This is a genomic window from Comamonas jiangduensis (assembly GCF_030162955.1).
GTDB classification, from domain to species: Bacteria; Pseudomonadota; Gammaproteobacteria; order Burkholderiales; family Burkholderiaceae_C; genus Comamonas; species Comamonas jiangduensis.
In genome coordinates, this window is sequence record NZ_JARXOV010000017.1 from 1 (window position 1) to 99,203 (window position 99,203).

A 99,203-nucleotide genomic window follows, 5' to 3' on the forward strand; every position below is an offset into this window, starting at 1 on the left:
CAGTGCCAGTGCCAGTGCCAGTGCCAGTGCCAGTGCCAGTGCCAGTGCCAGTGCCAGTGCGCCGCGCCCTACCGCCCACCCCTGAGACAACGTGGAAACTCACACCGCCTCGCGGCATATGCACGTATGCAGTCTGTTGCGCGCCGCATTTTTAGCCCACCCTTTTGCCTGTTCATCACCGTGATTCGTTTAACGCTTCTCCTCCCACTCGTTGTGGGCCTTGCCGCCTGCAGCGACTTTCAAGCACGCATGAGCGGCTACCCCACGCAGGACACCGCGTTGAATGTGGAGACCGCCTCCTCCAACGAGATTGCCGACGCCTTGAGCCAGTTGTCGCGCATTGCCGTGCTGGGCGATGACTGGGAATTTTTTGACCCCCAAGACCCATGCACCGTCCATGTCATCGACAAAAGCGCAGGGCAAAACATTGCGTTGCAGCTGATCGGTGCTGAGTTTGATTTAAAGCGCGACGCGCACACCAAAAACTACTACGCCATCATGAAACATGGCGCCACCACCGTACTTGGGCCCGATCACGCCCCGCTGCGCCTGTTTGAGACCGACACCTACCACGATGTGTTTTTTGCCGAAGGCTATCTGCAGGCCTTGGTCAACAAATGCCAGCAAAGCCTCGCACGCGCCGCTCACCCCTACCATTGAAGTGCCCTCTTTAATCAATTTTAATAGCTACTTACGCTTATATATAAAGCGTTAAACCATTTTTTCATCAATAAAAAAGCCCGCTGCGTACACAGCGGGCTTTTTGCTGGGGCTAGTGCAAGTGCAGCGCCTGCTTACAGCGCTTCTTTGCGCAGTTGCTCCGCGCTCTTGGCAGACAGCCAGCCGGGGGCCACGTCAAACACCGTCTTGGCACCGGTCATGCCCCATTGCTGCATGCGGTGCACGGCACGGGCATAGGCCACCAGCACGCTGGAGGTGAACTCAGGATTGCTGTCCAGCTGCAGACGGTATTCCACCACCTGCTTGTTGTCGGCCGAGGTATTGCCGCTGCGAATCACAAAACCACCGTGGGGCATGGCGCTGTGCTTGGCCTTGAGTTCTTCGGCCGTGATGAAGTTGACCGTGGTGTCATACTCATCAAAGTAGTTGGGCATGGTCACAATCGCCTGGCGCACGGCTTGTGCATCGGCACCTTCGGCCAGCACCACATAGCAATCACGCTGGTGCTTTTGGCGCGTGGTCAGCGTGGGGCGGGAGCCGCTGCGCACCGCATCTACCGCGGCTTCCACGGGGATGGTGTACTGCACGCCACCGGCCACACCGGGCACGCGGCGGATGGCGTCGGAGTGGCCCTGGCTCAAGCCCTTGCCCCAGAAGGTGTAGGTGGCGCCATCGGGCAGCAGGGCTTCGCCCATGATGCGGTTGATGGAGAACATGCCGGGGTCCCAGCCGGCAGAAATCAGCGCCGTGGTCTTGCCACCTTGGGCAGCAGCATCGACGGCAGCAAAGTGCTCAGGGATGCGGGCGTGGGTGTCAAAGCTGTCCACAATGCAGAACTTGGCAGCCAGCGCAGGCGACTGCACGGGCAGATCGTCTTTGGAGCCACCGCACAGCACCAGCACGTCCACGCGGTCGGCATGGCCTTCGAGGTCGGCCATCGAAAACACGGGGGTGCCTGCGAACAACGGTGTCAATTGCGCAGGGTCGCGGCGGGTGTAAATGCCTGCCACCACCATATCGGGGTTCTTGGCCACAGCGTTTTCTACGCCGCGGCCCAAATTGCCGTAACCCACCACGCCAATGCGGATGGGGTTTGCTACCTGGGTATCCATGGACCAACTTCCTTTCAAATCAACTGTGAAGGCACCAGGCTTGTGCGCTGCACGCCTGATACCGCATCTCTCATGTTTTGCCGTGCCCTAGGCCGCACGCGCCACGGCGGGGCGGCGCATTTGCCATGCCCCATCCAGTGCCAGCAAGGCCACACCTGCGCCAATCAGCACATACATGGGCTCTTGCCCGGGCTGAATGCGCTCGCCCATCAGCAACGCGGCCAGCACCAGCAGCATGGGCTCCACATACGACAGCAGCCCAAACAAGCCCAGCGGCAGCAAGCGGCTGGCCGCCATGTACAGCGCCAGCGCCACCGCGCTGATCACGCCCAGCAGCGGCACCATCCAGTGCAACATGGCCGTGGCTTGCACAGACTGCCAGCCTGTAGCGCCAGCGGAGGCATCTGCAAACGCAAACCATGCGCACACGGGCAGCATCAGCACCACATCCAGCCAGTGCCCCGCCAGGCTGTTGGTCTTGAGCACCCGGCGCAGCACAAAGTACGCGGGGTAGCCAATCACCACCACCCAGGTGGACCAGGCCAGACCACCGGCATGCCAAATTTCCCAGGCCATGCCGCACGCTGCCAAGGCCGTGGCGGCGGTTTGCAGACCACTCAGGCGCTCTTGGAACACCAGCCGCCCGGCAACCACCATGGCCAGCGGCAACAAAAAGTAGCCCAGCGACACCGGCAGCGCATGTCCATGCAGCGGCGCCCACATAAACAGCCACAGCTGCACACCTGCCAAGGTAGAAGTCAGCAGCAGCATCACCGCAAACGGCCAATGCTGGGCCACCCGCTGCCACAGCGCCCACACCGCCGCACCCTGGCCGCTGTAGAGCAGCCATGCCGTGGTGAATGGAATGGTCATCAGCATGCGCCAGCCAAAAATTTGCTCACCCGTCAGCGGTTGCAGCAGCGGGGCCAGGTAGTAAATGCCACCAAAAATGCATGAAGCCACTACCGAAGCCAAGACGCCCTGAAACATTCCGCCCACTTTCTTGCTCTGTATGCCAGCGCTGCTTGCGCTGCGCCAAAACGATGCAAACCATGCACCAAACCAGTGATTTTCAATCAATTTCGGTGCGCGGCGCGCACATATTTGGCGAGAGCCACCCACACCACCGCGCACACCATCGATGTGCGCCTGGCACAACGCACAAAACCGCAGGCGGTACGCACGTACAGCAAGTCAATCCCACAACGCAGCCAAAGGGGCCGCAGCAGGGCTTACGCCCGCACGCCCATCCCGCCGCCGCTACACTTGCCCGCTTTGCGCCGTCTGTGTGCGCCCTCACTGCCTTGCCATGACCGAAACCCCTGATCGCCCCTGCTACACCCACCCGCTGGAAATTCTTTGGCAGGACGAAGACATGGTCGTGGTCTACAAGCCCGCAGGCTGGCTGGTGCACCGCACCGCCATTGCGCGCCATGAAACCCGCTTTGTGCTGCAAACCCTGCGCGACCAGATTGGCCAGCATGTGTGGCCGGTGCACCGCCTGGACCAAGGCACCTGCGGCGTGCTGGTGTTTGCGCTGAGCAAAGAGGCCTGCCAAAAGCTGGCCGCCTGCTTTGCCGACCACAGCGCCCACAAACACTACCTGGCCTTGGCGCGCGGCTGGCTGCCCGATACCGTGGAGGTGGACTACGCCTTGCAGCCCGACGATGCCCCCGAAGATGCGCCCGCCCAGCCTGCCCAAACCCTGCTGCGCTGCCTGGCGCACCTGGAGTGGCCCGAGGCTTATGACCCGCGCCACGCCAGCACGCGCGTTTCGCTGGTAGAAGCCTTCCCCAAAACCGGCCGCCGCCACCAGATTCGCCGCCACTTGAAGCACGAATCCCACCCCATCATTGGCGACGCCACCCACGGCAAAGGCCCTCTCAACCGCTGGTGGGCCGAGCGCATTGGCCTGCACCGCCTGTGGCTGCATGCGCACGCGCTGGAAATTCCGCACCCACGCACCGGGCAAGTTCTGCGCTTTTGTGCCGACTGGCGCCAACTGGCCCATGTGCCTGAAGTGCAGCAATGGCAGCAACTGCTGGCCGTACCCGGCTGGCAAGCGACCGAACGCGGCTTGCCCGAGAGCTGCAGCACCCTGCTGCCCACCCCAGCAAGCACCTAAAAAGAGAGCTGCTAGCGCACAAAGAAAAAGGACTTCAGATAGATAACTATCTGAAGTCCTTTTCGCATCAGCGCCAGCAGCTATCAATACTGCAGACCCAGCCGTGCGTCACGCCTTCTTGGGCTTGATCCACTTGCCCTCTTCGTCAAACTCCAACAGCGGGGCAGGCACCAAGTCATAGCTAGCGCTGGGGTCGGCCTTGAGCTCGCCCGTGAGCAAATCCAGCAAACGGGCGTTGTCCATCTTGAAGCCGCAGGCCTGCGCGTGACCACCGCCGCCAAAGCTTTCGGCCAGCGGAATGCAGTTGAAATCCGAGCGCGAACGCAGGCCCACCTTCACGCCCTTGGTGCCGGCGTGCCACATCAGCGCAAAGCTGCCGCTTTGGCGCGAGAGGATATCGCCCACCTGGCTGTGGAACACGCCGGGGCTATTGACCATCAAACCTTGCATGCCGTTGAACGTGAGCACCTGCGCACCGCTGGCAATGTCTTGGCACAGGCTCTGGAACTTCTCATCCATCGCACCGCCGCGCGCCATGAAGGTGGCTTCTTGCTCGGGCGTGAAAGCGGCAATTTCGGCCCAGCGCTCAAAGGTGCGCACCTCCATGTCCAGCGCAGCCAGGAAGGGCGCGCTCTCGGCAAACTCCCACTTCCAGATGTCGCGGTCTTCGATGTACTTGATCAGGCCGGGTACGGGCTTTTCGGGGTGGAAAAACTCCCAGCCCAAACGCGCACCGGACTTGTTCATGTCAAAGTGCACCACGCCGCACTGGCACTGGTAGCCCGTCAGCTTCTCGGCCGCGCTCTTGTGGTGGTCCAGCACCACCAGCTTGCTGACCTTGGATTCAATCTCGGCCATCAGCACGGGCTCAAACGCAAAGTCCACCACGTACACCGCACGGCCTTCCAGGTCTTCACCCAGATCCGCTGCGGTCTGGATTTCACCGTGGTCCAGCCCGCGGTATTCGGCCTTGTCACCGTAGAACAGCCACGCCGCCATGGCAGCGCCAAAACCATCGGGACAGCGACGACCGTGGTAGAGGATGAGGGGACGCACGTCTTGCAAAGACGGTTGTACAAACAATTGCAGGGGCAAAATGGTGTTTTTCATGTGGCCTACATTGTCGCCGCATGCGCGCAGCTGTGCATTTCATCGCTCCAAGACGACAAGCATTTGGCCGAGATTCCGCACACACCCCTTTGCGGCTTGCCTGCACCATGGGGAGATTGCATCTCAACCAAGGAGCCAGGCCATGCAAGACTGGTGGCAGCAAGTGGCCCACACCGCAGTGGCCGAGTTTTCTGATGTTCCCGATCCCGCACAGGCCACGCGCATCGTGATGCGCCTGTGTCTGGCAGCCCTGCTGGGTGGTCTGTTGGGCTGGGAGCGCGAAGCGATCGGCAAAGCCGCCGGGGTGCGCACCCACATGCTGGTGTGCATGGGATCGGCCATGTTTGTCATGATTGCGCTGCAAACCGGCGCGCAGGCCAATGAGGCCAGCCGGGTCATGCAAGGCGTGATTGCCGGGGTGGGCTTTCTGGGGGCCGGCACCATCCTGAAAGAAAACACCAGTGCCCAAGGTTTGCCACAAGTCAAGGGGCTCACCACCGCCGCAGGCATCTGGTTGACGGCCGCCATTGGTGTGGCGGCGGGCATGGGCGAGGAAGCTACCGCCGTCCTCAGTGCCTTGCTGGCCTATGGCATCTTGCGCCTGGTACCCACACTGGTCAGCCGCACCGAAGTAAAACAGGCATCACCGCCTCAACCCACGCGCGATTGATGCAAGTTTGGAATGATTCAATTTCGCCACCGCATGCCTATTGAAAATCCCATCATCGCAACTACTTATTCATAATCAACAGCTTAGAAGAAAAAATCAGCACACACCCAAAGACCTTGCCACACTTGATTACATTCCACCAGGGCAGACAACCCGTCTGGCAAGACCCATAATGGTTTCTCCTACGTATCAGTGACTGGTGCACGAAGCTGTGCCAGCCACCCCAACTGATGAATACCGCCAACGACATCACCCCTTATTTGGGGACATTGCTCAACTTCCGTCACGATCTGCACGCGAACCCTGAGCTGCGCTACGAAGAGAACCGCACGGCCGACAAGATTACGGCCTACCTTCAGGCACTGGGCCTGCCCCTGCACCGCGGTCTGGGCAAAACCGGCGTGGTTGCCACCATCTACGGCAAAGGCCGCTCCAAAGACAATCCCGGGCGCTCCATCGGTATCCGTGCCGACATGGACGCCCTGCCTGTGCAAGAAACCACAGGTGCCGCGCACGCCAGCTGCGTGCCCGGAAAAATGCACGCCTGCGGCCACGACGGCCACACCACCATGCTGCTGGGCGCGGCCACCTTGCTGTCCAAGAACCCCAATTTTGACGGCACCGTACACCTGATTTTCCAACCCGCAGAAGAAGGTGGCGCAGGTGCCAAGGCCATGATGGACGACGGCCTGTTCCAACTTTTCCCGTGCGATGCCGTGTTTGCCCTGCACAACTGGCCCTCGCTGCCCCAAGGTCAGATGGCCGTACGCGTTGGCCCCATCATGGCGTCCACCCTGCGCTTTGAGATCCGCGTGCGCGGCAAGGGCGGCCATGCGGCCATGCCCCACAAAACGCTGGACCCCATCCCTGTCGCCTGCGCCATCGTGGGCCAGTTGCAGACCTTGGTCTCGCGCGGCGTAGACCCGCTGGACAGCGCGGTGCTCACCATCGGCAAGATCGAAGGCGGCACCGTGGAAAACATCATCCCTGATGAATGCGCCATCTATGGCACCGTGCGCACGCTGAGCAAGTCAACACAGGAATACATGGTGGATGGCTTGAAGCGTATTGCCAGCCACGTGGCGGCTGCGCACCTGTGTGAAGCCACCTACATCCACAAGCCTGGCTACCCCAACACCACCAACACCGCCGATGAAGCACGCTTCATGGGCGAAGTGATGGCAGAGATGGTGGGCGCAGACAATGCCTTCCCCGACATCGCCCCTGCCATGACTGCGGAGGACTTTGGCTTCATGCTGGAAGAAGTTCCCGGCGCCTATGGCTGGATTGGCAACGGCCCCAATGGCCAGCCCGGCGTGGGTCTGCACAACCCCGGCTATGATTTCAACGACGACAATATCGAGCTGGGTTCGCACTTTTGGGACACCCTGGCTCGCCGCTGGTTCGAACAAAAGCGCTAAGCAAGCGTCCACTTGCCCAAACCGCGCCCAGGCGCGGTTTTTTTATGGCTGGAGAATTTGCATGAACATCACACACCGCAACCCCATTCAGCGCCGCCACCTGCTGCTGGCAGGCGCCAGCCTTGCCGCTGCTGGCCTGCCATCACTGGCCAGTGCGGCCAAGGCAAATGCCGCAGCATCCACTTGGCCCAGCAAACCCATTCGCCTGATTGTTCCCTACCCCGCCGGCGGCATCAATGATGTGGTGGCACGCATGTTGGGCGACCAGATGGGCCAGACGCTGGGCCAGCCCTTTGTGGTGGACAACAAGCCGGGGGCCGGCGCCACCATTGGCATGGCAGAGCTTGCCAAGGCTGATGACCAGCACACCTTTGCGTTTGGTGCCATCAGCCCGCTCACGCTCAACCCGTATCTGATGAAGGTGGCTTACGACCCGATGCACGACATCATCCCGGTTGCCAGCGTGATGTATGCCCCCGTCTATGTACTGGCAACCACCGCCTTTCGCGGCCGCAGCTTTGCCGATGTGCTGGCGCAAGCCCAGACACGCCAAGGTGTCAGCGTGGCGACTTCAGGCTACGGCACGCTGGCGCACATCATGGTGGAGCAGCTCATCCGCGCAACTGGCGGCAAGTTTGTGCACGTACCCTACAAAGGCGGCAGCCAATTGGTGACCGACGCCGCTGGCGCGCAGTTCGATTTGCTGCTGGCCAACCCTTTTGCGCCCATCAATGCACTGATTGAGCAAGGCAAGCTGCGCGTACTCGCAACCACAGGCCCTCAGCGGGTGCCTGCGTTCAAAGACACGCCCACGCTGGGCGAGCTGGGTTTTGACAAAGCCAACCAGACCTCGCTCTTTGGCTTCTACGCACCGCGCAATACCGAACCTGCAGTGATTGAGCGCTTTCATGCCGAGGTCAACCGGATAGTGCTCAGCCCCGAGATGCGCCAGCGCCTGCGCAAGCTCGACAACGTTCCCCGGGCCTCCAAGCAAGAAGACTTTGCCACCGCGGTGCGCAAAGACTATGCGCTCAACGGCGTGGTGATTGAGCAGGCCCATATCCGCGTGGAATAAGCCCGCCACCAAGCCTGGGCTCCCTTCGCTGCGCCCCATGCGCAGCACCGCTGTCTTACCAGCTTCAACTGGCCATGCCCAACTGCGGATTGAGCAACCAATCTTGGGCTAGCACCGGGCGACTGAACAAGTAGCCCTGGCACAAGATGCTGGGCTCCCACGCTTGCAGCAGCTCTGCCTGGGCGGCTTGCTCCACCCCCTCTGCCACCACGCGCAGATCTTTGGAGCTGGCCACCATCAACAGCGCCTGCACCAGCACACTGTGCTCGGACATGGGGGCCAAATCATGAATGAATGCCTGATCGAGTTTGATTTCCTGAATCGGCAAACGCATCAGATACGCCAAGGATGAATAGCCCGTACCAAAGTCGTCCAAGGCAAACTGCACGCCCAATGCACGCAAAGCCACCATTTTTCGGATGGTGCCCTCCACATCGTTGAGCAACAGGCTCTCCGTCACCTCCAGCGTCAGCAGCTGCGCGGGAGCGCCCGTGCGCTGCAGCACATCGCGCACCTTGTCCACAAACTGCGGCTGGCGAAACTGCACCGTGCTGACGTTGACCGACAGCCCACAGCCCTGGGCTTGCACGCGCGGATCATTGAGCAGCAAACACACCTGCTCCATCATCCAGTCGCCCAGCGGCACAATCAGGCCACAGCTTTCCGCCACCGGAATGAAATCGCCCGGCGCAATCAACCCTTTGACCGGATGCTTCCAGCGCACCAAGGCCTCCGCGCCTGCCACACGGCCATTCATGTCCACCTGAGACTGCAAAAACACCTGCAGCTGCCCTTCGTCCAGCGCGACGAGCAACTCTTTTTCCACCTGCATACGCCGCTGGATGGACTCATCAAGCAGTTCTGAATAGGAATGCACCTGCCCACCGCCTTGGTGCAGTGCTTGGCTCAACGCCACGCTGGCGCGGCGCAGCACATGGTCTGCACTGTCGGTCCTCAGCCCATCCTCCACAAAGGGGAACACGGTAAAGCCCACGCTGCAACTGAGTTTGACCGTCTCTGGCCCTTCAGCCAGGCTGGTAATTTGGGTCATGCGCAAACCCTCTTGCAACTCCTGCGCCACCGCATAGGTGTGCATGCGTGCCCCATAGCGGGATTGCCCCACCGCAGGCACGATGACCGCAAATTGGTTGATGCGAATGCGCGCCAGTTTGGCAACACTGGGGGCCACGGCGCGCAGCCGCTGCACAAACGACTGCACCAAAGCGTCCATCCAGCCACGGCCTCGCGTAATTTCAAAGTTCTGATAACGATCAATTTCCACCAGCAGCAAGGCGTGCCAGTCGTGGTGCTCGCCATAACGTTGCGGGCCCTGCCCACTTTGCAGTGCAACCAGCATCTCATCGAGCAGCTCTTGCACCGCATGCCGGTTGAGCAACTGGGTCACGCTGTCATGCTTTTGCAAATGCAAGATGCGGTTTTCTGCTTCTAGGCGCTGTGAAATATCATGGCGGTTCTCCACCAGATAGCTCACCAGACCTTGCGCATTCAGCACAGGGGCAATGCGCACGTCATCGACCACGATGTCGCCATTTTTCAGCCGGTTGCGCACCGTGTCTTGCCAAGCCTGGCCGGTTTCTACGGTTTGGCGCATCTCCTGGTACTGCTCCTGTGTCAGCCCCGTCAAAGAAACCTGCCGAGAGGGCAGCCCCATGACCTCGCTGCGCAGGTACCCCGTACGCTCCTCATAGGCAGGGTTGGCGTAAATCACATGGCCCTGCAAATCGACCACCAAAATGCTGTCGGGAGACTGTTCCACCGCCTGGTACAGCACATGGAGTTGCTGCTTGTGCTGCTCCAGCGTGCTCAAGGATTCGCGCAAGTCTTCCAGATGCCTGCGGTAGCCCTGCAGCATCAGCCCAGTGATGCCCAGCAAGAAAAACAGCACGTAGCTGACGGACAGCATCTGTGCCCAGTCGATATAGCCCCAGTGAATCAGCCCAATACCCAGCAAGATCACCGCGAATGCGGCGATGCTGGCCTCAACCATACCCAACGTCCAGGCGGCAAATACCACCAGCACCGTCAACACCAGCAAGCTGGTCGAGGGCTGAAACGCAAAGTCCCAGGCAAAAAAGCTGGTCAGCGCCACAGCCCCCACAACCAGCCAACGGGCTGCCCAGCGCCAATGACCGCGCCAAATCAGAAGCAGTGCAATCCCAGCAATCAAGGTGGCCAAAGGGCCGCCCCACCAGCGGTTGCTCCCCTGCACCGCAAAAATGGTGGTCAACCAGCCCATGCCGCCATACCAGATGCTGATGAGTACAGCCCCAATACGTGCATACGCCAGCGCAGGTGAAGAACGGGTGTTGTGAGGTTGCGCGAAGGTGAACATCGAAGCGAAGGCTATGGGCAACAACTGGGAGCCAAAGATTGCTCACAGCCTGCTACACCCACGCTCCGCACGGCGTAGGTAGAAATGCTGTTTTCAGCGCGGCTTGCGCCCTTTTTTACGGGCTTGGGCCTGCGCATCCTTTTTGGCCTGGCGCTCGGCATCGGCCACCGCAGCCACTGCAGCCCACTGCTCAAATTCTTCAGGCGTCTCTAAGGTGATGCGCCCCAGCATATGGGTGCGGTAGTCGGTAATCACAATCTCCGCCGCTTTTTGCAGGTTTACACGCCCGCCACTCATCACGCAGCCGCGCTTGCGGCCAATCGCCTCGAGCAACTCATCGTCATGCAAGGCCTGAATTTGCGCCACGCCCAGACCCAGCTTGAAGCGGTCTTCCAAGTTTTGGGGATAGTGCTTTTGCAAGATCAGCAGCAGCTCCAGCGCCACCAGTTCTTCGTCGTAGGCATTGCGCCCCACAGAGCCCGAAGCCGCCAGGTTAAAGCCGCTTTGCGCGATCGAGATACGGGGCCAGAGCATGCCCGGCGTGTCCCACAGGTAAAAGTCGGCATCCAGCACAATCCGCTGCTCATCCTTGGTCACCCCGGCTTCGTCGGCCGCCTTGGCCTGTTTTTTACCGCTCATGGTGTTGATCAAGGTGGATTTGCCCACATTGGGCACCCCGCAAATCAGCACCCGCATGGGCTTGGCCATGCCCCCACGGTTGGGTGCCAGCTGGCGGCATGTCTCCACCAGACGGCGGGCCGGGGCCACTTCTTCGGCATCCATGGCAATCGCACGGGTATCGGGCTGGGCGTTGTACCAATCCAGCCATTGCTGGGTTTTGACGGGATCGGCCACGTCCTGCTTGTTCAGCAGCTTCATACGCGGCTTGTGGCCCGTGAGCTCTTGCAGCAAGGGGTTGAAGCTGGAGCCGGGAATGCGCGCATCCAGCACCTCAATGACCACGTCAATGTCTTTCACACGCTCTTCAATGAGCTTGCGCGTGGAATTCATGTGACCGGGGAACCATTGGATCATCTGCATGGCGAAGGGCTTTCTGACGTTCTTGTTATCGGGGAGCGAAGGGCAGCAAGGATAATCGCAAGCTGTTATCTCGTCCCCAACGCCCGATCATGTCCTCCCAACGCTCCAAACCATCTGCCCCCCCTTTGAACAACGACATGCTGGTGCGCGGCGTGATTTTGGTGCTGATTGGCTTGATTTTGATCATCGCCCCGCACTTCATGTCCGCCACGCCCACCCGCGAGCTGTTTGAGCACGCCCGCATTCCTGCATGGTTCTCCCTGGTGCTGGGCGCTGCCTTTGTCGGCCAGTACGCCCTGCGCCGCCGCAAACAAAAATAAAAGAACCAAAAACGGCTCTAGCGCTTGATACACCAGCGCTTTAAGCTATTAATTTTCTTTCATCCTGCAATTTAAAGACGGCCACTTGCTCGGCCAGGTGACCTGCCTGCGCATGCAAGCTGGCGGCAGCTTGGCTGCTGGCCTGTACCAGCCGGGCGTTGTCCTGCGTCATGCCGTCCAGCGCCACCATGGTGGTGTGCAACTGCGCCATGCCCTGGCTTTGCTCCTGGGCTTTGTGGGTGATGCCCCCCACCAGGCTGCTGACGTGTTGCACATCGCGCACGATGCGCTGCATGCGCTGACCGGCATCTTGCGCCAGCCCAGCCCCCGACTCCATTTGCTCCAAAGAGCTGGTAATCAAGGTTTTGATCTGCCGCGCCGCATCGGCACTGCGCAGCGCCAGAGCACGCACCTCGGCGGCTACCACGGCAAAGCCCCGGCCTTGCTCGCCCGCACGCGCGGCTTCCACCGCCGCGTTGAGCGCCAAGATATTGGTCTGAAACGCAATCCCATCAATCACCCCGGTGATGGCGGCAATCTCCGCGCTTTGGGCGCGCAAGTTGTCCATGCTGTGCACCATCTGCTGCACCACAGCACCGCCATCGCTGGCCGACTGCGCCGCCGAGGCAGACAACTGGTGCGCCTGCCCGGCGTTGGCCACCGAATCCGCCAGTTGCTGGCTGATTTGCTCAATCCCAGTAACCGCCAACTGCAGTTGCGCATCGGTGTGCTGGGTGCGCTGCGCCAGCTCGGAATTGCCTTGTGCCAAGTGGCTGGCCGTTTGCGTGACATGGCCCACACCGCTGCGCACCTGCGCGACCACGCTGTGCAACTGCTGGCCCATGCTGGCAAAAGCGCGCAGCAAACTGCCCATTTCATCCTTGCGGTTTTCCGTCACCTGCTCCGTCAAATCACCGCGCGCAATCGCTTGCGCCAGCACCACAGCTTGCGCCAAGGGTTGGGTGATGGAGCGCGTGATGGCCACCGAAATCCACACCCCCACCACCAGCAATACGGCATACACCGCCAGCGCCCACAACTGCGCCGACTGGCGCGCCTGTGCTGCCGCCTCTTGCGCGGCCTGGCGCGCATGCTGCAGCTGCTCCAGCCACTGCGTTTGGGTTTGCAAATATTGCTGCGCAGCGGGTTGCAGCGATGCTTTGACCAGCCGCTCCGCCTCCCAGGCCATGCCCAAATCCCGGGCTTTGAAAGTTTGCGCATAGCTTTCGCGCAGCGCGGCCTCTTGCACGGCCAACTGCTCCCCCAAGCTGCCCTGCAGCGTCATGGTCTGCAGCAAGTCATGGGCTTGCGCCAGGTTGTCGCGCGCTTTGCCGGCAAAAGCGGCAATCACGGTTTCTTCGGAGGAAAGCACGCTGGCCAGTGCCGTCTCCACACCCTGGTGGGTCAGGGCCTGCCATTGCTGTGCCCGGGCAATGCCATCATCGTGCCGTTGCAAGCTGGCAGCTGCGCCCTGCTCCACCTGCTGCAGGTAGGCAATCAAGCCACCAGCCACCAGCACGCCGCACAGCAGCAGGCCACCAAAGACGACCGCCATCTTGGTGGCCACTGGCCAGTGGCGCAGCATGCCACCCTGGGTACGCAGCGCGGGTAGCGGTGATTTTTCTACCCCATCCGCCACGGATACGGGAGCTAAAGAAGAGGCAGGGAGCGACATAGCAGCAAACATCTCAACATGGAGTGCTTGCCAATTTAGTGCTACAAAATGTCAACACTGTGACAGTCGGATGACATCAAGGCCATGCGTACCCGCACGGCATCGGCCACGTTTCACACAAAACAAGAGCAGCTAGCGTATGCAAAACTTTGGTTTGCAAGTGTTTTATATCTAAAACCTAGATTTCACGAGCGCTAGCAGCTCTTATTTTTTACCCTCTCACCCACCCATGCGCAATCCGTAACGCCTGTGCCGCGCCGCTGGTACAGCATCGCAAAGCGGAGGTGGATGTTAGAGGTAACAGACAAACCTACCGCCAGCATGCCCACAGCAAGGCGGCGTGAAACACACGGTGCAGCAGCGCATCCGGGCCGCGTTAGCAAGCCGGGCGCAGCAAGCGCGCCGAGTGGGTGTTAACCCAGCGCCGCAGGATCCATGTACCGCTGGCGCCACGCTTCGAAAGTGCCCGTGTCCGCGGCCTCAATGGCGCGCTGGTCTTGCTCGGACTTTGCGGCCAGTTGCGCCCATTGCGCCTGCTGGGCGTCCGTCCACGGCAGACTCAGCAAATGCTCGCGTACCCACAGCGATTGGGTCAAGCCAAACTGCATAAAGCTGTTGCCGTGCAGGCGGTGCGTATGATCCAGTACACGGGCAGACGGCGTGGTCTCAGGCTGCGCCACACGCGACTGCGCCAAGGCCAGGGCCTCGCTGTACGCATCGGTGCCGTGGGTGGCATCCAGCGCCTGCGCAAAGGGCAGGCACTCGTCCAGCACCTGCTGGGCCCAGCTGCTGAGCAGCACCTGTTCGTTGCCGCGCTGCAGCATCAAGCCGGGCTCACGGCCGCGCTCCGCCACCAGATGCTGGTTGTGCTTGAGCTGAGTGATCTCTTCGGGGCAATCGTTGGGGCTGTCGGTCAGCAGGCAGTGCAGCAAGAACACATCCAGCATCCGCATGGTGGATGCGTTGATGCCCACGGGCTCAAATGGATCCAGATCCATCAAGCGCACTTCCACATATTCCACACCGCGCTCACGCAAGGCATGCAAGGGGCGCTCGCCGCTGTGGGTGGTGCGCTTGGGGCGGATGGTGCCGTAGAACTCGTTTTCAATCTGCAGCAAGCTGGTGCCCAGCTGGTTGTAGTCACCGCCGGGGTTGCGAATGCCCAGTTGCTCGTACGCGGGGTAGGGCTGGGTCAATGCCTGGTAGAGCGAGTCGGCATAGCCATCCAGCCCGTTGTAGCTGACGTTGATCGATGCCTGCGCATCGCTTTGGTAGCCCAGACGCCCCATGCGCAGCGAGGTGGCATAGGGCAAATACAACGCTTTTTGCCCATCGCCCAACGGCAGCAAGCGGTGCTCACGGCCTTCCACAAAGCAGGGACACAGGGCTGGTGATGCGCCAAACAAATACAGCAGCACAAACGCGTGGCGGCGAAAGTTGCGGATCAAGGCGAAATATTCTTCGCTGCTAACGCCCGGCATGGACCAGTTGTAGTGAATGCCCGAAATGGTCTGCATACGGCGGCCATAACGGTGACCCAGCCCCATGCGGTAGACGCTTTTGGAACGCCCCGAGTGGGAAGATCCATAGCGCCCCAGTGGAATAGTTTCATCGGTGGGCAGGCCACAGGGCATGCTAGATGCCCAAACCATCTCTTCACCCAAAGCAGCCATGCTGCGCAGCGTGTATTGGTGCACTTGCTGCAATTCATCCAGGCACTCTTGCACGCCCAGGTGCGCTGAAGTGATCAGCTCCAACTGCGATTCACTGTAGTCTGTGGTGATGTGCGGGTGCGTGAGGGCAGAGCCCAAGCCCGCTGGGTGCGGTGTCAGTGCCAAAAAGCCCGTAGGCAGCACGCGCAAGCCTTCTTTTTCAATACCGCGACGGATACCGGACAGACGCTCGGCTGCGGGAAATAGCGACGGCTTGGGCTTGGAATTCATTCTTTTCGGCTGTTGCGTTCAAAAAAACGGGGGACAACCTTAGCATGCCTCTCCCACACACGGTGATGATAGAGACATGCTTTTTGATGTGACACACCGCGCTTGCATAACCACGTGGCGGCTGTGCCGCCGCAGCACGTGATTGCACACTGACTTTGTAACGGCTAAATGGCCGTGTCTATCAGACAGAGGCTGACTGCGCGGCCATCGCCTTGCCCACCTCCAGCTGCCCCTGCGCCGCACCACTTTGTGGCATCTGCTCGCCCGTGCGGTCTGTCACCGCGCCCAGTTGCGCAGCAAGTTGCTCGGCAGCATCTTCGCCGGCACCCACATACACGCCTTGCGTCAACGTGATGTGCGCCGCCTCAAAGCCGCCGGCACCCGCACACAAAATGGTGCGCGTGGGCGCATCTGCATGTGCCAGCACCAGCATGGCAGGCACCACCGCTTCGGGCTTGAGGGCCGCCAGCACCGCTTCCGGCATCAAACCTTCCGTCATCCGCGTGGCCGCCGTGGGTGCCAAGGCATTCACATGGATATTGTGTTTAGCGCCCTCAATCGCCAGCGTCTGCATCAGCCCCACCTGCGCCATCTTGGCGGCGCCATAGTTGCTCTGGCCAAAGTTGCCATACAGGCCCGAGGAAGAGGTCGTCATGACAATGCGCCCGTAGTTTTGGGCCTGCATATGGGGCCAGACGGCTTTGCAGCAATTGGCCGCGCCCATCAGGTGCACCTCCACCACCAAGCGGAAGTCCTCCATCTGCATCTTGGCAAAACTCTTGTCACGCAAGATGCCTGCGTTGTTGACCAGAATGTCGACGCGCCCCCAAGCGTCCACCGCCTGCTGCACCATCGCCTGCACGGCCGCGAAATCCGTGACCGAAGCGCCATTGGCCATCGCCTGCCCACCCATCGCGCGGATTTCATCGACCACTTTTTGCGCCGCAGACACGCTGGCGCCAGAGCCATCCACCGCACCACCCAAGTCATTGACCAGCACTTTGGCACCCCGGCGCGCCAAAGCCAGTGCATGTTCGCGCCCCAGACCGCCACCGGCGCCCGTCACGATGGCCACCTGCCCCTCAAACGACAATTTTTGCATCTTCATCTCCTTAGTTTGTATGCATGCTTGTATGAATGCGTGCTTGACCTGTCATGGGTGGAGCACTGTACGCACAGCCTCTGGTGTTCGCGTTCGCCGATGCGACTCTGGGGCTCAACGCGCTTATCCACGGCAACACGGCACAAGCATGTGGACAAACTTTGCAGGGCTGTAAACAACTGCGCTAAGCCCTTGTTTTACAAACCCCGATGGCATTTGCACATTTTTTCATCACCGCCCCAAACCCCGGCAACACTTAGCCCGCATTTCTCTTGACAATCCTGTGGACAACCTAACGGAAAGCAAGCAACAACAAAACCAAGTACTTGTTTTCAAAAGAACTATTAAAAGCTGACTGTTTTTTCATCAGTCTGCGCAACTCGTAACAGCAACCTCAGGCACGCCTTGAACACCTGCGGCTAACAGGCAGTTGCCCCCAAATTGACTGGACAACCATGTGGATAAGCCATCCGATAGACCCTGATGACCGCACAAGTACTTGATCTACAAGGCCCAGAAGTTCTCTGCCTATTTTTTAAGCATCTTGCACACTAGCTACTGGTCAGCGCGTATGCGGCGACAATCCCTGCCCATACCGATCGTCCGCCCTGGGAAAACCGTGAGCACACCTCTGTCACCTGAACTATTTACCGTCAAACTCGAACCAAGCGGCCAGCAATGCGATGCATGGGCAACCGACACCCTGCTCGACTCCATTGAGATGGGCGGCCTGCAATGGCCCAGCTCCTGCCGCAACGGCACATGCCGCACCTGTTTGGGGTACATCCGATCTGGCAGCGTGCACTACCAAATTGACTGGCCCGGTTTGACCGCAGAAGAAAAAGCCGAAGGCTGTGTACTGCCCTGCGTGGCTTACCCCAACGGGAATGTCAGCTTGCAAGACCCTGAAAATTGACCCAGTGCAGCAGGGCAATCTCTGCACCCGCTCAACAAAGCACTAAAATGCCAGCTTTCCACAGAAGCCAGCACCATCCGGCGCATGGCTATTAGCGACGGATGACGTCTGCACACATGTTCTTTGGACGCATGCACCACGCATGCTGGGCGGGTGCCCATACCAAGGCCGTGCTGGCGGCAACCCGACAGGCAAATCCAAGGAACGACACCCCATGAACACCCCACTCACACCCGTGCAGATTTCGCCGGTGGAAGACATCGTTGCCGAAATGCGTGCTGGCCGCATGGTCATCTTGGTCGATGAAGAAGACCGCGAAAACGAGGGGGACTTGGTACTGGCGTCCGACCACGTCACGCCTGAAGCCATCAACTTCATGGCCAAGTTTGGCCGCGGCCTGATTTGCCTGACGCTGACCCGTGAACGCTGCGAATTCCTCAAACTGCCCCCGATGGCGGCACGCAACGGCACCGTGTACAGCACTGCATTTACTGTCTCCATCGAAGCCGCCGAAGGCGTCACCACCGGCATTTCCGCTGCTGACCGCGCACGCACCGTGCAAGCTGCAGTGGCTGCAAATGCCAAGCCCACCGATTTGGTACAGCCCGGTCACATCTTCCCGCTGCAAGCCGTAGATGGTGGCGTGCTGATCCGCGCCGGCCACACTGAAGCTGGGTGTGATTTGGCAGGTATGGCTGGCTGCACGCCGTCTTCCGTCATCTGCGAAATCATGAAGGACGACGGCACCATGGCCCGTCTGCCTGATCTGCAGCTGTTTGCCGCAGAACACGGTCTGAAGATTGGCACCATTGCGGACCTGATTCAGTACCGCAGCCGCAATGAATCGCTGCTGCAAAAAGTGGGCAGTCGCTCACTGCAAACCCCTTGGGGCGAGTTCACTGTCCACCTGTTCCAGGACAAGCCCAGCCAATCGGCGCACATGGCCCTGGTCAAAGGCACCTGGAGCGAGACAGACGAAGTGCCCGTGCGCGTACACGAACCCCTGTCCGTACTGGATGCGCTGGAAGTCAACCGCTCCATGCACTCCTGGGGGCTGGACACCAGCTTGCAATACCTCAACGCGCAAGGCCAGGGCGTGGCCGTGCTGCTCAACTGCGGCGAAAGCGCAGACCAGTTATTGGCGCAGTTTGAAGGCAGCGCCCGCTCTGCACAGGCGCCTGAGCGGGGGCGTATGGATCTGCGCACCTACGGCATTGGCGCACAAATTCTGCGCGAATGCGGTGTGCACAAAATGAAACTGATGGGCCAGCCCCGCCGCATGCCCAGCATGGCCGGCTACGGTCTGGAAATCACCGGCTATATCACCAAGGAATAACCAAGATGCTGAACGCTGACAAAGGCGCTGCCACTTCGCTGAACGGTCAAGGACTGCGTATTGGCATTGTTCAAGCCCGCTGGAATGAAGGCATTACCAATGCACTGGCCCAAGCTTGCCACCAAGAGTTGCTGGCCACCGGCGTGCAAGACGCAGACATCGACCATGTCATAGTGCCCGGCGCACTCGAAGTGCCTGTGGCCCTACAAGCCATGGCCGAGCGTGGTGGCTACGATGCCCTGATCGCACTGGGTTGCATCATTCGTGGGGAGACATACCACTTTGAGCTCGTAGCCAACGAATCGGGCGCAGGCGTCACGCGCCTGAGTCTGGACTACCGGCTGCCGATTGCCAACGCAATCATCACCACTGAAAACCTCGAGCAAGCGATTGCCCGCCAGACCGAAAAAGGTCTGGACGCAGCGCGTGTGGCCATAGAAATGGCCACACTGCTCCACACACTGAAAAAATCATGAGCGACGAATACGCATCCGCACCGGCTGGCAAAAGCAGCCCTCCCCGCACCAAACGCACGGGCTTGACCAGCACCGGCGCACGCAAGGCGGCTTCCAAAGCCCCGCGCACGCGTTCGCGTGAATTTGCGCTGCAAGGCTTGTACCAGCACATCGTGGGCCGCAACGACGCCACATCCATCGATATGTTCACCCGCGACCTGGCAGGCTTTCACAAGTGCGATGCGCTGCACTATGACGCGCTGCTGCATGGTTGCATCAAGCTTGAAGAAGACTTGAACGCACTGATCACGCCCAAGCTGGACCGCAAGCTGCAAGAGCTGTCGCCCATCGAGCACGCTTGCATGTGGATTGGCGCTTATGAGTTGATGCACTGCATGGATGTGCCATGGCGCGTTGTGCTCAATGAAGTGATTGAGCTGGCCAAGGAATTTGGCGGCACGGACGGACACAAGTACGTCAACGGCATCTTGAATGCACTGGCGCCCGAGCTGCGGGCTACCGAAGTAGAGGCCGACAAGGCCGGCAAAACCGCCTAATATTGGCTCCTTGCAAAAGGCAGCGCGCCCAGCAGGCCGCTGCCTTTTTTATATGCTTTTGTGTGAATTCCAACGTGACAGCGCTTTGCGCTTTGCTTGCCCATGAAGTTTTCTACGCGCGCCGAAAAGATCGATCCCTTTTACGTCATGGAAGTGGCCAAAGCCGCCCAGCAACTGGCCCAAGAAGTTGCCAGCAGCCCCGAGCCCATGATCTTTTTGAACATCGGCGAGCCTGACTACACCGCCCCCGAGCAAGTACAAGCCGCCGCGCAGCGCTGCATCACGACAGGTAGCACCCAGTACACCAATGCGCTGGGCCTTGAGCCTTTGCGCGAAGCCATCAGCCAGTGGTACCTCACACGCTTTGATGTGGATGTGCCTGCGCGGCGCATCGTGATTACGGCAGGTGCCTCAGCTGCGCTGCAGCTGGCCTGTTTGGCCCTGATTGAAGCGGGCGATGAAATCCTCATGCCCGACCCCAGCTACCCCTGCAACCGCCACTTTGTGAGCGCAGCAGAAGGCGTGGCAAAACTGATTCCCACCAGCGCGGCAGAGCGCTACCAGCTCAGCGCAGACCAAGTGGCCGCGCACTGGGGCGAACAAACCCGTGGCGTGCTGCTGGCATCGCCCTCCAACCCCACCGGCACCTCGATTGATCCGGCTGAACTGCGGCGCATCCACGACGTGGTCAAGTCCAAGGGCGGCATCACCATCGTCGATGAAATCTATCTGGGCCTGTCGTACGAAGAGGCTTTTAGCCACAGCGCGCTGGCCATCAGCGACGACATCATCTCCATCAACAGCTTCAGCAAATACTTCAACATGACGGGCTGGCGCTTGGGCTGGATGGTGGTGCCCGAGGCCATGGTGCCGGTGGTGGAGCGCATGGCGCAGAACCTGTTCATTTGCGCCTCCACCATCGCCCAGCACGCCGCGCTGGCATGCTTTAGCCCCGAGAGCATTGCAATTTTTGAAGCACGCCGCGCAGAATTCAAGGCACGCCGCGACTATTTTCTGCCTGCACTGAAAGAGTTGGGCTTTGGCATTGATGTCATGCCCGACGGCGCTTTCTACGCCTGGGCAGATTGCACGCCGCTGTGTGCCAAGCTGGGCGTCAAAGACAGCTGGGAGTTTGCCTATGCGCTGATGGAGAAGGCGCACCTGGCCATCACGCCAGGGCGCGACTTTGGCACGGCAGACACCGCCCGTTATGTGCGTTTTTCGACCGCCAACTCCATGGAGCAGCTGCAGGAGGCCGTACGCCGCATGCAAAAGCTTTTTCAGTAACGCAAGGGAACTTTGATGGCCTTCACCTTTCCCATCCGGGTGTACTGGGAAGATACCGACGCCGGCGGCATCGTCTTTTATGCCAACTACCTCAAGTTCTTTGAGCGTGCGCGCACCGAATGGCTGCGCAACCTGGGCGTAGAACAGCAAAAACTGCGTGATGAAGTCGGTGGTATGTTTGTGGTCACTCAGGCCGAGATCAACTATCTCCGACCTGCGCGTCTGGATGACATGATCGACGTGAGCGCTGTGTTGCAATCGGCAGGCCGCGCGTCGTTCACCATTGCGCAGCAAGCTTTTTTGCGGCCTGTGTCATCCGATCAAGCGCCACAGCTGTTATGTGAAGGCAGCATTCGCATTGGTTGGGTCGATGCCACTACCATGCGCCCTGCCCGTATTCCGAACTCCATCGTGGAAAAACTCTCATGAACGCAAGCCAAGACATGTCCATCCTCAGCCTTATTTTGCAGGCCAGCTGGGTGGTGCAATTGGTCATGTTGATTTTGGTCGTCGCCTCCGTAGCAAGTTGGGCGACTATTTTTCGCAAGTCCCAGGCCCTCAAGCAGGTGCGCCAGTTCAACGAATCGTTTGAACAAGATTTCTGGTCGGGCCAAAGCCTCAACGACCTCTACAACAGCGCCACGCAAAACGCCAAAAACGGCGGCCCGATGGAACGCATTTTTGCCAGCGGCATGCGCGAGTACAAAAAACTGCGTGAGCGCCGCATCAACGATAGCGGCACCTTGATGGACGGCACACGCCGCGCCATGCGCGCCAGCTTTCAGCGTGAAATGGACGAAGTGGAGTCCGGCCTGTCCTTCTTGGGCACCGTTGGTTCGGTCTCGCCCTATGTGGGCCTGTTTGGCACGGTCTGGGGCGTGATGCACGCCTTCACCGGCTTTGCCAATATGGAGCAAATCACCCTGGCCACCGTGGCGCCCGGTATTGCCGAAGCCCTGGTGGCCACCGCCATGGGCCTGTTTGCCGCCATTCCCGCAGTGACCGCTTACAACCGCTATGCCAACACCATTGACCGGATTGCCAACAGCCAAGAGACCTTCATGGAAGAGTTCACCAACATCTTGCAACGCAATGTGAGTGGTCCCTCCGCAAGCGCCACGGCTTCGGGCTATTGAAGGCAGGAGCATCACATGCCAGCAGCCAGCTCCCGAGGTCGCGGTCGCCGCACCGTCAATGAAATCAATATGGTGCCGTTCATCGACGTGATGCTGGTGCTGCTCATCATCTTCATGGTGACAGCACCCATGCTCACGCCCGGCGCCATCAATGTGCCCAGTGCCGGCAAGTCCACCAAACCTGCCGTCAAAAACGTGGCCCATGTGCTGATGAACGCCGATGGCAGCATCCGCATCAAAACCCCCAATGGCGAGCAGGCCGTGTCGCTGCAAGAGCTGGGAGTGGTGGCGGCGACCTGGCAGTCCAACCAGCCGGAAGACAGTGCGGTCATGATCCAGGCCGACAAAGGCCTGACCTATGAAGCCGTTGTGACGGCCATGGGCGAGCTGCAAGCTGCGGGCGTCAAGCGCGTGGCACTCGGCGTGAAATCCGCCGCCAAATAATTTTTTACGCGCTTCGTTCACAGCCTTGTTGTCCTCCATGTCTTCTCGCCTCGATCACGACCCATTTGCCCCTCCCCGGCAGTCCAAAAAACTGCGCAACTGGGTGATGGCATTGCTGGCACACGCCATTTTGGTGGGTGCCTTCGTATGGAAAGTGAGCCCTCCCGATGCGGTGGAGCAAGCTGCCGTCGAGGCTGAGCTGTGGGCCGAAAACTTTGAGCAAGCGGCGCCACGCGCGCCCACGCCACCGCCTGCCCCGGTGCTCGAACCCACTCCAGCCCCCAAGCCGGAACCTGAGCCCGAACCGGTTCCGCTGCCGCCCCCGCCACCTGCGCCGCCCCAGCCCAGCCAGCAAGAGCTGCAGGCCCAGCGCGATGCTGAGCTGGCACTGCAAGAGCGCAAGCACAAGGAAGCCGAGCTGAAAAAGCAGCGTGAGCTGGAGGCCCAAAAGGCCAAGGAAAAGGCAGAGCAGGAAAAAGCCAAGCTCGACAAAGAGAAGGCCGAGCAAGCGCGCAAAGACAAGATCGAGCAAGACAAGCGCGAAAAGCTGGAGCAGCAAAAGCGCGAGAAAGCCGAGCAGGAAAAGAAAGAGCGTTTAGAGAAGGAAAAACGCGACAAGGCTGAGAAAGCCCAAAAGGAAAAAGCCGAGAAAGCCGAAAAAGAAAAGGCTGAGAAGGCCAAGGCTGAAGCCGAAAAGAAGGCTGCCGACGACAAGCGCAAAAAAGAGCAAGCAGCCCAAGAGGCCAAGGCCGCCAAGGAGCTGGAGCGCATGCGCCAGGAAAACCTGCGTGCCATGGCGGGCCTGGCAGGCTCGGGCGGCAGCGGCTCGGCCGAAAAGAGCAGCGGCCCCAACGGCGGCAAGGGCACTGGTGGTGGCACTGCGGGTCACTCTGCGGGCTACGGCGCGCGCGTGGCGGCCAAGGTCAAGCCCAACATCGTCTATCCCGATGTGGTCAGCGGCAACCCGCGCGCCGAAGTGCGTGTGCGTGCGGCGCCCGACGGCACCATCACCGGGGTGCAGCTGGTCAAATCCAGCGGCAACAAGGCCTGGGACGACGCCGTGGTGCGCGCCCTGCACAAGACCGAGACCCTGCCCAGAGACACCAACGGCAAAGTACCTGCGGACTTCTTGATCGGCTTCCGCCCACAGGACTAAATTTTTTGTATAGCGCTTAGCGCTGGTTTTGCAAGGACTTCAGATAGATATCTACCTGAAGTCCTTATTTATTCAGCGCAAGCAGCTCTTTTATTGAAAGCACCCGGCGCTGTCCCACGTTGACTGCAGGTACATGTCCCCAGTGCCGTGACGGACTGACGCCAATCAAGGAAAATAAGCCCCCTATGAAAGCCCCTGAACTGCTGCTTCCCGCCGGCTCGCTTGAAAAAATGCGCGCCGCCTATGACTTTGGCGCCGACGCTGTCTACGCTGGCCAGCCGCGCTACTCGCTGCGCGCGCGCAACAACGATTTCCGCATCGAACAGATTGCGCAAGGCATCCAAGAAGCCCACCAGCGCGGCAAGAAGTTCTTTTTGACGTCCAACGTCATTGCGCACAACGACAAAATCCGCACTTACCTGCGCGACATCGAGCCCATCATCGCCATGAAGCCCGACGCGCTGATCATGGCCGACCCCGGCCTGATCATGATGGTCAAGGAAAAGTGGCCCGAGGCCGTGATTCACCTTTCCGTGCAGGCCAACACCACCAACTACGCCACCGTCAAGTTCTGGCAGAAGATGGGCGTGGAGCGCATCATCCTCTCGCGCGAGTTGAGCCTGGACGAGATCGAAAAGATCCGCCAGGAATGCCCCGACATGGAGCTGGAAGTGTTTGTGCACGGCGCGCTGTGCATTGCCTACTCGGGCCGCTGCCTGCTGTCGGGCTACTTCAACCGCCGCGACCCCAACCAGGGCACCTGCACCAACGCCTGCCGCTGGGAATACAAGACCCACGGCGCCGATGTGGACCCCAACACGGGCGAAGCGCTGGGCCAGGCCATGGACAAAGGCTTCAATTTTGAAGACGCCAAGAACGACCTGGACAACCAGTTCACCAGCACCTGCGGCGACCAAAAGCGCCACCCCAAGGCCGACGCCATCTACCTGCTGGAAGAAAAAGGCCGCCCTGGCGAGATGATGCCCATCATGGAAGATGAGCACGGCACCTACATCATGAACTCCAAGGACTTGCGCGCCATTGAGCACGTGGAGCGCCTGGCCAAGATTGGGGTCGATTCGCTCAAGATCGAAGGCCGCACCAAGAGCCTGTACTACGTCGCCCGCACCGCGCAAACCTACCGCCGCGCGATCGACGACGCAGTGGCCGGTCGCCCCTTCAACCCGCACCTGATCACCGAGTTGGAAGGCCTGGCCAACCGTGGCTACACCGGCGGCCTGCTGGAGCGCCGCCCCGCCAACGACTACCAGAACTACGAAACCGGCACCTCGGTGCTGCAGCGCAGCCACTTTGTGGGCACCGTGCGTGGCTACGAGAACGGCATGGCCGAGATCGAAACCATGAACCGCTTCTCGGTAGGTGACATGATCGAAATCATCCACCCCACGGGCAACCGCACCATGAAGCTGGAGCAGATGTTCAACCTGGAGGGTGAACCCGTGCAAGTGGCTGCGGGCAACCCCGTGCGCGTGCGCATTCCCGTGGAAGGCCCGGTCGAAGGCGGCTTGATCTCGCGCCTGCTGCACCCTGAGAACGCATAAAACTTCATAGCTGCTTGCGCAGACTGGATAAGCGCTAGAGGCCAAAAAGGCTTCTAACCCTATACCCACTGCGCGCTGCAGCTTCTTTGCAAAGGCACCTTCGGGTGCCTTTTGACTTTCCTCTTTGACATTCGCAGGCAGCCCGCTACAGTGCATGGCCCGCTTGCATTGGAATCCCATGAGCCCCGAAGACATCGTTGTTCTGCCTGAACTCAAGGCCTATATCGACCCCCTCACCCCCGACGAATATGAATCGCTGGAACGCAGCATCCTCGACGAAGGCTGCCGCGACGCGCTGGTGCTGTGGGGCAACATCCTGGTGGACGGCCACAACCGCTTTGGCATTTGCCAAAAGCACGGTCTGCCTTTCAAAACCATCCAGAACGAGCGCTTTCAGAACATGGAAGACATCCACCTGTGGATGATCGACCAGCACCTGGGTCGCCGCTCCGTCTCTGACTACCAGCGCGGTGTGCTGGCCCTGCGCAAGCGCGAAATCATTGCTGAGCGCCGCGCGCAAGCCGCCGCTGCCGTGCAAGCCGCCAAGGCCGAATGCAGTGCCGAAGCGCCCTGGGACGGTGACACCGATCCCGCCGTGGCCCAGGCCCTGGCCTGCTCCCCCAAGGTGCCCGACGAAGCGCTGGACACGCGCGAAGCCCTGGCCCGCGCCGCGCGCCTATCGGCCGGCCAGGTCAAGATGATCGAGACCATCCAGCAAAAAGCTGCCCCCGAAGTGGTGGCGGCAGTAAAGGCTGGCGAGCTGTCGCTCAACGCTGCAGCCGTGGTGGCCACCTTGCCCGTGGAGGAGCAGCAAGCCGTCGCTGCTGAAGGTGCTGACGGCCTCAAACAAGCGGCCAAGCGCGTGCGCGAGGCCAAGAAAAAACCCAAGGCCGACAAACCCGCAGCAGCCGACGAGGGCAGCCTGGACGCCGCCCCGCTTGCCTCCGCCGAAACGCTGCAGGCACGCGTGACCGAGCTGGAGGCCGAGAACGAACGCCTGCGCCTGCAGGTCAAGACCCTGCAGGAGCTGCTGGCTGAACAGGCTTGAACCCGCACGGTTACACCCTGCCACAGCGCGTCGCCGAGGGGATCGGTGGCGCGCTTTTTTTGTGTCATGCTGCGGCGCAAGATTTGCTGTGAAGGGACGCGCCCACCATGCCTGCTTTGTTTTCCCCCATCCGCTTTGGCTCGCTGGAACTGGCCAACCGCATCGTCATCCCCCCGATGTGCATGTACTCGGCCGAGGAAGGCTGCGCCACCAGCTGGCACCTGATGCACTACGGCCAACTGGCCCAGTCCGGCGCCGGTCTACTGATCCTGGAAGCCACCGCCGTCGAGGCCCGGGGCCGCATCAGCGCCCACGACCTGGGCCTGTGGAACGATGCCCAGGTACAGGCGCTGCGCCCGGTGCTGGCGCACATCCGCCGCTACAGCCCCATGCCCGTGTGCATGCAACTGGCCCACGCCGGCCGCAAGGCCAGCAGCCGCCGGCCCTGGGAAGGCGGGGGCGCCCTGTCTGCCGACCACCCTGAGGCCTGGCAAACCCTCAGCGCCAGCGCCCAGGGCTTCATGCCCACCGACCCGCTGCCAGCCAGCGCCACGCTGGAAGATATTGCCCAGATCAAGCAGGCCTTCGTCGACGCCGCCGTGCGCGCGCACGGCCTGGGGCTGGATGCGCTGGAGCTGCACGCCGCCCACGGCTATCTGCTGCACCAATTCCTGTCGCCCCTGTCCAACCTGCGCAATGACGCCTATGGCGGCAGCCTGGACAACCGCATGCGCCTGACGCTGGAGGTGTTCGACGCCATCCAGGCGGCCCTGCCAGCGGGCTTTCCCATCGGCGTGCGCATCTCCGCCACCGACTGGGTGGACGGCGGCTGGGACCTGGCGCAAAGCCAAGTGCTGGCACAGGCACTGGCACAACGCGGCTGCGCGTTCTTGCATGTCTCCAGCGCCGCACTGCACCCGGCGCAGCAGATCCCCATCGGCCCTGGCTACCAGGTGCCACTGGCCGACGGCCTGCGCCGCCACCTGCAGGGGGCCATGCCCGTGATTGCCGTGGGCCTGATCACCGACCCGCAGCAGGCCCAGGCTATCCTGGATGCCGGCCAAGCCGATGCCATCGGCGTGGCCCGCGCCATGCTCTACAACCCGCGCTGGCCCTGGGAGGCCGCCCGCCAGTTGGGCGCCCAAGTGGCGGCCGCCCCGCAGTACCTGCGCTGTGAGCCACATGGCGCCAAGGGCCTGTTGCAAATGGCGGCCACGACCTAATCCGGGGCGGGGCAGTATGGCGCTGGACAGCCCCTACACTGGGCGGCTGTGTTCACCCAACCCGCCCCCTCATCCAGCCTGACGCGCTACGCCACCCTGGCCGCCGACATCGCCCAGTCCATCCACGCGGGCGTGCTGCAGCCAGGCGACAAGCTGCCGTCGGTGCGCAGCTGCTGCGCCGCACGCGGCGTCAGTCCGTCCACGGTGTTCCAGGCCTACTACCTGCTGGAGGCGCGCGGGCTGATCCGTGCGCGCGAGCGTTCCGGCTACTACGTGGCCTCGGGCGCCCACCACCCGCCGCCTGAACCCGAGATCGCCCGGCTGCCGCCCCCGGCCTCGCTGACGGTGGATGTCAGCGAGCGCGTGTTCTCCATCCTGCAAGCCAGCTTTCAGCCAGGCACGGTGGGCCTGGGCAGCGCATTCCCCGCGCCCCAGCACTTCCCGTGGAACAAGCTGGCGCAGTCGCTGGCCGCCTGCGCACGCCAGGCCCAGCCGCAGGCCCTGCTCGATGACCTGAGCACCGGCCACAGCGGCCTGCGCCGCCACATCGCCCGCCGCTACCTGGCCGATGGCATGCCGCTGCACATGGATGATGTGGTCATCACCAACGGCGCCTTGGAGGCCCTGAACCTGTGCCTGTCTGCCGTCACCCGCCCCGGCGGCGCGGTGGTGGTGGAGTCCCCCTGTTTTTACGGCGCACTGCAGGCGCTGGAGCGCTTGGGCCTGCAGGCCATTGAAGTGCCAACGCATCCGCGCGATGGCATTGATTTACAGGCGCTGGAGGCGGCCATCACCACCCACCAGCCGCAGGCCATCTGGTTGATGAGCAATTTTCACAACCCGCTGGGCAGCCTGATGCCAGCGCCGCACAAGCAAGCCCTGTGCGATATGGCTGCGCGCCTGCAAATACCCGTGATTGAAGACGATGTCTACGGCGAGCTGTATTTTTCAGCCCGCCGCCCCCTGCCCATCAAGGCCTATGACCGCGCAGGCTGGGTGCTGCATTGCAGCTCGTTTTCCAAGTGTTTGGCCCCCGGCTGGCGCATTGGCTGGGTCACCGCCGGCCGTTTCACACAGGGGGTGGCCCGGCAAAAGCTCACCACCTCCATCAGCACCAATGCCCCGGCACAAGCGGCGTTGGCACATTACTTGGAGGGCGTGGGCTACGACAAGCACCTGCGCCAGTTGCGCCACATCTTGCTCACCCAACGCGATGCAATGGCCCAGGCGATCGCCCAGTACTTCCCACCCGGCACCCGCGCCACCCGGCCAGAAGGCGGCTACCTGATGTGGGTAGAGTTGCCCGAAGGCTGCGATGCCTTAGCTCTGCACCAGCAGGCCTTGACCGCCGGGATTAGCCTGGCTCCCGGCCCGGTGTTCTCGGCTTCGCAACGGTTTGAGCGCTGTATCCGGCTGAATTTTGGCTTGCAATGGGATGCGCGCACCATGCCTGCCCTGCAGCAGCTGGGCCAGTGGTGCACCGAGATGCAGCAGCACGACAAACGTAGCTGACAGGTGCCGTGCCCTGTGTTTAGCTTTTAGCGTTTAGCGAGGTGCCAAAAAAGTGGTGTGCGCGGACACGGCAATCTTGGGATCGGCCTGCGCACGCACCTCAATCACCACAGGGTTGGAGCCTGGTTGCGCCGCACCATAAGGCGCTTGCAGGCGCACCACCACCCAGCGGTCTTCGGCCGCACCCAGCGCCACCGCGGTGTCTGACGCCACACGCAGCCCGTTAAGGCCCGAGGCTGACAGCACATAGTGCTGCGGCACTTCTGTGGCATTGCCGATCTGCACGCGGTAGATGTTCTCCATCATGCCGCCCGCCACGATGCGCGAGAGCGTGCCCCGGTCACGCACCACGTCCACCTTCAGCGGCACGCGCACGTACAAGCTAGTCACCATAGCCACGGTGATGGCCAGCAGCCCCGCGCCGTACAGCAGCACGCGCGGGCGGAATACGCGGCGCAGCATTTGCGCACGGCTCCAGCGCTGTGCCAGGGCTTGCTCGGTACTCCAACGCACCAAACCGCGCGGATAGTGCATTTTGTCCATGACGCTGTTGCAGGCGTCAATGCACAGGCCGCAGCCAATGCATTCGTACTGCAAGCCATCGCGAATATCAATGCCCACCGGGCAGACCTGCACGCACAGTGTGCAGTCAATGCAGTCACCCAAACCTTGGGCGCGGTAGTTGGCATCTTTGGCACGCGGGCCACGGCCCTCGCCGCGCGCGGCGTCGTAGCTCACGATCAGTGTGTCCTTGTCAAACATGGCGCTTTGAAAGCGTGCATACGGGCACATGTATTTGCACACCTGCTCGCGCAAAAAACCAGCATTGCCGTAGGTGGCCAGGGCATAAAACGCAATCCAGAAAATCTGCCAGGCACCTTGCCACGCCATCACCTGCACCGCCAAATCGCGGATGGGCACGAAATAGCCCACGAAGGTGAAGCCCGTCCACAGCGACAGCAGCAGCCACAGCAGGTGCTTGCCGCCACGCCGGGCCGTTTTCTCCAGCGTCCAGCCGCTGCCGTCCAGGCGCAGGCGCGCGCTGCGGTCGCCCTCCAGCCGGCGCTCGATCCACATGAAGATCTCGGTGTACACCGTCTGCGGGCAGCTGAAGCCACACCACAGGCGCCCGGCTACGGTGGTGAACAAAAACAGCGCCAGGGCGCTGACGATGAGCAGCGCCGTCAGATAGATGAAGTCCTGTGGGTACAGCAGCCAGCCGAAGACGTAAAAACGCCGCTGCTCCAGATCGAACAGCAAGGCCTGGCGCCCATGAATTTGCAGCCAGGGCACACCGTAAAAAAACAGCTGCGTGATCCACACCAGCGCCCAGCGCCAGCGGGAAAACAGACCCTGGATGGAACGCGGCTGAATCTTCTTGCGCGCTTCATAAAAAGAAACTGCGGCAGGCTCTGCGTGGATCGGAATTGTCTTGCGCGGCGCGTGCTGGCTGCCGCCGACATTCGTGGAAGTGTTGTGATGAGGCATAGCGTGAAAGGGCTCGCCCGCCAGTCCCTACCAGCGGTGCACCACCGCGACTGTGCGCGCCCGGCGCCCGGAACAAAAGCATCAGATTGGGGGCAAAAACACCGGATCAGATGCACCTCAACCCAACATCACCATATCAGTTCAGTAAAAAGTGAGCTGCTGGCGCTAGTCAAATAATGCTTTGCATCTGCTTTAACCCTAAAACGCTTATCCAATCAACGCTAACAGCTCTTTTTTTTAACGAATGCACGCCATCAGGACCAACGGCACTTCAGTACACGCGCCGAATTGCCGACATGCACGATAAGGCCCTGTAAGCCTGTATTGCATCTGGAGCGCACCATGCTGAACGCAACCCACCTCCCCGCCCCCGCTTCCCCCGACACGGCCGTGCTCACCAATAGCACGCCGCTGGACGAGGCGCAGAAAACCGCCACCGCCAGCAGCCAGGGCCAGCAGAACATGCGCAATGCGCAGATCCTGGAAGCCTCGCTGCAGGTCAGCCTGCAGACCGGCAACGACAGCCTGGCCCTGCTGTACCGCACGGCGGTGGATGCCATCAACCAGGAGCTGGCGCCCGAGCTGGGCCCCGACGCCATCCAGAACGCCATGGGCCAGGACCACAGCGCGCAGGCCACGGCAGGCCGGATCGTGGGCCTGTCCACCGCGATGTTCGACGCCTATGCGGCCCGCTACCCCGACAAGGAGCTGGCCGAGGTGGCCCAGGATTTTGTGGCGCTGATCCGCGGCGGTTTCAAGCAGGGCTACCAGGAGGCGCAAGACATCTTGAACAGCCTGGGCGTGCTGGGCGAAGGCAGCCCGGTGGCGGCCGGCATTGCCCAAACCTACGAGCTGGTGCACAAGGGCTATGACGACTGGCTGCAGGCCAAGCTGGGCGCGCTGCGCGGGGATGCCGCACCCAGCGCCTCTGCTGACGCCGCGCCTGCCGCGCCAGGCCCGGCCACTGCCCCCTGAGTCCGGGGCGGGCACGCAGGATTGAGCTGGGTGCACAAAATGGCAGGAAACTCAGACTGCACCTACGCAGTCAGCTATGGTTTTTAGATTCCAACGCGTGCGCCTGCTGAAAAAAAAGCCGCCGTCCTGCATCCCTGGCGGGCCAGACTTCGACAATCGAGACACACGGTGGCCCCGTGCCACGCCCCCGCTGCATCCCCCCAGGAGGTCTGCCATGACACGCAATCCCGTTGGATGGTTCGAAATCTATGTGCAGGACATGGACCGTGCCAAGGCGTTCTATGAAAACGTGCTGTCGCGCACGCTGCAAGCCCTGGCCCCACCCGGCGCCGACGGCAGCGACATGGAGATGTGGGCCTTCCCCATGCAGCCCGAGGCCGGGGGTGCGGCCGGCGCCCTGGTCCACATGCCGGGGGCACCGTCCGGCAATGGCGGCACGCTGATTTATTTCAGCTGCGAGGACTGCGCCGTCGAAGCCGGCCGCGCGGTCGCCCAGGGCGGCACCGTGGTGCGCGACAAGATGCCGATCGCTCCCTACGGCTTCATCGCCCTGATCACCGACCCGGACGAAAACCTGATCGGCCTGCACTCGATGCAGTAACCCAGCACACCGGCCCCTGCCAACACTGCGCGGCGTGGACTCAGGATCGCGTAGCGCCCCTGACTGCGCGCGCCGAGCCTGTTTCAGCGCAGCAACTGGCGCAGCACATACGGCAGGATGCCGCCATGGCGGTAGTAGTCCACCTCGATGGGGGTGTCGATACGCAGCTTGACGGTCAGTGTCTGCTGGCTGCCGTCGGTGCGGGTGATGACCAGTTGGGCATCGCTTTGCGGCGCCAGATCGGCGGCGGGAATCACGTCAATGAACTCATCGCCCGTCAGTCCCAGGCTCTGCCAGCTGTCATTGCCCTGGAACTGCAGCGGCAGCACGCCCATGCCTACCAGGTTGGAGCGATGGATGCGCTCGAAGCTGAGCGCCACCACGGCCTTGATGCCCAGCAACTGCGTGCCCTTGGCCGCCCAGTCGCGGCTGGAGCCGGTGCCGTACTCCTCGCCGGCCAGCACCACGCTGCCCCGGCCAGCGGCCTGGTATTTCATAGCAGCGTCGTAGATCGACATTTTCTCGACCTTACCCGCATCATCGCGGTACAGCGTGACCCCACCCTCCTCGCGCGAGCCATCGGCCTGGGCGGGAAGCATCAGGTTCTTGATGCGCACATTCGCGAAGGTACCGCGCATCATCACCTCGTGGTTGCCGCGACGCGAGCCGTAGCTGTTGAAGTCCGCCTTCTGCACGCCATGGGCCAGCAGCCACTGGCCGGCGGGCGAGCTTTCCTTGATGGAACCTGCGGGCGAAATGTGGTCGGTGGTGATGGAATCCCCAAACAAGGCCATGATGCGCGCGCCATGCACGGCATTGGACTGGGCATATTTTTGGCCTCCAGCACCTGATGAGCTTGCAGAATCAGCTCCCAATTGCAGAGCAAAATCCTGGAAGAACGGCGGCTCGGCGATATAGGTGCTCGGCGGCCAGGTGTAGGTGGCGCCGGTCACTCCCTTGATCTTTTCCCACAGCTTGCCGGGCTCAGTCTTCACCTTCTCATAGTTGGCGCGGAAGACCTTGCCGTTCATGGCGTACTTCAGCAAGGCCTGGATTTCCTCGCTGCTGGGCCAGATATCGCCCAGGTACACGTCCTTGCCGCCCTTGCCCTGGCCCACAGGCTCGGTCATCAAATCCTTGCGCACGGTACCAGCAATGGCGTAGGCCACCACCAGCGGCGGGCTGGCCAGGAAGTTGGCCTTGAGGTTCGGGTGAATGCGCGCCTCGAAGTTGCGGTTGCCCGACAGCACAGCCGCGCACACCAGGTTGTTGCGGGTGATGGCATCGTTTAGCTCGGGCGTCAGATCGCCCGCATTGCCAATGCAGGTGGTGCAGCCATAACCGGCCAGCGCAAAACCCAGCTTTTCCAGATAGGGCAACAGGCCAGTTTCGGCCAGGTACTCGGTCACCACGCGCGAGCCCGGCGCCAGCGATGTCTTGATGTGCGGCTGGACCTTGAGACCCGCCTGCACTGCCTTCTTGGCCAGCAGGCCGGCCGCCAACAGCACGCTGGGGTTGGAAGTGTTGGTGCAGCTGGTGATGGCGGCTATCAGCACATCGCCATTGCCGATGCGCAGCACCTTGTCGTCGCTGTCCGGCAGCGCGCACACCGCGGTGGTGGTCGCTGCATCGTGCGCGGTCTCCAGTGTGGGGCGGTTGCTGACCATTTCCACCACGGAGCGGTCCGCGCCGGCTTTGGGCGGCGGCGCATCGGAGGCCTGTTCGCCTTCGCCGCAACCTACGCGATAACGCAGTCCCAGCTTGTCGGCTGGCTGGTTGAAGCCATTGGCCGCCACCGAGGCGGTGAACAGCGCATCGAACTTGCCCGCTACATCGCCGATTTCGATGCGGTCCTGCGGGCGCTTGGGGCCGGCCAGACTGGGTGTGACCTGGCCCAGGTCCAGCGTAACCACGCGAGAGTAGTCAATATCGCCCGCCTTGGGCACGCCGAACAACTCTTGGGCGCGGAAATAGGCCTCGAACGCCTCGATCTCTCTTTTCTTGCGACCGGTACCCTGGAAGTAGTCCAGTGTTTTCTCATCCACCGGGAAAAAGCCCATAGTGGCGCCATATTCGGGCGCCATATTGCCGATGGTGGCGCGGTCTGGCAGCGTCAGGCTGGCCGTGCCTTCGCCAAAGAACTCCACAAACTGGCCCACCACCTTTTCCTTGCGCAGGATTTCGGTGACAGTGAGCACCAGGTCAGTGGCCGTCACCCCTTCGCGCAGGCGGCCGGTCAGCTCAAAACCCACCACATCGGGGGTCAGAAAGTACACCGGCTGGCCCAGCATGGCGGCCTCGGCCTCGATACCGCCCACGCCCCAGCCCACCACGCCAATGCCGTTGATCATGGTGGTGTGGCTGTCCGTGCCCACCAGGGTATCGGGGTAGTACACGCCGTCTCGGGTCTTGTGCACACCGCGCGCCAGATACTCCAGATTGACTTGGTGCACGATGCCAAAGCCCGGCGGCACCACGCCAAAGGTGTCGAAGGCCTGCATGCCCCATTTCATGAACTGGTAGCGCTCTTGGTTGCGCTGGAATTCCAGCTTCATGTTCAGGTCCAGTGCCTTTTTGGTACCGAAGTAATCCACCATGATGGAGTGATCGACCACCAGATCCACCGGCACCAGCGGCTCAATGGCCTTGGGCTTCTTACCCAGTCTGGCAGCCGTGGAACGCATGGCGGCCAGATCGGCCAACAACGGCACGCCGGTGAAATCCTGCAGCACCACGCGCGACACCACAAATGGGATTTCGTCGGAGCGCACGGCCTTGGGCTTCCACTGCGCCAGTTGGGCCACATGCTCGGGCGTGACCTTGTTGCCGTCGCAGTTGCGCAGTACCGATTCCAGCACGATGCGCAGCGACACCGGCAGGCGCCTCACGCCGGGGTATTGCTGGGCAAGCGCAGGCAGTGAAAAGAATTGCCCCTGCTTGCCCGACGCGGGCTGGAAGCTTTGCAGGGTGGAAGCGAATGCGTGTTTCATCGGAGGTCTCCGTTCATACGACAGCCATCACCGCTGCATTCTGCGTCGCCACCTGGAGCACGTCTAGCGGACAAAGACCTTGCGCTCACCGCACGCGTACAAAAAAACCCGCCGAAGCGGGTTGAGAGGCCATTGCCAGGGCAAGCCCTGGCAGATGCGAGCGGGCATTACACCTTTTCGGCAACTTCGGCGTATTCAGCGATCTGGTCGAAGTTCATGTAGCGGTAGACCGATGCCTTATCGGCATCAATCACGCCCATTTCCTTGAGGTACTCTTCCTTGCTAGGCAAGTAACCCAGACGCGAGGCAATCGCAGCCAACTCGGCCGAGCCCAGGAACACGTTGGTGTTCTTGCCCAGACGGTTGGGGAAGTTGCGGGTGGACGTGGAGATCACGGTCGCACCTTCGCGCACTTGCGCCTGGTTGCCCATGCACAGCGAGCAGCCGGGCATTTCGGTACGCGCACCGGCAGTGCCGAACGCAGCGTAGTGACCTTCCTTGATCAACTCGTCCTGGTCCATCTTGGTGGGTGGAGCCACCCACAGCTTGACCGGAATGTCGCGCTTGCCGCCCAGCAGCTTGGCTGCAGCGCGGAAGTGACCGATGTTGGTCATGCACGAACCGATGAAAGCTTCATCAATCTTGGTGCCGGCCACTTCAGACAGGAACTTGGCGTCATCCGGATCGTTCGGGCAGCAAACGATAGGTTCCTTGATGTCGGCCAAATCGATTTCGATGACGTGGGCGTACTCGGCGTCCTTGTCAGCTTCCAGCAGGTTGGGCTGTGCCAACCAGGCTTCCACCTTTTCGATACGACGCTGCAGCGTCTTCGCGTCTTGGTAACCGTCAGCAATCATGTTCTTCATCAGAACGATGTTCGAAGTCAGGTATTCCTTGATGGGCTCAGGGTTCAGCTTGATCGTGCAACCAGCCGCCGAGCGCTCCGCCGACGCATCGGACAGTTCAAACGCTTGCTCCACCTTCAGGTCAGGCAAGCCTTCGATTTCCAGAATACGGCCCGAGAATTCATTGATCTTGCCGGCCTTGGCCACAGTCAACAAACCTTGCTTGATGGCGTACAGCGGAATGGCGTGCACCAAATCGCGCAGCGTCACGCCGGGCTGCATTTCGCCCTTGAAGCGCACCAGTACCGACTCAGGCATGTCCAGGGGCATCACGCCAGTCGCGGCGCCGAAGGCCACCAGACCGGAGCCTGCGGGGAAGGAGATGCCGATGGGGAAACGGGTGTGCGAGTCACCACCAGTGCCGACGGTGTCAGGCAACAGCAGGCGGTTCAACCAGCTGTGGATCACGCCGTCGCCAGGACGCAGGGCCACGCCACCGCGGTTGGAGATGAAGGCTGGCAGTTCGCGGTGGGTCTTCACGTCCACAGGCTTGGGATAAGCGGCTGTGTGGCAGAAAGATTGCATCACCAAATCGGCAGAGAAGCCCAGGCAAGCCAAGTCTTTCAGCTCGTCGCGGGTCATCGGGCCGGTGGTGTCTTGCGAACCCACAGTGGTCATGCGAGGCTCGCAGTAGGTACCGGGGCGCACGCCCTGGCCTTCGGGCAAACCCACTGCACGACCCACCATCTTTTGCGCCAGCGTAAAGCCCGCGTTGGTGGCTGCTGGGGCTGTGGGCAGACGGAACACAGTCGATGCGGGCAGACCCAAGAATTCACGGGCCTTGGCAGTCAACGAGCGGCCAATGATCAGGTTGATACGACCACCCGCGCGCACTTCGTCAAACAGCACGTCGCTCTTGAGCTGGAACTCAGCGACGGTTTCGCCGTTCTTGGTGATCTTGCCGTCATAGGGCAGCACGTCGATGACGTCGCCCATTTCCAGCTTGGACACGTCCACTTCGATAGGCAGCGAACCCGAGTCTTCTTGGGTGTTAAAGAAGATAGGTGCGATCTTGCCACCCAGCGTCACACCACCAAAGCGCTTGTTAGGCACGAATGGGATGTCTTGACCAGTGGCCCAAACGATAGAGTTGGTCGCCGACTTGCGCGACGAGCCGGTACCAACCACGTCACCCACATAAGCCACCAGATGCCCCTTTTTCTTCAGGTCTTCGATGAACTGGATGGGGCCGCGTTTGCCGTCTTCTTCGGGCTTGAAGGCCGCGTCAGGACGGGTGTTCTTGAGCATCGCCAGATAGTGCAGCGGAATGTCTGGACGGCTCCAGGCATCGGGTGCGGGCGACAGGTCGTCGGTATTGGTTTCGCCGGGCACCTTAAACACGGTGACGGTGATTTTCTTTTCCACTTCTGGGCGCGATGTGAACCACTCGGCATTCGCCCAGCTTTCCATCACTTCCTTGGCCTTGGCGTTACCGGCCTTGGCCTTGTCTGCCACGTCGTTGAAGAAGTCAAACATCAGCAATGTCTTCTTCAGCGCATCGGCAGCCACAGAAGCCACCTCAGCATCATCCAGCAGCTCGATCAGAGGATGCACGTTGTAGCCACCAACCATGGTTCCCAGCAACTGCGTTGCCTTGGCCTTGGAGATCAGACCCACTTTAAGATCGCCGTGCGCAACAGCAGCCAAAAAAGATGCCTTGACCTTGGCGGCATCGTCTACCCCCGGAGGCACACGGTGGGTCAGCAAATCCAGCAGGAATTCTTCTTCACCAGCAGGAGGAGCCTTGATCAGCTCGATCAGTTCAGCGGTTTGCTTGGCGTCCAGCGCCAAAGGGGGGATGCCCAATGCGGCGCGCTCGGCCACATGGTCACGGTAGGCTTTCAACATGGTTCTCTCTCCATTGGTTTTCTAAGAGTGGGGCAGCGTTTTACAGCGCTTTGGCTCCTGGAGTTACTTTCCAGGAGCATCCAGCAAGCTGGGTGGTGGGCTTTTTTTGATGGCCTCTGCCACCTGAAGTTGTTCGGGGCTCATGCATTCATCCGCAAGACGTTTACCTTGCTTTTGGTTCATCAGCATGGATTTATTGGCAATTTGCAACCAGACCGCGCCAGATTTCTGGTCTTCCAAACGCACGACACCGGTGCTTGTGCCCACAGGTGCCATATGAAAGTTAAAACCATTACCGCTGACCAAAAAGTGACCTACGTTGCTGCCATCTTTGATCACGCTGACGTGCTGGCCCAGTTCACATGCGATACGGCCTGTGTGCACTCGATCGGCCAAAGCAAGCTCGTCAGCGTTCAGCGCCCGGGGTGCCAGCACTGCTGCGGCGGCACCTGTGGCGACCGTAGCGGCAGCCGCTTTTTTGCGGGGTGCTGCCGTTGTTTTGTTAACGGGTGTAGTCGCTTTTTTCGTTGTAGTTGCAGCCTTGGTTGCTGCAGGTTTGGTGGTGGTCTGCGCCTGCGCAGTAGGTACCAAAGCGAATGCAGGAGCAATCAGCAAAACGGAGGCAATCAGTTGTTTCATGCGAACTCCAGCGGGAATAAAAAGTAATTTGTTAAACATGTGCTGCACACTCATACAGCACTCCTATCCAACCATTGTCGCGCTTGTTCTGGCAAAGGCATGGCAGTACGCTGCGCACGCTCGAGCAACTGCCAGTAATAACGGTAACTGGCCCGATCGTGCAGCACACCGTGATAGCTGATAGGCGCCCAATCTTCCTGAGCGGCGGCAAGCAAAATATCGTTGGCCTCTTGGACTTCTTGGACTGCTGGCGCAAATGCCGCCAAGATGGGGCGTATTTGGGCGGGATGAATGCTCCACATCCGGGTGTACCCAAGTTCACTGTTGGCCTTGGTCGCAGCTGCCTGCAGCGCTTCGGTATTTTGAAATTCAGTCACCACACAGTGCGACGGCACCTTACCGTGCGCATGGCATGCTGCCGCGATCTCTAGCTTTGCACGCACCACCAATGGGTGTGCAAACTGGCCTTGCACTCCCATCGCGGCGCTTGGAATGGCGCCCGCGTGCGCAGACACGTAGTCCATCAGTCCAAAAGACAAGCTTTGCACACGCGGATGCGCTGCAATCTCAAAAGCCTGCTCTACCGCAGCAGGGGACTCAATCAGCGCATGCACAGGGACATGCGCAGCTGATGCGCGCTCCAGTGCCCGCACGGCCTGCAAGATGTCATCCACGGACTCCACTTTGGGCAGCATGATGTGCGAGAGCTTGTGCCCAGCCTCTCCGGCAATGATGGCAATATCCTCTTCAAACGCAGAATGATCTACCGCATGCACACGAGCGGCTACCCGGCAGCCATCTGGGGATGCCTTCAGCAAGCTGGCAACAAGCTGGGCATGCACTTTTTCTTGCCCAACTGCAGCACCATCCTCGCAATCTAAAGTGACGTCAAAAACACAAGCCCCGAACTCTTGCAACATCTGCTGCTGCAACTCAAGGCTTTTGCGCATACGAACTTCCACACCGCTGTAATGATCACAAACGGGCAGCAGGTTGGCAGCAGCTTGTGCGCCCAACAAGATCTCGCGGGGATGGGTTCTGGTACGCATGAGTGAAAAAAATAAACAGAGCGCACTTCGCATGGCCGCACAGAGCAAGCCTGTGCTGTTGTGTGAAGAAACACCTTTTGCTCAACCAGCCACCAGCATGTTGTGCAAAAGATTTCTCTTGCTTGACACCCCCATGGCCCTTTGCAGCGCCATGGGGAAATCACACAGAGGTGATGGAGGTGCTTACAGCAGGTGCTTCACACCGTCTTGCTCACCTTGCAGTTCAGCCAAGGTCTTGTTGATGCACTCTTGCGAGAATGCGTCGATTTCCAGACCTTCAACGATCTTGTATTCGCCGTCAGGCGTAGTGGTCACAGGGAAGCCGAACACGATGCCAGCAGGAATGCCGTACTCGCCGTTCGAGGGCACGCCCATCGTCACCCATTCGCCATTCGAGCCCAAGGCCCAGTCACGCATGTGATCGATGGCAGCGTTGGCAGCCGATGCAGCCGAGGACAGGCCACGCGCGTTGATGATGGCAGCGCCGCGCTTGCCCACGGTGGGCAAGAACACGTCCTTGTTCCACTCTTGGTCGTTGATCATTTCCTTGACCGACTTGCCGTTCACAGTGGCGAAACGGTAGTCCGCGTACATGGTGGGAGAGTGGTTGCCCCACACGGTCAGCTTCTTGATGTCGCCAACCTTGAAACCAGCCTTGGCAGCCAGTTGCGACGCCGCACGGTTGTGGTCCAGACGCAGCATGGCAGTGAAGTTCTTTGCTGGCAGATCAGGCGCGGACTTCATGGCGATGTAAGCGTTGGTGTTGGCGGGATTACCCACCACCAGCACCTTCACATTGCGCGAGGCCACGGCGTTCAATGCCTTACCTTGAGCTGTGAAAATTTGTGCGTTAGCAGCCAACAAGTCTGCGCGCTCCATACCGGGGCCACGAGGACGAGCACCCACCAGCAAGGCGTAATCCGTGTCCTTGAAAGCTTGCAGAGGGTCGCTATGTGCTTCGATACCCGCAACCAGAGGGAAGGCACAGTCTTCCAGCTCCATAATGACGCCCTTCAGCGCGTTCTGAGCCTTCTCGTCAGGAATTTCGAGCAGTTGCAGAATAACGGGCTGATCTTTGCCCAGCATTTCGCCGGATGCGATACGGAACAACAGGGCGTAACCAATTTGACCTGCGGCGCCGGTGACGGCAACTCGGACGGGCTTCTTGCTCATGGTGAAAACTCCAGATTTCGGAAATAAACAGTTGTCGGCGCACTGTTGCTCCAGCATCTGTAACCAGTAGCCCGTGCTCCGTAAACAGGCACGAAGTGTACTCTTGATTTTGTCTTCCGGTCAATTTGTCTTATGTCTTATATAAGATATGATCTCGACCGAGCTCCAACAGAACAAACAGGCTCAAAATTCGCACCCGGAGGCCTTGAACTCTCGAACACCCTTATGTCCTCATCGCAACCCTCTTCATCCGACAGTGCTTTTGGCAGCAACACCGTTTCTTCTGCACTGACTCCCGCTTTCAGCCCGCTGTACCAACAGATTAAAGGCTTGATCCTTCAAAGCCTGCAGGCTGGCGAATGGCGCCCCGGAGAGTTGATCCCCAGCGAAATGGAGCTAGCCGCCCGCTTCAAAGTCAGTCAAGGCACTGTGCGCAAGGCGATTGATGAGCTAGCAGCTGAAAATTTGGTCATGCGCCGCCAAGGCAAAGGCACATTTGTGGCCACCCACTCAGCACAGCAGGTGCAATATCGCTTCCTGAAGCTGCATCCCGATGTCGGCGATCTGGAAGGCGAAGGTCGAGCCCAGCGCACCATCTTGGAATGCAAACGTCTGCGCGCACCTGCAGAAATCGCACGTCTGCTCGCATTACGCAGCGGAGACACTGTGGTTCAAGTGCGACGCGTTTTGGCTTTTAGTGGTATCCCGACTATTTTGGAAGACATTTGGCTCCCTGGACAGGCTTTCAAAGGCCTGACAGCCGAACAAATGGCCAGCTACAAAGGCCCTACTTATGCCATGTTTGAAGGAGACTTCGGCGTGCGCATGGTGCGGGCGGATGAAAAATTGCGCGCTGTACTTCCCGATCCAGCGCAAGCGGAGCTACTGAACGTATCGCCCCAGACCCCTCTGCTGAGTGTCGAACGTCTTGCTTACACCTACAACGATATCCCCATGGAGTTACGACGCGGTATCTACAGAACTGACACACATCACTACAAGAACGCCTTGAGCTAATCATCAGTGTTACAAGGCGATAAAAGGAAACAATCGCGCAGCCACCAAGCAACCGCTGCGTGGGTGCAATAGAATTTTAGATCTTTTGCTCCGCGCGATTACCACGCAGTTACATCCACGAAAGCACCCCCGCCATGACAGAGCTTGAAAAAAAGAAGCGGCCTGAGTTCCGCAACATCAATGTTTTAGAAGGATTGCCACACAAACTGCCCGTTGGTGGTTATGTATCCATTCTTCACCGTATCAGCGGGATGCTGATGTTTGTCCTGTTGCCATTCGTAATCTGGATGCTGGACGCCTCCTTGTCTTCCGAATTTTCCTTCGCGAAGTTCAAGTCGGCCTTTACGGAAGGCTGCGGCTTCATCCCTGGCTGGTTCATTACCCTGGTTGCGTTGGCCATTATCTGGGCTTACCTGCACCATCTGATGGCGGGTTTACGCCACCTGTTCATGGATATGAACCACAACCTGGTCAGCAAATCCTTCGCCAAGTCTTCTGCCATCACCGTATTGACCTTGAGCATCGGCTTGACCGTGATCTTGGGCGCCAAGCTGTTTGGTCTGTACTAAGCATTAGAGGAATAAATCATGTCAGTAAATTACGGCTCCAAGCGCACCGTCGTTGGCGGTCACTACGGTCTGCGTGACTGGTTGGTGCAGCGTGTTACAGCAATCTTGATGGTGATTTTCACCGCTGTTGTTTTGGCACAAGTGATCTTCACGCAAGGCGAAATTGGCTACGAACTGTGGGCAGGCATTTTTGCCGCCCAGTGGATGAAATTTCTCACCTTCGCTGTGATCGTTGCCATGATCTGGCACGTCTGGGTGGGTGTACGTAACGTCTGGATGGACTATGCCAAGTCTGTGGCCCTGCGCCTGACTTTGCACGTGGTGTCCCTGATCTGGCTGGTCGGCTGCACTGGCTGGGCTTTGCAGGTTCTGTGGCGTTTGTGATCGGCGTTAGACCGCCTCCACGATTGAAAGTTAAGAATGAGCTATTCCAAAGCAAATATCACCAAGCGCAAGTTTGACGTCGTTATCGTCGGCGCTGGCGGCTCCGGTCTGCGTGCTGCCCTTGAACTGTCACGCGCAGGTTTGAGCGTTGCCTCCTTGTCCAAGGTTTTCCCTACGCGCTCGCACACCGTGGCAGCCCAGGGTGGCGTGTCCGCATCGCTGGGCAATATGTCCGACGACAACTGGCACTATCACTTCTACGACACCATCAAGGGTGGCGACTGGCTGTCTGACCAAGACGCCGTGGAATTCATGTGCCGCGAAGCTCCCAAAGTGGTTGTCGAGTTGGAGCACTTCGGCATGCCGTTTGACCGCAACGCCGACGGCACCATTTACCAGCGCCCCTTCGGCGGCCACACCGCCAACTACGGCGAAAAGCCCGTACAGCGCGCCTGTGCCGCTGCTGACCGCACTGGCCACGCCATGCTGCACACGCTGTACCAGCAAAACGTAGCTTCCAAGACCAACTTCTTCGTGGAGTGGATGGCTCTGGACCTGATCCGCAACCAGCAAGGTGACGTGGTTGGCGTAACCGCCCTGGAGCTGGAAACCGGCGATCTGTATGAGCTGCACGCCAAGGCCGTCTTGCTGGCCACGGGTGGTGCAGGCCGCATTTTTGCTGCCTCGACCAACGCTTTCATCAACACCGGTGATGGCTTGGGCATGGCTGCGCGCGCAGGCATTCCTTTGCAAGACTTGGAATTCTGGCAGTTTCACCCCACTGGCGTAGCCGGCGCTGGCGTGCTGCTGACCGAGGGCTGCCGTGGCGAAGGCGCGATTTTGCTCAATAGCGAAGGCGAGCGCTTCATGGAGCGCTATGCACCTACGCTCAAGGACTTGGCACCGCGTGACTTCGTGTCGCGCTCGATGGACCAGGAAATCAAGGAAGGTCGTGGCTGCGGTCCTAACAAGGACTACATCCTGATGAAGCTGGACCACCTGGGTGCCGACACCATCCGCAAGCGCCTGCCATCCGTGGAAGAAATTGGCCACAACTTCGCCAACGTGGACATCACCAAGGAACCCATCCCAGTGGTGCCTACCATCCACTACCAGATGGGCGGTATTCCCACCAACATCCACGGCCAAGTGGTCACTTGGGACGGTGAAAAGAACAACGTGGTCAACGGTTTGTACGCAGTGGGCGAGTGCGCTGCGGTTTCCGTGCACGGCGCCAACCGTCTGGGCACTAACTCGTTGCTGGACCTGCTGGTCTTCGGCAAGTCTGCCGGCAAGCACATCGTGAAGTTTGTGGGCGGCTACGGCGAATACCAAGACATGCCCGCTGACGCAGCGGATCGCACGCTGGAGCGCCTTAACCAGCTGGACAACTCCACCGAAGGCACTTACGCCCAGGACTTGGCAGGCGACATCCGCTCCACCATGCAGCAACACGCTGGCGTGTTCCGTACGCAAAAGGGTATGGACGAAGGCGTGGTCAAGGTCAACGCGCTGCGCGAGCGTGTGGGTTCGGTCACGCTGAAGGACAAGTCCAAGGTGTGGAATACCGCCCGCATGGAAGCCCTGGAAGTGGACAACCTGATCGAAGTGGCCCAAGCCACCATGACTTCGGCAGCTGCGCGCAAGGAATGCCGTGGCGCACACACCGTGTACGACTACGAGCACCCTGCCGATCACGCTGAATTCCCGCTGGGCCGCAACGACAAGGAATGGCTCAAGCACACGCTGTGGCACAGCGCCACCAACAGCTTGACCTACAAGCCCGTGAACATGAAGCCGCTGACCGTGGAAAGCATTCCACCCAAGGTTCGTACGTTCTAACCCAGCAGCCCACGAGAGAAGATTACTATGAAGCGCACATTCAAAATCTATCGCTACGATCCGGACAAAGACGCCAAGCCCTACATGCAGACTGTGGAAGTAGAGCTGGACGGCCACGAGCGCATGTTGCTGGACGCCCTGGTCAAGCTCAAGGCCATGGATCCTTCCATCGCGTTCCGTCGCTCGTGCCGTGAAGGTGTTTGTGGCTCTGACGCCATGAACATCAACGGCAAGAACGGTTTGGCTTGCTTGACCAACATGAACACCCTGCAAGGTGACATCGTGTTGAAGCCCCTGCCTGGTCTGCCAGTCATCCGCGACTTGATCGTGGACATGACCCAGTTCTTCAAGCAGTACCACTCGATCAAGCCTTATCTGCAAAGCGATATCTACGCTACAGAAAACAAGGAACGCCTGCAGTCGCCCGAAGAGCGTGAAGAGCTCAACGGCCTGTACGAGTGCATCTTGTGTGCCAGCTGCTCGACCAGCTGCCCCTCGTTCTGGTGGAACCCCGACAAGTTCGTGGGCCCCGCTGGCTTGTTGCAGGCTTACCGCTTCATCGCCGATAGCCGCGACACCGCCACCAGCGAGCGTCTGGACAACCTGCAAGACCCCTACCGCTTGTTCCGTTGCCACACCATCATGAACTGCGTGGATGTGTGCCCCAAGCACCTGAACCCCACGAAGGCGATTGGCAAGATCAAGGAGCTGATGGTGCGCCGCGCCGTCTAATCCATGAACGAGCTGGACACCCTCCTCGAAGAGAAAGAACGCGACTTGCTACGGTGGCGCAGCCGCCGTGGCTTGGTCGAAAACGATCTCTACATCGAGAACTTTTTTGCCTGCTATGGCAACCAATTGACGCGGAGACACGCAATTGGTTTGTCTGCCTTGATGGACTTGGCAGACAACGATCTGATGGACCTTTTCCTGCGCCGCAAGGAGCTGGAAGGGGCCTTAGACACCCCTGAAGTTAGAGAAGTGCTGCAAATGGTGCGCAAGCCCGTTTGAGAAGCACACCTTAAAAAAAGGCCCGCCAGGCAGGCTGGCGGGCCGATCAGAGAAGGAAGTTGGAAATGAAACTCGCTGACAACAAAGCAACCCTGTCATTCAGCAACGGCGCACCTAGCGTTGAACTGCCCGTTTACCAAGGCAATATCGGCCCCGATGTCATCGACATCCGCAAGCTGTACGGCCAAACGGGCATGTTCACCTATGACCCAGGCTTCCTCTCTACAGCGGCTTGCCAGTCTGCCATCACGTACATCGATGGCGACAAGGGCGAGTTGCTGTACCGCGGCTACCCCATTGAACAACTGGCCAAGAACTGCAATTTCCTGGAAACCTGCTACCTGCTGCTGTACGGTGAGCTGCCTAACGAAGCCGAGAAGGCCAAGTTTGAAGAGACAGTGACCCAGCACACCATGGTGAACGAGCAGATGCAGTTCTTCCTGCGTGGCTTCCGCCGTGACGCACACCCCATGGCCGTGCTGACTGGCTTGGTGGGCGGCATGTCGGCCTTCTACCATGACAGCACCGACATCACCAACCCTGAGCACCGCAACATTGCCGCGATCCGTTTGATCGCCAAGATGCCTACGCTGGTGGCCATGGCATACAAGTACGGCATCGGTCAGCCTTACATGTACCCCAAGAACGATCTGTCTTACGCTGGCAACTTCATGCGCATGATGTTCGGCAACCCTTGCGAAGAGTACAAGGTTAACCCCGTGGTGGAACGCGCGCTGGACCGCATCTTCATCTTGCACGCTGACCACGAGCAAAACGCGTCGACTTCCACCGTGCGTCTGTGCGGCTCGTCGGGCACCAACCCCTTTGCGGCCATTTCCGCTGGCGTAGCTTGCCTGTGGGGCCCTGCCCACGGCGGCGCCAACGAAGCTTGCCTGAACATGCTGGAGAACATCCAGGCCAACGGCGGTATCGCCAAGGTCGGCGAGTTCATGGAGCAAGTCAAGGACAAGAACAGCGGCGTGAAGCTGATGGGCTTTGGCCACCGCGTGTACAAGAACTACGACCCCCGCGCCAAGCTGATGCAAGAGACTTGCAACGAAATCTTGTCCGAGTTGGGCCTGGAAAACGATCCGCTGTTCGCGCTGGCCAAGAAGCTGGAAAAGATTGCGCTGGAAGACGACTACTTCGTGCAGCGCAAGCTCTACCCCAATGTGGACTTCTACTCCGGCATCGTGCAGCGCGCCATCGGCATTCCAGTGAACCTGTTCACCGGCATCTTTGCGCTGGCACGTACAGTGGGCTGGATCGCCCAGCTGAACGAGCAAATGGGTGACCCCGAGTACAAGATCGGCCGCCCTCGCCAGCTGTTCACCGGCTCTGTCGCGCGCGACGTCAAGCCTATCGGCCAGCGTTAATCGCACCGGCTGCCCTTGAGGCAGCTTGGCTCTAGCGCTCCAACCCGCATGCTGCAAAGCCTGCGGGTTTTGTTTTGATAGCTACCAGCGCTTGCCAAACAATGTTTTCCGATAGATTTATGCTTTAAATCCATGAATAACCAGCGCTAACAGCTCCTGTTTTTAATAGCCAAACCCGCACTACCGCCCACGCGTTGTTCACGCACGCCCAACATCTACAGCGCTAACGCGCTACAGTGCGGACTCTTGTTTTCAACCTCGGCAGCTGCAGGCTGTCGCCCTGATACCGACATGGCCAAACGCCCTCTTCGCCGCCTCCCGCCCATCCATGACACCGCCAACATTGCCCAATCCCGCGAAGCGGGCATGCTGGCGGCGCGCGTGCTGGAAATGCTCACGCCCCATGTGCAGCCCGGTGTCTCTACCGAGCATCTAGACCAGCTGTGCCACGACTTCATCGTGCATGAGTTAAAGTGCATCGCTGCCAATATTGGCTACCACGGCTTTCCCAAGACTGTGTGCACCTCGGTGAACCACGTGGTCTGCCACGGCATTCCCACACCCAAAGAAATTCTCAAAGACGGCGACATCGTCAACGTGGATGTGGCTTTGATCAAAGACGGCTGGTTTGGTGATACCTCGCGCATGTACACCGTGGGCAACGTCGCGCCCAAGGCGCAGAAGCTGATCGACACCACGTACGAGGCCATGGTGGCCGGTATCCGTGCTGTCAAGCCCGGCGCGACGCTGGGCGACATTGGCCACGCCATCCAGACCGTGGCCCAGCGCGATGGCTTTTCCGTGGTGCGTGACTACTGCGGCCACGGCATCGGCCAAACCTACCACGACGAACCCCAGGTGCTGCACTACGGCTATCCCGGCCAGGGCATGAAGCTGCAGGAGGGCATGATTTTCACGATCGAGCCCATGCTCAATGCCGGCAAGCACGACACCAAGGAGCTGGATGATGGCTGGACCGTCATCACCAAGGACAAGTCGCTGTCCGCGCAGTGGGAACACATGGTCGTGGTCACCGCCGCCGGTTACGACGTGCTGACCGCCTGGCCCGAGGGCACAGGCCGCTACCCCGCACCATGAGCACAGAAGGTCTTCCCACCCTGGGCAGCGGATACGGCTATCTGGGCATTGCCATCGTGGCTGAAGTGCTGGCCACGTCCTTTCTCAAGAGTGCCGAAGGCTTCACCCGGCTGTGGCCCAGCGTGATCGTGGCCGTGGGCTACGGCATTGCCTTTCTGTGCCTGTCGCTCACCCTGCGCACCATCCCTACGGGGGTGGCCTACGCCATCTGGTCGGGCGCGGGGATTGTGCTGGTGTCGGCCATCGCCTGGATCTTTCTGGGCCAGAAGCTGGATGCACCAGCCCTGATCGGCATGGGACTGATTCTGGCGGGCGTGCTGGTCATTAATCTGTTTTCAAAGACTGCAGGTCACTAAACATTAAAGCCTGCCATCCACTCACAAAAAAGCGCTTCCTCGGAAGCGCTTTTTACATGGGGCCATACCGGCTTAAAAGCCCTTGAGTTGACCCCATTCTTCAAACGCTGCGCGCGTGGCACGCATGCGGTTGATGGGCGCAGTCTTGTCCTCATAACCCAGCGCAATCCCAAAGGTCACCAAATAACCTTCAGGCACTGCAATATGCTGCTTCACCACCGCGTCGTAACGGCGCCAGAAACCTTGGGCGCAGGTGGCCAAGCCTTCTTCCGTCGCCCGCAGCATGAACGACTGCAGGTAAATGCCCAAGTCCATCCACTGCACCGGCCCCATGCGCTCTTCGGTGAACATTACGATGCCCACGGGGGCTCCAAAAAAGCTCGCGTTCTTGGCCAGCTGCTTCAAGCGCCCGGCCTTGTCTTCGCGCGGCACGCCAATGCTGGCATACAGGTCTTCACCGTTGGCAAAGCGGCGCGTGCGGTAGGGCTCCCACAGGTTGGGTGGATAGGACAGGTGCGCAGGGTTTTCTTCTCCCGGCGCCTGGGCCACATCTGCCAGCATGGCCTGCAACGCATCCCCCGTGATCGCGGCCACCCGCCAGGGCTGCATATTGCCGCCCGATGCGGCCAAAGCGGCATCTTGCATCAACTGCTGCACCAGCTCCGCTGACGGTACCTGGGAAGTAAAAGCGCGCACAGAACGGCGTTCACGCAGGGCTTGGGACACATCCATGGATTGATTCCTCTGTCTCAAAAAGGGGTGATAAAAAAGCAGGAAGGGTGTTCTTGAAGAGCCCCAAGCGTACAAGAGCATTGGCCCACACTGCGCCACATTGGTGACGCACTTTGTGCACGCTTGGCTGGCATACCGGGCAAGCTGTCCCAATGGTTGCTGGCAGACGGGCAAGAAAAAGCCCCTGACAGTGGGCTTCACTGACGAGGGGCTGCACTTGCAGGTGGACGAACCCACCGCGTGAAGAATCTGCTGGGCTTACTTGCCCAGAATTTGGTCGATCTTGTCTTTTTCAAAATGACCGCCGCGCTCGCTTTCGCAGGGCACGCAGTCGGCCTTGAGCTGGGCTGAGAGCTTTTCCACCGCCTGCCACAGCAACTGCAGTTGCTGCTCATGCGTGGCAGCGCCCTCGGCCAGCCCCTTCATGGCTTGGCTGATGGGGTCGTCTTCGGTCACGCCGTAAGCAGTGAAGCCCTTGGCTTGGTCGGCACAGGGTTGTAGCTGGCCTGCTGCAGCGGCCACAGCCGCCGCATTCGCGGCTTCCAGCGACGGCACCGTGCCCGCAGCTGGCACCGTTTGGTCCCGCAACTCCGTCACATCGGCACTCTCGCCCTTCTTGGAAGGAATGATGCGCGCCGGAATGCCCACGGCCGTGGCGCCTGCAGGCACAGGCTTGATGACCACGGCGTTAGAGCCGATCTTGGCCCCATCCCCGACTTCAAAGCCACCCAGCACCTTGGCACCGGCAGACACCACCACGTTTTTGCCCAACGTAGGGTGGCGCTTGGTGCCCTTGTAGAGCGAAGTACCGCCCAGCGTGACGCCGTGGTAAATAGTGCAGCCATCACCCACCACCGCGGTTTCACCAATCACCACGCCCATGCCGTGGTCGATAAACACGCGCTCGCCAATCGTGGCGCCCGGGTGAATTTCAATGCCCGTGAGCCAGCGACCAATGTGCGAGGTAAAGCGCCCCAGCCATTTGAGGTTGTGCGTCCAGCACCAGTGCGCAGGAATGTGCCACCAGATCGCATGCAGACCGGGGTAACAGGTGATGACCTCCCAGGTGCTGCGCGCCGCAGGGTCGCGGTCAAGAATGCACTGGATGTCAGAACGCAGTCGGGAAAGCATCAATGGGCCGTTACTTGTTACCAAAGGGCTGCACAGTTTAGTGCTTTGGTGGGGTACTTTGCAGCATGGTTTTGGCGACACCGCGCAGGATGTGGATTTCCTCCTGGGTCAGTTGCGCACGGTTAAACATCTGGTTCAGGCGGGGCATCAGCTTTTTGGGCGCTGCAGGGTCTAAGAAACCCAGGTGGGCCAAGGCTTGCTCCCAGTGGCTCAGCATGCCAGCGACTTGCTGCATGTCGGCACGCTCGGGGCGGGGCGTGTGCTCCACAACCGGAAAGCCTCCCAGCGCCTCGCGCCACTCATAAGCAATCACCTGAATGGCGGCCCCCAGGTTCAGCGAGCCAAACTGGGGGTTCGATGGAATGGTCAGCGCCACATTGCAGCGGTAGACGTCTTCATTGGCCATGCCAAAGCGCTCACAGCCAAACATCAGGCCCACGCCAGTCTCACCATGCACGCTCACAGGCATTTCAGAGTTAAGCATCAAATCAGGCTCTAACGCTTGTTCAGCTTGCGCCTTCAGCTCTCCTTTGATGAGCATTTCAAAATGCTGCCGGGGCGTGCGCGTGGGCGGGCCAAAGTCACGCGGCGTCATGGCCGTGGCGCACAGGTGCGACAGGCCTTCGACGGCTTCTTCCACCGTGTCCACAATGCGTGCGTTGCTCAGCACATCCAAGGCACCGCTGGCACGCTGGATGGTTTCTTCTTTGCGCAGCACATTGGCCCAGCGCGGTCGCACCAGCACCAAGTCATCAAAGCCCATGGTTTTCATGGCGCGGGCGGCAGCACCCACGTTGCCAGCATGGCTGGTCTCGATCAGGATAAAACGGGTTTTCATTCGAAGATGGGCCCGCATTGCACATGCGAGCAGCAGAAATCGGTCAAGCCGGTTAGAATTTGCGCCCTATTGTCGCTGCCTGCATCGCCGGGCGTGCGCGAACCCGTTCATCATCCGCGTTCAGCGGTGCACCATCCCAGGTTGTGAGAGCTAGAGATTGAAGATTTGGGGGTGGTTCGCTGGTCGCCAACACCACAATTTATGTCGTCTTCCTCCCTGCACCCCATGCTCAACGTGGCCATCAAGGCTGCGCGCGCCGCCGGCGCCATCATCAACCGCGCTGCCTTGGACGTTGAATCGGTCCGCGTGGCCCAAAAGCAAGTCAATGACTTCGTCACCGAAGTGGACCAAGCTGCTGAGCGCATGATCATTGAGACCCTGCTGGGTGCATACCCTGACCACGGTATTTTGGGCGAGGAAAGCGGCAACGAGTTCGGCAACAAGAACTCGGACTTCGTCTGGATCATCGATCCCCTGGACGGCACCACCAACTTCATCCACGGCTTCCCGGTTTACGCAGTGAGCATTGCCTTGTCCTTCAAGGGCAAGATTGAACATGCCGTGGTGTATGACCCTTCGCGCAACGACCTGTTCACCGCCACCCGTGGCCGTGGCGCGTTTTTGAACGAGCGCCGCATCCGCGTGAGCAAGCGCACCCAGCTGAAAGACTGCCTGGTTTCCACCGGCTTCCCATTCCGCCCCGGCGACAACTTCCGCGCCTATATGCGCATGTTCAGCGAAATCACCCAGCGCACGGCAGGCGTACGCCGCCCCGGCGCTGCTGCGCTGGACTTGGCCTACGTGGCCGCAGGCTTTACCGATGGTTTCTTTGAAACTGGCCTTTCCATCTGGGACGTGGCAGCCGGCAGCCTGCTGGTGACCGAAGCCGGTGGCTTGGTGGGTAACTTCACGGGCGAAGCCGACTTCTTGGAACAAGCGGAGTGCCTGGCCGGTAACCCACGCGCCTACGGTCAGTTGGTCGGCATCTTGGGCAAGTACAGCAAGTTTGCCGGTGTGGAAGACAAGATGGGTGTCGACGCAGACATCGCCGCCGACAACAAAGACGAAGCATCGGAAGGCAACGACTAAGTCGCGCCAACGCCCCTTCAAAAAAACAAAACAGCCGCAAGTGCCTACCGCCTTGCGGCTGTTTTGTTTGCTAGAGAGCCAGCTTCGTCAACAAAATCCTACGGACAACCGCTGCGTGCGCCTCTACGATGTCTGCAGACACAGGAGTGCCAGGTGGAATACAAAGACTACTACCAAACGCTCGGCGTCGCGAAAGACGCCAGTGCGGACGCCATCAAAAAAGCTTTTCGCAAGCTGGCGCGCAAATACCATCCGGACATCAGCAAAGAACCAGATGCAGCGGCGCGCATGGCTGAAGTGAACGAAGCCTATGCCGTACTCTCCGACCCGGAAAAGCGCACCGCCTATGACCAGTTGGGCGATGCCAGCCGCTACCAGCAAACCGGCGCGGGGGCGGCGCAAGGTGGATTTCAACCTCCGCCGGACTGGGACAGCCACAATTTTCACTTTCACCACAGCGGCGACGCAGACCACGGCAACTACAGCAGCTTTTTTGAAGAGCTGTTTGGCCGGGCGCAACAACACCGCCACCGCGGTCCGCCCCCTGATATGCGCGGGCAAGATCAGCATTCCACGATTGAGTTGGAAGTTCCTGACAGCTACCACGGTGGCATGCGCGTGTTGCGCCTGCGCGGTGTGCGCTTGGACGCGCAAGGACACGCCGTGGAAGAAGAGCGCGAACTGCAAGTCACTATCCCCAAAGGAGTACATGAAGGGCAGATGATTCGTTTGGCTGGGCAAGGAGCCCCCGGCTACGGCCAAGGAGCGGCCGGAGATCTGCTGCTGGAAGTGCGCTTCAAAGACGATAAACGGTGGCACACGCAAGGCAAAGACGTCTACCAGCAGCTGCCCCTGGCACCGTGGGAGGCCGCACTGGGAGGCGCAGTGGAATTCACCACCTTGGCGGGCACGCTGGAGATCAACATCCCGCCCGGCTCGCAGGCGGGGCGCAAGCTGCGCGTCAAAGGCAAAGGCTTGCCCAGTCGCACACCAGGCGATTTGTACCTGGTCGTGCAAATCATCGTGCCACCGGTCTTTAACGATGCACAGCGCGCAGCCTACGAATCGCTCTCCAAAGCCTTTGATGGCCGCAACCCACGCACAGGAGACACCGTATGATTCCCGTCTTCTATACCCCACCAGACGTACTGGATAACCAGGCACTCAGCCTGGAACAACTGGCCCAAGCCTGCCGCATGCAGCCCCAATGGGTGGTGGAGCGCGTCACCACAGGCGTGCTGCACTACGACGATGCCGACCATACGCCTGGCAGCCCGCCCCCCAGCTGGCGCTTTAGCACCCACACAGTCATCCGTGCCCGGCGCATTGCAGATCTGGAGCGTACTTTCGACGCCGACCCTCAGCTGGCCGCATTGACCGCTGACTTGATGGAAGAAGTGCGGCAGTTACGCCGTCGGCTCAAAGGCTGATCGGCAAGCATTTGCCCCGGGGCACACGGCATCCCGGATAATTCCTGGCTGTTTTTGGGGGCCGCTGCATGCGGCCCAGCCACACCAAGGAATTTGATTTGTCTACTACCGACGTTTCCACGCAGAACCAGAACAACGACCGCGTGCAGACCCCCGCCTCACCTTTTGATGCGCCATTGGAGTCCCACACTCCCATGATGCAAAGGCCTATACCTCAATGAAATTCTATTGACCTACAAAAAGGTTACGCCAAAACTTACGCCAACATTGCAACTTTTCAAAATAATTCAACTCAAAATGCATGACCATGCCTCTTACAAAGCAACACAACATCCAATTCCCTCGCTAAAATCGCTGGTTTTCCAAAGAAGATCATTAACGCCAAGTGCATCCCACTACAATGTGAGTTAGCGCTTAGCGTTTCTTCCTACACAAGGAGTCGGGATGCAAGGGCGAGAAGTTGCTGCGATTGAGGCTGAAGATAAGACTGCTTTAGATTTGCCTCAAGCAGTCGAAATAGCATGGAACGCTGTGTTCCAGACTGCCAACACGGTAATTACTGCACACTCTTCATTTGGATTTGCGCAACTTGAAGCGAAGATCAACCCGAATCTGAATCACCTTTTGATGGGACTAAAGGTTGTTGAATCTGTTCTAGATACCGTTTACGCTTCAGAACTGATTGAATATGACGAAAAACGCCTCATATTGAATGCAAAGCAACAAATTGGATTGATCCAACGTGTTGCCGAAGCTCTAAAAAATGACAACAATGCAGATTACGACTCTGCAATACAAGCGCTGACGAACCAAGCGCAATTTTGATGGTAAACAAAGGAGCCGCTATGCCCAAGACACACCACTTCGATATCTATGCAATGACTTCGCCTAAGACCAAAGAAGATATTCTGGCTTTGCTGAATGAGGCTGTGAACGAACTGGAATTGGTGCAGGCTACGTTTAACGCCCTTCATCAAATCAAAGATACGACAACAGCCTAATCAATTGATCTGTTGCAACAAAAAGCCCGCTATGCGGGCTTTTTTAATTTTGATTTTTATCTCTCAACCGCTTGCAGTTGCGCAACGCCGCAATCAGCTGGATCTCATAGCCTTCACGGCGCTCAATCTCTGCGGCCGCAGCTTGGACATACGCATCCACATCAGCGCCGTCGGGCAGCTGATCGGTGGGCATGACTGGCCGGTCTGGCTCAGGCTCTTGGCAGGCCACGGGGATGGCCACCTTCACGGTTTGAACCTTCACCACCGGCGGCGCATTGCTGCAGCCAGTCATAAGCAGCCCCGCCGCTAGCGCAGCGGAGATAAGGGGTAAGGAGCACCAACGCATCAGCCACCGCCTTTCTGGCCACGGGCGGCCAATATGTCTTGCACACGTTTTTGCGCACTGGCACAGGCGTCACCAGGCACGGCTGCAGGTGTGCTCAAAATCTTGTCTGCCTTGCCAAAATGCACGCCAGCCTGCTGCTTGGCTGCATTGCGTGAGCCTTCCAGCTGGCTGGCCATGACGGCGGCCGACACGCTCAGACCTTCGACCGATTCGCTGCACGCATTCGCTGCCAGGCTGGCAGCTTCGGTAGCGCCCTGCTGATTCCGCAGATCCGCGCGGGCCTCGACCGAGGCATCACGCTGCTGCAGGTAGGCGTAGCCACCGGCGATGTGACCCACCACGCTGACTGCCAAGGCCAGGCCCAGCCCGGCTGCAAGTTTGTTGGTGATGCTCATACGCGTTGCACCCCCAGCTGCGCGCCCTTGCCCACTACGATGGTGATGACGCGGTTTGACCGCTTCTCTGGGACTCTGGCAGACAAGTGCACCCAATGGGTGCTGCCACTAACTTCATAGATGATCTGACCAATACCCAGCGCATCAATGTGCGGCGCAAGCGCCTTGGCTACGTCATACGGCGTGCCGAACTTGGGCGCGATTACATCAGCAGCCAAGCCCTGCAGGTGGTCAGAGCTGGTAGCCCCGCCCACTGCCTTATTCAGCACTGGGCCACGGTAGCCGCTGGTGATGATGATGGGCACTCCCAGGTGGGCACGCACACGCTCAAGGATCTCGGCTGTGCGCTTGAGGTTTTCCAGCGCCTTGCCCGTGGGCGTGTTGTCCAGGCGCAGCTGCGCTGCCTTGGCAGATCGGGTGAACTCTGCCAAAGCAAAATGTGGTGTCAATTGCATATCAACCCTCTTTAAAACGGGTGCGAACGATCAACGTGGTAAAGCCGCCAAACATGGCCAGCTCTCGCAAGGTGGGTGGTGCCTGACCAAAGAACGGCCCAACCAGCGCGCCAGCCCCGGCCCAGGCCAGCAGCAACCAGGCAATGGCTTTGAGCCAAGACAGCAAGCGCTGGCGTGATGTGAGACCTTTGGCGAAAGGCGCGGTGCGCTCCAGCTTGTTCAAGCTTTCTGCCAGCACCAGTACACCCAACAAAAACAGCAAAGCAATGGCGATAGATGTCATGACTCAGCCCCCCTGCCTTGGTTGCTCAGCCCAAAAACGCACCATCACCGCAACCAATACGCGCTGGGCACCTGCCCCCACCATGAAGGCCATGGACAGCAGCAAGCCCTGTGGCACATCAGCCATCAGCAAGGCCAGCGGCGTGATGTAGCCCGCTGTGATGGACGACGCCCAGGCCACCGACAAGCGCCGCGTGCTGGTACGCAGCAGCTCTTGCCAGGTGTCCGCAGACCCCGGCACGGTGTTGAGCAGGATGATGGCCACCAGCGAGCCAAAGAAGCCCGCCAGCAACACATCAGCATGCAGGCCCAGCGGCACACCAAAAGCGGTGATGGCAGATGCAGAAACGGCTGCCCCTCCCAGAGTGGCTGCCGCGCTTATCGTTGGTTCCATAACCATCTTTCAATAGGCGTAAAAAAACCGCCTCTAGGCGGTTACACACTAAAAATCAGCAATCAAGTCTTACCATCAACGCACCCAAGGGAACCAAGTAGCACGCAGGCCAAAGCCGTCATAAGAATTGCGGTCCACACCAATGACGCAGCTGTGGTGCGTCCACTGCACATCTAGCCATACTTTGCGGCTGGGGGACTGCCACACGTTCAAGCCCATACCCATGTTAGATGTGAGCCGGTCTTGCATGCTGCCAGCCACACACTGGGGTGAGACTTTGCGGGTGTAGTCCACCCCAGCAAACACATAGGCGTGGTTGAGAAAGTACCCATAGCGCGTATCCAGCCAAGATGCCTTGGCCGTGTATGCTTTGGGCCCCTGGGGTAGGGGGTGCAGCACTTGCGCATGGGCTGCAGGCAGCAGCGCGGCGGCCAAGGCCACACCCGCCACCACAGCAGCACCCACCACCAGCACCACGCCCACACCCAAGGCCATAGACGCCAGCGCACCTTGCCCTGCTTTGCTTTTGACCCAGCTGGGCAGGTTGCGCGGGCCAATGCCAAACACCAGCACTGCAGCGATCACGGTGATGATGATGGCGGTGAAGATGAGCAGGTCGTGCATGTTCATGTCCCCGTGATTTCCTTGAACACCACGGCCAACTCAGCGCTGGCTGTGCTGGCAATGGCGCGGTAGGCGGCCACGCCAGCGGCTTGCATGTCTTCCAGCGTTTGTGCAGCGTTAAGTGCTGGGTCGTCGGTAATGTCTAGCAACGCCACCGCTAGTGCGTCGGCTTCGGTAGCCAGAGCGGTATTGCCAGCTCGCTGGGAGCGCCCAGCAATGCCTGTGAGTGCATCAAGCAACGGCATTCGCTTGGCACGTAGCTCGGTTTTAACACCATGAAGCAACACAGACAGATCTACAGACGCGTTTTCGCGGATAACCGGCATCCCTTGCGGGTCAGAAATAATCTCTGCACCGCTGCTTTGGGCAGCGATTAAGTCATCACGTTGCTGGCGCGTCACTTCTCTAGCGTCATCTGGAATTAGCAAAGAATGATGAATTGCAGTATCAAAAAAACCGTGTTGTGAAGCAGACCAGAGTATTGTCATATTTAACGTCCTATACCAATGAATCGGCAGCCGAAAGTGCCACTGCTGTCTGACACAGTGACCTTAAAAGATGAAGGCCCGCTATCCATAAATGCAACAGCTCCAACCTGTGCACCAGAAACAGAACCAGTCCCCCAATTGCCAACAACAATTGGGGCTGCGCCGCTAGGCATAGATATTGGCAGTGTCACGGTTGCATAAACACGCGCCGTGACTATTGTCCCTCCCCAAAAAAAAATCACACCCATCAGCCAGCTAGGGAATGCTATGTAGCTCACGCTGCTGCCAAAAGACCAAGAGAAGCCAGCGCGCAGCTTTTTTGGTGTTACCGCCGCATCGTCGCAATTGCCGTCACTCATGTCTTCGACTGACGCAATGCGCAGCAATCGCCGTTTGATAGACGACACCGCCCCATACAACGCATCACGCAGCTGCGTCAGCACCAACTCACTAGGCGTTTGGCCGTCTTCCTCAATCACGGCCACCAGCTCTTTGGTGACCGCATTACCCCACTCAGCCGGAATCAAAGACCCCTGCTGACCCAGTACGGGGTCTTCATTGACAAACTCACCGCCCACCAAGCCTACGCCCGGCACACTTTTTGGAAAGTCCATTGCTCACCTCTTAGTCAAAATTGACGAACTCCAGCGTGTGCGCAGGGGCTGCACGCCGAATCACACACACCAGGGCGTCACTGGGGTTGCTGCCAAAGCGCTCCCCCCACACGCTCAAACCAAAACGAGATCCGCCCGCCAGCCGCTCGCCTGCGTGCAAGATCCACATGAACTGCGCATCCCACGTGCCAAAGTGGTCGCGGCCGAAGCGGCTGCAGCCAAAGCGTGGGGCGCGCAGCTCTTGCACGCGGGCACTGCGGTAGCCCATGCGGGCAGCCAGCTGCACGTAGTAAGCGGGGGTTTGCCCACCATTTTCCACCAGGCGCATGCGCACCATGGCTTTGCGCTCAGACACAGTGCCAGCGCCGCCCATGCACTCGTCCGGCAGATTGAGCGTTTGCTCCCAATCAGCCAGGGCCTCGTGGAAGGTGGCCAAGAAAGCTTCGCGCATGAGCTGCGCGCTGCGGGCATCGATGCGGCCAAACTCTTGGGCGATTGCCCCCAGCAGGGCGTGCAGCTGCGGCTGCAGCTCTGCATCCCACGCCGGGCCGGGGGGCAGCAATGCGGTGAGCTGCTGCGCGTAGTCAGCCGCGGTTCGGGCTACATCCATGTGACTCCTCCATACACCAGCAGCTGGTGCGGCTGCGGCACAACGTCTGCAGCTGGGCTGAGCAACTCGTGGTCTTGCTCGCCGCGAGATCCGCTGATGGCTTCAGCAATGTGCGTGCGCAACAGGCGCCCGCCCAGCTCACTGTTGCGCTCGTGCAGGGCTTTGAGGCTTTGCTCCACCGCTGCTTTCACTGCCGGGGTATCTGGCGTCACGCTCAGTTGGTAATGCACGGGCACCAGCTCCGGCGTTAGCACGTACAAATCAGCAGTCACCGGTCGCAAGGACTCCATCGCGGCCTTCACCTCCGCACACTGCGGCGTGGTCAGCGTGATGGGGTCCGCCTCATCATTGACCACAAACACCGCCACGGTGCCCGGCCCCACCCAGTGGCGCTTCGTCCACGCACGGGTCACGCCTGGCTGCTCCAAGGCCCAGACCACGTAGTCATCCGCATTGCCGCCGTGGGGCACACGCTCAAAAGCCTGCACGACGCGGGCACGCCAGTCTTCCAGCGGCTCCAGATCTGTGCCGCCGTGCAAGCCATCTGCATCCACCGTGGCTTTGGGTTCCACACCCAAGACAGGGCTGATCAGCTGCAGCTCTGCACCGGCAGGCTGGTTGCCTGCCGCGCCTGCCTCCACAGCCTGTATGCCCACAGCAGCCGCGCCAGCCGTGAGCGTGGCACCTTGCACTACCTCATACAGCACGCCTGCGCGCTCCAGGCGCACACCCACGTTGATCACTGCACCCACATTGCCCGTCATGGCCACATAGCCTGTGGCGTGGGTGGCCTGCTTGCGGGGCACATTGCGATCAGCAGCGTGCTTGGCCAAATGCTCTTCGTCGCACGTATCTGGCCGGTGCTGCAAAAACTGCCAGCCCAAAAACTGATATAGCCCATACACCGCCGCCGCATGCGCACGCGCCAGCACAGCGGCATCGCTGCGGCGCATGGCGTTGCTGCCTTCCAGGTCAGCGCTGGTGCGGGCAATCAGTTCGGGCAGGCTGGGGGTTTCAAATGCCATGTTTCACCTGCAGCAAGTCATCAAGGTTGAGGGTTACCGGATCGCCGTCAGGGCGCTCCAGCACAATTTGTGCGGCCAAATGCGTGGCCTGGGGGCGGGTGATGGTGACCGTCACTTGTGTCACATGCCCGTCATCCACCAACCACTGCAGCGCCTCTTGGCAAAACCGCTGCGCATCGCGCTGGGTTTGCGGCGTGATGGTGCGACGGCGCAGCAGCCAAAGCTTGCTGCCTATGCGGTCACTCGCCTCGCTGGGGTAGCTGTCGCCCCACCAGCCCTGCCGATCTGCACCGTCTACCTGATCGCCGGGGTCTGCCCGCCGCCAAGTGAAAAGGCTGATGTGCACGGCACGCTCCAGCACACCGGATGCATCAGCGCCGGTGAGGGGTAGTACTTGCATGGCTACATTCCTTGGTTGGGCTTGCCGGTCGTGCCACCGCTGTCGCCGGGGTGGTCGTGGTCGTTGTAGGTCTCACGCATGGCGGCCATGCTTGTGCCTGTGCTGTCCACGTTGTCCGTGATGTCGTGCGTGCACTCAATGGGGCATTCCACACGCAGCTTTTCTGCATCCGTCACTGTGACCGGCTTGCCAGCACCCTTGATCACGATGCCATCGCGCGTGAGGTGCACGCTCTGGCCTTGGTCATCGTGGATGGCCATTTCGCCAGTCTTTAGCCCCTGCAGGCGGTAGCGCCGGTCTGCCAGCACAACCACCACGCCGTGGCTACGATCGCCACCGGGGAACACCGCCACGCCCTCCGCTCCGGGATGCGGGCAGCTGGTAAAGCCATAAGGCTCCAGATGCTCCACGGCATCTTTCACCTCACCGGCCAGCATGCGGATCTGAAGCTGCTGCAGCATGCCTTTGGCATTGGCCAGGGCCAAGGTGCAGCGGCTGATCATGTTTTGCACACTCATTGCTTGTCCCAGTCCGCAGGCAGTAAATATTCAAAGTTGTCAGCCTTGCCGCCTTTTTTCAGCTTGCGCGCCTTGTGCGGGTCTTGCGGCTCTGGCAGCACGGCCTCAGGCGGGGCCACGGTCAGCATGGCCACGGTGCCGTTGTCATCCAGCACATATTCAACAGCCGTAATCAGCATCTCTCGGTCAAACCCAATGACGGGGTCTTTGACCTGCACCAGCTGGTTATGCACCCATAGCTGGCCGTTGCTTTGCCGCCAGCCTTGCACCTTATAGGTGGTAGTGAGCGCCTTGCCCACACGGCTGCCGCGCTCCCAGTTCACACGCTCACGAGCCAGCTGGCTGGTGAGCTGGCCCTGCTGCTGAATCAGCAGCGGGCGGTAACGCGTGGCACGTGGGTCCGTTACGCTGGCGGCCACTTCGTTGGTGGACTCTGCAAAGCTTTCGTCGGTACCGCTTTTTTGCCCTACCACGCGGTACTCAGACATCAGCTGTGAGAAGTCCAAGGGTGCACTGCCCTCCAGCACGTTCTCACCCACCACAATGGCATCCACGGCGCGACCAGCGCTGCCGGGTTCCACAATCAGCACATTGCCCTGCGCATCGTCTGTGGACAGCAGGCGCGACAGTGTCAGCAGCCGGTCAATACTGTCAAACACCGTCTCACCAGGCTCAATGCTGTGGTCTACCAAGGCTGCCGTCTCTGGTACCTGGCTGATGACCTTCAGGCCAAAGGGCTGGGTCAAAGCTTGCACCACTTGCTGCACGCTTTGCTTACGCCATTGGCCGGGCTGGTTAACGGCGCTGCAGTCCACCAAATCAGCGGTCAGGCTGCGGCCAGTAATGCCACGCGTAATGGCATCTGGCGTATGGCTGATGGGCGTGGCAAACACCCAGCCCGTCAGCACCAAGTCTTGGCCAATGCGCACTTCAGTCTTGGCGCCTTGCTTGATGGGCAAGTCCACAGCCTGCCCATCCCAGCGCCAAGCCACTGACAGAGAAAAATCACGTGCCTGCCGCTCAATGCCCGCGCTAATGCGCACATCTTTCCAGCCCGCGTAGTCCATGCCAGCCACCCGCAAACTCACTTTGTGATCGTCAGGAATGGGCATGGCAAACCTTTAGCTACTTACGTGCAACCTGCAGCGGTTGCGGTGATACAAAACCGGGGTGCGACACACGGTTGCGCTGCACAATTTCTGCAGCCCGCGTGGCATCACCCCACTGGCGGTAGGCCAGCACCAAAGCAGGCTGCACGGCTGACGGCGTTACCGTCACCAGCGGAACGGCGCTAGATGCCACCTCTGCCAAATGCCTGCGAGCCTTCGTGCGGGCATCTTGCAGGGCATTGAGCATGGCCATGGGCGGGCGGCCACCGCCGCCTTGCAGGGCTTCCCACAGCGCCGCTTCCAGCGCTGCGCGGGCAGCCAGTACATCGGCCTGGTACAACACCTCAGCGCGCTGCACTGGCTGGCTGGCTTGCTGCCACACAGAAGGCGTAGCGGGCATAAGGGGTACAGGCGCATCAGGCGGCAGCTGGGCTGCAGCCTCTAAAGCCACCGTCAGCTGCGCGTGGCCCACCAGCTCGTTGACCGCCATGACCAGCTTTTGCGTGTCAGCACCGCCTGCAGGGTTCACATAACCCATGCTGCTGGTGCCGCGCACAGCGCTGCGCAGGCTGTCTAAAGCGCCCTGCGGTTCAATGCCCTGCAGGCTGTTGCGCACACTGCCAACGCCTGCGCGCAAGGCCAGCACAAAGTTGGCCGGGGCGTTGAGCACTATGTTGACCAAGTCTGCTGCGCTGGCCACCGTGCGGGTGATGGTGCCAATGGTGCCGGTTACCAGCCCAAAAGCTGCCTGCACACTGCCAGTGGCAGCAGCGATGTTGACGCGGGCGGCGTTGACACCGGCCATGGCATCTTCAAACCAGTTGCTGCCCTCATCCAGCACGCCGCCTGCGGCATCGCTGAGCTGTGCATCTGTAGCGGGCGTGGCCACGGGGTAGCCCTTGTCGCCACTTTCCACAAACTCCAGACTGATCCAGACAATGCCGCCATCTTCACGGCTGTTGTCCACACTGCCGGGCATGGCCGTGGCCTGCATGGCGCCCCAGGTGGGCAAGATCAGCTCACCCGCGGGGTCTTCATCAATGGCGGCCAAAAAGGCGTCGCGCTGGTCCAGGCAGTCATTCCCGCCAAAAAAAGCATTGACCGAGAAGCGCCGCGTGACGCGCCCCAAGTCTTCGCAAAAGGGCTTGTCACGCTGCACAAACTCGTGCACCTGAATGCGCCGCCCAAAGGTGGAGCTATCGCTGAGCACCTCAAACGGTACACCCTTGAAGCTGGCAGGCTGCAGCTGCTTGCGCCAATCAGACATTCACGCTCTCCTAATAAGGCAGGGACAAGCTGCGCGTGCCCACAGGGGCGTTGATGTTGAAGCCAGGCTGGTTGGTTTGTGCAGACTGCACCCTGGTGCCTGGTGGTGCGTTTTCAAACTTCACCACCATCTCACCTTGCACATTGGTCTTCTGGGCAGCAGCAGCCGCAGGCAGTGGCGACTTGGCCTGCTGCACGGGGCTTGTGGCTGCAGCGGGCGCAGCTGCTGGCGCACCGCCGCCGAACATGCCACCCACCTTGCCGCCCACCCACTTGGCACCTTCAATGATGGGCTCGATATAGGGGCGCACACGCTCCCAGATACCCTTGAAGAAAGCCACAATGGGCTCCCAGTTCTTGACGATCATTCCCAGCGGGGTGAAGCCCGCCACGGTCTTGAACATCTCCCAGCCAATGGCGGCGTATTCTTTGATCTTGTCCCAGCAAGCCTCAAAAAACGGCGCCACGCTGGACCAGTTGGCAATTAAGACGCCAGCCAATAGCGCGATTCCTTGAATAGCAAAAGCAATAGGGTGTTTTGCAAGCATGGTCGCCGCTACACCAAACAGCTTTAATGCAAGCGCTCCGCCCGTCACAGCCAGCCGCAACCCGACAAACCCAGCGGCTGCCCCCAGCAGGCCTTTGATGACCCACGGATTGGCAGCAGCAAAGTCTGCCACCGTGCTGACCAAGGGGCCGAAGGCACCCACGCCATCATTGATGGCTGGCAGCAAAGCGGAGCCAATGGCGATGCCAAGCTCCACCGTGCGATTTTTCAGCAGCTGCAGGTTGTTTTCTGTGGTTGCGGCCCGGCTTGCATATTCCTTTTCCATGCTGCCGGCGTAGGCCTGGGCATCCGCCACTTTCTTGAAGTTGCCTGCCAGCAAATCCAGGTTGGTCAGCATGGGCGCGATCGCACCAATGCTTTCCTTGCCAAAGAGCTGCGAAAGCACCGCCGCCTGCTTCGTCTTGTCTACCTTGCTGATGGCCTGCAGCACCTTCATGATGGTGCCCTCAGAATCTTTCTGCATGCCAACTGCTACCTGCTTGGCATCCATGCGCAAGGCCTTGAGCGTCTCGGACTGCGCTTTGGTGGCAGCGCCGCCCGCCGTCAATGCCAGCATGAAGTTTTTCATGCCCGTGGCAGCTACATCCTCAGCTACACCTACACCTGCCAGCGTGGCCCCCATGGCAGCAATCTGCCCACTTGCCAAGCCTGCTACCTCCCCCAACGGACCAATCTTGGTGACGATGGCAGAGATCTGCTTGGTGGTAGCAGGCCCCGTGTTGCCCAGGTAGTTGATCTTGTCTGCCAGTGCCACCACATCGCCTTGACCCATCTTGAAGGCTGTACGCCAGGTGGCCATCATCTTGCCGGACTCATCTGCCGTCTGATCAAAGGCCACGCCCATCTTGATGGCGTCTGTGGCAAATGCCTTCAACTCACCTCTCGCAATGCCTGACTGGCCGCCAGCTGCATAGATAGAAGCAATGCCTTCTGCCGCCATAGGTAGCTGACGCGACAGCGCCAGCACGTCCTTATTCATGGCCGCAAACTGCTGCGCCTCTTGGCCTTTGTCAAAGTCCATGACCTTTTTGACGTCAGCCATCTTGCTTTCAAAAGCAATGGCGGCTTTGGCACCAGCAATGAACGGCATGGCAAATGCACCACCGCCGGCCAGGTCACCCATACTGATCTTTCCCAGCCCGCTGGATTCCAGCTGCTTGCGCAACTTGCCCGCGTTCTGCCCCACGCCCTTGAGCATGGGGCTGAGCTTGTCTACCCCAGTGATCAGGGCCTTGAGCTGAAACTTATCTGCCATGGGGATTGCCCTCTCACTTTGGCGGCCAGATACGGTGGGCCTGCACTAACAATTCAGAAAACTCATCCAGCGGCAGCGCCATGACCTGTGGCGGCGTCATGCGCCACAGGTAGGCCAAGTCATAGGCCAAGTCGGTCAGCTGCTGGAGGCTGACGATTCCGGCGTCGTGAAAAAACTGCAGATCTGCCAGGCCAGCTGGTTCAGGTCGGACAAGTCCAGCTGATCTACCGAAGACGGCGGAATACCTGCGCACACACTGATGTAGTCACCCACCACCGACAGGTCTGGCGAATAAGCACCCGTGGCAAGGTTGGTGATCACATAAGGCATGCGGCCAATCTTTTTGGCCTCTGCTGGTGTGGGGCGACGCAGCTGCAGTTCAGTCACCTGCTCGGAGTGCGCTTTGATGGGCTTGGCGAGGGTATGGGTCAAAGCCCCCATGATTTCCTGTGCTTCGTTCATTAGTTCCAATCTCCTTCAGTGCCGTTCCACTCCAGCGAGGCCTTGCCTTCGTCGCTGCTGTAGTTCACCTCGCCCACCAGGTAGGCACCAGACAAGGTGTAGACAGTGCGGTTGGCAAACTCCACAGTGACCGTGGCATTGGTGGCACCTGTGATGGCAGCCATGTTGGTGCCCTTGGGTACGGCCACTTCAGCCTTGACAAAGGGCACTGTGTCTTCTTCCTTGTAGTAGCCCTTGACCACGGTCTCACGCGTGGACTTGTTCAGCGGGGCTTCTACCGCACCGGTAAGCACCAGCTGCTGACCGTCTACCTTGATGTAGCAGGTGCCTGCAATCTTTTGGCCCATGTTGAGCTCTCCTTACAAAGCAAAGCCCGCCGTGGTTTGCACCAGGGCGGGCGGGGTTGATGGGTTGACGCTGGCGGCTGCTTACTCAGCCAGCGTGCTGTATTGCAAGCGGAACTGGTTGAGCAGCGCAAACACACGCAGCTGGTTGATGTAGTCCGGTGGGAACAACACATCCAGGCGGTTGGGGTTGGTGATGGAGCGCTCCACAATCAAGTTTTCCTTGAAGGCTTCGGCGTTCTCCACAATGCCCTGGTACTCCAGCTCACGGTAGGCCGCAATCAGCTCACCGCGGATCACCACGGGCGTGACGATGGCTTGGCCGGGGCCGTACTTGGTGCCGTCGTTGGCCAGCTTGTGGCGGGGGTACTTGCTGGTGATGCGCGCTTTCAGGGTGCGCAGCACGTGGGCACTGGTGTGCAGGGTCTCGCTGTCCAGGTAGCTGTCATCCTCCGCACCAAAGGCGTTCTTTTGGTAGGTGGTGATGCCACGCTCAATGCGGTACTCGCCACCCTCCACATACGCCGTGGCCACGCCGCTGGTGAGCAGCGCTTGGCGCTCATCCAGCATGAAGCGATCGCCTGCCGGTGCAGCATCCACCCCCGTGAGCACGCCGGTTTGCGTGGGGCGGGCGGGGTCTGCACTGATGAACACCGCCGTGCGGGCACCGTAGGCGGCGGCCACTTCCCAAGCGGGCTGGGGCACCAGCGGCTCAAAACCGTGCACGGTGTGGTGCGGGTCATTGCGTGCGGTGCCAAAGGCCACCAACTCACCCAGCGTGCCGCGCTTGGCACTGTAGCAGTGGCCGTACAGCTGCTTGACCCAGCTCCAGCGGCCTGCGGTGTCGTTCATCCAGTCGCGCAAGGCGTTGAGGCTGGCTGCATCGGTAAAGGGGTGGATGACAAATTCAAACGGCTCATCACCCACCGCCGCCAAGGCAGCAGCCAAGTCTGGCGCACCGGCACCGCCCGTGGGCGCTACCAGCGTGAGGGCAACGCCTGCGGGCAGTGCCTCGCCACCGGCAGTTCCCAAGCGGTTGAGCTGCACGGTAATGTCATTGCCCAGCAGACCCTTGCCCTTGGCGGTAATGTTGACCTTGGCGGGTGTAGCGCCATCCACCTCCGCCGTCACCGGCAAGGTGGTGTTGGCATTGATGGCGGCAGCAATGGCAGTGGCCAAGGCAGAGGTGGTATCCCCCGCCACTGCAGGCACTTGCACACGCTGGCCTGCCACATACAGGCTGATCACGCCGCTGCCCGTGGCAGCTGCACTGACCGTGATGGAACCTGCAGCGGCTGTGCCAGTGCCCAAGGCTACGGGCAGCACCCATACCGTGCCAAAGCTGTCGTTGCGCTTGTAGCTGCGGTGCATGGCGTGCAGCACAGAGCCAGCACCGCCAATTTCCGCCGCCTGCTCTGTGCGGCTGCATAGGGTGAGCTTGCCGATATCGGCGTGCGTGTGGCCGTCATTGACCTGACCAATGATCAGCGTGCGCAGTGTGGCCTGTGCACTGTTGGCTGCGCTGTTGTCCATCTCTGCATAGAACAGAGGCACCCGCACACCTGCGGGGATGTTGTTAAAGCTGACGCTCATTTGCTGGGTTTCCCTTTGGTAGTTGCGGGTGGTAGTTCTTGCACATCGCCCACCGCTATGCGGCGGGCCCAGTACACATTGCGAGGCACTTCACAGCCTTCGGCTGGCATGAGTGCGTGGCCACGCTCAGGCATGCGCACGGCGCGACCTTCGGCGGGCGTGACGTGCACACGTGTGCACTCATGGTTCGGGGTTTGGGGTGGGGTTTGGGTTGTCATGCGGTAGGTTCACTTTCAGGTGATGCTCAATACGGCCATCAGGCCCCACGCCGTCAGGCTTGAGGTTCTTGTCCACCATGGGGTCGATCACATCGACATCGATGTCCAAGCCTTCCAGCTGCTGCAGGCCCAGCAGTTCGGCTTCCTGCCAGGTCTCTGCCTGTGCAGGGTCGCTAGGCAGCTCTGCGCTGCCCATGACCTCCAAGCCACTAAAGCTGAAGGCATAGGCCACCTTGGCGCGGTCGGTGTGTAAAAAGCTGCGGCCTTCGTAGATCAGCCAGCCCGCACTGCCCGGCGGTGTAAAGCCCGCAAGCGCCAGGCACAGCGCTTTGCGCATGGCGGGCACTTCGTCAGCCACCTGCCGCCCTGGCTCATCGCTTTGGGGGAAGACCACCACCACGTCCAAGCCTTCAGTGATTTCTTGCACCAAGGTGTTGTCATAGAGGGGGTCGCCAGCCTTGTCATCGGTGGGCACCACAAAGGCGTACAGGCCCTGCCACTGGGTGGCTTTTTCGATCGCTTCCCAATTGATGCCCGCCTGCACACTGCCGCCCAGGGCAGGGCAATGGCTGCGCAGGTGCGCCACGATGTCGGATGGTTTCATAAGCAAACAGGTATAAAAAAACCGCCCTATGGGGCGGTTTCAAAAAATTGGGTCACCGAACGAAACTACTTATTCCAAGCCTTAAGCTGAAACGGAACATGTTGCGCGGTCATCTGGTCAAAATAAAAAGCCATCGTAAAAGGCGCCTTGGCACTACTCTTCCAAAGATGAGCCGCATTCGATAGCGCACTCTCCTGGCTCTCATAGTCAGGCTGCATTGACTGCATCAGAGCAGCCGTCGCACACATCATGGCTTGAAGTTGACCGCTGTCTTTTGGGCTATTAGGCGCGTTCAACGTAACGGATTCAAGCCCTGCCTCGGTGACCTTATAGTTAACTTCTATCTTGCCAACGCCGTAGTCCAGTCGCTGCCAAACTCCTTGCACCACGGTGCTTTTAACTGAAGCGCACTGAGGTATTTTTTTGCTGTATTTCACAACCCCAGACTGAAGGAATTTCGGCGTCTGAGAAAGTTTGCCTGCCCACGCTGGGCTCAGCACAATGGCCGAACTTAAGCTCAGCCAGGCCAACATCTTTTGCATAGGTCTCCTTTGGTTATCTCCAAAGTAATCCTAACCCAGTGCACGGTGAAAGCCTTGGCTTAAGTCCGCTCTAACACCTGCAGCCTCATCCTGAAGAGCATCTGCTACATAGTTATTTCGGGGCTTCACATGCCAATTGCTTCGTCCAAAGGTTTGTCTTTTTCCATCACCCTTGGGCTTTCGACCTGATCGCCAAGCTTCACTTGTGACACCGTAGTGCAAATAGGCCGGGTAGTACTCCGCCATGCCAGCGGTCTTGTCCGGCATGATCTTGACGAGAAAGCCGCTGCGGCTGACCCGCGTCTTGATCGAGTCGCGCAGCACGCCGCGCAGCTTGCGCGGGTAGTTGCTGCCAGAGCCCGCCAAGGCCAAATTCAGCTTGGCGCGGCTTTCAACGCGGCGCCCTGCTTTGCGCATGGCATAGCGCACTTGGCGCTTGTTGAAGCTGTCACGGTGGAAGCGCTCAAAGCCTTCCACATGCACGTGGGCGGCCAAGGTGCCGTTACTTGCGGCAAGGGTCATTTCAGCTGCTCCACTTCCACAATGGTGAAGTCATTGCCACCGTCCAGATCCGCCAGCCGCTGCACGCGGTACAAGCTGCCACTGGTGATGTGCACAATTTCGTGCGCATCCGTCACGCCTTCAATCTTGCGCAGCCAAATGCGGTGGGTGATGGCCGTGTCGGTTTGTGCCGATTCGGTATAGGTGGCAGTGCCCACAGGCTGAATGCGCGCCCAGCGTTCACGCGGCTGGGTGTAAACCTGATCCACCCCCGAAGCACCCACCGGCATGTCTTGCCGCAAGCGGATGCACACCCGCTTGTTGAGCTTTTGGCTGGGTGGGTTGCGCAGGTTTTGGAAACTGGCTCTGGACATAGTTAAACGCCTCGGTATGCACGGCGCAGCAAAATGGTTTCCGCCCTGCTGCGTTTGGTTTCTGCGTCTTGCACAGAGTTCGCCCCCACCGTTGCATCAATGAGCAGCAAGATGGCGGCAGTAACATCTGGCTGGATCACCAAGCCTTTGGGGTCTTTGGCATCTGCCAATTCCTGGGCGGTGGCGTAGAGCTTGCGCTCCAAGATGCTTTCACACTCAGCAACCGCCTCAGGGATAGAGTTTTCAGCGTCTTGCTGCAGGTCTTCATCCAGCCGCAATCGCTGCATCACATCAGCAATCGCAGGTGCTACAGAAGGCACCACCGGCAGTGGTGTGGATGGCTCCAAATCAGTGTCGGTGGTGTCTGTCATGCTCACGCCTGTGCGGGTTGGTCGTCTGTTTTTGCTACTTCTTCAATAGCTTGCTGCACTTGATCGCTCGAAGTTTCAGATACATTCAAACCTGAATCCTTTTCAGGATCAGCGCTACCTGCTCCACTATTTGAAGCATCTGCAGCATCGGAAGCGGTCTGTGTTGCAGGCAGCGTTGCAGCGTCGGCTTTGCTACGCTTGCCACCCGCCTGTGCTGCCTTTGCAGGAGCTGGTGGCGTGTAATCCTGTGCATCGCCACGTGCTTTCATAAGTTGCAAGCGATCGTCCAGCGGGTAGACGTTGTCTTTCTTGTACAGCAGCTGCCCGCCCTGGTAGAAGTCCACCAAGGCGCGCACCAGCTGGGGAGCGGCTGGCTTGCTCATGCTTAGCCAGCCACTGCCACTACAGACGCTGCGTTGCTGTCCTTGCCCCAGCCTGCACGTGGGTGGGCCAGCACAACTGCAGCCACGGGGCCTCCAGTGGCTCCGCCAGTTACCACGCCAAACTTGATGTGGCTAAGACCGCTTTCCAGCAGATCTTCAGCACGCACATTCAGCACGAGCTGTTTGTTGTCATTGTCTGCAGCACTGGCAGCCAATACTTCAGGGCTGTTGCCCGTTAGTGCCACGGCGCCAGAACCATCTGCCTTGCAGGCGTAGGCCTTGACGGTGATGACCTCGCTGGCCATGTCACCCAGTTGCACCACTGCCACCGCCTGGTGGAAGTTGCCCATATTCACCACGCCAGTGAAGCGCTCGGTGTTGGCTGTGGCTGCAGGAGGCAGCGCAGCCACAACAGCCAGCAGCTGGGCCAGCTTTGCGTTGGTCGAGATCATAGGTATCCCTTAAATAATTGAATGCAAAACCATTAGCGCAGCAGCGGGCTGCATGAAGCCCGCCGCCGTACTCACCCTTGAGCGCCTCAGGCGCGGGTGGCCAATGTGACGAAAGGCGACTGCGTATTGCTGCCGTTGTTGGGGGTGATGGGCTTGGTCAGTGCAGACTGGCCTGCTACACGGAACTGGGCGCGGAACGCGGTGAGGCCCAAGTCAAACCACAGGTGCATGCTGGTGGCGGTTTCAATGCCACGCGCCTTGGTGATGGTCCGGTAGCTCTTCCAGTCCACCAGCGAGATATCGAACTTCTCACCCAGCGTAGAGCTGTGGGGCGACACCATTACAGGGCGGCCAAGCAGTACGCCAAAGCCATAACCACCTTCCGGGTTGTAGATGGCGGCGTTGGTGCCTGGTTGGCCGTAGGCCAGCTCATCAAGCTGAGGCAATGCATCTGCATTGATCATCCAGATGGCACGGCGGTACTGCGCAGGCGTCATGCGGGCGCGCATCTTGGAGATGTTTTGGCGCACGATGGTGGCTGCGGCTTGGCCGGTTTCTTTGGCCACCTCAATCACCACACCGCTCTTGGTATAGCCCAAAGGCTTGCCAGCACCGTCACCACCCCACAGGGCTTCGTTGGTCTTCCAGGTGATGGCTTCTGGCGTTTTGCTGTTGAGGTAAGCGCCCACGGCAGAAGAGTCTTCCAGCAGCTCTTCGGTCACTGGCACCAAAGCCGTCAGCTTGTTCAAGCGCAGCGTGGCTGGGTCTAAAGTTGGCTTGCTGTCACGATCCTTGCCGCCTTCGTTTTGCCAGAAAGCCTTGATACCGCTTTGCCCCCATGGCGTGGACTCGTCCTTGGGGAAGGTCATGCTATTGCCTTCCACGGGGATGTTATCTGTCAGGGGCAGCAGGTTGTCCAGCTCATCGGTGCTAGCAGTGAAGATGGCTTGGCTAAATTCCGGTGGGATCAAGATACCCAACGAATCACCATTACCCTCACTAGCCATGTTGGTGGGGCCAGCGTTGAGCACCAAGATACGCTGATCAGTGATTTGGTAACCATTACCTGCATTCACTGCTGCATTGCGCACTGCGGTGGCGTATTCACCAAAGGTCTTGAAACCACCCTTGGGGTCGTTGGCCACGTTGTCGGTGACTTGCACGTCGGTGGTGTCTGCCACCTTGACGCTAGAGCCTGCACGCTGCGAATCCAAAGCGGTCTGCACGCGGTTGATATCACCGTCAAAGCCTTTGATCTTGGCTTCTAGTTCATCGAACTGCTGACGCTCTGCATCGGTCATCATGCCATCCGCACGCCCTTCTGCCGCAGCCAGCAAAGCCTGCATCTCCGTCATGGCCGTGCCACGCGCCGCCTTCAGGGCGTTGAGTTGCTTGATGGAGCCCATGGCAGCCATACCCATCAGGGCATTGGCCACACTGCCATAGTCCGATGCTGGCAGCATCTGCGCCATCAGACTGGTGGCGACCTGCGCATCGACAGGAGCCATTGCTGCCGCAGCAGCGATACCGACGGCGGCCAAGGCCAGCACGCCTACGAACAAGCGATTCATGCGCTTCATAGATTTACCTTCAAGAGTGACAAACAAAAATGCCCACCTGAAGGCGGGCGCTTGGATGGCGACAGAAACAAAAAAGCCCCAGCGGCAAGGCGGGGGCTGGGCGCAGTTCTGTCAGGCTGCGGGTTGGTGACGTTAACCAGGCACATCGCCTAGTTGCAGCACACGCAAACGCTGCTGCGCACTGGCTACACGGCGGTCAGACGATGGCTGATTGGGCATTGGCTTCCAGCCCTCTGCCAACACTTGAGACAAGGTGCCCAGACGATCCACCATGCCAGCCTTGAGCGCTGCATCCGCCATGACCATGCGGCCTTGGCCGAAGCTTTCGCCACCAGCCACGGCTGCTGTCACACCGCGACCACGGGCCACGGCCTGCACAAAGCTGGCGTAGCACTGGTCAGCCAAGGTCTGCACGTAGGCCAGTGTTTCATCGCTCATGGGGCCGGTGTCGTTACCTTCCACCTTGTGCTTGCCCGCGTACACGTAGGTGACCTTTTGGCCTTCCTTTTCATACTGGGCTGAGCGGTCCACGTGCGCCATGTAAGCGCCGATGCTGCCCACCATGCCGCTGGGCGTGAGCACCACTTCTGTGGCCTGCGAGGCAATCCAGTAGCCCCCACTGGCTGCAGTGGCGTTGACCACAGCAATCACAGGCTTGGCTTGCCGCGCTTCATAAATGGCATCGCCCACCTCTTGCACACCAAAGGCGCTGCCGCCAGGGCTGTCCACGTCCAGCACAATGCGGCCCACATCGGGGTTGCGCATGGCAGCGCGGATATCAGCGCCCAACTCTTCGGCACTGGTCATCACGGTGCTGGCTGCCTTGGCATGGGCACGATTGGTGAGTACGCCATGCACCGGCAGCACCATGGTGCCACCGCCAGACTGCGCAGCAGTTTGTGACTGGCGGCGGGCTGCAACCTCCGGAGCATTGCCCACTGCCAACTGAATTTGCTCTGGCCCCAGCTTGACGCCCATAGCCCAGCGCTCCAGCACATCTGCCATCTTGGCGTGCACCGTAGCCTCCAGCACCCAAGGGCTGTTGTAGAACTCTGCGAGTAGTAGAGACATTTAATTTTCCTTTTTGCTGGGCAGCACGGGCACACCATCAGCATCAATCACCGCCATGTTGGCAGGGATGCGTAGCGAATCACCGCCCTTCAACGGTGGGTTGTTTTCCTTGCGACGTGCCTCGTTCGGTGTCAACACGCCAGATTCAATCGCGCTCTTGTAGCCGTCCATGCGGCTCTTGAAGTCGCCGCGCAGCAACTGCTCCAGCACCAAAGTGATGGTGTGCGATTCATCAATCACCAGGTCACGCCACAGCACTTGTTCCCAGCCAACAGCCAGCGGCAAGATGCAATCGCTGACCCAGTCAATGTTTTGGTGCTCAATCGTGGCGTACTTGGTATCACCCAAGATGCCAACCTTGTGAGGCGGTACACGCCACAGACCGCAGATATCTACATCGGAGTACTTGCGAAAATCCAACCACTGGGCATCGGAGTTTTTTAGGCCCAACTCGTGGATCTTCATGCCACGATCCAGCACCGCAGGCTTGTGCTGATTGGCACCGCCATACTGCACCTGCCACTCACTGCGGAAGTTGGCACGTGCTGCGTTGTCTTCAAACTTGCTGGGTACCTCGACCCAAAACGGCGGGCGGGCGTCGTTGTTCCAAAACCGGCTGCCATAGTCACGTGCAGCCATAGCCGCCCCTAAGGATTCGCGCTCCGCTTCAATCGGGCTCAGCCCCACAAAGCCGTCCAGCGTGAGGCCCGTCAGGTGCAGCATTTCACCTTGCAACAAGGTCTCAGTGCGTGATCCATTGAGACTTTTGACTTGGTAACGTGGCAGTCCGTCCGCCCCCACCTCAGGGGTAACGCGGTCAGGATGCAGGGGCACCACCATCTCAGGCTGTCCACTGTCTGCCCAATAAATCCGTGCGTAGCCGTTGCCCCGCAAGCTGCGGTGTGCCTCCACCATCTGGCGGAACTGCATAGGCGTTTGCCACTGGTTAGGGCTGCGTGAAAGCATGCGTGCCAAGGGGTGATCATTGACACGGTCACGGCCTTCGGCAGTATCTTGGTGTACATGCACAGGCAGCACTGCGATAGTCTCGCTGATGGCCTTGATGCACTTGTATACGGTGGCCAGTCGCATGGCCGTGCTAGGCGTCACCACAGCACCAGAGCGGGTAGACATGCCTTGCTGCAGAGGCTGGAACCAAAAATCACTGGTCTCCGGGATGCTGGAATTGGCTTGCGGCTGCAGGCTGGCACTACTGAGAAACATCTGCGCCCTCCTTGTGAGCTAACGGCCTTGCGGGAGGGCGAACCCCCACACGCAGCGCCAAGAACACGGTCAACCCCAAAACCAGCACACCACCGACCACCGCAGCCAAGGCCAGCGAGTGCAGCCCTGCCACGCCAGCCACGATGAGCAGCCAACCCAGCAAAAGGCAGATGTTGAAGATTTTGGGGGTCATAAAGTCTCACAAAAAGGTGAAGTCGCTGCGGATCACATCCTCAGGCTCTTGCACTGCCATAGCCCGACCCAGCGCCATCAGCATGGCAATCGGGCCATCAATCTTGTTCTCTGGGCGCTCTTTGGTAGGGGCTCGCAGCTCATTGAACTTTGAGACCTTGACCACCAGGTTGCTGACCATCCAGCTCATGACGGGGTTGGCATCGTGTTTGAGCTTGTGCTCGTGCACAAGGTTTTCCACCTGGATCAGTGGCGGGGTAAAGAACAGGGCACGCTGGGTGATTTCCACCAGTGGCAGGCCCTCTTCGATCAGCTTGGTGGCGAAGTACATGGACAGCGCCGGGTCAAAGGCAATTTCTTGCACGTTGTGGTCACGGCAGATGGCGCGCAGGTCTTCGGCCACCACGTCAAAGTCGGTGATGTCGCCGTCAGTGACCTGAACATAGTCTTGCCGCGCCCAGCCGCTCAGGTGGGCGTTGCCGCTTTCCTGCACAGCCAGCTCATTCAAGTACAGACGTGTGCACACATGCCACACGCCATCCATCTGGAATACAGACACCAGGGCCGCAAAGTCGCGCTTTTGCGCCAAGTCCAAGCCCATCCACACAGGGGTGTCGCGTGGCACATCGGCCAATGAGAGGCCGGGTTTGGCACAGCGCTCCCAAGCGCGCATGTCCATCCATGCACTTTCTCCGTTGACCCAGACGTTCAGGCGCTTGGTCAGAAAGTTGGCCAGCGCACTGGGCATCGCTTCCGCCTTGCGGGCAGCGGCCACCATGTCATCTTCCAGCACCGATTTGCCCCAGTTGGGGTTGGCCTTGGCCCAGCTCTCAGGCTTGAATGGGTCGTCAGCATCATCAATGGTGTAGATGATGCCGAAGATGGCGGGGTCTTCAATCACACGTTCCAGCACCTTGGTGCTGTGGGTGCGGCGCTCATAGCAGATGCCGCTGCGATCAGTGCCTGCAGTGGTAATGTTCCACAGCAGTGACTGCTCACGTGCGCCACGGGCAGTGTCAATCACGTCATACACGGCGCGGGTCTTGTGGGCGTGCAGCTCATCAATGACGGCAAAGTGCACGTTCAATCCATCCAGCGTGCTGCCTTCTGAGGCCAGCGGTGTGTACTTGCTGGACGTGGCCGCCACGGTGATGCTGTGCTGCAGCACTACCACCCCCAGGTGGGTGCGCAAGCCCGGCGTGCGATCGGCCATGGCCTTGCTGTCATCAAACACAATGCGTGCCTGGTCACGCGTGGTGGCCGCGCTGTAGATTTCCGCGCCTTGCTCACCGTCTGCGCTGAGCATGTACAGCGCCAAACCGCTGGACAGTGTGGACTTGGCGTTTTTACGCGGCACCTCCACATAGCCTTCTTTGAACCGGCGCAGCCGCGTGGCGTGATGCACCCAGCCAAAGACGGTGGTGATAATGAAGCACTGCCAGTCTTCCAGCTCAATCAGGCGGCCTTCACGCGCCCACTTGCCCTTGATGTGGGGCAGCAGCTCAATGAAACTGCAGGGGCGTTCGGCGCGATCGGCGTCAAACACATACGGCCAATCTGCAGACAGAGGCCGCAGCAGGTCTTGCTGCTGGCGCTCAACTGCCAGCTTTGTCCACTTGCAGGCGGGTACAGCTCCGCTGGCCACGGCGTTCATATAACGCTGGGCGGCTTCAACGTAGCGATGAGTCATAGCAAATTACTGAAGAGGGTGCCCCGATAGACCGGGTGCAAACTGGGCAAACCCAGCTGCAGCCGCAGGCTTGGGCGGTTCAATTCCCGGCAGCGTGGGTTGCACAAAGTTGCTGGGCTGCACACGGCCACGCGCTGCAGGGCTGAGGCCAAAGTGCTGCAGGTAACGGTTCACCTGCTCGCGGTGGTTTTTAATCAGCTGCACCATCACCGACTGCTGCACATAGCCGCTGGGGGTGGTGCTTTGGCTGGCTTCGGATACAGCCGTGGGGTAATCGAACCCCTTGTCTGTCATCAAGCGTTTGACCTGGCCGTTGAATGCTTCCTCCAACTCAGTCAGGCGGCCTACCGCTTGGCAGTACAGGGCCAGTGCCGTGCGATCAAGACCAGAGATCAGGCCCAGCTCTTCGAGCAGCGGCGTGATGCGCTTCCATTCCTTGGCAGCTTCCTTACTCAAATGCCTGGGTGCGCTAGGAATTTCAATTACCGGATTGACTCCATCGCCCACGCTGGTGGTGCGTTTTCCGGGATTGCCCTGCAGTGCTTTGAGCGCCGAAGGCTTTGGCATTGGGCCACGTGTTCCCATAACTTCATTCCTTTCGGGGTACCCCCCCCTCGAAAACCTGCGCGCACAAAAAAGACACTGGGCGCTCGGTTTCCGGCGGGTGGTTTCAAAAGTTTGGATACCCCCTACCCACCGTTGTTACGATCCTCAGCCTTGGAGACTGAAATGACAAAGCTCATGGCCGGGGACTTAATAGCAATAGCAGCGATTGCTTTTTTTATGATTTTTCTAGAGAGAGGATCTGACACAAGAAAGGATAAGGACAACAAGGTCTGGATCTACATATCAATCAGCCTGCTCATACTTGTAGCCATTTCTGTTGGTACCTACTTCGTAAAGTATCAAATATCAGCAAAGGCCGTCGAACGCCTTGTTGTCTACTTATGGTTCGTGGTTGGCATTTTCGCCAGCATCATCTACTCATATAGCTTTGTTCCATACCCTAGGTATTCGCGCTCTAATCCTGAAGACGCTTACATCATGAGCATTCGAATAGGTGTAGCAACCATCACCCTAGGGGTCGTCTGTTTCTTCTTACACACGGAGTTTCCTGAAGCTCTTTTCTTCGGAGCACTGGAACCAATTGCCGCATTAGCCACATCTATTGGCGGTTCACTCACTGCCGCTGCCGCTGCAGCAGATGCAAAACTAAACCCTAACAGAGGTATGTTTGATTCAACATTAAAGTTTTTCAAACCTAAGAAGTAAGCCCTTCAACCTCGATAGTTCGACCAGGCACGCTTCACACCACGTGCCCGCTCGGCCTTGCTCTTTTCGTCGTGACAATCAGCGCAGATGTTCTGCACGTTGTCCTCTGTATCCGTGCCACCCTCCTCCAGCGGCACGATGTGGTCACGCATCGTGCCCACCGTCACGCGCCCAGCCTTGTAGCAAGGGCGGCACAGTGGCTCACGCTCAAACAATTCCTTGCGCAGCTGCTGCAGCTTGCGCCCGGTGATCCGCTTGGCAGCGGTGGGCTTCTTTACCCACGACTGCTTCGGGTGCTTGGGACATCGCCCTGTGCCATCGCGCACCAGGACGCCGCAGCCCGGATGCGAGCAGGGGCGTGGAGCAGCAGATGGCACAGTCGTGTCCTTTCATTGAATTAGTGCCGGTTGCGACCCGGCTGGCCACATTGCATGGCCTCGCTATTTAGGTGGTGGGCAGCATGCGCCGTACCAACCCACCAATGCAAAAGCCCCGTGCAGTGGTGGACTGACGGGGCTTTCTGGCTCACTGCGGGTGGTTGCGGACACCAACAGCAAGTTGCCTGAAATGTAGCGCAACCCTCCAAGGTGGAAAACTCCCACGCACACCCATGCACTGTTACGGACGCTGTGACAACCTGGCAGACACACGCCGCAGCTGCGCATCCTTGGCTTCCTGCTTGGCTTGCAACCACGCCTCAATCCAGCGGTCAACCTGCTCCAGCTGGGCATGCACAGTGCTGGGCTGGCGGCGCATCTGCCGGGCCGTGCCCGTCACACCCAAGTCCTTGATGTAGACGCACATCACCGTCACATGCAGATGGCCTGCACCCAGCTTCATGGCTTGCACCGCATCCTCAATCTCTTCCGCCTCCAGGTGCAGCACAGGAATGGTGGACTCCCGCCCATACCGGCTCACCTCCCCAGCACTTGCCATCCAGTTGGCCAGCATGTTGCGGGTGGCAAAGCCCAGCCCATGGCTATCACGGCGGGCACGCCACAGTGCCCAGTTATTCAAACGTTGCTTGATGTGTTCCAGCCGTGCCATGCCTTAGCCCTCCGCCTTGGCAGGCTCAGCAATGATGCACACGTGTGCACAACCAAACTGCACCAAGCCCTGTGCCACCACCGCCATCACCGGGTGCGTGCTGGCAAAGGGCGTGCCCACCACCCGGCCACCTTCCCACGCATAAAAGCAATTGGCCTGGCCGCGAATACCCAAGCGAACCAAGCGGTACACATCATTTCCAAACTGCCCAGCCTTACGTTGAATGGCTTGATAGGTCTGAGGCATGGCCGTCTTAATCATCAACAGCACATCGCCCTCATTCACTGCTGCCCCTTGCTGCTTTTGAAGTGTCCTACTGTCCATACTGTCCACCCTTTTTATATAGAGATCGCGGGAAGCCGCGCCCAAGGCTCGCGCACGCGCGCCTGTGCCTGCTATGTGCGCCTGCCTGCCCACGCCCGCACCGCAACCTACGTGGACAGGGGGTTACGTGTCGTTTGGGCAATGCAGCGGCTTCAACTCCACAAAATCAGGAATTGGCATTACCCACACACTCCCAGCAAAACGCCGGACAGGGTGGACACATGGACACTTGCCGCTACGTCATGGGCGCAGCCAGCCCCATCCCCGCCACTGCACCGCAAGCCGGGCGCACCATCGCCCTGGCCACCACACAGGCGCGAATCACGCCTCCCCCTGTGTGGGCAGTGCAGCGCGTTTCAGGCGCTGACATGGGTTGAAAGAACAAGCACAACGTCATGGCTTAAAACGGCGCATCGTCGGCTTGGTTTTGAAGGAACTGAGCAGCAGGGCTCAGCGGCGCATCAGTCTCAGCTGGCGCTTGGCCAGAAGGTGCTGGGGGTGGTGCGCTGTCATCTATGGCCCCGCTATCGCGGTCAAGCTGATCCAGGCCCACCACCACGCCTTCAGGTGGCCATACCGCCGGGCGGTAGTACCCGCTTGACCGTTTGCCTGCCACCTGTTTCTTGCCATGCTCCCAGCCCTGCTGTTTCAGCCAGCCACGGATCTGGTTTTCCAACGCAGCCGAAGACTTGGCCACGTCCGAACCCAACTCCACCACCAGCTGATCCATGCGCACAAACTGCGACTCCACATGCACCCCGGAAGCCACTGCCTGCACACCATGTGCATCACGCGTCAGCAGCTCCAGCAACCGGCTTTCCACTGCCGTCTCAATCAGGCGGCTGTCCTGCATGGGCTTAAACAAGCGGTCTTCCTGCTCTTTGGTCGGCGTGTACGGCACGCTTTGCTGGTACAGCACAAACGCCTCAGCCAGCAGCTGGGCGCGGTACTTTTGCACCCACTCCGTATTGATCTGGTGGCGCACCGGCACCGGCCAAAAGCGGCGGTTGCCCGTGCGGTCGCGCAGGTACTGGTCATCGTTGGTCGTGCCCACCAGCACGCACTGGCGGGGGTAGCTCTCCACCGTCGTGCCGTAGGCCGGGCGGTACTTGTCCACCTTGGAGCTGATAAACGCCTTCACCGCGTTCACGTCCGCCTTGCTCATGGCGCTCAGCTCTGCAATCTCATACAGCCAAATACCTTGCACTTGCTCTTGGGCTTCTTTGCCCCGGCTCATGTCAAACGGCGTGTCGCTGAAGTAATCCTTGCCGCACAGCACCTCCACCAGGGTGGACTTGCGCAAACCGCCCACACCTTCCAGCACCGGGCAATAGTCAAACTTGCAACCAGGCTCCATCACCCGGTTCACCATGCCCAGCACCCAAAAGCGGCCCACCAGCTGCAGGTATTCACGCAGCGCAGGGTTTAACGACTCGGGCGTTTCGCCCAGCACATAAATCAGCCAGTTATCCAAACGGGGCTTTTCGTCCCACTTCAAATCCAGCAGCCACTCACGAATGGGGTGAAACCGCTCCGTGTAAGCGACCGTCTGCACGGCCTCTTCCAACGCGGCACGGCTCACGCTGGGCAGGTTGTAGTAATCCGTCAAATACTTGCCCAGCAGCAGCCCATCGGCCCCCTTGATCTCACCAGGGCGCGAATGTGGCCACGGCCAGGCCTTGCGGCACTGCACGCTGTTTGTCAGCTCATTGAAGGCCACCACACCGTACAACGCCTCATCGTTTTCCAAGGCGGCAATCACCGTCTTGCGGCTAATGTTCCAGCGCGCCTTCTGTTTGTCCCAATACGGCTTCAGCCACCAGGGCGTGCCTTTGGGCGGCGGCGTCTCATCCTTGCCAGCGGGTGCGTCGTCATCGTCGTCGCCGTCAGACGCATCACCAGCGGCTTCACGCCCTTTTGTGCCAACGGGGGATCGCGAATTTTTTTTAGGGGCCGCAGTTTCTGCAGCAGATTCGGCCACTTGCACCGCTAACAACGGCTGCGCCCGGCCAAACAAAGCCAGCACGTCATCAAACGTCCAGCCATCGTCAACAATCGCGTCCTTGCAGTCCCAGCCGCTGGGCTTTTCGCCCGGCTGGGGAATGGGCAGCAGGCTGACGGTGCAGCCATGCGTATCACGCAGCAGCGCGCCAATGCCCAGCTGCGCTTTCATGCCGGGCTGCTTGGCTTCTGGCAACAAAGGCTTAGTTGCCTGCAGCGCCTCTTTGGCTGCAGCATCAGCACCTACCTCAGCCAACTCAGCCTTGGTCAGCTTTTCGCGCATGGCATCGCAATCTGGCCACAGCAGCACCGTGCTGCCCGCCAGCCAGCTCCAATCGGCCTTTTGCCAGGCATTGCTGCCACCAGGCCAGCTGCACACGCAATACACGCCGGGGCTGTGTGCATCCAGCAGCTGCTGCAGCACCTCAGCCTTGACTTCACCCTCTACCAGAATGACGGTCAGCCCATTAGGCAAGGCAAAGTTTGGAAAGAACAAAGGCCGGGGCTCATCCCACTGCTTCCAGTGCCACTTGCTGGCACCGTCCTTGGCACTTTGGCAAAAGGTATAGGGCAGCGTGTCTTTGCCGCCGTCGCTGGTGCGAAAGCGCACCACATACCCATGCAAATCATCGCCCACGCGGTACTCACCCGTGTGCATCAAATCTTGGGGCTGGCGGTAGTGATGCACAAAAGTAGGCGGAGGTGCCCACTTCGGCACTGGGCGCATCGTGGCCCAGCCTTCTTTCTCAGGGACTGGCTTGGGGGCAGGCATGGGCCGTGGGTTAGCTGCAGGCACCACGGTGGCACCTGCAGCGGTTTTCACCAGGCCAGCCACACTCTCCAGCCCCTGCTCACGCGCCAGCTGCACCGCAGCCTTGTGCATAGGCAGGCCGTGGATGGCCGCGTACAGGCTCAGCAAGTCAGCGCCTTGCTCACCGCTGGCAAAGTCGGCCCACTTGCCATTCACCATGTTTACGCAGCAGCTGCTGCCAGCTTCGCCAGCCAGGCTGCCGCACGTCCACTCATGACCATTGCGGCGGCCACCGGGCAGCCAGTTGGGCAGCAGCGTCTCTGCCCTTGGCAGCAGCGCATCTGCCAAAGCTTTAAATTGAATCGGCGGCAGCTCTTCACGGCGCTGGGTCATACAGCACCTCCTGCACGCACTACAAAGACCAGATCCACGCCAGCGTCCGCAACACCGGCTGCGTGTTCATTCACCATCAACTATCCCCAAGCGCGCGCCAAAGCCGCAAAACCACCATCAGCCATTGCATCGTTCGCAGCAGCCTTGCCTGCAATCGGCAAGCACCACTCAGCCACCGGGCGCGTGCACCACGGCACCGTGCGCTTGCGGGCAATGCACACACGGCCATAGCGCTTCATATCTTTCAGCGTCTGCAGTGCCACGGCTTCAGCCACCTGGGCATGGGCCGCCAGCTCTTTCAGAATGGGCGCACGCTCAGGCGTTGCGAGCTCTTGCACCGCCTGCAGCAGCGCCTTAGAAACTTCGCCTGCGGGTCTCATGGCTGCACCTCCATCCCTGCAGCGCGCTGGGCGTTGCGGATCGTGCGGTACAGCAGCTCGATCTCGGCCATGGCCTGGGCGGTGATCGCCTCGGCCTCACGCACTGAAATGGATTCGTCCTCGGTGGCGCGCATCACCAACTGCGTCAGGTGCCCACCTTCCACACCCAGCTGCAGCGCCTTTTTGCGCAGGGCTGCAGCCTCGCAAGCCCAGCCACCCGCTGGCGGGGGCGGTAACTCCAACGCCACCAGGCCAAAACGGTTGTTCAAAGCAGACAGCCACGCCAATGCATCGGGGTGCTTGCTGTCTTGCATCCACTCGCTCAGCAGCTCCAAAATCTCCAGATTCACCCACTCACCATCTACACCGCGCAGGCGGGCGCGCAAAGTCTCGGTGTGCATCGAGCGGCCCCGGCGCTGCGCCAAGAACGCAGCTGCAGCAGCCACACCACCCGGCGCATTGCGCACCGCGTTGTAAAGAACATCACGCCAATCCGTGGGCGACAGATAACAGGTCATTGGCAACCCCCTTGAATCTGGAAAATTTCAGGCTTTCGCCCCAAGCCGTGGCGGCAGACACTGCCCCCATGCAACAAGAAAAAGCCCATCACCACCTGCCACGCAAGCTGCACGCGATGGCTATGACGCGCAGCACCATGAAAGAGGTGGGAGACAGCAACCCCGGCGGCGTGACCGTTAGAGGGGTGGTGATGGGGGGAAGGATTGGTGCCCGCCTCACCCTGGGCTATGCTGGAAGCTCCTACACAACCAACGCCAGGGAGGGCGGGCATGAAACAAGACATCAATCGGTCACACCAGCAAACATTCGACCAAGGCCGCTTAGACGCGCTGGAGATCGCATTCGCAACCTTCATTCGCATGCAGCAGGAAGTGCCGAAGGATGTGTTTTGCCAAGTCATTGCAAAAAATGCAGAGACATGGGAGGAAGTAACACTGGACATGCCCGTTACCGACCAGTACCGCAATGGAGCGGCATTCGGTTTTCGACAACTGCTACTTCAGCTTTCGTCATCACGCCGCGACTGAACATCTGGGCCTTCGTGCGGGCAGCAGCTATCGTTAGCCTGCGGGACTTCAGCCGTTGGACAGATAGACGCGCAGGGCTGCCGAGGCGATATGGCTCAGCCATTCGCGCTCTCCTGCGGTGTGGTGGGTAAGGAATGAACCGATCCGCGCAGGTAGCCCCAGTCCACATCAGGGCGCAGCTCTTCGCAGGTCACTGCGCGGCTGGACTCGCGATCAATGGCAATACACAGCTTTTCGCCCAACTGCTGCCCCTTGCTGATCGCTTTACGCAGATAGCCTTCGCTGGTGCCGCAACGCTCCACGAATGAAGCGCGGTCTGGCTTACCAAGTCTGTTCAAGTAGTCGAGGAGTGTTTGCATACCCAAATCTTACCCAAGGGTAAGCATTAAAGCAATACCCAAGGGTTATTTACTTACAGGTAATGCTTTGCTGGAATCGAAAAATGGATAAGTTTGAAAAACGGCGCCAAGCTCTGCGCGCCCTTGTTGACTCAATGGGGCGTGGCGCTATTGCTAGCGTGGCAAAGCAAATTGGCATTGAGCCAAGCTATGTTTCGCGCTTGCTTTACTCCGAGGATAAAAAGGGCGGCAAGCGCATGGGCGAGGACACGGCTACCGCTTTGTCCAAAGCGTTTCCCAGCTTCTTTATTGGAGAAAACGCACTTTTTGATGATGCTGTGCTGCCTGCAACTCCGGCGTATGCCCCGCCGGTTGCGCCGCCTTTATCTAGTGATATCGATCCCGCAGAGGGCTATGCCAGACTGCCTGTGCTGGCCGAGGCTGCAGCAGGACATGGCAAATACCCAGCGCAGGAGGTTGTCCAGCACATTGATGTGCTGGAGAGCTATGTCCGTCAACGCTTGCATGCAAACCCTCGCACCTTAAAGGTTCTCACTGCAAGGGGCAGCAGCATGACTGGCGTAATTGAAGACGGTGACATCATGTTTGTGCAGCCCACCAACGAGTTCACGGATGACGGAATCTACATCCTGACACTGGATGACCTGATTCGCGTGAAGCGCCTGAGCGTGTCCATGACCACGGGCAACGTCCTGATTGAGAGCAACGATGGGCGCAAGGCTGAAGAGTTGCCACTCAAGGAAGTCCCGCACCGCTTGCACATTCAAGGGCGTGTGCTTGGCTCTTGGTCGCTGCGCAGCTTTGCTTAATCAAAGCACCACCGCAAGTACTGGAGACGCTGATGCACCCCCTACGCCGCTTTCTCCCCTATGTGTACGCCTTCTGGGCGGTGGTGGGGCTGGCGTGGGCGGCGTGGGAGTGGCTAGCGTGAGCATGATGGAGCACCTGCCATGGGTTGATGGCACCGAAGAATGAAAAATAATTACCCTCAGGTATTGCATTAATACTTACCCAGGGGTAATATAAATCCCATCGCAGCAATGCGTTGGGCACCACGGTATCGACCGGGCACGCCCGGATCGTTAACAAGAGAGTGGTGTGATGTGCGGGCTTGGACTCAAAGCGCCAGGCCGCAGCACATCCTCAAGTTCCTCAGATGTAACACCCTGCTTACACCGAAGCACTTACATGTATGAGCAAGTGGGATACAAACAACTATCCGCGCAGACATAGCAATAGAGGAAAGTAGATAAAGCGTTATCGCAAGGTCTACAAAGCAATCTGGTGATTCAACTAAAGATTGAACTCATAACCAAATTTGAGTAAGAATGCACGTACTAGCTGGTATGTGTAGCCACCAGACTAGTGGCATCTGCAGGTGGAGTGGATGACCTATTTGTGAGACACAAACAAGCGCCGCACGATAAGAGACCCCAACATGACTACCGCGACACCTAGCAAGCACAAGGCTGCTGGATCACGTGTATCTGCAGCTAAGAGTCGAACGCTCAAGCCTGCCACCTACTTGACAGAGTCTGAGAAGCAAATGATGGACGACTTAGAGCGTGCCATCACCAAAGTGACCAGCAGCAAAGAAGCGGCCACAGCATTTCTGAAACGTGCAGGCATCATGGATCGCACTGGCAACCTAGCCAAGATTTATCGCAACGCCTAATGCATTCAGCTCCGCTGTATGAGTACCAGCCAAGTTTCATCCTCGGCTTTCATGGCTGCGATGAAGATGTAGGGATGCGCATTCTGTGTGGCCCTGAAGAGCACTTAAAGCCATCTGAGAAAAAGTACGACTGGTTAGGCCACGGCATCTACTTCTGGGAAGGCAATGTGGCTCGCGCCTGGGAATGGTCACTGGCACGACAGGCGGAAGGCAAAATCAAAAAACCTTTCGTGCTTGGGGCGATCATCGACCTCAAGCACTGCTTAGACCTGTTTGATCGCACTTCCGCTGCGCAACTTGTAAGTGCACACAAGACACTAAAAAAGTTGCATAGACTGACAGGAATGAAAATGCCCAAGAACGTCGGTCACACCCCCGACAAACTTGGAAGAGCCCTTGATTGCTCGGTAGTCAATACCCTGCATGAATTGAGAAAAGAAGAAAACCTTGAAGAGTACGACTCTGTAAGAGGCGCCTTCTTAGAAGGCAAGCCAGTCTACCCAGGGGGCGGCTTCAGAAGCCACACGCACATTCAAATTTGCGTGCGCAACCCCAACTGTATTAAAGGCTATTTCAAGCCCATAGGCACTGACGGCTTTGCGGCCATTAAATAGCCCGCACATCACACCACTCTCTTGAAGAACCCGCCCTAACCCGGCGGGTTTTTTGTTGCCCAAATTGCCAGCTAACGCAGGCACAGCGGGCGCTAATAGCTCTAGCTTTAGGAGTGGTGGTTATGACGACAGCTTGGAGAGTTCCCCTCAGTGCACACGTGTGCACACCCGCAGATGCGCCGGCAGCAGCCCGTGCAAGTGTCTATTTGGCAAGCGCCGCCGAAGAGCATGACAAAGCACAGCTACTGCTGGGCAAGCATCGCACTCTCAAAAACAGTGATTACCGCGATGCCCTGTGGTGTGGCTATTGGGAACTGAAGCGCTTGGCAGAAAGCCATATGCGGCAAGTCATGCAGTGCGGTGCATTGCTGCACTACTGCAGCCCCAAGGCAATAGCGCTTGCGGATGAGATCAGCGAGCTCAACCTGCAGCAAACACTCAAACGCCTAAAGGTGGCCACATGCTGACCCCCTACACCGTCACCCAAGGCCCCAACCGCATCACCGTGCTGGCCACCAGCGTGTGCGATGCCATCTGCCGCGCCATGGAACACCTGCAGCATGACCTGGGCGGCATCAGCGCCCGCAAGGCAGGTGCTGTATGAGCCACAAACCCCTTTCCCCGCTGCGCGCCTTGCTGCGCACTGCGTTGACTTGGGTGGCTGCACTGGCTGCATGCGTGGTGTGGACAGCGACGGAGCTGCCCCTATGAACGCCCCCGTTTTTGACGCCACAGGCTTTGGCCCCCTCATTGAGATGGAAGGTACCGTGGCCGCCAAGCCCATCGTGCGCATCAAGCCCGTGGGCGAGACCGGCGAACCCATGCCTGTGCTGTGCCTGAAGGTGCACCAGGTGGGGCCGCAAGGAAACCGCAGCTTTACGTGTGAGCAGATTTTCCCCATCGGCCAACACGCCGCCGCCCATGCCCGCGCTGCCCAGCTCAAGCCCGGCCTGCGCATCAAGGTGCAAGTAGCACTGGATCTGGCTGAGTACCACTTCCCCGTCACCGCCCACATCAGCGCGGTGAAAACCCAAGCAACCCCAAACCAACCCCAAGAGGCATGCCATGCATGAAGTATTGATTGCCCTGCGCAGTGTGGGACCCGCCCGTGTGGTGGTGGCAACCACCATGCCGCAGCCCCAAGTAGGCCGAAAAATCACCTACGCCGAGGCTTTGGCCTTGGACATGATCACCCACGCCAAACGCCAAGCCAGCTGCGGCAGCGTGGAGTGGGGTCAAGCCTTGACCGATGCAGACGGCCAAGCCGCCCTCAGCCTGACCAATGACTTGCTCAGCCCTGAGATGTATGGCTACAGCGTCAGCCCCGAAGTGCGCAACGCTGCGCGCCGTGTGTTGGGCATCAAGGGCAGGGAAGGGTTGGCAGCATGAGCGCCGCCGTCCGCCCCTACTACCACCCCACCAGTGAAGGCCGGCAGTTGCAGCACTGGGAAGTCGTCATCAGCACGCCTGATCGTGACGTGATCGAAATCTACCCCACACCCAAAGCCGCGCAAAAGCGTGCAGCGTTGATTAATGTAGGAGGTGCAGCATGACCGACTCCAAAGACACCAGCACCCAAGCACTGCCTACCCCTGGCGCAGGCCCGCGCATGCTGCATGTGCCACTGACCGCCATTGCCCCCAGCCTGACCAACCCGCGCAAGCACTTTGACCAGGCCAAGCTGCAGGAGCTGGCAGACAGCATCAAGGCCAGCGGCGTGCACCAACCCATCTTGCTGCGCCCACTGCCCGCCCGCCGCTTGGAAGACACGCTGCACACTGCCCGTGCCCAAAAGCAGGCAGCACCTGAGTACGAGCTGGTAGCCGGTGAACGCCGCTGGCGCGCCAGCCAGATGGCAGGGCTTACTGAGATTCCTGCGCTGATCCGCCCCATGACCGATGCGCAGGCCTTGAAGGCCCAGATCATTGAAAACCTGCAGCGCGAAGACGTGACCGAGCTGGAAGAGGCAGAAAGCTACCGCGCCCTGATGGAGAGCGAAGGCAGCTCTGCCGACGCAATTGCCGCAGAGGTGGGCCGCAGCCGCAGCTACATCTTTGCCCGCCTGAAGGTGCTGGACTTGTGCGAGCATGGCCGACAGTTGCTGCGCGAAGGCAAGCTGGACTTTAGCTGCGCGCTGCCTATTGCCCGCATTCCCAATGAGCAACTGCAGCTCAAGGCGCTGGAGGAAGCCACCGACACCGATTTCCAGGGCGACCGCATGAGCGCCCGCGAAGTGCAAGCCATGGTGCGCAGCCAATTCATGACCAAGCTGGAATACGCCAGCTTTGACCTTGAAGATGCCAGCCTGTGCCCCTTGGCCGGTGCCTGCACCAGCTGCCCCCACCGCACCGGCAACAACCCTGACTTGCAAGCCGTGGTGGACAGTGCAGACGTGTGCACCAACCCACCCTGCTACCACGCCAAGGAAGAAGCCCACAAAGCCCAGGTGCGTGAGCGCGCCGTGGCCAGCGGCTGCGAAATCATCACCGGGCGCGAAGCCAAGGCGCTGATACCCACCGCCTACACCAGCAGCATTGAAGGGCACGTGCGCCTGGACGTGGCCACCGACAGTCCCATCAAAGGCAAGCCCCTGCGTGCCGTAGTGGGTAAGGCCATGGAACAAGCAGGCATCAAGCCCACGCTGATTGAAAACCCGCACACCAAGGAACTGGTGGCAGTGGTGCGTAAAGACCAGGCCGCAGAGCTGCTGAAGATGGCAGGCAAGGCCGAGGCTGAAGCCAAGGTGCGCAAAGAGCAGGCGGAAGATGCAGAAGCTGCACAGCGCCAGGCGGAAAAAGATGCCCAAGTGCGCTACGAGAAGGAATGGCGCAGCGCACTGGCCACGCAACTGATTCAGTACATCTGCAAAGGAAACGTCAACGACGCCACCGACACAGCCTGTGAAGCCGCTGTGGCCTCACACATGCTGGGCACGCTCAATAAAGATGATGCTGCACAACTGGCAAAAATTCTGGAACTGGGCAAGGTAGCACCGATTGATGCGCTTAAAGATTACGCAAGCGCACACCCAGTACCTGTCGTGGCCGCTGCAGCCGTGCTGGTATTGCGCGATGCAGGCTACGCACCGTGGCTACCAGAAGGCCACGCGAAGAACACCTTGCTGCTAAGTCTTGCGCAGACAGCGCACATTGATGTGGAGACACTGAAATCGAATGTGCAAGCCAATATCCGCGCAGAACTGGACGCCGCGAAGCAACTAAAAGCCGCCGCATCTCCTGATAAATCTGAGGCTCCAAAAGCAAATACACCCCTTCCCCCCGCTGCGCACACTCAAAAGGGTGTGGGTGGTGGCAAGGCCAAAGGCAAAAGTCAACAAGGCCCCGCTGCGCTGGCTGGCGGTGGTGGGAAAAAGCTGAGCGCTAATGCGGCTGCAGCCAGCATCGCTGCCGCGCTGCAGGCTTTGCCGGGGGAACCAGAACTAGGCGCGGCTGCGGCCGCGCAAGGCAACGTAGCAGAGCCAGTCGCAACTGACGTTGCGCAGGCTCTGCCGCCCTCTGCAGGAATCACGTTTGCCACCGACAAAACTATTCGTGAGCAGACGCCTGCTGCCGCTGGCACAGGCGAATCAGTGGACGATGGCCAGGATGGTGCAGCCGCGAAGACAGGGGCAGCAGCAAAGAAAGCCAAGGCCGTGCTGACTGCCGCTGAGCTGGTGGGCAAGGTGGTACGCATCAACGCCAATGCCACGCAAAAGAAACAAAAGCCCTGGGTTGACTACGAAGGCACCGCCACGGCGCAGTGTGGGCCAGAGGCAGTGATTGTCAGCATCCCCCGCGCCAAGGGCTGCGCACCCATCATCCTGAGCTTTCACGTGAGCGAGCTGGATCTGGTGGCAGAGCAGGAGGCAGCGTAATGGCACGCCCACGCTTCACCCCACCCAAGCCACGGCGCAAGCCATACCGTGGGCCCAACCCCGTGACGGCTGCAGTCGCCATCGAGCAGCAACGCCAGCTCAACCTCGACTTGGGCGTGCTGGTGGCTCTGGCCGACGACGGCCAAGAGATGCGCGAGCTGCTGGCCAACCTGGCCGCCATCATCGGCATCGGTGCTGAGATTGCTGTGCACGTCAACAAAGACCACCCCGTGGCCAGACGCCTGCACGGCACGCTACGCACCATCACGCAAATGGCTTTGGACGGCTGCCGCTGGCGGAAAGCCAACGCGCTTGTGATTGCCGAAGACTTGGAGGCAGCACACCAACTGGCACAGGACTATCCCCAAATCGGCCTGGCAGCCGCCCCGGCATGCCAAGCCCTGTGCCAGGACATTTTGAACGACCGCCTGCACCCTGATGCGATCGCAGGCGCTGAGATTTACCGAGAGACAGAAGGAGCCACGGCATGAGCTACGTCGTGATGCAATTTGCCCCCGCCGCGCTGGAGCGCGACCAGGCCGCAGCCTATGCGGGGCTGAGCCTCACCACATTTGAGAAAGAGGTACGCGAGCGCCGCGCCCCTCAACCCCGCCAAGTTGCAGGCCGCCGCGTGGCATGGCTGCGCGCTGAGCTGGATGCGTGGCTGTTTTCTTGCCCGATTAGCGATCAGTTGCCACCGGAGAACACGGGGGCTAAGAAGCCCCGCGAGGCAAAAAAAACATAATAGAGCCTTACACCTCCAACCGAAGACCAACGCTTCTTCAAAGAGACAACGTGGAATACTCCAAGCTTTTAAACTCACTTCAAGAAGACCTAGCAAAGATTCGCTCCAGCGGACAGAGCACAGTTGACATCGAGGCGCTACAAAAATACATTGAGACAGGGTTAAGCCCTGATCAACCAGACAGAGCCCTTGAACACACCAAGCTTGAACAACAACAATTCTTAGCTCACCTAGACGTGCGAACAAGGCACGAAATTGAGCTTTTCAAATCCGTTATTGAAGCAGGGCGCGAAGCACTCAATGCATTAATTTTGATTAACGGAGGGGCAGTCGTAGCACTACTGGGATTCCTTGGAGCGACCATATCCAAAGGACTACCCGCAGAACTCGGCTTACACCTAACTCCATCGATACTTTCTTTCGGTGCTGGCGTTCTTGCAGGGTCTCTAAGCTTAGCCGTCCGCTATGTGACGCAGTTTTGCTATGGGCACGGACGAATAAAAATCGGAAATGCCCTCAACCTAGCTTCAATCTCACTGGCGGGCAGCGGATATATTCTTTTCGCGTACGGCATATACACAGCCTACGAGGCATTCGTCACACAGTTCTCACCACTTTAAGTGCGCACCAACCCCTCCCAATGCTCCGCCAGCAGCGTGAGCCACAGCCTGCGTTCTTTGTCATACGTGTGCCGGTTGTAAACGCCCACAATCCCAGGCGGCATGTGGCCCAGCACCGCTTCAGAAACTTCCTCAGGGCAGCCCATGCTGGCCAGCGTTGTCTTTACCGTGCGGCGCAAGTCGTGAGGCGCCCAGGGCTTCAGGTGCAGCAGCTTCAGCCGGTCAGCAGGCAAGCGTGCGTTGCAGGTTTCAGGCCGCACCCAGTACGTGGCCACACCAATAATCTTTTGCTCTACGTGCGGCGATCGTGCGTTGGCGTTTTGCGATGGGAATAGATAGCCCTTCTGGTACAGAGCAAGCCGCCGCTGCACCACTGTCAGCGCCCGCCCTATCAGCGGCACGCGAAAATCCACCGCCAAGTCATGCCGCCCGGTCTTGAGCTTTTCACGCGGCACCGTCCACCACCATCCATCAGCCTCTTGGCCAACCTCACTGGCCTCCATCTGGACAATCTCCGCACCACGCGCACCAGTCCAGATGTACATGGTCAGCAGGTCATCGATGAGCTGGCTGAAGTTGGGCAAAAACTTAATCAGCGTGGCCATCTCTTGCGCATCCAGCACACGCCGCACGCGCCCCTGATGTTCGCCATTCACAATCAAGCCACGGCTACGCAACTTGCCCCGCAGGATCTGCCGCCACCAGTTGGGTGTTTCCTCCGGTATGCGCCCCGCATCCAGCGCGTACTCCCACGCGGCACCCAGCTCAGTGCGCAAGCTGTTGGCCAGCACCGGCGCACGTGCACCCAAGGTCTCCAGCAGCTCAAATGCGTGCACGCGTTTGACCGCAGCCGGTGGCAATCCACGAATGGGCGCTGTGTACAAGTGACTGAGCAGCCGCGCAGTCTCTGTGTACCCTTTGGGTTTGCGGTTGCGCTTGACGTGGCCCTCCAGGTACTCATCCAGCAGGTTGGCCACCAGGTACTGATCGGCCTGACGCGAGCGCGTGCTACGCACCTTGGCTGTGGCTAACTTTTTTTCTTTGGCCAAGTCCTGCCCAGCACCGCGCTGCTGGCGTAACTCATCCCACTTACCCAAAGCAGCGGCGTAAGACATGGCAGGCCAATGCCCCATGGCCACCTGCTTCATACGCCCCTCATCGTTCTTGTACCTGTACGTCCAGGTCATACGGGTGTTGCTGGCAACCAAGCGCAGCCCCGGAGCCTCATCGACAATAATGTGTTCGCCAGCCTTTAAGGCTTTGGCCTTGCGTGCATCAAATACCACCACCACCTCCAGCGTAAGGTGGCGTAGGTTTTCTGATAGACCAGATGCAACACGGCGTAGGTTCGCAAAACCTAACGCCAAAAACCTACGCCAAACCACCAAGTGTAGGCGAGTGTATCCGAGTGCAGGCGAGGGCAAACCAATCAAGCATTAACAGCCCAAGCTGTTGATCTAAAAAGTAATGTCAGAAAAACTCGAACAATATCAAAGCCCTTTTGAAGCACCCATCGAGCAACATACGCCGATGATGCAGCAGTACATTCGCATCAAAAAAGACTATCCCGACACCCTGGTGCTCTACCGCATGGGCGACTTCTACGAAGTCTTTTGGGACGATGCCGAAAAAGCCGCACGCCTGCTGGACATCACCTTGACCGCACGTGGTCAATCTGCGGGGTTTCCGATTCCCATGGCCGGTGTCCCTTTTCACGCCTTGGAAGGCTATCTGGCACGCCTGATCAAGATGGGCGAGTCGGTGGCGATCTGTGAGCAGGTCGGAGAAGTGGGCGCCAGCAAAGGTCCGGTGGAGCGCAAAGTGGTGCGCGTCGTCACCCCCGGCACGCTGACCGATGCCGAGTTGCTCAATGACAAGCAGGAGGCCATACTGGTGTCGCTGCACACCGCAGGTCGCCAGCGCTGTGGTCTGGCGTGGATGAGCGTGACCCAAGGCCGCATCCACCTGACTGAATGCGCGCAAGATGAATTGGGCGAATGGCTGGCGCGCATAGGCCCCAGCGAAGTGATTTACAGCGCGGGGGTGACCGAGCGCTTTGAACAAGGCCTGTTTGCCCTCAAGCACAGCGGGGCAGTGGCCTGCCCCCTTTCGCCCCGCCCCGACTGGCAGTTTGATACGGGTTTGGGTGAGCGCAAGCTGCTGGAGTTGCTGGGCGCTGCCAGCCTCAAAGCCTGGGAGGCCGAAGACCTGCCACTGGCCCACGCCGCCAGCGCCGCGCTGCTCAGCTATGCCGAGCACACGCAGGGCCGCAACCTCACGCACATCCACAGCATCCGCGTGCAGCGCGATGACCAGCTCATCAACCTGCCGCCCACCACGCGCCGCAATCTGGAGCTGGTGAAAACGCTGCGCGGCGAAGACAGCCCCACGCTGTTTTCGCTGCTGGACAGTTGCATGACCGGCATGGGCAGCCGCTTGCTCAAAAGCTGGCTGCTAGAGCCCAAGCGCGACCGTGCAGACGCCATGGCACGCCTGCAAGCCACCGAAGTGCTGCGCGGCAACGATGCACTGGGCGGCACCATGCCTTGGCAGGCGCTGCGCGCTGAACTCAAGGGCGTGAGCGATGTGGAGCGCATCACCGCGCGCACGGCACTGCGCCAGGTGCGCCCGCGCGAGTTGGTCGCCTTGGGCAAAACACTACAAAAAGCGCAGCTGCTCGCACAGACCCCGCAAGCGCCAGCGGCCTATTTGAACCAAATCTTCCAAGACCTGTTACCACCCGCAGGCTGCGCCGACCTGCTGGCTGCCGCCATCATGGAAGAGCCCGCAGCCCTGGTGCGCGACGGTGGCGTGATTGCACGTGGCTTTGATGCCGAACTGGATGAGCTGCGCGGCATTCAGGAAAACTGCGACGAGTTTTTGCTGGAGCTGGAAGCCAAGGAAAAGCTGTTCACCAACATCCCGAACCTGCGCGTGCAGTTCAACAAGGTGCACGGTTTCTACATTGAGATCACCAACAGCTACAAAGACATGGTGCCCGCGCACTACCAGCGCCGCCAAACGTTGAAGAACGCCGAGCGCTACATCACCCCTGAACTCAAAGCCTTTGAAGACAAGGCCCTGTCGGCCAACGAGCGCGCTCTGCAGCGCGAAAAACTGCTGTACGAGCAAATTCTGGATCAGCTGCAACCGCATGTACCGGGCCTCACGCGTGTGGCGCAAGCGATTGCTGCACTGGATGTGCTGTGCACGCTGGCCGAGCGATCTCTGACGCTGAACTGGAGCAAGCCCGAATTCAGCTCCGTGCCCTGCATTGAGATTGAGGGCGGCCGCCACCCCGTGGTGGAAGCGCGCATGGCCGAAACCTCCAGCGGCAGCTTCATCGCCAACCACACGCGCATGAACGTCAACACCCGCATGCAGATCATTACCGGCCCCAACATGGGTGGTAAATCGACCTATATGCGCCAAGTCGCCTTGATCGTGCTGCTGGCCAGCATGGGCAGCTATGTGCCCGCCAGCGCCTGCCGCATAGGCCCCATCGACGCCATCCACACCCGCATTGGTGCGGCGGACGATCTGGCCAACGCCCAGTCCACCTTCATGATGGAGATGACCGAAGCCGCGCAAATCCTGCATGCCGCCACACCCCACAGCCTGGTGCTGATGGACGAAATTGGCCGTGGCACCAGCACCTTTGACGGCCTGGCCCTGGCCAGCGGCATTGCCACACAGTTGCATGACCGCACCAAGGCGTTCACGCTGTTTGCCACGCACTACTTTGAGCTGACCGAGCTGCCCGCCAAGGCCAAAGCCGCCGTCAATGTGCATGTGGGCGCGGCCGAGTCGGGCAGCGATATTGTGTTTTTGCACGAGATCCAGCCCGGCCCGGCCAGCCGCAGCTATGGCGTGCAGGTGGCCAAGCTGGCAGGTATGCCTGCGGCCGTACTGAACCACGCCCGCCACACGCTGGAAGCGTTGGAAACTCGCGAATCCGCTGGCGTGGATCAAGTGGATTTGTTTGCCGCCCCACCCATGCCTGCCTCGGCCTTGCAAGCCACGCCCGTCGAGGGCGCGCTGGCCAACATCAACCCCGATGCGCTCAGCCCCCGCGAAGCGCTGGAGGCGCTGTACCAGCTAAAAAAACTGGCGCAACGCGCGTGAACGCTGCGTGCGTGCTTTCTGACATGCTGCCACCGCCAGCGGGCACTACACTTGCTTGCCACAGCGGCTTTCTGCCTGAAATTTCATGACTTATTGCATCGCTATCAAGCTCGACGCGGGCCTTGTTTTCTTGTCGGACTCTCGCACCAATGCCGGGCTCGATCAAATCAACTCTTTTCGCAAGATGATGATTTACGAGAAAACGGGCGATCGCTTTATGGCACTGCTGTCGGCGGGCAATTTGTCCATCTCGCAGTCCGTGCGCGAGCTGCTGCAAACCATGACGGTGCGCGACGACGCCACGGGTGAAGTGCTCTCCATCTGGAACGCCAAGAGCATGTTTGATGCCGCCCGCGTGCTGGGTGCTGCCGTGCGCCATGTGTATGACCGTGATGGCGTGGCCCTCAAGCGTGCGGGGGTGGATTTCAATGTCTCCATGCTGTTTGGCGGCCAAATTCAGGGCGAAGGCATGCGCCTGTTTCAGGTGTACTCGGCAGGCAACTTCATTGAAGCAACGGCAGAAACCCCGTACTTTCAAATTGGTGAGGCCAAGTACGGCAAACCCGTGCTGGACCGCGTGCTCACCGCTGACTTGCCGCTGGAGGAGGCCACCAAGTGCGCGCTGGTGTCCATGGACAGCACGCTGAAATCCAATCTTTCCGTCGGCTTACCCCTGGATCTGGCGGTGTACGAGGTAGACCACTTCAGCTGCAACAAGCTGGTGTGCATTGACGAACACAACCCCTACTTTCAAATGCTGCGCAGCAACTGGGGCGAGCGCCTGCGCGCGGCCTTCGACAGCATTGAGGATCCGCAGTGGTTCGGTGGCAACAGCACCGTCCCGCTGGTGATGGACAAACCCAGCCCCATCAAGAAAATCACCACTCCCGAAGAAAAGCTGGTGTAGGGCAGGCGGGGCCTGCGCGCACCACCACCCCGCGCATGCAACCCTTGATCTTCTCGCACGCCAACAGCTTTCCTGCTGGCACCTACCGCCTGCTGTTTGCCCTGCTGCGTGAACGTGGTTTTGACGTTCATGCGATTGACCGCTTTGGTCACGATGCGCGCTACCCCGTCACCAGCAACTGGCCACACCTGGTGCAGCAACTGGCCGACTTCGCCGCGCCCTTGGTGCAGCGCTGGGGACAACCGGCGTATTTGGTCGGGCACTCGCTGGGCGGTTTTCTGAGCGCCATGACCGCCGCCCAGCATCCCCATCTGGCATCTGGTGTGCTGCTGCTGGACTCTCCCCTGATCAGCGGCTGGCGCGCCACGTCACTGGAAATGGCCAAGCGCACCCAACTGGTGGGCAATGTCTCCCCCGGCAAAATCAGCCGCAAACGCCGCAATCTCTGGAACAGCCGGGAAGAAGCACTGGCGCTGTTCCAGAGCAAAAAGTCGTTCGCGCAATGGCACCCTCAAGTGCTGCAAGACTATGTAGCGCACGGTCTTGTCGCCACCAACGACGGGCGCTTCACCTTGCACTTCACGCGCGAAGAAGAAACCGCCATCTACAACACTCTGCCCCACAACCTGAACGCCATGCTGCGCCGCCACCCGCTGCGCTGCCCTGCTGCGTTTATTGGCGGCCTCTATTCCCAAGAAATGAAGCAAGTTGGCATGGACATGACACTGCGCATCACCCATCGGCGCACCATGCTAGTGGACGGCAGCCACCTCTTTCCCATGGAACAACCTCACATGACCGCAGCAGCGATTGAAGCGAGCCTGTTGAACCTGCAAGTGGCCGCAGCCAAACACAGCAAGTCCTAAAAAAGAAGCTGCTTGCGCTCATAAAACCTTGTTTTCAAGGTGTTTTGTATTTGAAAATTAATAAAAACAGGCGCTACTAGCTATTCTTTTAGCTAATTAGCGAAAGAACCTCATGGGCTTGGATTACCTGGATTTCGAATACAGCGAAGACGAAGACGGCAACGGCACCTGGGATGCCATGGCCAGCGTAGCGGACAAGCGCTGGCATGCCCTGCTCGCTGAAGTGCACCAAGTCCTGCTGTGGGCGCACCAAGACTTTCATGGCCGCCGCGCACCGCTGGAGGAAGGCGGTGACTGGGACTATGACTTGAGCGCCCAAGACGATGACCATGGCCACGCCATCGCCCTTCGCTGGAATACGCAATCGGGCCAGCTAGACGCCGCAGTACCACAGCCGGGCAGCCACACCACGCTCACCCTCACGTTGACGGGCAATGCGGCTTTTGGCGATGCGTTACGCCAGAAGTTTGGGTTGGAATAAGAGAGATTGTGCCGTTAGCCAAATCCTGCCCACGAAATAAAGCATAACTTGTCCGCATCTATAGGCACAGTTGCCAAAGAAGAACAGGTAGTTAAAGCATAAATTGGCTGAACGCACAAAAATAAGGCAAAAAGTGTCCCATCGGATTCACTAGGACTTCCCCTTATGCATCAATCACTTACAGCGCCACAGCATCCATACTTACACACTGCCAAATTTGATTGACAAGGAGCCCATAAACTTCTTGTGATGAATTCACATCCAGCAACCACAGACAGAGAGTTCCTTGCGGCTGCAGTCAGCACCCTTGGAGAAGAAGACCTTATTTTTCTCAACCGTTTGGTCATCGCCCGCTTGAAAGAACTCGAACAAGCCAAAGACACAGCACAGCTGGCAATGCTCCGTTTGGCCGACCGTGTTGAGTTCACTACCAATGAGGGCGAGGTCAAACAAGGCTTTGTTGTACGTCTGAACAAAAAAAGCGTCAGTGTGCGAAGTGACGATGAGCAAGACTGGAAAATCTCATCAACGCTGCTGCGAAAAATTCCTGGCTCAATAAAAGTCCAGTTTCGCTGATTGACGCCCTACTTACGAACCCAAGTTCAAAACAGAGAAAACACAATGGCGCTCACTGAACTTGAAACACGCCGCGTTGCGAAGGCCTTGGACGAATTGGTTAGCCGTAAACGCCCTCCAGCTCACTTGCGTGACCAGCTAGATTTTCAGTGGAGTCTTGAAGGACAGTCTGTATACCTAATAGAAATACGCCGTCTCATGGATGGTGAACGTCACGAGCGCCCATTTGCAAAAGCAACATGGGTTCGCACGCAGAAGGTATGGAAAATTTACTGGCAACGCGCTGACCTGAAATGGCATAGCTACGAGCCTGTAGCAACCGTTCAATCCATACATGGGTTTTGCACTGCGGTGGAAGACGACCCCTACGGCTGCTTCTGGGGCTAGTCGCACGA

General features: G+C 59.6%; 112 protein-coding genes. 55 read left to right on the forward strand and 57 right to left on the reverse strand.

The genetic code is table 11. The features are described from left to right. Nucleotides 1–249 precede the first annotated feature (249 nt). A complete protein-coding gene (locus QEP12_RS13075; RefSeq protein WP_284214531.1) occupies nucleotides 250–660 on the forward strand; it encodes a hypothetical protein in 411 nt (136 codons plus the stop codon). A gap of 134 nt (nucleotides 661–794) precedes the next feature. On the opposite strand, the gene QEP12_RS13080 is transcribed toward QEP12_RS13075, so the two are convergent. Continuing rightward, nucleotides 795–1,793: a diaminopimelate dehydrogenase gene (locus QEP12_RS13080; protein ID WP_174862542.1), complete on the reverse strand. Its 999-nt coding sequence runs from the start codon at nucleotides 1,791–1,793 to the stop codon at nucleotides 795–797. A gap of 87 nt (nucleotides 1,794–1,880) precedes the next feature. Beyond that, the gene (gene rarD / locus QEP12_RS13085) at nucleotides 1,881–2,783 is read right to left on the reverse strand and encodes an EamA family transporter RarD (RefSeq protein WP_174862541.1); all 903 of its coding nucleotides are present in this window, start codon (nucleotides 2,781–2,783) and stop codon (nucleotides 1,881–1,883) included. 319 nt (nucleotides 2,784–3,102) lie between these two features. Here rarD and QEP12_RS13090 point away from each other — a divergent pair, with 319 nt between their 5' ends. Then, nucleotides 3,103–3,918 carry a pseudouridine synthase gene (locus tag QEP12_RS13090; protein WP_284214532.1) on the forward strand — a complete coding sequence of 272 codons (816 nt, stop codon included), beginning with the start codon at nucleotides 3,103–3,105 and terminating at the stop codon, nucleotides 3,916–3,918. Nucleotides 3,919–4,026: 108 nt separating this feature from the next. On the opposite strand, the gene QEP12_RS13095 is transcribed toward QEP12_RS13090, so the two are convergent. Further along, nucleotides 4,027–5,028, reverse strand: coding sequence for a DHH family phosphoesterase (locus tag QEP12_RS13095; RefSeq protein ID WP_219162323.1), 1,002 nt, complete (start codon nucleotides 5,026–5,028; stop codon nucleotides 4,027–4,029). A 142-nt stretch (nucleotides 5,029–5,170) separates the two neighbouring features. On the opposite strand from QEP12_RS13095, the gene QEP12_RS13100 reads away from it, so the two are divergent. The 3 genes from QEP12_RS13100 (at nucleotide 5,171) to QEP12_RS13110 (ending at nucleotide 8,194) form a co-directional block, all read left to right on the forward strand. Next, entirely contained in the window at nucleotides 5,171–5,698 is a 528-nt protein-coding gene (locus QEP12_RS13100) for an MgtC/SapB family protein (RefSeq protein ID WP_284214533.1), read from the forward strand. A 230-nt stretch (nucleotides 5,699–5,928) separates the two neighbouring features. Further along, the gene (locus tag QEP12_RS13105) at nucleotides 5,929–7,119 is read left to right on the forward strand and encodes a M20 aminoacylase family protein (RefSeq protein ID WP_284214534.1); all 1,191 of its coding nucleotides are present in this window, start codon (nucleotides 5,929–5,931) and stop codon (nucleotides 7,117–7,119) included. Between the two features lie 61 nt (nucleotides 7,120–7,180). Further along, nucleotides 7,181–8,194 carry a Bug family tripartite tricarboxylate transporter substrate binding protein gene (locus QEP12_RS13110; protein WP_219162326.1) on the forward strand — a complete coding sequence of 338 codons (1,014 nt, stop codon included), beginning with the start codon at nucleotides 7,181–7,183 and terminating at the stop codon, nucleotides 8,192–8,194. Nucleotides 8,195–8,258: 64 nt separating this feature from the next. Here the strand turns inward: QEP12_RS13110 and QEP12_RS13115 are convergent, their stop codons facing one another. Both QEP12_RS13115 and ylqF read right to left on the reverse strand, forming a co-directional pair. Further along, the gene (locus QEP12_RS13115; protein WP_284214535.1) at nucleotides 8,259–10,547 is read right to left on the reverse strand and encodes a putative bifunctional diguanylate cyclase/phosphodiesterase; all 2,289 of its coding nucleotides are present in this window, start codon (nucleotides 10,545–10,547) and stop codon (nucleotides 8,259–8,261) included. 93 nt (nucleotides 10,548–10,640) lie between these two features. Then, nucleotides 10,641–11,588 carry a ribosome biogenesis GTPase YlqF gene (ylqF, locus tag QEP12_RS13120; RefSeq protein ID WP_257469062.1) on the reverse strand — a complete coding sequence of 316 codons (948 nt, stop codon included), beginning with the start codon at nucleotides 11,586–11,588 and terminating at the stop codon, nucleotides 10,641–10,643. 89 nt (nucleotides 11,589–11,677) lie between these two features. On the opposite strand from ylqF, the gene QEP12_RS13125 reads away from it, so the two are divergent. Further along, nucleotides 11,678–11,908, forward strand: a complete 231-nt coding sequence (locus tag QEP12_RS13125; protein ID WP_219162328.1) for a hypothetical protein — start codon at nucleotides 11,678–11,680, stop codon at nucleotides 11,906–11,908. Between the two features lie 40 nt (nucleotides 11,909–11,948). Here QEP12_RS13125 and QEP12_RS13130 read toward each other — a convergent pair whose 3' ends face one another. The 3 genes from QEP12_RS13130 to QEP12_RS13140 all read right to left on the reverse strand — a co-directional run bounded on the left by QEP12_RS13130 (nucleotide 11,949) and on the right by QEP12_RS13140 (nucleotide 16,628). Next, entirely contained in the window at nucleotides 11,949–13,583 is a 1,635-nt protein-coding gene (locus QEP12_RS13130) for a methyl-accepting chemotaxis protein (RefSeq protein ID WP_284214536.1), read from the reverse strand. Nucleotides 13,584–13,996: 413 nt separating this feature from the next. Continuing rightward, a complete protein-coding gene (gene gshA, locus QEP12_RS13135) occupies nucleotides 13,997–15,526 on the reverse strand; it encodes a glutamate--cysteine ligase (RefSeq protein ID WP_174863164.1) in 1,530 nt (509 codons plus the stop codon). A gap of 181 nt (nucleotides 15,527–15,707) precedes the next feature. Next, nucleotides 15,708–16,628 (reverse strand): SDR family NAD(P)-dependent oxidoreductase, encoded by a 921-nt coding sequence (locus QEP12_RS13140; RefSeq protein WP_284214537.1) that lies wholly within the window; start codon nucleotides 16,626–16,628, stop codon nucleotides 15,708–15,710. 619 nt (nucleotides 16,629–17,247) lie between these two features. Between QEP12_RS13140 and QEP12_RS13145 the strand changes: the two genes are divergently transcribed. The 13 genes from QEP12_RS13145 (at nucleotide 17,248) to QEP12_RS13205 (ending at nucleotide 29,260) form a co-directional block, all read left to right on the forward strand. Continuing rightward, nucleotides 17,248–17,544 (forward strand): 2Fe-2S iron-sulfur cluster-binding protein, encoded by a 297-nt coding sequence (locus QEP12_RS13145; RefSeq protein WP_246254243.1) that lies wholly within the window; start codon nucleotides 17,248–17,250, stop codon nucleotides 17,542–17,544. 214 nt (nucleotides 17,545–17,758) lie between these two features. Further along, nucleotides 17,759–18,880: a bifunctional 3,4-dihydroxy-2-butanone-4-phosphate synthase/GTP cyclohydrolase II gene (gene ribBA / locus QEP12_RS13150; RefSeq protein ID WP_284214538.1), complete on the forward strand. Its 1,122-nt coding sequence runs from the start codon at nucleotides 17,759–17,761 to the stop codon at nucleotides 18,878–18,880. 5 nt (nucleotides 18,881–18,885) lie between these two features. Beyond that, nucleotides 18,886–19,356, forward strand: coding sequence for a 6,7-dimethyl-8-ribityllumazine synthase (ribH, locus tag QEP12_RS13155; protein WP_284214539.1), 471 nt, complete (start codon nucleotides 18,886–18,888; stop codon nucleotides 19,354–19,356). Beyond that, complete coding sequence (gene nusB / locus QEP12_RS13160; RefSeq protein WP_174863161.1) at nucleotides 19,353–19,892, forward strand: transcription antitermination factor NusB; 540 nt, start codon at nucleotides 19,353–19,355, stop codon at nucleotides 19,890–19,892. Before ribH ends, nusB begins: the two co-directional genes overlap by 4 nt. Nucleotides 19,893–19,994: 102 nt before the next feature. Continuing rightward, on the forward strand, nucleotides 19,995–21,179 hold the full coding sequence (locus QEP12_RS13165) for a pyridoxal phosphate-dependent aminotransferase (protein ID WP_284214540.1): 1,185 nt from the start codon (nucleotides 19,995–19,997) through the stop codon (nucleotides 21,177–21,179). Between the two features lie 15 nt (nucleotides 21,180–21,194). Then, nucleotides 21,195–21,608, forward strand: coding sequence for a tol-pal system-associated acyl-CoA thioesterase (ybgC, locus tag QEP12_RS13170; protein WP_174863160.1), 414 nt, complete (start codon nucleotides 21,195–21,197; stop codon nucleotides 21,606–21,608). Next, nucleotides 21,605–22,315, forward strand: coding sequence for a protein TolQ (gene tolQ, locus QEP12_RS13175; RefSeq protein WP_219162335.1), 711 nt, complete (start codon nucleotides 21,605–21,607; stop codon nucleotides 22,313–22,315). The genes ybgC and tolQ overlap by 4 nt, the downstream gene beginning before the upstream one ends. 15 nt (nucleotides 22,316–22,330) lie before the next feature. After that, nucleotides 22,331–22,759: an ExbD/TolR family protein gene (locus tag QEP12_RS13180; RefSeq protein ID WP_219162336.1), complete on the forward strand. Its 429-nt coding sequence runs from the start codon at nucleotides 22,331–22,333 to the stop codon at nucleotides 22,757–22,759. Nucleotides 22,760–22,796: 37 nt separating this feature from the next. Further along, on the forward strand, nucleotides 22,797–23,915 hold the full coding sequence (gene tolA, locus QEP12_RS13185; RefSeq protein WP_284214541.1) for a cell envelope integrity protein TolA: 1,119 nt from the start codon (nucleotides 22,797–22,799) through the stop codon (nucleotides 23,913–23,915). 185 nt (nucleotides 23,916–24,100) lie between these two features. After that, a complete protein-coding gene (gene trhP, locus QEP12_RS13190; RefSeq protein WP_431308090.1) occupies nucleotides 24,101–25,477 on the forward strand; it encodes a prephenate-dependent tRNA uridine(34) hydroxylase TrhP in 1,377 nt (458 codons plus the stop codon). A 178-nt stretch (nucleotides 25,478–25,655) separates the two neighbouring features. Further along, nucleotides 25,656–26,525, forward strand: a complete 870-nt coding sequence (locus QEP12_RS13195) for a plasmid replication/partition related protein (RefSeq protein WP_174863165.1) — start codon at nucleotides 25,656–25,658, stop codon at nucleotides 26,523–26,525. A 107-nt stretch (nucleotides 26,526–26,632) separates the two neighbouring features. Then, nucleotides 26,633–27,748: an NADH:flavin oxidoreductase/NADH oxidase gene (locus tag QEP12_RS13200; RefSeq protein ID WP_284214542.1), complete on the forward strand. Its 1,116-nt coding sequence runs from the start codon at nucleotides 26,633–26,635 to the stop codon at nucleotides 27,746–27,748. A 78-nt stretch (nucleotides 27,749–27,826) separates the two neighbouring features. Continuing rightward, on the forward strand, nucleotides 27,827–29,260 hold the full coding sequence (locus tag QEP12_RS13205; RefSeq protein ID WP_284214589.1) for an aminotransferase-like domain-containing protein: 1,434 nt from the start codon (nucleotides 27,827–27,829) through the stop codon (nucleotides 29,258–29,260). Nucleotides 29,261–29,293: 33 nt separating this feature from the next. Here the strand turns inward: QEP12_RS13205 and ccoG are convergent, their stop codons facing one another. Continuing rightward, on the reverse strand, nucleotides 29,294–30,748 hold the full coding sequence (gene ccoG, locus QEP12_RS13210) for a cytochrome c oxidase accessory protein CcoG (RefSeq protein ID WP_284214543.1): 1,455 nt from the start codon (nucleotides 30,746–30,748) through the stop codon (nucleotides 29,294–29,296). Nucleotides 30,749–31,090: 342 nt separating this feature from the next. Here ccoG and QEP12_RS13215 point away from each other — a divergent pair, with 342 nt between their 5' ends. After that, a complete protein-coding gene (locus QEP12_RS13215) occupies nucleotides 31,091–31,723 on the forward strand; it encodes a DUF5610 domain-containing protein (protein ID WP_219162340.1) in 633 nt (210 codons plus the stop codon). Between the two features lie 214 nt (nucleotides 31,724–31,937). After that, complete coding sequence (locus tag QEP12_RS13220; protein ID WP_284214544.1) at nucleotides 31,938–32,324, forward strand: VOC family protein; 387 nt, start codon at nucleotides 31,938–31,940, stop codon at nucleotides 32,322–32,324. Nucleotides 32,325–32,407: 83 nt separating this feature from the next. On the opposite strand, the gene QEP12_RS13225 is transcribed toward QEP12_RS13220, so the two are convergent. The 5 genes from QEP12_RS13225 to QEP12_RS13245 all read right to left on the reverse strand — a co-directional run bounded on the left by QEP12_RS13225 (nucleotide 32,408) and on the right by QEP12_RS13245 (nucleotide 40,928). Continuing rightward, entirely contained in the window at nucleotides 32,408–35,314 is a 2,907-nt protein-coding gene (locus QEP12_RS13225; RefSeq protein ID WP_284214545.1) for an aconitate hydratase, read from the reverse strand. Nucleotides 35,315–35,481: 167 nt separating this feature from the next. Next, nucleotides 35,482–38,067: a bifunctional aconitate hydratase 2/2-methylisocitrate dehydratase gene (gene acnB / locus QEP12_RS13230; RefSeq protein ID WP_284214546.1), complete on the reverse strand. Its 2,586-nt coding sequence runs from the start codon at nucleotides 38,065–38,067 to the stop codon at nucleotides 35,482–35,484. 63 nt (nucleotides 38,068–38,130) lie between these two features. Next, the gene (locus tag QEP12_RS13235) at nucleotides 38,131–38,706 is read right to left on the reverse strand and encodes a hypothetical protein (RefSeq protein ID WP_219162344.1); all 576 of its coding nucleotides are present in this window, start codon (nucleotides 38,704–38,706) and stop codon (nucleotides 38,131–38,133) included. A gap of 50 nt (nucleotides 38,707–38,756) precedes the next feature. Further along, nucleotides 38,757–39,755 (reverse strand): HpcH/HpaI aldolase/citrate lyase family protein, encoded by a 999-nt coding sequence (locus QEP12_RS13240; protein ID WP_284214547.1) that lies wholly within the window; start codon nucleotides 39,753–39,755, stop codon nucleotides 38,757–38,759. 183 nt (nucleotides 39,756–39,938) lie between these two features. Then, nucleotides 39,939–40,928 carry a malate dehydrogenase gene (locus QEP12_RS13245; protein ID WP_219162346.1) on the reverse strand — a complete coding sequence of 330 codons (990 nt, stop codon included), beginning with the start codon at nucleotides 40,926–40,928 and terminating at the stop codon, nucleotides 39,939–39,941. Nucleotides 40,929–41,153: 225 nt separating this feature from the next. On the opposite strand from QEP12_RS13245, the gene QEP12_RS13250 reads away from it, so the two are divergent. The 9 genes from QEP12_RS13250 to QEP12_RS13290 all read left to right on the forward strand — a co-directional run bounded on the left by QEP12_RS13250 (nucleotide 41,154) and on the right by QEP12_RS13290 (nucleotide 48,581). Continuing rightward, nucleotides 41,154–41,945: a GntR family transcriptional regulator gene (locus QEP12_RS13250; protein ID WP_174863156.1), complete on the forward strand. Its 792-nt coding sequence runs from the start codon at nucleotides 41,154–41,156 to the stop codon at nucleotides 41,943–41,945. Between the two features lie 134 nt (nucleotides 41,946–42,079). Further along, nucleotides 42,080–42,514 (forward strand): succinate dehydrogenase, cytochrome b556 subunit, encoded by a 435-nt coding sequence (gene sdhC, locus QEP12_RS13255; protein ID WP_174863154.1) that lies wholly within the window; start codon nucleotides 42,080–42,082, stop codon nucleotides 42,512–42,514. Nucleotides 42,515–42,532: 18 nt separating this feature from the next. Further along, the gene (sdhD, locus tag QEP12_RS13260) at nucleotides 42,533–42,898 is read left to right on the forward strand and encodes a succinate dehydrogenase, hydrophobic membrane anchor protein (RefSeq protein ID WP_174863153.1); all 366 of its coding nucleotides are present in this window, start codon (nucleotides 42,533–42,535) and stop codon (nucleotides 42,896–42,898) included. 36 nt (nucleotides 42,899–42,934) lie between these two features. Then, complete coding sequence (sdhA, locus tag QEP12_RS13265; RefSeq protein WP_174863152.1) at nucleotides 42,935–44,740, forward strand: succinate dehydrogenase flavoprotein subunit; 1,806 nt, start codon at nucleotides 42,935–42,937, stop codon at nucleotides 44,738–44,740. A gap of 27 nt (nucleotides 44,741–44,767) precedes the next feature. Further along, on the forward strand, nucleotides 44,768–45,472 hold the full coding sequence (locus tag QEP12_RS13270; protein ID WP_174863151.1) for a succinate dehydrogenase iron-sulfur subunit: 705 nt from the start codon (nucleotides 44,768–44,770) through the stop codon (nucleotides 45,470–45,472). Nucleotides 45,473–45,475: 3 nt separating this feature from the next. After that, complete coding sequence (locus QEP12_RS13275; RefSeq protein ID WP_174863150.1) at nucleotides 45,476–45,751, forward strand: FAD assembly factor SdhE; 276 nt, start codon at nucleotides 45,476–45,478, stop codon at nucleotides 45,749–45,751. A 65-nt stretch (nucleotides 45,752–45,816) separates the two neighbouring features. Continuing rightward, a complete protein-coding gene (locus tag QEP12_RS13280; RefSeq protein WP_174863149.1) occupies nucleotides 45,817–47,127 on the forward strand; it encodes a citrate synthase in 1,311 nt (436 codons plus the stop codon). 291 nt (nucleotides 47,128–47,418) lie between these two features. Further along, complete coding sequence (gene map, locus QEP12_RS13285; protein ID WP_219162347.1) at nucleotides 47,419–48,225, forward strand: type I methionyl aminopeptidase; 807 nt, start codon at nucleotides 47,419–47,421, stop codon at nucleotides 48,223–48,225. After that, nucleotides 48,222–48,581, forward strand: a complete 360-nt coding sequence (locus QEP12_RS13290; RefSeq protein ID WP_219162348.1) for an SMR family transporter — start codon at nucleotides 48,222–48,224, stop codon at nucleotides 48,579–48,581. The genes map and QEP12_RS13290 overlap by 4 nt, the downstream gene beginning before the upstream one ends. A 72-nt stretch (nucleotides 48,582–48,653) precedes the next feature. Here the strand turns inward: QEP12_RS13290 and QEP12_RS13295 are convergent, their stop codons facing one another. From QEP12_RS13295 to QEP12_RS13305, 3 genes are all read right to left on the reverse strand, one after another. Beyond that, a complete protein-coding gene (locus tag QEP12_RS13295) occupies nucleotides 48,654–49,313 on the reverse strand; it encodes a nitroreductase (RefSeq protein ID WP_284214549.1) in 660 nt (219 codons plus the stop codon). Between the two features lie 258 nt (nucleotides 49,314–49,571). Beyond that, complete coding sequence (gene cysE, locus QEP12_RS13300; protein WP_174863146.1) at nucleotides 49,572–50,444, reverse strand: serine O-acetyltransferase; 873 nt, start codon at nucleotides 50,442–50,444, stop codon at nucleotides 49,572–49,574. A gap of 37 nt (nucleotides 50,445–50,481) precedes the next feature. Next, nucleotides 50,482–51,282, reverse strand: coding sequence for an RNA methyltransferase (locus QEP12_RS13305; RefSeq protein WP_174863145.1), 801 nt, complete (start codon nucleotides 51,280–51,282; stop codon nucleotides 50,482–50,484). A 201-nt stretch (nucleotides 51,283–51,483) separates the two neighbouring features. Here QEP12_RS13305 and QEP12_RS13310 point away from each other — a divergent pair, with 201 nt between their 5' ends. From QEP12_RS13310 to QEP12_RS13330, 5 genes are all read left to right on the forward strand, one after another. After that, a complete protein-coding gene (locus QEP12_RS13310) occupies nucleotides 51,484–52,371 on the forward strand; it encodes an inositol monophosphatase family protein (protein WP_284214550.1) in 888 nt (295 codons plus the stop codon). A gap of 153 nt (nucleotides 52,372–52,524) precedes the next feature. Beyond that, a complete protein-coding gene (locus tag QEP12_RS13315; RefSeq protein ID WP_284214551.1) occupies nucleotides 52,525–53,490 on the forward strand; it encodes a DnaJ C-terminal domain-containing protein in 966 nt (321 codons plus the stop codon). Next, nucleotides 53,487–53,801 carry a chaperone modulator CbpM gene (locus tag QEP12_RS13320; RefSeq protein ID WP_284214552.1) on the forward strand — a complete coding sequence of 105 codons (315 nt, stop codon included), beginning with the start codon at nucleotides 53,487–53,489 and terminating at the stop codon, nucleotides 53,799–53,801. The genes QEP12_RS13315 and QEP12_RS13320 overlap by 4 nt, the downstream gene beginning before the upstream one ends. A gap of 444 nt (nucleotides 53,802–54,245) precedes the next feature. Continuing rightward, the gene (locus QEP12_RS13325; protein ID WP_174862676.1) at nucleotides 54,246–54,626 is read left to right on the forward strand and encodes a hypothetical protein; all 381 of its coding nucleotides are present in this window, start codon (nucleotides 54,246–54,248) and stop codon (nucleotides 54,624–54,626) included. A gap of 20 nt (nucleotides 54,627–54,646) precedes the next feature. Beyond that, complete coding sequence (locus QEP12_RS13330) at nucleotides 54,647–54,802, forward strand: hypothetical protein (RefSeq protein ID WP_174862677.1); 156 nt, start codon at nucleotides 54,647–54,649, stop codon at nucleotides 54,800–54,802. A 43-nt stretch (nucleotides 54,803–54,845) separates the two neighbouring features. Here the strand turns inward: QEP12_RS13330 and QEP12_RS13335 are convergent, their stop codons facing one another. The 32 genes from QEP12_RS13335 to QEP12_RS13490 form a co-directional block, all read right to left on the reverse strand. Beyond that, on the reverse strand, nucleotides 54,846–55,094 hold the full coding sequence (locus tag QEP12_RS13335; RefSeq protein WP_246254047.1) for a hypothetical protein: 249 nt from the start codon (nucleotides 55,092–55,094) through the stop codon (nucleotides 54,846–54,848). A 53-nt stretch (nucleotides 55,095–55,147) separates the two neighbouring features. After that, a complete protein-coding gene (locus QEP12_RS13340) occupies nucleotides 55,148–55,543 on the reverse strand; it encodes a hypothetical protein (RefSeq protein WP_174862679.1) in 396 nt (131 codons plus the stop codon). Beyond that, nucleotides 55,540–55,998 carry a D-Ala-D-Ala carboxypeptidase family metallohydrolase gene (locus QEP12_RS13345; RefSeq protein ID WP_174862680.1) on the reverse strand — a complete coding sequence of 153 codons (459 nt, stop codon included), beginning with the start codon at nucleotides 55,996–55,998 and terminating at the stop codon, nucleotides 55,540–55,542. Before QEP12_RS13345 ends, QEP12_RS13340 begins: the two co-directional genes overlap by 4 nt. Before the next feature lies 1 nt (nucleotide 55,999). Continuing rightward, entirely contained in the window at nucleotides 56,000–56,281 is a 282-nt protein-coding gene (locus tag QEP12_RS13350) for a hypothetical protein (protein ID WP_284214553.1), read from the reverse strand. A 3-nt stretch (nucleotides 56,282–56,284) separates the two neighbouring features. Beyond that, a complete protein-coding gene (locus QEP12_RS13355; RefSeq protein ID WP_246254049.1) occupies nucleotides 56,285–56,674 on the reverse strand; it encodes a hypothetical protein in 390 nt (129 codons plus the stop codon). 75 nt (nucleotides 56,675–56,749) lie between these two features. After that, nucleotides 56,750–57,304, reverse strand: a complete 555-nt coding sequence (locus QEP12_RS13360; protein WP_174862683.1) for a hypothetical protein — start codon at nucleotides 57,302–57,304, stop codon at nucleotides 56,750–56,752. Next, nucleotides 57,301–57,786, reverse strand: a complete 486-nt coding sequence (locus QEP12_RS13365) for a hypothetical protein (RefSeq protein ID WP_174862684.1) — start codon at nucleotides 57,784–57,786, stop codon at nucleotides 57,301–57,303. Before QEP12_RS13365 ends, QEP12_RS13360 begins: the two co-directional genes overlap by 4 nt. Before the next feature lie 2 nt (nucleotides 57,787–57,788). Further along, on the reverse strand, nucleotides 57,789–58,400 hold the full coding sequence (locus QEP12_RS13370) for a hypothetical protein (protein ID WP_174862685.1): 612 nt from the start codon (nucleotides 58,398–58,400) through the stop codon (nucleotides 57,789–57,791). Nucleotides 58,401–58,410: 10 nt separating this feature from the next. Then, complete coding sequence (locus QEP12_RS13375; protein WP_174862686.1) at nucleotides 58,411–59,010, reverse strand: YmfQ family protein; 600 nt, start codon at nucleotides 59,008–59,010, stop codon at nucleotides 58,411–58,413. Beyond that, nucleotides 59,001–60,035: a baseplate J/gp47 family protein gene (locus tag QEP12_RS13380; protein ID WP_174862687.1), complete on the reverse strand. Its 1,035-nt coding sequence runs from the start codon at nucleotides 60,033–60,035 to the stop codon at nucleotides 59,001–59,003. Before QEP12_RS13380 ends, QEP12_RS13375 begins: the two co-directional genes overlap by 10 nt. Continuing rightward, entirely contained in the window at nucleotides 60,025–60,435 is a 411-nt protein-coding gene (locus QEP12_RS13385) for a phage GP46 family protein (protein ID WP_174862688.1), read from the reverse strand. The genes QEP12_RS13380 and QEP12_RS13385 overlap by 11 nt, the downstream gene beginning before the upstream one ends. A gap of 2 nt (nucleotides 60,436–60,437) precedes the next feature. Continuing rightward, nucleotides 60,438–60,953 (reverse strand): phage baseplate assembly protein V, encoded by a 516-nt coding sequence (locus QEP12_RS13390; protein ID WP_174862689.1) that lies wholly within the window; start codon nucleotides 60,951–60,953, stop codon nucleotides 60,438–60,440. After that, the gene (locus QEP12_RS13395; RefSeq protein WP_246254051.1) at nucleotides 60,950–62,065 is read right to left on the reverse strand and encodes a phage baseplate assembly protein; all 1,116 of its coding nucleotides are present in this window, start codon (nucleotides 62,063–62,065) and stop codon (nucleotides 60,950–60,952) included. The genes QEP12_RS13390 and QEP12_RS13395 overlap by 4 nt, the downstream gene beginning before the upstream one ends. Before the next feature lie 13 nt (nucleotides 62,066–62,078). Then, nucleotides 62,079–63,329, reverse strand: a complete 1,251-nt coding sequence (locus QEP12_RS13400) for a DNA circularization protein (RefSeq protein WP_284214554.1) — start codon at nucleotides 63,327–63,329, stop codon at nucleotides 62,079–62,081. A gap of 10 nt (nucleotides 63,330–63,339) precedes the next feature. After that, the gene (locus tag QEP12_RS13405) at nucleotides 63,340–65,151 is read right to left on the reverse strand and encodes a phage tail tape measure protein (protein ID WP_284214555.1); all 1,812 of its coding nucleotides are present in this window, start codon (nucleotides 65,149–65,151) and stop codon (nucleotides 63,340–63,342) included. Between the two features lie 135 nt (nucleotides 65,152–65,286). Next, on the reverse strand, nucleotides 65,287–65,613 hold the full coding sequence (locus QEP12_RS13410; RefSeq protein ID WP_284214556.1) for a phage tail assembly protein: 327 nt from the start codon (nucleotides 65,611–65,613) through the stop codon (nucleotides 65,287–65,289). Beyond that, a complete protein-coding gene (locus QEP12_RS13415) occupies nucleotides 65,613–65,960 on the reverse strand; it encodes a phage tail tube protein (RefSeq protein WP_284214557.1) in 348 nt (115 codons plus the stop codon). Before QEP12_RS13415 ends, QEP12_RS13410 begins: the two co-directional genes overlap by 1 nt. Nucleotides 65,961–66,041: 81 nt before the next feature. Beyond that, nucleotides 66,042–67,550, reverse strand: a complete 1,509-nt coding sequence (locus QEP12_RS13420) for a phage tail sheath subtilisin-like domain-containing protein (RefSeq protein ID WP_284214558.1) — start codon at nucleotides 67,548–67,550, stop codon at nucleotides 66,042–66,044. Beyond that, complete coding sequence (locus tag QEP12_RS13425; RefSeq protein ID WP_284214559.1) at nucleotides 67,547–67,768, reverse strand: DUF2635 domain-containing protein; 222 nt, start codon at nucleotides 67,766–67,768, stop codon at nucleotides 67,547–67,549. Before QEP12_RS13425 ends, QEP12_RS13420 begins: the two co-directional genes overlap by 4 nt. Further along, a complete protein-coding gene (locus tag QEP12_RS13430; protein WP_284214560.1) occupies nucleotides 67,731–68,372 on the reverse strand; it encodes a phage tail terminator protein in 642 nt (213 codons plus the stop codon). Before QEP12_RS13430 ends, QEP12_RS13425 begins: the two co-directional genes overlap by 38 nt. Before the next feature lie 65 nt (nucleotides 68,373–68,437). After that, nucleotides 68,438–68,914: a hypothetical protein gene (locus QEP12_RS13435; protein ID WP_284214561.1), complete on the reverse strand. Its 477-nt coding sequence runs from the start codon at nucleotides 68,912–68,914 to the stop codon at nucleotides 68,438–68,440. Between the two features lie 30 nt (nucleotides 68,915–68,944). Beyond that, the gene (locus tag QEP12_RS13440) at nucleotides 68,945–69,436 is read right to left on the reverse strand and encodes a hypothetical protein (protein WP_284214562.1); all 492 of its coding nucleotides are present in this window, start codon (nucleotides 69,434–69,436) and stop codon (nucleotides 68,945–68,947) included. Beyond that, complete coding sequence (locus tag QEP12_RS13445; RefSeq protein WP_284214563.1) at nucleotides 69,433–69,789, reverse strand: phage head closure protein; 357 nt, start codon at nucleotides 69,787–69,789, stop codon at nucleotides 69,433–69,435. The genes QEP12_RS13440 and QEP12_RS13445 overlap by 4 nt, the downstream gene beginning before the upstream one ends. A gap of 2 nt (nucleotides 69,790–69,791) precedes the next feature. Next, nucleotides 69,792–70,160 (reverse strand): hypothetical protein, encoded by a 369-nt coding sequence (locus tag QEP12_RS13450; protein ID WP_284214564.1) that lies wholly within the window; start codon nucleotides 70,158–70,160, stop codon nucleotides 69,792–69,794. Nucleotides 70,161–70,162: 2 nt separating this feature from the next. Next, on the reverse strand, nucleotides 70,163–70,507 hold the full coding sequence (locus tag QEP12_RS13455; protein ID WP_284214565.1) for a hypothetical protein: 345 nt from the start codon (nucleotides 70,505–70,507) through the stop codon (nucleotides 70,163–70,165). 38 nt (nucleotides 70,508–70,545) lie between these two features. Beyond that, nucleotides 70,546–70,995, reverse strand: a complete 450-nt coding sequence (locus tag QEP12_RS13460) for a hypothetical protein (RefSeq protein ID WP_284214566.1) — start codon at nucleotides 70,993–70,995, stop codon at nucleotides 70,546–70,548. A gap of 86 nt (nucleotides 70,996–71,081) precedes the next feature. Continuing rightward, entirely contained in the window at nucleotides 71,082–72,575 is a 1,494-nt protein-coding gene (locus tag QEP12_RS13465; protein ID WP_284214567.1) for a phage major capsid protein, read from the reverse strand. Nucleotides 72,576–72,707: 132 nt separating this feature from the next. After that, the gene (locus QEP12_RS13470) at nucleotides 72,708–73,646 is read right to left on the reverse strand and encodes a S49 family peptidase (RefSeq protein ID WP_284214568.1); all 939 of its coding nucleotides are present in this window, start codon (nucleotides 73,644–73,646) and stop codon (nucleotides 72,708–72,710) included. Next, on the reverse strand, nucleotides 73,647–74,870 hold the full coding sequence (locus tag QEP12_RS13475) for a phage portal protein (protein WP_284214569.1): 1,224 nt from the start codon (nucleotides 74,868–74,870) through the stop codon (nucleotides 73,647–73,649). Beyond that, a complete protein-coding gene (locus QEP12_RS13480) occupies nucleotides 74,857–75,063 on the reverse strand; it encodes a hypothetical protein (protein WP_284214570.1) in 207 nt (68 codons plus the stop codon). Before QEP12_RS13480 ends, QEP12_RS13475 begins: the two co-directional genes overlap by 14 nt. Before the next feature lie 6 nt (nucleotides 75,064–75,069). After that, nucleotides 75,070–76,752, reverse strand: coding sequence for a terminase large subunit (locus tag QEP12_RS13485; protein ID WP_284214571.1), 1,683 nt, complete (start codon nucleotides 76,750–76,752; stop codon nucleotides 75,070–75,072). A 6-nt stretch (nucleotides 76,753–76,758) separates the two neighbouring features. Continuing rightward, complete coding sequence (locus tag QEP12_RS13490) at nucleotides 76,759–77,319, reverse strand: phage terminase small subunit P27 family (protein WP_284214572.1); 561 nt, start codon at nucleotides 77,317–77,319, stop codon at nucleotides 76,759–76,761. 162 nt (nucleotides 77,320–77,481) lie between these two features. Here QEP12_RS13490 and QEP12_RS13495 point away from each other — a divergent pair, with 162 nt between their 5' ends. Beyond that, nucleotides 77,482–78,024 (forward strand): hypothetical protein, encoded by a 543-nt coding sequence (locus QEP12_RS13495; RefSeq protein ID WP_284214573.1) that lies wholly within the window; start codon nucleotides 77,482–77,484, stop codon nucleotides 78,022–78,024. A gap of 5 nt (nucleotides 78,025–78,029) precedes the next feature. On the opposite strand, the gene QEP12_RS13500 is transcribed toward QEP12_RS13495, so the two are convergent. The 3 genes from QEP12_RS13500 to QEP12_RS13510 form a co-directional block, all read right to left on the reverse strand. Next, nucleotides 78,030–78,401, reverse strand: a complete 372-nt coding sequence (locus QEP12_RS13500) for an HNH endonuclease (protein ID WP_284214574.1) — start codon at nucleotides 78,399–78,401, stop codon at nucleotides 78,030–78,032. A gap of 241 nt (nucleotides 78,402–78,642) precedes the next feature. Next, on the reverse strand, nucleotides 78,643–79,071 hold the full coding sequence (locus QEP12_RS13505; protein WP_284214575.1) for a hypothetical protein: 429 nt from the start codon (nucleotides 79,069–79,071) through the stop codon (nucleotides 78,643–78,645). A gap of 3 nt (nucleotides 79,072–79,074) precedes the next feature. Further along, the gene (locus QEP12_RS13510) at nucleotides 79,075–79,395 is read right to left on the reverse strand and encodes a hypothetical protein (RefSeq protein ID WP_284214576.1); all 321 of its coding nucleotides are present in this window, start codon (nucleotides 79,393–79,395) and stop codon (nucleotides 79,075–79,077) included. Nucleotides 79,396–79,616: 221 nt separating this feature from the next. Between QEP12_RS13510 and QEP12_RS13515 the strand changes: the two genes are divergently transcribed. Beyond that, a complete protein-coding gene (locus tag QEP12_RS13515) occupies nucleotides 79,617–79,772 on the forward strand; it encodes a hypothetical protein (protein WP_284214577.1) in 156 nt (51 codons plus the stop codon). Nucleotides 79,773–79,795: 23 nt separating this feature from the next. On the opposite strand, the gene QEP12_RS13520 is transcribed toward QEP12_RS13515, so the two are convergent. The 3 genes from QEP12_RS13520 to QEP12_RS13530 all read right to left on the reverse strand — a co-directional run bounded on the left by QEP12_RS13520 (nucleotide 79,796) and on the right by QEP12_RS13530 (nucleotide 83,438). Then, entirely contained in the window at nucleotides 79,796–82,540 is a 2,745-nt protein-coding gene (locus QEP12_RS13520; protein ID WP_284214578.1) for a VapE domain-containing protein, read from the reverse strand. 80 nt (nucleotides 82,541–82,620) lie between these two features. Next, nucleotides 82,621–82,920: a hypothetical protein gene (locus QEP12_RS13525; protein WP_174862661.1), complete on the reverse strand. Its 300-nt coding sequence runs from the start codon at nucleotides 82,918–82,920 to the stop codon at nucleotides 82,621–82,623. Then, the gene (locus QEP12_RS13530) at nucleotides 82,917–83,438 is read right to left on the reverse strand and encodes a hypothetical protein (RefSeq protein WP_174862662.1); all 522 of its coding nucleotides are present in this window, start codon (nucleotides 83,436–83,438) and stop codon (nucleotides 82,917–82,919) included. The genes QEP12_RS13525 and QEP12_RS13530 overlap by 4 nt, the downstream gene beginning before the upstream one ends. A gap of 270 nt (nucleotides 83,439–83,708) precedes the next feature. Between QEP12_RS13530 and QEP12_RS13535 the strand changes: the two genes are divergently transcribed. Continuing rightward, nucleotides 83,709–83,966, forward strand: a complete 258-nt coding sequence (locus QEP12_RS13535) for a hypothetical protein (protein WP_174862663.1) — start codon at nucleotides 83,709–83,711, stop codon at nucleotides 83,964–83,966. Between the two features lie 95 nt (nucleotides 83,967–84,061). On the opposite strand, the gene QEP12_RS13540 is transcribed toward QEP12_RS13535, so the two are convergent. Then, nucleotides 84,062–84,325, reverse strand: coding sequence for a transcriptional regulator (locus QEP12_RS13540; protein ID WP_174862664.1), 264 nt, complete (start codon nucleotides 84,323–84,325; stop codon nucleotides 84,062–84,064). 83 nt (nucleotides 84,326–84,408) lie between these two features. On the opposite strand from QEP12_RS13540, the gene QEP12_RS13545 reads away from it, so the two are divergent. The 11 genes from QEP12_RS13545 (at nucleotide 84,409) to QEP12_RS13595 (ending at nucleotide 91,853) form a co-directional block, all read left to right on the forward strand. Continuing rightward, on the forward strand, nucleotides 84,409–85,134 hold the full coding sequence (locus QEP12_RS13545; RefSeq protein ID WP_284214582.1) for a S24 family peptidase: 726 nt from the start codon (nucleotides 84,409–84,411) through the stop codon (nucleotides 85,132–85,134). A gap of 629 nt (nucleotides 85,135–85,763) precedes the next feature. Next, nucleotides 85,764–86,000 (forward strand): hypothetical protein, encoded by a 237-nt coding sequence (locus QEP12_RS13550; RefSeq protein ID WP_174862666.1) that lies wholly within the window; start codon nucleotides 85,764–85,766, stop codon nucleotides 85,998–86,000. Next, nucleotides 86,000–86,614 (forward strand): hypothetical protein, encoded by a 615-nt coding sequence (locus QEP12_RS13555; protein WP_174862667.1) that lies wholly within the window; start codon nucleotides 86,000–86,002, stop codon nucleotides 86,612–86,614. Before QEP12_RS13550 ends, QEP12_RS13555 begins: the two co-directional genes overlap by 1 nt. 460 nt (nucleotides 86,615–87,074) lie before the next feature. Beyond that, entirely contained in the window at nucleotides 87,075–87,218 is a 144-nt protein-coding gene (locus tag QEP12_RS13560; protein ID WP_174862668.1) for a hypothetical protein, read from the forward strand. A gap of 103 nt (nucleotides 87,219–87,321) precedes the next feature. Then, the gene (locus QEP12_RS13565) at nucleotides 87,322–87,687 is read left to right on the forward strand and encodes a hypothetical protein (protein WP_174862669.1); all 366 of its coding nucleotides are present in this window, start codon (nucleotides 87,322–87,324) and stop codon (nucleotides 87,685–87,687) included. Next, complete coding sequence (locus tag QEP12_RS13570; RefSeq protein ID WP_174862670.1) at nucleotides 87,680–88,003, forward strand: hypothetical protein; 324 nt, start codon at nucleotides 87,680–87,682, stop codon at nucleotides 88,001–88,003. The genes QEP12_RS13565 and QEP12_RS13570 overlap by 8 nt, the downstream gene beginning before the upstream one ends. After that, nucleotides 88,000–88,167 (forward strand): hypothetical protein, encoded by a 168-nt coding sequence (locus QEP12_RS13575; RefSeq protein ID WP_174862671.1) that lies wholly within the window; start codon nucleotides 88,000–88,002, stop codon nucleotides 88,165–88,167. The genes QEP12_RS13570 and QEP12_RS13575 overlap by 4 nt, the downstream gene beginning before the upstream one ends. Then, entirely contained in the window at nucleotides 88,164–90,488 is a 2,325-nt protein-coding gene (locus QEP12_RS13580; protein ID WP_174862672.1) for a ParB/RepB/Spo0J family partition protein, read from the forward strand. The genes QEP12_RS13575 and QEP12_RS13580 overlap by 4 nt, the downstream gene beginning before the upstream one ends. Continuing rightward, the gene (locus QEP12_RS13585) at nucleotides 90,488–90,979 is read left to right on the forward strand and encodes a hypothetical protein (protein WP_284214583.1); all 492 of its coding nucleotides are present in this window, start codon (nucleotides 90,488–90,490) and stop codon (nucleotides 90,977–90,979) included. Before QEP12_RS13580 ends, QEP12_RS13585 begins: the two co-directional genes overlap by 1 nt. After that, entirely contained in the window at nucleotides 90,976–91,233 is a 258-nt protein-coding gene (locus tag QEP12_RS13590) for a helix-turn-helix transcriptional regulator (RefSeq protein ID WP_174862674.1), read from the forward strand. The genes QEP12_RS13585 and QEP12_RS13590 overlap by 4 nt, the downstream gene beginning before the upstream one ends. A 50-nt stretch (nucleotides 91,234–91,283) precedes the next feature. Continuing rightward, a complete protein-coding gene (locus QEP12_RS13595) occupies nucleotides 91,284–91,853 on the forward strand; it encodes a hypothetical protein (protein ID WP_284214584.1) in 570 nt (189 codons plus the stop codon). On the opposite strand, the gene QEP12_RS13600 is transcribed toward QEP12_RS13595, so the two are convergent. Further along, nucleotides 91,850–93,139, reverse strand: coding sequence for a tyrosine-type recombinase/integrase (locus tag QEP12_RS13600; RefSeq protein ID WP_174862691.1), 1,290 nt, complete (start codon nucleotides 93,137–93,139; stop codon nucleotides 91,850–91,852). The genes QEP12_RS13595 and QEP12_RS13600 overlap by 4 nt on opposite strands. A 244-nt stretch (nucleotides 93,140–93,383) precedes the next feature. On the opposite strand from QEP12_RS13600, the gene mutS reads away from it, so the two are divergent. From mutS to QEP12_RS13630, 6 genes are all read left to right on the forward strand, one after another. Then, nucleotides 93,384–95,978 (forward strand): DNA mismatch repair protein MutS, encoded by a 2,595-nt coding sequence (gene mutS / locus QEP12_RS13605; RefSeq protein WP_284214590.1) that lies wholly within the window; start codon nucleotides 93,384–93,386, stop codon nucleotides 95,976–95,978. An 85-nt stretch (nucleotides 95,979–96,063) separates the two neighbouring features. Then, nucleotides 96,064–96,885, forward strand: a complete 822-nt coding sequence (locus QEP12_RS13610; protein ID WP_284214585.1) for a proteasome-type protease — start codon at nucleotides 96,064–96,066, stop codon at nucleotides 96,883–96,885. Between the two features lie 35 nt (nucleotides 96,886–96,920). After that, entirely contained in the window at nucleotides 96,921–97,751 is an 831-nt protein-coding gene (locus QEP12_RS13615) for an alpha/beta hydrolase (protein ID WP_174864279.1), read from the forward strand. Between the two features lie 112 nt (nucleotides 97,752–97,863). Continuing rightward, nucleotides 97,864–98,232, forward strand: coding sequence for a hypothetical protein (locus QEP12_RS13620; RefSeq protein WP_284214586.1), 369 nt, complete (start codon nucleotides 97,864–97,866; stop codon nucleotides 98,230–98,232). A gap of 249 nt (nucleotides 98,233–98,481) precedes the next feature. Continuing rightward, nucleotides 98,482–98,808 (forward strand): hypothetical protein, encoded by a 327-nt coding sequence (locus QEP12_RS13625; protein ID WP_174864280.1) that lies wholly within the window; start codon nucleotides 98,482–98,484, stop codon nucleotides 98,806–98,808. 45 nt (nucleotides 98,809–98,853) lie between these two features. Then, nucleotides 98,854–99,195: a DUF3024 domain-containing protein gene (locus tag QEP12_RS13630; RefSeq protein WP_284214587.1), complete on the forward strand. Its 342-nt coding sequence runs from the start codon at nucleotides 98,854–98,856 to the stop codon at nucleotides 99,193–99,195. Nucleotides 99,196–99,203 lie beyond the last annotated feature (8 nt).

What these genes read in the sequence shown, in the direction of transcription:
- QEP12_RS13275 (WP_174863150.1), top strand. Translation starts at nt 45,476, where the DNA reads ATGAACGAGCTGGACACCCTCCTCGAAGAGAAAGAACGCGACTTGCTA.
- QEP12_RS13195 (WP_174863165.1), top strand. Translation starts at nt 25,656, where the DNA reads ATGAGCCCCGAAGACATCGTTGTTCTGCCTGAACTCAAGGCCTATATC.
- ybgC (WP_174863160.1), top strand. Translation starts at nt 21,195, where the DNA reads ATGGCCTTCACCTTTCCCATCCGGGTGTACTGGGAAGATACCGACGCC.
- QEP12_RS13215 (WP_219162340.1), top strand. Translation starts at nt 31,091, where the DNA reads ATGCTGAACGCAACCCACCTCCCCGCCCCCGCTTCCCCCGACACGGCC.
- QEP12_RS13280 (WP_174863149.1), top strand. Translation starts at nt 45,817, where the DNA reads ATGAAACTCGCTGACAACAAAGCAACCCTGTCATTCAGCAACGGCGCA.
- QEP12_RS13405 (WP_284214555.1), bottom strand. Translation starts at nt 65,151, where the DNA reads ATGGCAGATAAGTTTCAGCTCAAGGCCCTGATCACTGGGGTAGACAAG.
- tolA (WP_284214541.1), top strand. Translation starts at nt 22,797, where the DNA reads ATGTCTTCTCGCCTCGATCACGACCCATTTGCCCCTCCCCGGCAGTCC.
- QEP12_RS13075 (WP_284214531.1), top strand. Translation starts at nt 250, where the DNA reads ATGAGCGGCTACCCCACGCAGGACACCGCGTTGAATGTGGAGACCGCC.
- gshA (WP_174863164.1), bottom strand. Translation starts at nt 15,526, where the DNA reads ATGAATTCCAAGCCCAAGCCGTCGCTATTTCCCGCAGCCGAGCGTCTG.
- QEP12_RS13540 (WP_174862664.1), bottom strand. Translation starts at nt 84,325, where the DNA reads ATGCAAACACTCCTCGACTACTTGAACAGACTTGGTAAGCCAGACCGC.
- QEP12_RS13410 (WP_284214556.1), bottom strand. Translation starts at nt 65,613, where the DNA reads ATGAACGAAGCACAGGAAATCATGGGGGCTTTGACCCATACCCTCGCC.
- ccoG (WP_284214543.1), bottom strand. Translation starts at nt 30,748, where the DNA reads ATGCCTCATCACAACACTTCCACGAATGTCGGCGGCAGCCAGCACGCG.
- QEP12_RS13525 (WP_174862661.1), bottom strand. Translation starts at nt 82,920, where the DNA reads ATGAGACCCGCAGGCGAAGTTTCTAAGGCGCTGCTGCAGGCGGTGCAA.
- ribH (WP_284214539.1), top strand. Translation starts at nt 18,886, where the DNA reads ATGCTGAACGCTGACAAAGGCGCTGCCACTTCGCTGAACGGTCAAGGA.
- QEP12_RS13235 (WP_219162344.1), bottom strand. Translation starts at nt 38,706, where the DNA reads ATGAAACAACTGATTGCCTCCGTTTTGCTGATTGCTCCTGCATTCGCT.
- QEP12_RS13330 (WP_174862677.1), top strand. Translation starts at nt 54,647, where the DNA reads ATGCCCAAGACACACCACTTCGATATCTATGCAATGACTTCGCCTAAG.
- QEP12_RS13630 (WP_284214587.1), top strand. Translation starts at nt 98,854, where the DNA reads ATGGCGCTCACTGAACTTGAAACACGCCGCGTTGCGAAGGCCTTGGAC.
- QEP12_RS13245 (WP_219162346.1), bottom strand. Translation starts at nt 40,928, where the DNA reads ATGAGCAAGAAGCCCGTCCGAGTTGCCGTCACCGGCGCCGCAGGTCAA.
- mutS (WP_284214590.1), top strand. Translation starts at nt 93,384, where the DNA reads ATGATGCAGCAGTACATTCGCATCAAAAAAGACTATCCCGACACCCTG.
- sdhD (WP_174863153.1), top strand. Translation starts at nt 42,533, where the DNA reads ATGTCAGTAAATTACGGCTCCAAGCGCACCGTCGTTGGCGGTCACTAC.
- QEP12_RS13615 (WP_174864279.1), top strand. Translation starts at nt 96,921, where the DNA reads ATGCAACCCTTGATCTTCTCGCACGCCAACAGCTTTCCTGCTGGCACC.
- QEP12_RS13080 (WP_174862542.1), bottom strand. Translation starts at nt 1,793, where the DNA reads ATGGATACCCAGGTAGCAAACCCCATCCGCATTGGCGTGGTGGGTTAC.
- QEP12_RS13110 (WP_219162326.1), top strand. Translation starts at nt 7,181, where the DNA reads ATGAACATCACACACCGCAACCCCATTCAGCGCCGCCACCTGCTGCTG.
- QEP12_RS13140 (WP_284214537.1), bottom strand. Translation starts at nt 16,628, where the DNA reads ATGCAAAAATTGTCGTTTGAGGGGCAGGTGGCCATCGTGACGGGCGCC.
- QEP12_RS13360 (WP_174862683.1), bottom strand. Translation starts at nt 57,304, where the DNA reads ATGAACATGCACGACCTGCTCATCTTCACCGCCATCATCATCACCGTG.
- QEP12_RS13560 (WP_174862668.1), top strand. Translation starts at nt 87,075, where the DNA reads ATGCTGACCCCCTACACCGTCACCCAAGGCCCCAACCGCATCACCGTG.
- trhP (WP_431308090.1), top strand. Translation starts at nt 24,101, where the DNA reads ATGAAAGCCCCTGAACTGCTGCTTCCCGCCGGCTCGCTTGAAAAAATG.
- QEP12_RS13105 (WP_284214534.1), top strand. Translation starts at nt 5,929, where the DNA reads ATGAATACCGCCAACGACATCACCCCTTATTTGGGGACATTGCTCAAC.
- QEP12_RS13590 (WP_174862674.1), top strand. Translation starts at nt 90,976, where the DNA reads ATGAGCTACGTCGTGATGCAATTTGCCCCCGCCGCGCTGGAGCGCGAC.
- rarD (WP_174862541.1), bottom strand. Translation starts at nt 2,783, where the DNA reads ATGTTTCAGGGCGTCTTGGCTTCGGTAGTGGCTTCATGCATTTTTGGT.
- QEP12_RS13450 (WP_284214564.1), bottom strand. Translation starts at nt 70,160, where the DNA reads ATGACAGACACCACCGACACTGATTTGGAGCCATCCACACCACTGCCG.
- cysE (WP_174863146.1), bottom strand. Translation starts at nt 50,444, where the DNA reads ATGCTTTCCCGACTGCGTTCTGACATCCAGTGCATTCTTGACCGCGAC.
- QEP12_RS13420 (WP_284214558.1), bottom strand. Translation starts at nt 67,550, where the DNA reads ATGAGCGTCAGCTTTAACAACATCCCCGCAGGTGTGCGGGTGCCTCTG.
- QEP12_RS13460 (WP_284214566.1), bottom strand. Translation starts at nt 70,995, where the DNA reads ATGATCTCGACCAACGCAAAGCTGGCCCAGCTGCTGGCTGTTGTGGCT.
- QEP12_RS13305 (WP_174863145.1), bottom strand. Translation starts at nt 51,282, where the DNA reads ATGAAAACCCGTTTTATCCTGATCGAGACCAGCCATGCTGGCAACGTG.
- sdhC (WP_174863154.1), top strand. Translation starts at nt 42,080, where the DNA reads ATGACAGAGCTTGAAAAAAAGAAGCGGCCTGAGTTCCGCAACATCAAT.
- QEP12_RS13350 (WP_284214553.1), bottom strand. Translation starts at nt 56,281, where the DNA reads ATGACATCTATCGCCATTGCTTTGCTGTTTTTGTTGGGTGTACTGGTG.
- QEP12_RS13310 (WP_284214550.1), top strand. Translation starts at nt 51,484, where the DNA reads ATGTCGTCTTCCTCCCTGCACCCCATGCTCAACGTGGCCATCAAGGCT.
- QEP12_RS13165 (WP_284214540.1), top strand. Translation starts at nt 19,995, where the DNA reads ATGAAGTTTTCTACGCGCGCCGAAAAGATCGATCCCTTTTACGTCATG.
- QEP12_RS13365 (WP_174862684.1), bottom strand. Translation starts at nt 57,786, where the DNA reads ATGACAATACTCTGGTCTGCTTCACAACACGGTTTTTTTGATACTGCA.
- QEP12_RS13545 (WP_284214582.1), top strand. Translation starts at nt 84,409, where the DNA reads ATGGATAAGTTTGAAAAACGGCGCCAAGCTCTGCGCGCCCTTGTTGAC.
- QEP12_RS13100 (WP_284214533.1), top strand. Translation starts at nt 5,171, where the DNA reads ATGCAAGACTGGTGGCAGCAAGTGGCCCACACCGCAGTGGCCGAGTTT.
- QEP12_RS13465 (WP_284214567.1), bottom strand. Translation starts at nt 72,575, where the DNA reads ATGAAGCGCATGAATCGCTTGTTCGTAGGCGTGCTGGCCTTGGCCGCC.
- QEP12_RS13485 (WP_284214571.1), bottom strand. Translation starts at nt 76,752, where the DNA reads ATGACTCATCGCTACGTTGAAGCCGCCCAGCGTTATATGAACGCCGTG.
- QEP12_RS13535 (WP_174862663.1), top strand. Translation starts at nt 83,709, where the DNA reads ATGAAACAAGACATCAATCGGTCACACCAGCAAACATTCGACCAAGGC.
- ribBA (WP_284214538.1), top strand. Translation starts at nt 17,759, where the DNA reads ATGAACACCCCACTCACACCCGTGCAGATTTCGCCGGTGGAAGACATC.
- QEP12_RS13440 (WP_284214562.1), bottom strand. Translation starts at nt 69,436, where the DNA reads ATGACCCTTGCCGCAAGTAACGGCACCTTGGCCGCCCACGTGCATGTG.
- QEP12_RS13490 (WP_284214572.1), bottom strand. Translation starts at nt 77,319, where the DNA reads ATGCCAAAGCCTTCGGCGCTCAAAGCACTGCAGGGCAATCCCGGAAAA.
- ylqF (WP_257469062.1), bottom strand. Translation starts at nt 11,588, where the DNA reads ATGCAGATGATCCAATGGTTCCCCGGTCACATGAATTCCACGCGCAAG.
- QEP12_RS13620 (WP_284214586.1), top strand. Translation starts at nt 97,864, where the DNA reads ATGGGCTTGGATTACCTGGATTTCGAATACAGCGAAGACGAAGACGGC.
- QEP12_RS13550 (WP_174862666.1), top strand. Translation starts at nt 85,764, where the DNA reads ATGACTACCGCGACACCTAGCAAGCACAAGGCTGCTGGATCACGTGTA.
- QEP12_RS13345 (WP_174862680.1), bottom strand. Translation starts at nt 55,998, where the DNA reads ATGCAATTGACACCACATTTTGCTTTGGCAGAGTTCACCCGATCTGCC.
- QEP12_RS13220 (WP_284214544.1), top strand. Translation starts at nt 31,938, where the DNA reads ATGACACGCAATCCCGTTGGATGGTTCGAAATCTATGTGCAGGACATG.
- QEP12_RS13430 (WP_284214560.1), bottom strand. Translation starts at nt 68,372, where the DNA reads ATGAAACCATCCGACATCGTGGCGCACCTGCGCAGCCATTGCCCTGCC.
- QEP12_RS13240 (WP_284214547.1), bottom strand. Translation starts at nt 39,755, where the DNA reads ATGCGTACCAGAACCCATCCCCGCGAGATCTTGTTGGGCGCACAAGCT.
- QEP12_RS13395 (WP_246254051.1), bottom strand. Translation starts at nt 62,065, where the DNA reads ATGCCCATTCCTGACGATCACAAAGTGAGTTTGCGGGTGGCTGGCATG.
- QEP12_RS13115 (WP_284214535.1), bottom strand. Translation starts at nt 10,547, where the DNA reads ATGTTCACCTTCGCGCAACCTCACAACACCCGTTCTTCACCTGCGCTG.
- QEP12_RS13530 (WP_174862662.1), bottom strand. Translation starts at nt 83,438, where the DNA reads ATGACCTGTTATCTGTCGCCCACGGATTGGCGTGATGTTCTTTACAAC.
- QEP12_RS13480 (WP_284214570.1), bottom strand. Translation starts at nt 75,063, where the DNA reads ATGACCCCCAAAATCTTCAACATCTGCCTTTTGCTGGGTTGGCTGCTC.
- tolQ (WP_219162335.1), top strand. Translation starts at nt 21,605, where the DNA reads ATGAACGCAAGCCAAGACATGTCCATCCTCAGCCTTATTTTGCAGGCC.
- QEP12_RS13250 (WP_174863156.1), top strand. Translation starts at nt 41,154, where the DNA reads ATGTCCTCATCGCAACCCTCTTCATCCGACAGTGCTTTTGGCAGCAAC.
- QEP12_RS13415 (WP_284214557.1), bottom strand. Translation starts at nt 65,960, where the DNA reads ATGGGCCAAAAGATTGCAGGCACCTGCTACATCAAGGTAGACGGTCAG.
- QEP12_RS13325 (WP_174862676.1), top strand. Translation starts at nt 54,246, where the DNA reads ATGCAAGGGCGAGAAGTTGCTGCGATTGAGGCTGAAGATAAGACTGCT.
- QEP12_RS13505 (WP_284214575.1), bottom strand. Translation starts at nt 79,071, where the DNA reads ATGGCACGGCTGGAACACATCAAGCAACGTTTGAATAACTGGGCACTG.
- map (WP_219162347.1), top strand. Translation starts at nt 47,419, where the DNA reads ATGGCCAAACGCCCTCTTCGCCGCCTCCCGCCCATCCATGACACCGCC.
- QEP12_RS13320 (WP_284214552.1), top strand. Translation starts at nt 53,487, where the DNA reads ATGATTCCCGTCTTCTATACCCCACCAGACGTACTGGATAACCAGGCA.
- QEP12_RS13180 (WP_219162336.1), top strand. Translation starts at nt 22,331, where the DNA reads ATGCCAGCAGCCAGCTCCCGAGGTCGCGGTCGCCGCACCGTCAATGAA.
- QEP12_RS13445 (WP_284214563.1), bottom strand. Translation starts at nt 69,789, where the DNA reads ATGTCCAGAGCCAGTTTCCAAAACCTGCGCAACCCACCCAGCCAAAAG.
- QEP12_RS13510 (WP_284214576.1), bottom strand. Translation starts at nt 79,395, where the DNA reads ATGGACAGTAGGACACTTCAAAAGCAGCAAGGGGCAGCAGTGAATGAG.
- QEP12_RS13125 (WP_219162328.1), top strand. Translation starts at nt 11,678, where the DNA reads ATGTCCTCCCAACGCTCCAAACCATCTGCCCCCCCTTTGAACAACGAC.
- QEP12_RS13400 (WP_284214554.1), bottom strand. Translation starts at nt 63,329, where the DNA reads ATGTCTGATTGGCGCAAGCAGCTGCAGCCTGCCAGCTTCAAGGGTGTA.
- QEP12_RS13335 (WP_246254047.1), bottom strand. Translation starts at nt 55,094, where the DNA reads ATGACTGGCTGCAGCAATGCGCCGCCGGTGGTGAAGGTTCAAACCGTG.
- QEP12_RS13555 (WP_174862667.1), top strand. Translation starts at nt 86,000, where the DNA reads ATGCATTCAGCTCCGCTGTATGAGTACCAGCCAAGTTTCATCCTCGGC.
- QEP12_RS13385 (WP_174862688.1), bottom strand. Translation starts at nt 60,435, where the DNA reads ATGCAAGTACTACCCCTCACCGGCGCTGATGCATCCGGTGTGCTGGAG.
- QEP12_RS13475 (WP_284214569.1), bottom strand. Translation starts at nt 74,870, where the DNA reads ATGTTTCTCAGTAGTGCCAGCCTGCAGCCGCAAGCCAATTCCAGCATC.
- QEP12_RS13090 (WP_284214532.1), top strand. Translation starts at nt 3,103, where the DNA reads ATGACCGAAACCCCTGATCGCCCCTGCTACACCCACCCGCTGGAAATT.
- QEP12_RS13515 (WP_284214577.1), top strand. Translation starts at nt 79,617, where the DNA reads ATGGACACTTGCCGCTACGTCATGGGCGCAGCCAGCCCCATCCCCGCC.
- acnB (WP_284214546.1), bottom strand. Translation starts at nt 38,067, where the DNA reads ATGTTGAAAGCCTACCGTGACCATGTGGCCGAGCGCGCCGCATTGGGC.
- QEP12_RS13375 (WP_174862686.1), bottom strand. Translation starts at nt 59,010, where the DNA reads ATGGATGTAGCCCGAACCGCGGCTGACTACGCGCAGCAGCTCACCGCA.
- QEP12_RS13425 (WP_284214559.1), bottom strand. Translation starts at nt 67,768, where the DNA reads ATGACAACCCAAACCCCACCCCAAACCCCGAACCATGAGTGCACACGT.
- QEP12_RS13575 (WP_174862671.1), top strand. Translation starts at nt 88,000, where the DNA reads ATGAGCGCCGCCGTCCGCCCCTACTACCACCCCACCAGTGAAGGCCGG.
- QEP12_RS13225 (WP_284214545.1), bottom strand. Translation starts at nt 35,314, where the DNA reads ATGAAACACGCATTCGCTTCCACCCTGCAAAGCTTCCAGCCCGCGTCG.
- QEP12_RS13095 (WP_219162323.1), bottom strand. Translation starts at nt 5,028, where the DNA reads ATGAAAAACACCATTTTGCCCCTGCAATTGTTTGTACAACCGTCTTTG.
- QEP12_RS13200 (WP_284214542.1), top strand. Translation starts at nt 26,633, where the DNA reads ATGCCTGCTTTGTTTTCCCCCATCCGCTTTGGCTCGCTGGAACTGGCC.
- QEP12_RS13390 (WP_174862689.1), bottom strand. Translation starts at nt 60,953, where the DNA reads ATGAGTGTGCAAAACATGATCAGCCGCTGCACCTTGGCCCTGGCCAAT.
- QEP12_RS13380 (WP_174862687.1), bottom strand. Translation starts at nt 60,035, where the DNA reads ATGGCATTTGAAACCCCCAGCCTGCCCGAACTGATTGCCCGCACCAGC.
- QEP12_RS13340 (WP_174862679.1), bottom strand. Translation starts at nt 55,543, where the DNA reads ATGAGCATCACCAACAAACTTGCAGCCGGGCTGGGCCTGGCCTTGGCA.
- QEP12_RS13470 (WP_284214568.1), bottom strand. Translation starts at nt 73,646, where the DNA reads ATGTCTCTACTACTCGCAGAGTTCTACAACAGCCCTTGGGTGCTGGAG.
- QEP12_RS13570 (WP_174862670.1), top strand. Translation starts at nt 87,680, where the DNA reads ATGCATGAAGTATTGATTGCCCTGCGCAGTGTGGGACCCGCCCGTGTG.
- QEP12_RS13435 (WP_284214561.1), bottom strand. Translation starts at nt 68,914, where the DNA reads ATGCAAAAGATGTTGGCCTGGCTGAGCTTAAGTTCGGCCATTGTGCTG.
- QEP12_RS13565 (WP_174862669.1), top strand. Translation starts at nt 87,322, where the DNA reads ATGAACGCCCCCGTTTTTGACGCCACAGGCTTTGGCCCCCTCATTGAG.
- QEP12_RS13495 (WP_284214573.1), top strand. Translation starts at nt 77,482, where the DNA reads ATGACAAAGCTCATGGCCGGGGACTTAATAGCAATAGCAGCGATTGCT.
- QEP12_RS13625 (WP_174864280.1), top strand. Translation starts at nt 98,482, where the DNA reads ATGAATTCACATCCAGCAACCACAGACAGAGAGTTCCTTGCGGCTGCA.
- QEP12_RS13370 (WP_174862685.1), bottom strand. Translation starts at nt 58,400, where the DNA reads ATGGACTTTCCAAAAAGTGTGCCGGGCGTAGGCTTGGTGGGCGGTGAG.
- QEP12_RS13580 (WP_174862672.1), top strand. Translation starts at nt 88,164, where the DNA reads ATGACCGACTCCAAAGACACCAGCACCCAAGCACTGCCTACCCCTGGC.
- QEP12_RS13355 (WP_246254049.1), bottom strand. Translation starts at nt 56,674, where the DNA reads ATGGAACCAACGATAAGCGCGGCAGCCACTCTGGGAGGGGCAGCCGTT.
- QEP12_RS13290 (WP_219162348.1), top strand. Translation starts at nt 48,222, where the DNA reads ATGAGCACAGAAGGTCTTCCCACCCTGGGCAGCGGATACGGCTATCTG.
- QEP12_RS13295 (WP_284214549.1), bottom strand. Translation starts at nt 49,313, where the DNA reads ATGGATGTGTCCCAAGCCCTGCGTGAACGCCGTTCTGTGCGCGCTTTT.
- sdhA (WP_174863152.1), top strand. Translation starts at nt 42,935, where the DNA reads ATGAGCTATTCCAAAGCAAATATCACCAAGCGCAAGTTTGACGTCGTT.
- QEP12_RS13270 (WP_174863151.1), top strand. Translation starts at nt 44,768, where the DNA reads ATGAAGCGCACATTCAAAATCTATCGCTACGATCCGGACAAAGACGCC.
- QEP12_RS13585 (WP_284214583.1), top strand. Translation starts at nt 90,488, where the DNA reads ATGGCACGCCCACGCTTCACCCCACCCAAGCCACGGCGCAAGCCATAC.
- nusB (WP_174863161.1), top strand. Translation starts at nt 19,353, where the DNA reads ATGAGCGACGAATACGCATCCGCACCGGCTGGCAAAAGCAGCCCTCCC.
- QEP12_RS13520 (WP_284214578.1), bottom strand. Translation starts at nt 82,540, where the DNA reads ATGACCCAGCGCCGTGAAGAGCTGCCGCCGATTCAATTTAAAGCTTTG.
- QEP12_RS13610 (WP_284214585.1), top strand. Translation starts at nt 96,064, where the DNA reads ATGACTTATTGCATCGCTATCAAGCTCGACGCGGGCCTTGTTTTCTTG.
- QEP12_RS13130 (WP_284214536.1), bottom strand. Translation starts at nt 13,583, where the DNA reads ATGTCGCTCCCTGCCTCTTCTTTAGCTCCCGTATCCGTGGCGGATGGG.